Annotated in this window: 88 protein-coding genes, 1 pseudogene and 1 riboswitch (1 of these 90 cut by a window edge); of the genes and pseudogenes, 46 read left to right on the plus strand and 43 right to left on the minus strand. The window is 64.9% G+C overall.

The annotated features are described in order from the left end of the window. The 4 genes in view from fliI to fliF are tightly spaced (each overlapping or abutting the next) and all read right to left on the minus strand, a layout consistent with a single transcriptional unit that may run on beyond the window. Window positions 1–835: the beginning of a flagellar protein export ATPase FliI gene (fliI, locus tag DVS29_RS18460; RefSeq protein WP_118181928.1), read on the minus strand. 887 nt of this gene lie to the left of the window's left edge; the window shows 835 of its 1,722 coding nt (coding positions 1–835); its start codon is at window positions 833–835; its stop codon lies beyond the left edge, outside the window. After that, entirely contained in the window at window positions 829–1,503 is a 675-nt protein-coding gene (fliH, locus tag DVS29_RS18465; protein ID WP_205962479.1) for a flagellar assembly protein FliH, read from the minus strand. Before fliH ends, fliI begins: the two co-directional genes overlap by 7 nt. Then, window positions 1,490–2,485 carry a flagellar motor switch protein FliG gene (fliG, locus tag DVS29_RS18470; protein WP_118181930.1) on the minus strand — a complete coding sequence of 332 codons (996 nt, stop codon included), beginning with the start codon at window positions 2,483–2,485 and terminating at the stop codon, window positions 1,490–1,492. The genes fliH and fliG overlap by 14 nt, the downstream gene beginning before the upstream one ends. Next, a complete protein-coding gene (gene fliF / locus DVS29_RS18475; RefSeq protein ID WP_118181931.1) occupies window positions 2,475–4,265 on the minus strand; it encodes a flagellar basal-body MS-ring/collar protein FliF in 1,791 nt (596 codons plus the stop codon). The genes fliG and fliF overlap by 11 nt, the downstream gene beginning before the upstream one ends. 334 nt (window positions 4,266–4,599) lie before the next feature. On the opposite strand from fliF, the gene fliE reads away from it, so the two are divergent. The 5 genes from fliE (at window position 4,600) to DVS29_RS18500 (ending at window position 7,796) form a co-directional block, all read left to right on the plus strand. After that, complete coding sequence (fliE, locus tag DVS29_RS18480) at window positions 4,600–4,956, plus strand: flagellar hook-basal body complex protein FliE (RefSeq protein WP_118181932.1); 357 nt, start codon at window positions 4,600–4,602, stop codon at window positions 4,954–4,956. Between the two features lie 210 nt (window positions 4,957–5,166). Further along, on the plus strand, window positions 5,167–5,601 hold the full coding sequence (gene fliS, locus DVS29_RS18485; RefSeq protein ID WP_118181933.1) for a flagellar export chaperone FliS: 435 nt from the start codon (window positions 5,167–5,169) through the stop codon (window positions 5,599–5,601). Further along, the gene (locus tag DVS29_RS18490; protein WP_118181934.1) at window positions 5,598–5,930 is read left to right on the plus strand and encodes a flagellar protein FliT; all 333 of its coding nucleotides are present in this window, start codon (window positions 5,598–5,600) and stop codon (window positions 5,928–5,930) included. The genes fliS and DVS29_RS18490 overlap by 4 nt, the downstream gene beginning before the upstream one ends. Before the next feature lie 70 nt (window positions 5,931–6,000). After that, window positions 6,001–7,389, plus strand: coding sequence for a flagellar hook-length control protein FliK (gene fliK, locus DVS29_RS18495; protein ID WP_118181935.1), 1,389 nt, complete (start codon window positions 6,001–6,003; stop codon window positions 7,387–7,389). Further along, window positions 7,386–7,796 (plus strand): EscU/YscU/HrcU family type III secretion system export apparatus switch protein, encoded by a 411-nt coding sequence (locus DVS29_RS18500; RefSeq protein ID WP_118181936.1) that lies wholly within the window; start codon window positions 7,386–7,388, stop codon window positions 7,794–7,796. Before fliK ends, DVS29_RS18500 begins: the two co-directional genes overlap by 4 nt. Here DVS29_RS18500 and DVS29_RS18505 read toward each other — a convergent pair. Together DVS29_RS18505 and DVS29_RS18510 are read right to left on the minus strand one after the other, a co-directional pair. Then, window positions 7,793–9,211: a coniferyl aldehyde dehydrogenase gene (locus tag DVS29_RS18505; RefSeq protein WP_118181937.1), complete on the minus strand. Its 1,419-nt coding sequence runs from the start codon at window positions 9,209–9,211 to the stop codon at window positions 7,793–7,795. The genes DVS29_RS18500 and DVS29_RS18505 overlap by 4 nt on opposite strands. Before the next feature lie 97 nt (window positions 9,212–9,308). Beyond that, window positions 9,309–10,985 (minus strand): isovaleryl-CoA dehydrogenase, encoded by a 1,677-nt coding sequence (locus DVS29_RS18510; protein ID WP_118181938.1) that lies wholly within the window; start codon window positions 10,983–10,985, stop codon window positions 9,309–9,311. 342 nt (window positions 10,986–11,327) lie between these two features. Between DVS29_RS18510 and DVS29_RS18515 the strand changes: the two genes are divergently transcribed. Further along, a complete protein-coding gene (locus DVS29_RS18515) occupies window positions 11,328–12,956 on the plus strand; it encodes a GMC family oxidoreductase (protein WP_118181939.1) in 1,629 nt (542 codons plus the stop codon). Between the two features lie 83 nt (window positions 12,957–13,039). Here the strand turns inward: DVS29_RS18515 and DVS29_RS18520 are convergent, their stop codons facing one another. Further along, window positions 13,040–13,984: a LysR family transcriptional regulator gene (locus DVS29_RS18520; RefSeq protein ID WP_118181940.1), complete on the minus strand. Its 945-nt coding sequence runs from the start codon at window positions 13,982–13,984 to the stop codon at window positions 13,040–13,042. 116 nt (window positions 13,985–14,100) lie between these two features. Further along, a riboswitch (S-adenosyl-L-homocysteine riboswitch) is annotated at window positions 14,101–14,213 on the plus strand. 31 nt (window positions 14,214–14,244) lie between these two features. Between DVS29_RS18520 and ahcY the strand changes: the two genes are divergently transcribed. From ahcY to DVS29_RS18570, 10 genes are all read left to right on the plus strand, one after another. After that, on the plus strand, window positions 14,245–15,675 hold the full coding sequence (gene ahcY / locus DVS29_RS18525; protein WP_118181941.1) for an adenosylhomocysteinase: 1,431 nt from the start codon (window positions 14,245–14,247) through the stop codon (window positions 15,673–15,675). Between the two features lie 57 nt (window positions 15,676–15,732). Further along, on the plus strand, window positions 15,733–16,083 hold the full coding sequence (locus DVS29_RS18530; RefSeq protein ID WP_118181942.1) for a phage holin family protein: 351 nt from the start codon (window positions 15,733–15,735) through the stop codon (window positions 16,081–16,083). A 37-nt stretch (window positions 16,084–16,120) separates the two neighbouring features. Next, a complete protein-coding gene (metF, locus tag DVS29_RS18535) occupies window positions 16,121–16,951 on the plus strand; it encodes a methylenetetrahydrofolate reductase [NAD(P)H] (protein ID WP_118181943.1) in 831 nt (276 codons plus the stop codon). Between the two features lie 147 nt (window positions 16,952–17,098). Then, on the plus strand, window positions 17,099–18,742 hold the full coding sequence (locus tag DVS29_RS18540) for an ABC transporter substrate-binding protein (protein ID WP_118181944.1): 1,644 nt from the start codon (window positions 17,099–17,101) through the stop codon (window positions 18,740–18,742). A 185-nt stretch (window positions 18,743–18,927) separates the two neighbouring features. After that, complete coding sequence (locus tag DVS29_RS18545; RefSeq protein ID WP_118181945.1) at window positions 18,928–20,556, plus strand: ABC transporter substrate-binding protein; 1,629 nt, start codon at window positions 18,928–18,930, stop codon at window positions 20,554–20,556. A gap of 119 nt (window positions 20,557–20,675) precedes the next feature. Beyond that, window positions 20,676–21,689 (plus strand): ABC transporter permease subunit, encoded by a 1,014-nt coding sequence (locus DVS29_RS18550; protein WP_118181946.1) that lies wholly within the window; start codon window positions 20,676–20,678, stop codon window positions 21,687–21,689. A gap of 12 nt (window positions 21,690–21,701) precedes the next feature. Next, a complete protein-coding gene (locus DVS29_RS18555; RefSeq protein WP_118181947.1) occupies window positions 21,702–22,619 on the plus strand; it encodes an ABC transporter permease subunit in 918 nt (305 codons plus the stop codon). Between the two features lie 2 nt (window positions 22,620–22,621). Further along, window positions 22,622–23,620, plus strand: a complete 999-nt coding sequence (locus DVS29_RS18560) for an ABC transporter ATP-binding protein (RefSeq protein ID WP_118181948.1) — start codon at window positions 22,622–22,624, stop codon at window positions 23,618–23,620. After that, window positions 23,617–24,633, plus strand: coding sequence for a peptide ABC transporter ATP-binding protein (locus DVS29_RS18565; protein ID WP_118181949.1), 1,017 nt, complete (start codon window positions 23,617–23,619; stop codon window positions 24,631–24,633). The genes DVS29_RS18560 and DVS29_RS18565 overlap by 4 nt, the downstream gene beginning before the upstream one ends. Then, a complete protein-coding gene (locus tag DVS29_RS18570; protein ID WP_118181950.1) occupies window positions 24,578–25,762 on the plus strand; it encodes a TraB/GumN family protein in 1,185 nt (394 codons plus the stop codon). The genes DVS29_RS18565 and DVS29_RS18570 overlap by 56 nt, the downstream gene beginning before the upstream one ends. A 249-nt stretch (window positions 25,763–26,011) precedes the next feature. On the opposite strand, the gene DVS29_RS18575 is transcribed toward DVS29_RS18570, so the two are convergent. From DVS29_RS18575 to pxpB, 5 genes are all read right to left on the minus strand, one after another. Next, complete coding sequence (locus tag DVS29_RS18575; protein ID WP_118181951.1) at window positions 26,012–26,968, minus strand: DUF979 domain-containing protein; 957 nt, start codon at window positions 26,966–26,968, stop codon at window positions 26,012–26,014. Beyond that, the gene (locus DVS29_RS18580) at window positions 26,965–27,741 is read right to left on the minus strand and encodes a DUF969 domain-containing protein (protein WP_240655678.1); all 777 of its coding nucleotides are present in this window, start codon (window positions 27,739–27,741) and stop codon (window positions 26,965–26,967) included. The genes DVS29_RS18575 and DVS29_RS18580 overlap by 4 nt, the downstream gene beginning before the upstream one ends. 296 nt (window positions 27,742–28,037) lie before the next feature. Next, entirely contained in the window at window positions 28,038–28,790 is a 753-nt protein-coding gene (gene pxpA / locus DVS29_RS18585; protein ID WP_118181952.1) for a 5-oxoprolinase subunit PxpA, read from the minus strand. A 17-nt stretch (window positions 28,791–28,807) separates the two neighbouring features. Next, window positions 28,808–29,863 carry a 5-oxoprolinase subunit C family protein gene (locus DVS29_RS18590; RefSeq protein WP_118181953.1) on the minus strand — a complete coding sequence of 352 codons (1,056 nt, stop codon included), beginning with the start codon at window positions 29,861–29,863 and terminating at the stop codon, window positions 28,808–28,810. Then, window positions 29,860–30,513: a 5-oxoprolinase subunit PxpB gene (gene pxpB, locus DVS29_RS18595; protein ID WP_118181954.1), complete on the minus strand. Its 654-nt coding sequence runs from the start codon at window positions 30,511–30,513 to the stop codon at window positions 29,860–29,862. Before pxpB ends, DVS29_RS18590 begins: the two co-directional genes overlap by 4 nt. Window positions 30,514–30,735: 222 nt before the next feature. Between pxpB and DVS29_RS18600 the strand changes: the two genes are divergently transcribed. Next, window positions 30,736–31,248, plus strand: coding sequence for a winged helix DNA-binding protein (locus DVS29_RS18600; protein WP_118181955.1), 513 nt, complete (start codon window positions 30,736–30,738; stop codon window positions 31,246–31,248). Window positions 31,249–31,374: 126 nt separating this feature from the next. Here DVS29_RS18600 and DVS29_RS18605 read toward each other — a convergent pair whose 3' ends face one another. Beyond that, on the minus strand, window positions 31,375–31,974 hold the full coding sequence (locus tag DVS29_RS18605) for a 5-formyltetrahydrofolate cyclo-ligase (RefSeq protein WP_118181956.1): 600 nt from the start codon (window positions 31,972–31,974) through the stop codon (window positions 31,375–31,377). 21 nt (window positions 31,975–31,995) lie between these two features. Here DVS29_RS18605 and DVS29_RS18610 point away from each other — a divergent pair, with 21 nt between their 5' ends. The 4 genes from DVS29_RS18610 to DVS29_RS18625 all read left to right on the plus strand — a co-directional run bounded on the left by DVS29_RS18610 (window position 31,996) and on the right by DVS29_RS18625 (window position 36,966). After that, window positions 31,996–33,972, plus strand: a complete 1,977-nt coding sequence (locus tag DVS29_RS18610; protein ID WP_118181957.1) for a lytic transglycosylase domain-containing protein — start codon at window positions 31,996–31,998, stop codon at window positions 33,970–33,972. A gap of 82 nt (window positions 33,973–34,054) precedes the next feature. After that, window positions 34,055–35,011, plus strand: coding sequence for a complex I NDUFA9 subunit family protein (locus DVS29_RS18615; protein WP_118181958.1), 957 nt, complete (start codon window positions 34,055–34,057; stop codon window positions 35,009–35,011). A gap of 63 nt (window positions 35,012–35,074) precedes the next feature. Continuing rightward, on the plus strand, window positions 35,075–35,719 hold the full coding sequence (locus DVS29_RS18620) for a glutathione S-transferase family protein (protein WP_118181959.1): 645 nt from the start codon (window positions 35,075–35,077) through the stop codon (window positions 35,717–35,719). Beyond that, window positions 35,719–36,966, plus strand: a complete 1,248-nt coding sequence (locus DVS29_RS18625) for a multifunctional CCA addition/repair protein (protein ID WP_118181960.1) — start codon at window positions 35,719–35,721, stop codon at window positions 36,964–36,966. The genes DVS29_RS18620 and DVS29_RS18625 overlap by 1 nt, the downstream gene beginning before the upstream one ends. A gap of 18 nt (window positions 36,967–36,984) precedes the next feature. Here DVS29_RS18625 and DVS29_RS18630 read toward each other — a convergent pair whose 3' ends face one another. Both DVS29_RS18630 and DVS29_RS18635 read right to left on the minus strand, forming a co-directional pair. After that, window positions 36,985–37,179: a DUF2905 domain-containing protein gene (locus DVS29_RS18630; protein ID WP_118181961.1), complete on the minus strand. Its 195-nt coding sequence runs from the start codon at window positions 37,177–37,179 to the stop codon at window positions 36,985–36,987. A gap of 17 nt (window positions 37,180–37,196) precedes the next feature. Then, window positions 37,197–38,390, minus strand: a complete 1,194-nt coding sequence (locus DVS29_RS18635) for a class I SAM-dependent methyltransferase (protein WP_118181962.1) — start codon at window positions 38,388–38,390, stop codon at window positions 37,197–37,199. A gap of 13 nt (window positions 38,391–38,403) precedes the next feature. Here DVS29_RS18635 and DVS29_RS18640 point away from each other — a divergent pair, with 13 nt between their 5' ends. From DVS29_RS18640 to glmS, 5 genes are all read left to right on the plus strand, one after another. Next, complete coding sequence (locus DVS29_RS18640; RefSeq protein ID WP_118181963.1) at window positions 38,404–39,231, plus strand: SDR family oxidoreductase; 828 nt, start codon at window positions 38,404–38,406, stop codon at window positions 39,229–39,231. 110 nt (window positions 39,232–39,341) lie between these two features. Continuing rightward, complete coding sequence (locus DVS29_RS18645; RefSeq protein WP_118181964.1) at window positions 39,342–39,737, plus strand: dihydroneopterin aldolase; 396 nt, start codon at window positions 39,342–39,344, stop codon at window positions 39,735–39,737. Between the two features lie 2 nt (window positions 39,738–39,739). Next, window positions 39,740–40,747, plus strand: coding sequence for a tRNA 2-thiocytidine(32) synthetase TtcA (gene ttcA, locus DVS29_RS18650; protein ID WP_118181965.1), 1,008 nt, complete (start codon window positions 39,740–39,742; stop codon window positions 40,745–40,747). Window positions 40,748–40,913: 166 nt separating this feature from the next. Next, a complete protein-coding gene (gene glmU / locus DVS29_RS18655) occupies window positions 40,914–42,275 on the plus strand; it encodes a bifunctional UDP-N-acetylglucosamine diphosphorylase/glucosamine-1-phosphate N-acetyltransferase GlmU (protein WP_118181966.1) in 1,362 nt (453 codons plus the stop codon). A gap of 55 nt (window positions 42,276–42,330) precedes the next feature. Then, window positions 42,331–44,148 carry a glutamine--fructose-6-phosphate transaminase (isomerizing) gene (glmS, locus tag DVS29_RS18660; protein WP_118181967.1) on the plus strand — a complete coding sequence of 606 codons (1,818 nt, stop codon included), beginning with the start codon at window positions 42,331–42,333 and terminating at the stop codon, window positions 44,146–44,148. Window positions 44,149–44,359: 211 nt separating this feature from the next. On the opposite strand, the gene DVS29_RS18665 is transcribed toward glmS, so the two are convergent. From DVS29_RS18665 to DVS29_RS18675, 3 genes are all read right to left on the minus strand, one after another. Further along, on the minus strand, window positions 44,360–44,644 hold the full coding sequence (locus DVS29_RS18665) for a PAAR domain-containing protein (protein ID WP_118181968.1): 285 nt from the start codon (window positions 44,642–44,644) through the stop codon (window positions 44,360–44,362). Window positions 44,645–44,838: 194 nt separating this feature from the next. Next, complete coding sequence (locus DVS29_RS18670; RefSeq protein WP_118181969.1) at window positions 44,839–45,774, minus strand: Imm72 family immunity protein; 936 nt, start codon at window positions 45,772–45,774, stop codon at window positions 44,839–44,841. 269 nt (window positions 45,775–46,043) lie between these two features. Then, window positions 46,044–46,673: a hypothetical protein gene (locus tag DVS29_RS18675; RefSeq protein WP_118181970.1), complete on the minus strand. Its 630-nt coding sequence runs from the start codon at window positions 46,671–46,673 to the stop codon at window positions 46,044–46,046. Between the two features lie 432 nt (window positions 46,674–47,105). Here DVS29_RS18675 and DVS29_RS18680 point away from each other — a divergent pair, with 432 nt between their 5' ends. The 5 genes from DVS29_RS18680 to DVS29_RS18700 are packed head-to-tail and all read left to right on the plus strand — an operon-like array spanning window position 47,106 to window position 54,305. Further along, entirely contained in the window at window positions 47,106–49,655 is a 2,550-nt protein-coding gene (locus DVS29_RS18680; RefSeq protein ID WP_118181971.1) for a type VI secretion system Vgr family protein, read from the plus strand. 9 nt (window positions 49,656–49,664) lie between these two features. Next, entirely contained in the window at window positions 49,665–50,468 is an 804-nt protein-coding gene (locus tag DVS29_RS18685) for a DUF4123 domain-containing protein (RefSeq protein ID WP_118181972.1), read from the plus strand. Between the two features lie 26 nt (window positions 50,469–50,494). Beyond that, the gene (locus DVS29_RS18690) at window positions 50,495–53,056 is read left to right on the plus strand and encodes a T6SS effector BTH_I2691 family protein (RefSeq protein WP_118181973.1); all 2,562 of its coding nucleotides are present in this window, start codon (window positions 50,495–50,497) and stop codon (window positions 53,054–53,056) included. 11 nt (window positions 53,057–53,067) lie between these two features. Then, window positions 53,068–54,024 carry a DUF6708 domain-containing protein gene (locus DVS29_RS18695; RefSeq protein ID WP_118181974.1) on the plus strand — a complete coding sequence of 319 codons (957 nt, stop codon included), beginning with the start codon at window positions 53,068–53,070 and terminating at the stop codon, window positions 54,022–54,024. Next, window positions 54,021–54,305: a PAAR domain-containing protein gene (locus DVS29_RS18700; protein WP_118181975.1), complete on the plus strand. Its 285-nt coding sequence runs from the start codon at window positions 54,021–54,023 to the stop codon at window positions 54,303–54,305. Before DVS29_RS18695 ends, DVS29_RS18700 begins: the two co-directional genes overlap by 4 nt. On the opposite strand, the gene DVS29_RS18705 is transcribed toward DVS29_RS18700, so the two are convergent. From DVS29_RS18705 to DVS29_RS18720, 4 genes are all read right to left on the minus strand, one after another. After that, entirely contained in the window at window positions 54,292–54,702 is a 411-nt protein-coding gene (locus tag DVS29_RS18705; RefSeq protein ID WP_240655679.1) for an NADPH-dependent FMN reductase, read from the minus strand. The two genes, DVS29_RS18700 and DVS29_RS18705, sit on opposite strands and share 14 nt — an antisense overlap. Before the next feature lie 149 nt (window positions 54,703–54,851). Beyond that, entirely contained in the window at window positions 54,852–55,508 is a 657-nt protein-coding gene (locus DVS29_RS18710; protein ID WP_118181977.1) for a DUF429 domain-containing protein, read from the minus strand. A 5-nt stretch (window positions 55,509–55,513) separates the two neighbouring features. Next, window positions 55,514–56,485 carry an alpha/beta hydrolase family protein gene (locus tag DVS29_RS18715; RefSeq protein ID WP_164707940.1) on the minus strand — a complete coding sequence of 324 codons (972 nt, stop codon included), beginning with the start codon at window positions 56,483–56,485 and terminating at the stop codon, window positions 55,514–55,516. A 104-nt stretch (window positions 56,486–56,589) separates the two neighbouring features. Beyond that, complete coding sequence (locus DVS29_RS18720) at window positions 56,590–57,210, minus strand: NUDIX hydrolase (protein WP_240655680.1); 621 nt, start codon at window positions 57,208–57,210, stop codon at window positions 56,590–56,592. A gap of 215 nt (window positions 57,211–57,425) precedes the next feature. On the opposite strand from DVS29_RS18720, the gene DVS29_RS18725 reads away from it, so the two are divergent. From DVS29_RS18725 to DVS29_RS18750, 6 genes are all read left to right on the plus strand, one after another. After that, window positions 57,426–58,211 (plus strand): YkgJ family cysteine cluster protein, encoded by a 786-nt coding sequence (locus DVS29_RS18725; RefSeq protein WP_240655681.1) that lies wholly within the window; start codon window positions 57,426–57,428, stop codon window positions 58,209–58,211. Window positions 58,212–58,553: 342 nt separating this feature from the next. Continuing rightward, window positions 58,554–61,781: an efflux RND transporter permease subunit gene (locus DVS29_RS18730; RefSeq protein ID WP_118181981.1), complete on the plus strand. Its 3,228-nt coding sequence runs from the start codon at window positions 58,554–58,556 to the stop codon at window positions 61,779–61,781. A 22-nt stretch (window positions 61,782–61,803) separates the two neighbouring features. Then, window positions 61,804–63,069, plus strand: coding sequence for an efflux RND transporter periplasmic adaptor subunit (locus DVS29_RS18735; protein WP_118181982.1), 1,266 nt, complete (start codon window positions 61,804–61,806; stop codon window positions 63,067–63,069). A 44-nt stretch (window positions 63,070–63,113) separates the two neighbouring features. Further along, window positions 63,114–64,634 carry an efflux transporter outer membrane subunit gene (locus DVS29_RS18740; RefSeq protein WP_118181983.1) on the plus strand — a complete coding sequence of 507 codons (1,521 nt, stop codon included), beginning with the start codon at window positions 63,114–63,116 and terminating at the stop codon, window positions 64,632–64,634. 101 nt (window positions 64,635–64,735) lie between these two features. After that, a complete protein-coding gene (locus DVS29_RS18745; RefSeq protein WP_118181984.1) occupies window positions 64,736–65,422 on the plus strand; it encodes a heavy metal response regulator transcription factor in 687 nt (228 codons plus the stop codon). A gap of 36 nt (window positions 65,423–65,458) precedes the next feature. Further along, window positions 65,459–66,922, plus strand: coding sequence for a heavy metal sensor histidine kinase (locus DVS29_RS18750; RefSeq protein WP_118181985.1), 1,464 nt, complete (start codon window positions 65,459–65,461; stop codon window positions 66,920–66,922). Window positions 66,923–67,019: 97 nt separating this feature from the next. On the opposite strand, the gene DVS29_RS18755 is transcribed toward DVS29_RS18750, so the two are convergent. Next, on the minus strand, window positions 67,020–67,952 hold the full coding sequence (locus DVS29_RS18755; RefSeq protein ID WP_118181986.1) for a DMT family transporter: 933 nt from the start codon (window positions 67,950–67,952) through the stop codon (window positions 67,020–67,022). Window positions 67,953–68,202: 250 nt separating this feature from the next. Here DVS29_RS18755 and DVS29_RS18760 point away from each other — a divergent pair, with 250 nt between their 5' ends. Together DVS29_RS18760 and DVS29_RS18765 are read left to right on the plus strand one after the other, a co-directional pair. After that, window positions 68,203–68,955, plus strand: a complete 753-nt coding sequence (locus DVS29_RS18760) for an IclR family transcriptional regulator domain-containing protein (protein ID WP_118181987.1) — start codon at window positions 68,203–68,205, stop codon at window positions 68,953–68,955. Between the two features lie 251 nt (window positions 68,956–69,206). After that, window positions 69,207–69,422, plus strand: a complete 216-nt coding sequence (locus tag DVS29_RS18765) for a hypothetical protein (RefSeq protein ID WP_118181988.1) — start codon at window positions 69,207–69,209, stop codon at window positions 69,420–69,422. Window positions 69,423–69,528: 106 nt separating this feature from the next. Here DVS29_RS18765 and DVS29_RS18770 read toward each other — a convergent pair whose 3' ends face one another. From DVS29_RS18770 to DVS29_RS18780, 4 genes are all read right to left on the minus strand, one after another. Continuing rightward, the gene (locus DVS29_RS18770) at window positions 69,529–71,196 is read right to left on the minus strand and encodes an NRAMP family divalent metal transporter (protein ID WP_118181989.1); all 1,668 of its coding nucleotides are present in this window, start codon (window positions 71,194–71,196) and stop codon (window positions 69,529–69,531) included. Between the two features lie 84 nt (window positions 71,197–71,280). Further along, window positions 71,281–71,454: a hypothetical protein gene (locus DVS29_RS37345; RefSeq protein WP_164707941.1), complete on the minus strand. Its 174-nt coding sequence runs from the start codon at window positions 71,452–71,454 to the stop codon at window positions 71,281–71,283. A 708-nt stretch (window positions 71,455–72,162) separates the two neighbouring features. Beyond that, window positions 72,163–72,447: a hypothetical protein gene (locus DVS29_RS18775; protein WP_118181990.1), complete on the minus strand. Its 285-nt coding sequence runs from the start codon at window positions 72,445–72,447 to the stop codon at window positions 72,163–72,165. Window positions 72,448–72,511: 64 nt separating this feature from the next. Beyond that, window positions 72,512–73,300, minus strand: a complete 789-nt coding sequence (locus DVS29_RS18780) for a Mut7-C RNAse domain-containing protein (protein ID WP_118181991.1) — start codon at window positions 73,298–73,300, stop codon at window positions 72,512–72,514. Between DVS29_RS18780 and DVS29_RS18785 the strand changes: the two genes are divergently transcribed. Beyond that, the gene (locus DVS29_RS18785; RefSeq protein ID WP_276314318.1) at window positions 73,299–74,252 is read left to right on the plus strand and encodes an NAD(P)-dependent oxidoreductase; all 954 of its coding nucleotides are present in this window, start codon (window positions 73,299–73,301) and stop codon (window positions 74,250–74,252) included. The two genes, DVS29_RS18780 and DVS29_RS18785, sit on opposite strands and share 2 nt — an antisense overlap. 294 nt (window positions 74,253–74,546) lie before the next feature. On the opposite strand, the gene DVS29_RS18790 is transcribed toward DVS29_RS18785, so the two are convergent. From DVS29_RS18790 to DVS29_RS18815, 6 genes are all read right to left on the minus strand, one after another. Then, entirely contained in the window at window positions 74,547–75,380 is an 834-nt protein-coding gene (locus tag DVS29_RS18790) for an OmpW/AlkL family protein (protein WP_118181993.1), read from the minus strand. Window positions 75,381–75,548: 168 nt separating this feature from the next. Then, window positions 75,549–76,784, minus strand: a complete 1,236-nt coding sequence (locus DVS29_RS18795) for a DUF2957 domain-containing protein (RefSeq protein WP_118181994.1) — start codon at window positions 76,782–76,784, stop codon at window positions 75,549–75,551. A gap of 153 nt (window positions 76,785–76,937) precedes the next feature. Then, window positions 76,938–78,293, minus strand: a complete 1,356-nt coding sequence (locus tag DVS29_RS18800) for a DUF2957 domain-containing protein (protein ID WP_118181995.1) — start codon at window positions 78,291–78,293, stop codon at window positions 76,938–76,940. A 461-nt stretch (window positions 78,294–78,754) separates the two neighbouring features. Next, window positions 78,755–79,702 (minus strand): N-acetyl-gamma-glutamyl-phosphate reductase, encoded by a 948-nt coding sequence (gene argC, locus DVS29_RS18805; RefSeq protein WP_118182019.1) that lies wholly within the window; start codon window positions 79,700–79,702, stop codon window positions 78,755–78,757. A 184-nt stretch (window positions 79,703–79,886) separates the two neighbouring features. Continuing rightward, window positions 79,887–80,453 (minus strand): flavodoxin family protein, encoded by a 567-nt coding sequence (locus tag DVS29_RS18810; protein ID WP_118181996.1) that lies wholly within the window; start codon window positions 80,451–80,453, stop codon window positions 79,887–79,889. 65 nt (window positions 80,454–80,518) lie between these two features. Then, on the minus strand, window positions 80,519–81,136 hold the full coding sequence (locus DVS29_RS18815; RefSeq protein WP_240655682.1) for a YbhB/YbcL family Raf kinase inhibitor-like protein: 618 nt from the start codon (window positions 81,134–81,136) through the stop codon (window positions 80,519–80,521). A gap of 320 nt (window positions 81,137–81,456) precedes the next feature. Here DVS29_RS18815 and DVS29_RS18820 point away from each other — a divergent pair, with 320 nt between their 5' ends. Continuing rightward, window positions 81,457–82,146: a response regulator gene (locus DVS29_RS18820; RefSeq protein WP_118181997.1), complete on the plus strand. Its 690-nt coding sequence runs from the start codon at window positions 81,457–81,459 to the stop codon at window positions 82,144–82,146. A gap of 65 nt (window positions 82,147–82,211) precedes the next feature. Here DVS29_RS18820 and DVS29_RS18825 read toward each other — a convergent pair whose 3' ends face one another. Next, window positions 82,212–82,898, minus strand: a complete 687-nt coding sequence (locus DVS29_RS18825) for an orotate phosphoribosyltransferase (RefSeq protein WP_118181998.1) — start codon at window positions 82,896–82,898, stop codon at window positions 82,212–82,214. A gap of 382 nt (window positions 82,899–83,280) precedes the next feature. Between DVS29_RS18825 and DVS29_RS18830 the strand changes: the two genes are divergently transcribed. Next, window positions 83,281–84,534 (plus strand): MFS transporter, encoded by a 1,254-nt coding sequence (locus DVS29_RS18830; protein WP_118181999.1) that lies wholly within the window; start codon window positions 83,281–83,283, stop codon window positions 84,532–84,534. Window positions 84,535–84,839: 305 nt separating this feature from the next. Continuing rightward, the gene (locus DVS29_RS18835; protein WP_118182000.1) at window positions 84,840–87,125 is read left to right on the plus strand and encodes an NADP-dependent malic enzyme; all 2,286 of its coding nucleotides are present in this window, start codon (window positions 84,840–84,842) and stop codon (window positions 87,123–87,125) included. Window positions 87,126–87,275: 150 nt separating this feature from the next. Here DVS29_RS18835 and DVS29_RS18840 read toward each other — a convergent pair whose 3' ends face one another. Then, complete coding sequence (locus DVS29_RS18840) at window positions 87,276–90,878, minus strand: indolepyruvate ferredoxin oxidoreductase family protein (protein WP_118182001.1); 3,603 nt, start codon at window positions 90,876–90,878, stop codon at window positions 87,276–87,278. Between the two features lie 379 nt (window positions 90,879–91,257). On the opposite strand from DVS29_RS18840, the gene DVS29_RS18845 reads away from it, so the two are divergent. Next, a complete protein-coding gene (locus DVS29_RS18845) occupies window positions 91,258–91,461 on the plus strand; it encodes a hypothetical protein (RefSeq protein ID WP_118182002.1) in 204 nt (67 codons plus the stop codon). A 168-nt stretch (window positions 91,462–91,629) separates the two neighbouring features. On the opposite strand, the gene hppD is transcribed toward DVS29_RS18845, so the two are convergent. Further along, window positions 91,630–92,727 carry a 4-hydroxyphenylpyruvate dioxygenase gene (hppD, locus tag DVS29_RS18850; RefSeq protein WP_118182003.1) on the minus strand — a complete coding sequence of 366 codons (1,098 nt, stop codon included), beginning with the start codon at window positions 92,725–92,727 and terminating at the stop codon, window positions 91,630–91,632. A 175-nt stretch (window positions 92,728–92,902) separates the two neighbouring features. On the opposite strand from hppD, the gene DVS29_RS18855 reads away from it, so the two are divergent. Continuing rightward, a complete protein-coding gene (locus DVS29_RS18855; protein WP_118182004.1) occupies window positions 92,903–93,421 on the plus strand; it encodes an Lrp/AsnC family transcriptional regulator in 519 nt (172 codons plus the stop codon). 145 nt (window positions 93,422–93,566) lie between these two features. Here the strand turns inward: DVS29_RS18855 and DVS29_RS18860 are convergent, their stop codons facing one another. The 7 genes and pseudogenes from DVS29_RS18860 to paaA all read right to left on the minus strand — a co-directional run bounded on the left by DVS29_RS18860 (window position 93,567) and on the right by paaA (window position 99,016). Next, window positions 93,567–94,235 carry a GNAT family N-acetyltransferase gene (locus DVS29_RS18860; RefSeq protein ID WP_118182005.1) on the minus strand — a complete coding sequence of 223 codons (669 nt, stop codon included), beginning with the start codon at window positions 94,233–94,235 and terminating at the stop codon, window positions 93,567–93,569. Window positions 94,236–94,460: 225 nt separating this feature from the next. Further along, window positions 94,461–95,066, minus strand: a complete 606-nt coding sequence (locus DVS29_RS18865) for a TetR/AcrR family transcriptional regulator (protein WP_118182006.1) — start codon at window positions 95,064–95,066, stop codon at window positions 94,461–94,463. Between the two features lie 117 nt (window positions 95,067–95,183). After that, window positions 95,184–96,272 carry a 1,2-phenylacetyl-CoA epoxidase subunit PaaE gene (paaE, locus tag DVS29_RS18870; protein WP_118182007.1) on the minus strand — a complete coding sequence of 363 codons (1,089 nt, stop codon included), beginning with the start codon at window positions 96,270–96,272 and terminating at the stop codon, window positions 95,184–95,186. 1 nt (window position 96,273) lies between these two features. Then, a pseudogene (gene paaD, locus DVS29_RS18875) lies at window positions 96,274–96,780 on the minus strand (1,2-phenylacetyl-CoA epoxidase subunit PaaD); the annotation flags it as partial. Window positions 96,781–96,872: 92 nt separating this feature from the next. Then, window positions 96,873–97,676, minus strand: a complete 804-nt coding sequence (gene paaC / locus DVS29_RS18880) for a 1,2-phenylacetyl-CoA epoxidase subunit PaaC (protein ID WP_118182009.1) — start codon at window positions 97,674–97,676, stop codon at window positions 96,873–96,875. A gap of 7 nt (window positions 97,677–97,683) precedes the next feature. Beyond that, on the minus strand, window positions 97,684–97,968 hold the full coding sequence (gene paaB, locus DVS29_RS18885) for a 1,2-phenylacetyl-CoA epoxidase subunit PaaB (protein WP_118182010.1): 285 nt from the start codon (window positions 97,966–97,968) through the stop codon (window positions 97,684–97,686). Window positions 97,969–98,017: 49 nt separating this feature from the next. Next, on the minus strand, window positions 98,018–99,016 hold the full coding sequence (gene paaA / locus DVS29_RS18890; protein ID WP_118182011.1) for a 1,2-phenylacetyl-CoA epoxidase subunit PaaA: 999 nt from the start codon (window positions 99,014–99,016) through the stop codon (window positions 98,018–98,020). A gap of 186 nt (window positions 99,017–99,202) precedes the next feature. Here paaA and DVS29_RS18895 point away from each other — a divergent pair, with 186 nt between their 5' ends. After that, window positions 99,203–100,471: an SGNH/GDSL hydrolase family protein gene (locus DVS29_RS18895; RefSeq protein ID WP_118182012.1), complete on the plus strand. Its 1,269-nt coding sequence runs from the start codon at window positions 99,203–99,205 to the stop codon at window positions 100,469–100,471. Window positions 100,472–100,732: the final 261 nt, after the last annotated feature.

Consider the following 100,732-nt stretch of genomic DNA (forward strand, 5'->3'; position numbering starts at 1 on the left):
CGCCGACGTCGAGCACCTTGTGGATCGGCTCGCGGTCCAGCGGGTTGATGGTGGGCGCGGAGAGCGGCGCATCGGCGTTCGTGTCGAGCGGGCCGAGGCCGTCGAGCGGCCGGCCGGATGCATCGACGACGCGGCCGAGCATGCCCCAGCCCACCGGCAGACGCTTCGCGCCCGCCATCGGATCCATGATCGGCGCGCTTTCGAGCGGATAGACGCGCGCGCCGGGCAGCAGGCCCGCGACCTGGGTCGTCGGCATCAGGAACAGCTTGTCGCCGGAGAAGCCGACCACTTCGGCTTCGGCCATTGGCAGCGTGCTGCCTTGCGGCAGCTCGATCATCACTTCCGCGCCGACCGCGAGACGCAGGCCGACGGCTTCCAGCACGAGACCGGCCGCGCGGGTCAGCCGGCCGCACGCGCGCATCGGCTTCGCGATCTGGTTGCGTTCGCGCAGATCGTCGAGGCGGTTGCGCCACGCGGCGAGATACGGATTGTCCGGAAAGCGCGGGCCCTGATGCACGGCTGCTGCCGCCTGCGCGGCGCCGGCTGCCGACGTGCGGCTCGCGGCGGGCGCGTGCGGGGTTGCATGAGCGGTTCCATGCGCGGCCGCTTGAGCGGACGCGTGGCCGGCTTCGATGAGCGCGGCTTCGAGCGCTTCGAGCGTGTCGTCGTTCGTGTGACCGTGATGCGGCGTGACGGCCACGTGCTCGACGGCGGCCGCATGCACGGCGTCGGCGGCATCGCTTGCGGCGGCGTTGCCGAACGACGCGAGCGCCAGTTCCTGTTCGAGCGGCGTCAGGTCGCTCGCGCGGATGTCTTCGATAGTCGGCTTCACCATGTGCTCACCTTGCCGAGCGCCGCCGCGACCCGCTCCCAGCGCGTCGCGATGCCGGCGTCCACTTCGCCGCTCGCGGCGGCCGCGCGGCAGCCGCCGCGTTCCACGGATGCGTCCGTGCGCACGGTCCAGCCGCGCGTCTGCAGTTCTTCGAGCAGGTACGCCTCGACCACCGGCAGGTCGGCGGGACTCACGATCAGCTGCGGCGCGCCCGTGAGCATCGGCTCGGTGGACAGCACCTCGCGCGCGGCGGAGAGCAGCGCGGTCGGGTCGTGCTGCACATGCTGGCGCACCACCTGCTGCGCGATGTCGAGCGCGAGCGCGACGAGCGTCTCGGCAACATCGGTCTGCGTGCTTTCGAGCGCATTGCTGAACGCATCCGCGATCGCTTTCAGGCGGTCCGCTTCCGCGCGTGCTTCGGCGCGACCCTGCTCGATGCCTTGCTGGTAGCCCTGGTCGTAGCCGGCGCGATAGCCGAGCGCCTGACCCGCGACGTGGCCGGACGCGAGTCCTTCGTTATGCGCAACGTCGCGCAGGTGCTGCAGTTCCGCTTCGAAACGATGCTCTTCTTCCGGATCCGGTGGCGGCACCGGATCGAACGAGGCCATCTCCCAGCGCTGGTACGCCGACAGATGCGCCTTGCGGGCTTGATCACGCTCAGACATATGCATCTTCCGCCTTGCCGCCCAGCGCGATCTGACCGCTTTCCGCAAGGTTGCGGACGATCTGCAGGATGCGGCGTTGTTGCGTTTCGACTTCCGACACGCGCACCGGGCCGCGCGAGTCGAGGTCTTCGGCCAGCAGTTCGGCCGCGCGCTGCGACATGTTCGACAGGAACTTCTGGCGCAGCGCGGGCTGCGCGCCCTTCAGCGAGATGATCAGCGCTTCCGATTCGACTTCCTTCAGCAGCAGCTGGATCGCGCGGTCTTCCAGGTCGAGCAGGTTCTCGAACACGAACATCTGGTCGATGATCTTCTGCGCGAGTTCCGCGTCGTACTGGCGGACCGTTTCGAGCACGCCTTCTTCGTGGTTGCTCGACATGAAGTTGAGGATTTCCGCAGCCGTGCGGATGCCGCCCATCGGGCTGCGCTTCAGGTTGTCGCTGCCCGACAGCAGGCCCGTGAGCACGTCGTCGAGTTCGCGCAGCGCAGCCGGCTGGATACCGTCGAGCGTCGCGATCCGCAGCAGCACGTCGTTGCGCAGGCGCTCGGTGAAGCACGCCACGATCTCGGATGCCTGATCGCGGTCGAGGTGCACGAGGATCGTCGCGATGATCTGCGGGTGCTCGTTCTTGATCAGTTCCGCGACAGCAGCCGAGTCCATCCACTTCAGGCCTTCGATGCCGCTCGTGTCGCTGCCCTGCAGGATGCGGTCGATGATGACGCCGGCCTTGTCCTCGCCGAGCGCCTTCGTCAGCACGGTGCGGATGTACTCGCTCGAATCCAGCGACAGCGCGGTGTGCTGCTCCGCTTCCTTCGCGAACTCGCCGAGCACCTCGTCGATCTTTTCGCGCGTGACGTTCTTCAGCGCGGCCATCGCGACGCCGATCTTCTGCACCTCGCGCGGCGCGAGGAACTTGAACACCTGCGCGGCCTCTTCCTCACCGATCGACATCAGCAGGATCGCGCTCTTGGTCACGCCTTCAGCGTTCATCGGACACCCAGTTCTTGACTACAGTTGCAACGATCTTCGGGTCCTGGCGCGCGATCGTACGCGCGAATTCCAGGTTCCGCTCGAACTTGTTCCGGCCGCTCTCGAACGCGAGCAGCGGATTGTCCTCGCTGCCGTCTTCGAGCGCTTCGCCGCCGCGCTCCGCCGATGACGTCGGCGGCAGGCCGTCGAGCAGCATCGGCTCGTCCGAGGCGGAGGCGAGGGCCGGCGCCGCTTCCACCGGCGGCGGGAATGCGCGGCGCATCGCCGGACGCACCATCGCGAAGTACAGGAACAGCGCGACCACGAAGATGCCGAGGTACCTGGCGGCCTGCATCGCGTACGCGATCATTTCCGGCGTGCGCCACCACGGTACGACCGGCGTGACGTCGTTGTTCGACTGGAACGCGCTGTTCATCACGTACACGGTGTCGCCGCGCTTCGCGTCGTAGCCCATCGCGTCCTTCACGAGCTGCTCGACCTTGGCGATCTGTTCCTGCGGCACCGGCTGCATCGTCGAATGGCCCTTGCCGTCGGCCTGCGGCACGTAGTTGACGACCACCGCCACCGACAGGCGCTTCACGCTGCCCGCGCCCAGCTGCGTATGGCGCACGGTGCGGTCGAGTTCGTAGTTGGTCGTGGTGTCCTTGCGATCGCTGATCGGCTGGCCCGACGCGCCCGGCACGCCGCTCGCGGCATCCACCGGCGCGGACGCCGGCTGCGGCGGCGAGTTCGACAGCGCGCCCGGTACGCCCTGCGCGCCGCCCGTGGCTGCTTCCATCGCCGAGCTGGTCTGCTGGCTGCGGATCGCCGCGCTCTGCGGGTTGCCGTTCGGGTCGTAGCTTTCGGCGGTCTGCTCGCTCTTCGAGAAGTCGACGTCGGCGCTCACCTGCGAGTGTGCGTTGCCGGCGCCGAAAATCGGCGCGAGGATCGCGTCGATCCGCTGCTGCGTGTTGAGTTCCACCTGCTGCACATACTTGAGCTGCGACGCATCGAGGCCCGTACCGCTCGTTGCCTGCGTGAGCAGGTTGCCGTCCTGGTCGACGATCGTCACGTTGTGCACCGGCAGATCGGGCACCGCCGACGCCACCATGTGCGTGATCGCCGACACCTGGCCGTCGTCGAGCATGCGGCCCGGATTCAGGTCGACGAGCACCGATGCGGTCGGCGCTTCCTTGTCGCGCACGAACACCGAAGGCTTCGGAATCGCGAGATGCACGCGCGCCGTCTTCACGCTGGAAATGGATTCGATGGTCTGCTCGAGCTCGCCTTCGAGCGCGCGCTGGTAGTTGATCTGTTCGGCGAACTGGCTGATGCCGAATTTCTGGTTGTCCATCAGCTCGAAACCGACCGAGCCGCTCTTCGGCAGGCCCTGGGTCGCGAGGCGCAGACGCGTTTCGTGCACCTGGTCGGCCGGCACGAGGATCGCGCCGCCGCCGTCGGAGAACTTGTAAGGAATGTTCTGCGCCTGGAGCGCGGTGATGATCGCGCCGCCGTCGCGGTCCGACAGGTTGCTGTAGAGCACCTTGTAGTCAGGCTGATGCATCCACATCACGAGGCCGGCGACCACGGCGATCAGGATGGCGACCGCGAAGATCAGCGGCGCGCGCGGGTTGCCGCGCATCTGCGTGAGCGAGCCGGGGAACGACAGCCGCGGGCCGAAGCTGCCGCCGAGTTCTGCGCCGCCCGCGAGGCCGCCCGCGGCGGGCGCGGCGGCGCCGGCCGGGCTGCTGGCGAGCCCGCGGGCGTCTGGGTTGATCAACGAGTTGGCTGGCGAATCCATTGCGTCCGATATCTCCGGGAATCCTGCGGCTCTGCTGGGTAAGGCTCCGTAAGACGATGGCGCCTGCTGCTGGCAGAGACTTTCACGAAGGGGATTATCCGCAGCCTGTCAAACGTCGATCGGGTGAATAGAGCCGGGTTTTCCCCCCACTTTCGCGGGTGTCCTAGCACCCTCCCTGGTTAATCTCGCTGTCAGATCGGCAAACCTCGCGGCCAACCTTGCGGCAACCCCGCAGCGGTCCCGCGGTCTGTACCCTGGCTGTCCCGCGCCCACCCGGCGCAGGCGCCTGCCAGACGGACGGTCTGCCGTGTTTCCTCCTCTTTCCGGAGACAAGATGACTTCGCCAGTGAACCCGCTCGGATCGGCGCTGCAGCAGATCCAGTCGTTGGCAGCCCAGGCCGCCGGCGGTGCCGCCTCGGCCGGCAGCTCCGACACGTCCGCACTGGGCGCGTCGGGCGCAGCCTCGCCCGACAGCTTCGCGTCCGCGCTCAAGGCATCGCTGCAGAAGATCAGCAGCGACCAGCAGCACGCGGTCGGCGAATCCCAGGCATTCGAGCTCGGTTCGCCGAACGTGTCGCTGAACGACGTGATGGTCGACATGCAGAAGGCCAACATCGGCTTCCAGTTCGGTCTGCAGGTACGGAACAAGTTAGTCAGCGCTTACAACGACATCATGCAGATGTCGGTCTGACGACCGGTTCCCCGGATCCTTGTTGCGCGCTTCGCACCTTCGGTGCGGCGTGCGGCGCTCGCACATCCTCTCGCGCCGTGGCGCGGTCTAAAGCTTTGCGGACGGCTGTCCGATAACCAGGGTACACGCCAACGAGGCGCTGCAGCATGGTGCCCCGGGGCGGGTGGTTGTCGCGTCCAGGTCACGAACCGCACGAGAGGAGGAGTACCGATGTTTTCCCCAGGACACTCTGGAGCCAACGCCTACGCACGCGTCGGCGTCGAAACCGGCGTAATGGGCGCGACGCCCTACCGCCTGACGGCTATGCTGTATCAGGGTGCCCGCAAGGCGGTCGCCGAAGCCAGGCTGCATCTGGCGAACGGCAACATCGGTCCCCGTGGGGAAGCCATCAGCAAGGCCATCCGGATCGTGCAGAGCGGTCTGCAGATGTCGCTCAATGTGGAAGCGGGCGGCGATCTGGCACAACGGCTCAATGCGTTGTACGACTATATGGCGCGTCGGCTGCTCGAAGCCAACGTGATGCAGAGCGAAGCGATGCTCGTCGAAGTCGACGGTCTGCTCGCCACGCTCGAGGAAGCCTGGATGGGCATCGGCCCGGAAATCGCGCGGATGGCCCAGGCTCCGGCCGCAGAAATGATGAGATGAATTCGAAAGCAGAGTATCTCGCCCGTTACGAGGCAATTGCAGCGATCTCTGGACGCATGTTGAAGGCAGCGCGCGACTCCCTGTGGAACGATCTCGGTCGACTGCAGGACGAGTACCGCCACCTCGTCGATGCGCTCAAGGACGCTGAGATCGACGTTCCGCTCGACGAGCGCGAACGGGCGCAGAAATTCGACCTGATCCGCCGGATCCTGGCCGACGACGCGGCGATTCGCGACCTCGCGAGCCCGCGCATGGCCAATCTGTCGGCGCTGTTCGCGGGCGGTGGGCGCACCTCGCGAATCCTCAAGGAGCTGTACCGCTCCCGCTGAATTTTCATCCCGGCGTCCGGCGTCCTTCCGGAGCCGGGCTTCACCATCTGGCAGCAATCAGGGAATCGGGATGAGCACAATCGATACGGCCGTTGCGTCCGCGCTTGCGGGCCGGATCGAAAGCCTGCTGTCGATCGGCACGCCCGCCACCACGACCCAGACGGCCACCTCCGCGCTCAGCACCGAACTGCCGGTCGCACCCGGCAGCAACGTCACTCTTCCGACCACTCCGCAGGCTTCGTCGCAGACCGTGCTGTCCGCGGTCGCGCTCACGCTTGACGCGATCATGCGCAGCGGCGGCGAGGCCACGCCCGCCGCGATTGGACTCGCGCCGGTGTGGCCGTTCGCGCCCGCGCTCGACGTGTCGCCGCTGCCGCTGTTCGATGCCGCCGACGGCGCGGCTGGTGGTGCTGGCGCTTCTGCGGCGGCTGGCGCTTCCGGCGCCGGCGCGACGGCCACCGTCACCGCGCAGCAGGTGCCGGTCGCGCAACTCGCTGCCGCGCTCGAGCAGACCGTGGCCGAGACGGGCCTCTTCTACGAATCGCACCTGTCCGAATGGCTGAACGGCATGCGTTCGCCGGACTCGCTCGCCTCCGAACTGCAGAACCGTCTCGCGCCCGCCGCGCAGCAGTTGCCGCTCGACTGGAGCGACGGCGGCGCGGCGGACTTCGCTGGTGCGGCCGGCTCGGGGCAGGGTGGCGCGGCAGGCGCCGGAGTCGCGCCTGGCGACGTTTTCGCGACCGCCCGCGGAGCGCCGATGCCACAGCAAGGCCTGCCCGTCATGCCTGGCATGCGCGCGGAGCCCGGCAATCCGTACACCGTTGCCGCGTCCAGCACGCCGTCGCTGCATGCGGCGCTGAGCCTGGGTTCGCTGCAGGACGGCTCGTCCGCCAACGCGGCGCAGTCGATCGCGGCATCGATCCATCCGGCGACCGTGCCGATCGTGCGCCAGCAGCTCGATCTGCTCGCCACCGGCCAGTTCCGCTGGAGCGGCGAAGCGTGGCCCGGCGCGAAGTTCGACTGGGTCGTCGAAGAGGACGACAGCCACCGGCAGCGCGGCGGCAGCCAGGATCTGCCGGAAGACCGCCCGTGGCGCACCCGCATCACGCTGTCGCTGCCTTCGCTCGGCACGGTGGACGCGGAACTGACGCTCACCGGCACGCAGCTCGTCGCCCGTGTGCAGGCGAGTGCGACGAGCGCGTCGCGGCTGATCGCGCAGGGCGAAACGTTCCGTCAGCGTCTGGCGGACGCGGGCATCGCGCTGCAGGGGCTGACGATCCGTGAGATCGACAGCGGCCCGCCACCCGCCGCGGCCGCGCAGGCGGCGAGCGCGTATGCGCGTGCGTCCGCAGCTGGCGCGGGCACGGCCTCGCCGGATTCGATGCGCGCTGGCGCGGCGTATGCGACGCGTCACACCGCGCCGCCCGCGGACGACTTCTTCGACTGGGACATGACATGAGCCAGGGCGGACGTCGTCGCAGCGCGGCCGCGCTCGTCTACGACAAGTATCAGGGCGATACCGCGCCGCGCGTCGTCGCGAAAGGCTACGGCGTGTTCGCGGACATGATCGTCAAGCGCGCGCAGGAGGCCGGCCTGTATGTGCACACGGCGCCGGAAATGGTGTCGCTGCTGATGCAGGTCGATCTCGACGCGCGCATTCCGCCGCAGCTGTACCAGGCAGTCGCGGAACTGCTCGCGTGGCTGTACCGGCTGGAAAGCGGCGTGGTCGATGCGCCGACGCCCGCGGTGCGCGGCACGCGTGCCGTGAACGACGTCGAGGACGTCACGCCCAGTACGGCGGATGACGGCCCAGGTTCTCCCTATTCCTCCGGTCCCGGACGCCGTCCGGGACGCCCGTCGCGCTAGAACCGCAGCATCAGCTTCAGCAGCATCCGGAAGCGCCGTCCATACGGCGGCGCGATCAGCCCGCGCGCATTGAAACGCGCCTGCGTCAGCACCGGCTTCATCTTCGAGAAGGTCACGAAGCCTTCGTAGCCGTGGTACGCACCCATCCCGCTTGCACCGACGCCGCCGAACGGCAGGCTCTCGCATGCGATGTGCATCAGCGTCTCGTTTACCGCCATGCCGCCCGCGATCGTGCCGTGCGTGACGCGCTCGACCGTCGACGCATCGTCGGCGTACAGATAGAGCGCAAGCGGGCGGGGACGCGCGTTCACGTAGCGGAGCGCTTCTTCGAGCGAGTCGTACGGAATCACCGGCAACAGCGGCCCGAAAATCTCCTCCTGCATCAGCGCGACGTGATCCGGCGCGCCCGTCACGACGGTCGGCACGAAGCGGCGCGTCGCGCGGTCGGACGCGACGTCGGCGAGCGGATGCAGCTGCGCGCCGGCGGCCTGCGCTTCGTCCGCGAGCTGCTGCAGACGCGCGAAATGGCGGTCCGACACGATCGACGTGTAGTCGCGGTTGCTGCCGAAATCCGGATAGGTCTTCGCGAGACTTCTGCGCGCCCGTTCGACGAACGCCTGCTCCTCGCCGCGCGGCACCAGCACGTAGTCCGGCGCGATGCAGGTCTGGCCGGCGTTCAGCGTCTTGCCGGCGAGGATGTTGTCGACCGCGTAGCTGAAGCGCGCGTGCCGGCCGATGATCGCGGGCGACTTGCCGCCCAGCTCCAGCGTGACTGGCGTGAGGTTCGCGGCGGCCGCGCGCATCACGTCGTGACCGACTTTCGTCGAGCCGGTGAAGAGCAGATGGTCGAACGGCTGCGCGCTGAATGCGGCGGCCACCGTCGCGTCGCCGTTGACGACCGCGACGTGATCGCGCGCGAATGTCTTCGCGACGAGCTGCTCGAACAGCGCCGACGTGCGCGGAGTCAGCTCGGACATCTTGACGAGCGCGCGGTTGCCGGCGGTCAGCGCGCTGATCAGCGGGCCCGCGGCCAGCAGGATCGGATAGTTCCACGGCACGATGATGCCGACCACGCCCACCGGCTGCGGCACGACCTTCGCGCGCGCGGGCAGCAGCCATTTGTTGGTGGCGCGATGCTGCGGCTTCATCCAGCGCTTGCCGTGCTTCAGTGCCGCGTCGATCTCTTCCTTCGCGACGAATATTTCGGATAGCAGAATTTCTTCCTTCGCGCGATTGCCGAAGTCTTCGTTCAGCGTTTGCGCGAGTGCGTCGCGGTTGTCGAGCAGCATCGCGCGCAGCGCCTTCAGATGACGCTCGCGTTCGGGCCACGTCGGAAAGGGCGCGCGCAGATACGCGTCGCGCTGCTCGCGCAGCAGCCCTTCGAGTGCGGCGATGTCCGGTAGGTCGTTCTTCATCCGTCTCTCCCTGACGATGGTGATGGCCGGCGCGCCGTGTCTTTGGTTGTCGTGCGGCCGGTTGTCTGCTTCGGATGCGATGCGGCTGCTGTTGTACTCACGCTGGAAACGCGCGCTCGACGATGGCGGCGTGATCGAGCGCCGCCGGCAACGTGCCGTAGACGCGGCCCGTATTGCCGCTGTCGTCCGCCAGGCGCGTGGCGATGAATGCATCGGCGACGTCGGCGGGTGCGTGCCGCACGAGCAGCGTGGCCTGCGCGATCAGCACCAGCTGCTGTGCGATGCGGCGCGCCGCGGCCTCACGCGTGTCCGGCGCGCTCGTCAGCGTGCCGAGCAGCCGTTCGAGCGCGGCGGATAGCGCGGCTTGTCCCTGCGCATCGGCGCGCCATGCGGTGAGGAGCGCCTGCGCGGCATCCGGTTCGCGTTCGAACGCGCGCAGCACGTCGAGGCACATCACGTTGCCGGAGCCTTCCCAGATCGAGTTGACCGGCGCTTCGCGATAGAAGCGCGCCATCGGGCCTTCCTCGACGTAGCCATTGCCGCCCCACACTTCCATCGCTTCGCCGGTGAATTCGAGCGTCCGCTTGCAGATCCAGAACTTCGCGGCGGGCGTGACAATGCGGCGCCACGCGCGCGCTTCGGGTGAATTCGCGGACTCTTCGAACGCGTGCGCGAGACGCATGAACAGCACGGTGGCCGCTTCCGATTCGAGCGCGAGATCGGCGAGCACGTTGCGCATCAGCGGCTGATCGGCCAGGTGTTTGCCGAACGCGCTGCGGTGCCGCGCGTGGTGAATGGCCTGCACAAGCGCCGCGCGCATCAGCGCCGCGCTGCCGATCACGCAGTCGAGCCGCGTGTAGTTCGCCATCTCGATGATGGTCGGCACGCCGCGTCCTTCGTCGCCGATCATCACGCCGTATGCGTCGAGAAACTCCACTTCGCTGCTCGCGTTCGAGCGATTGCCGAGCTTGTTTTTCAGGCGCTGGATCTGCACAGCGTTCTTCGTGCCGTCGGGTGCGAAGCGCGGCACGAAGAAGCACGACAGACCTTCGTGACCATCGCTGCGCGCGAGCAGGAGATGCGCGTCGCACTGCGGCGCGGAGAAGAACCATTTGTGGCCGACCAGGCGATACGCGCCGCCGCGGCCGCCATGGCCGTCCGTCGCGAACGCGCGCGTCTGGTTGCTGCGCACGTCGGAGCCGCCCTGCTTTTCGGTCATACCCATGCCGACCAGCATCGAACGTTTCGCGGCGAGCGGCAGGTCGCGTGCGTCGTGGTCGCGCGAATAGAGCTTGTCGGCGAACGTCGCGAAGAGTTCGGGCTCGCGCTGCAGGACGGGAATGCTGGCGAAGGTCATCGTCGTCGGGCACAGCGAGCCCGATTCGATCTGCGCGTGCAGGTAGTAGCCGGCGCAGCGCGCGGCCATCGCGCCCGGCTGCGGATCGGAGAACGGCAGCGCGTGCAGCCCTTCGCGCCGCAAGCGCGCGAGCAGCGCGTGCCATGCCGGATGAAATTCGAGTGCGTCGATGCGCTCGCCGCGCGGGCTGAAGGTGGCGAGTTCCGGCTCATGACGGTTCGCGAGTTCGGCGAGCGCGAGCACGTCCGGTTCGGTCAACGCGGCGCCGTCGCGCAGCAGGGCCTCGCGATGCCAGCTTGCGCCGCCGCGTTCCAGCGCGGCCGCGAGCGCCGCGTCGGTCGCGAACAGGTTGTAGCCGGACAGCGGCGGGACCTGATTCGTCACGTCATGAGTCTTGCCGAAGCTCTGCGATTCCATCTGCTGTCTCCGTATGACGGATCCGTGGCGGCCATTGCACGGCACGTGCCTGGCCGCATCGTTTGAGTGGTGGATGCATGGCCGCGCCGGTCGGACCTGATGTGCGCGGCGCGATGTTTGAACGATGAGCGCAACGCTGTGCGCGTGCGCTGCACCACGTCTCATCATAGGGTTGCGGGGCCGCTTCCGATTAGAGGTATCGCTCTGTCATCGGTGCGCCGCACGCGCTTCACGCTCCCTACAATGCGCTACAGCACCGGTAGACAAGTGTGCACGAGACACGGGTGACGAGCAAACGGCTGCACGCATGGCCGCGCCGTGACCCGCATCAGGGAGGAGCCGATGGAATACGACTACATCATTGCCGGCGCCGGGTCGGGCGGCTGCGCGCTCGCGGGCCGGCTCGCCGAGCGCTGTCCCGATGCGACGATCGCGCTGATCGAAGCGGGTCCGCATACGGATCGCAACCTGCTGGTGAACATGCCGACCGGCGTCGCGGCCGTCGTGCCGTTCAGGCTGAAGACGAACTACGGCTACGAGACCGAGCCGCAGCCGGGGCTCGCCGGCCGGCGCGGTTATCAGCCGCGCGGTCGCGGCTTCGGCGGATCGAGCGCGATCAACGCGATGGTGTACACGCGCGGTCATCCGCTCGACTACGACGAATGGGCCACGCTCGGTTGCGAAGGCTGGTCGTGGGCCGACGTGCTGCCGTACTTCCGGCGCGCGGAGGGCAACGAACGCGGCGAGGATGCGTGGCATGGCGCCGACGGTCCATTGACGGTCTCCGATCTGCGCTATCGCAATCCGTTTTCGCATCGCTTCGTGCGCGCCGCAGTGGAAGCAGGTTTTCGTGCGAATCCGGATTTCAACGGCGCCGAGCAGGAGGGCGTCGGCTTCTATCAGGTGACGCAGCGCGATGGGCGACGCTGCACCGTCGCGCGCGCGTATGTGTACGACCGCGAGCGCGCGAACCTGCACACGATCAGCGATGCGACCGTGCTGCGCATCACGTTCGACGGCCGGCGCGCGACCGGCGTCGAGATCGCGCGCGGCGGACGCACCGAGCGGCTCACGGCGCGCGCGGAGGTGATCGTGGCGTCGGGTGCGTTCAATTCGCCGCAGTTGCTGATGTGCTCAGGCATCGGCCCGGCGGATCATCTTCGTGCGCTCGGCATCGATGTGCTGCACGATGCGCCTGAAGCAGGACAGAACCTGATCGATCACGTCGACTTCACGATCAACCGTCGCGTGCGATCGATTGCGCCGGTCGGCTTCTCGATTCGCGGTATCGCGCGGATGGTGCCGCAGTTCGTGCAGTTCACGCGCCGCGGCACGGGCATGCTGTCGAGCAACGTCGCGGAAGCGGGCGGCTTCCTGCGCAGCAGGCCGACGCTCGACCGGCCCGATCTGCAACTGCATTTCTGCGCGGCACTCGTCGACGACCACAATCGCCGGATGCACTGGGGCCATGGCTATTCGCTGCACGTCTGCGTGTTGCGGCCGAAGAGCCGCGGCACGGTGACGCTCGCGAGCGGCGATATGCGCGTCGCGCCGCGCATCGATCCGCGCTTTCTCAGCGATCCGCGCGATCTCGATCTGCTCGTCGAAGGCGCGCGTCTCGCGCGACGCATCCTCGATGCGCCGTCGCTCGCGCTGCATGGCGGGCGCGAGCTCTACACGCACGCGGGGCAGACCGACGCGGAGCTGCGCGAGACCATCGCTCAGCATGCCGACACGATCTATCACCCGGTTGCGACCTGCCGGATGGGCGGCGACGCGCGCTCGGTCGTCGATCCGCAGTTGCGGGTGAGAGGCGTGGAGGGATTGCGTGTTGTCGATGCATCGGTGATGCCGACGCTGATCGGCGGCAACACGAACGCGCCGACGGTGATGATTGGCGAGCGCGCGGCGGAGATGATCGCCGCGGCGCGCAGCCGGCGGGAAGCGCAGGCGCAGGTGGCGGTGGCTTGAGGTGGGCTGATAGCGCAGCCGGCGCGAGATCCGGGTGTGAGTGCGGGCGTGAGTGACGGCGGCGTCTTCGGTGCCGCCCGATGCTAGCGCGCGACGTCGCCCGGCAACGCGCCGAAGTCCGGCGCGGGGAAAACCGCCGCGACGTTCTGCTGCGGCAGCGTTTGCCGCGCGACTTCGAGCCACGCGCGTGCGGCATGCGACAGATAGCCGTTGCGGCGCCAGCCGACCGCCATTTCCCACAGGATCTCGGGCGCGACGACCGGGCGGCAGGTGAACTGCGCCGCATCGAGACGCCGGCAATACGGCGCCGGCAGCAGCGCGATGCCGACACCGGCGAGCACCATCGCGGCCATGAAGTCCCAGTGTCCGCTGCGGCTCACGATCGTTGGCGCGAAGCCGGCAGTGCGGCATGCGTTGATCACGACGTCGTTGAGCGCGAGGCTTTCGCCGTAGAAGACGAACGGTTCTTCCGCGAGATCGCCGAGCGCGACCTGCGATGCGTCGTCCCAGCGCGAGCCGGCGCGCGCAACCAGCATCAGCGGCTGGCTTGCGATCGGCAGTACGTCGATGAGTTCAGGGTCCACCGGCTGCAGCACGCCGCCCAGTTCCAGTTCGCCGGCGATCAACGCAGCTTCGATGCCGCGCGAACCCTGCTCGAACAGCTTCAGCTCCACTTTCGGAAAGCGCTGCCGGAAACTCGCGATGGCCGGCGTGAACAGCGCACCGCCCATCGGCGGAATGCCGATGGTCAGCTCGCCGCGCCCGAGCGTGTCGAGATCGGCCAGCTCCGCCTGCAGTTGCGCGTGCGCGGCGAGCACGTCCTGGCCGCGCTGATAGACGATGCGGCCGGCATCGGTGAGCACCATCTGGCGACCGTCGCGCAGCAGCAGCGGCGAGCCGATCTCGTCTTCGAGCGACTTCACCATCTTGCTGATGGTGGGCTGCGTGACGAACATGTGCTCTGCCGCGGCGGTGAAACTCTGCTGCCGGACGACCTCGACGAAATAGCGGAGCGCGCGCAGTTCCATGATGGGGGGTGGAATTCCGGTTCGGAATGGAATGGGCCATTCTAAGTCATGTCATTTATGCGGTAGCGAACGCCGCGACCTACCGCCTTCGCAAAAACCCGCTACAATCCCCGTTCGCCTTCGAGGAGCGCTGCGACGGATTCACCCGCCAGGCTCGAAGGCTCTCAATTCGGCAGGTTTGAACGCGCGTAGCGCCGCCAACCCCCGCATCGAACGGCGCTCACGTCACATTTCTAGTCATTTTTAGAAAGGAGGGCGTGATGAACGCCGCTGTATACGATTCCAAAGATTCGAAAGATTCGAAAGATTTCGTCGTTGCCGACCTGTCGCTGGCCGCATGGGGCCGCAAGGAACTCGACATCGCCGAAACCGAAATGCCCGGTCTCGTGCAGATCCGTGACGAATACAAGGCGCAGCAGCCGCTGAAGGGCGCGCGCGTGGCCGGTTCGCTGCACATGACCATCCAGACGGGCGTGCTGATCGAGACGCTGAAGGCGCTCGGCGCGGACGTGCGCTGGGCTTCGTGCAACATCTTCTCGACCCAGGACCACGCCGCTGCCGCGATCGCGCAGGGCGGCACGCCGGTGTTCGCGTTCAAGGGCGAATCGCTCGACGAATACTGGGAGTTCTCGCACCGCATCTTCGAATGGCCGAACGGCGAGTTCGCCAACATGATCCTCGACGATGGCGGCGACGCGACGTTGCTGCTGATTCTCGGCTCGAAGGCCGAGAAGGACCGCTCGGTGATCGGTAACCCGACCAACGAGGAAGAAGTCGCGCTGTACAAGTCGATCGCGAAGCATCTCGACGCGGATCCGTCGTGGTACTCCACGCGTCTCGCGCACATCCAGGGCGTCACGGAAGAAACGACGACCGGCGTGCACCGCCTGTACCAGATGGAGAAGGACGGTCGCCTGCCGTTCCCGGCGATCAACGTCAACGACTCGGTCACGAAGTCGAAGTTCGACAACCTGTACGGCTGTCGCGAGTCGCTCGTCGACGGCATCAAGCGCGCAACGGACGTGATGATCGCCGGCAAGATCGCGGTGGTCGCAGGTTACGGCGACGTGGGCAAGGGCTGCGCGCAGTCGCTGCGCGGCCTCGGCGCGACGGTGTGGGTCACCGAAATCGATCCGATCTGCGCGCTGCAGGCGGCGATGGAAGGCTATCGCGTCGTGACGATGGAATACGCGGCGGACAAGGCCGACATCTTCGTGACGGCCACCGGCAACTACCACGTGATCGGCCACGATCACATGAAGGCGATGCGTCACAACGCGATCGTCTGCAACATCGGCCACTTCGATTCGGAAATCGACGTTGCATCGACGCGCCAGTACACGTGGGAAAACATCAAGCCGCAGGTCGATCACATCATCTTCCCGGACGGCAAGCGCGTGATCCTGCTGGCGGAAGGCCGCCTCGTGAACCTCGGCTGCGCGACGGGTCACCCGTCGTTCGTGATGTCGAACTCGTTCACGAACCAGACGCTCGCGCAGATCGAACTGTTCACGCAAGGCGGCAAGTACGAGAACAAGGTCTACGTGCTGCCGAAGCAGCTCGACGAAAAGGTTGCGCGTCTGCACCTCGCGCGCATCGGCGCGAACCTGACCGAGCTGTCGACGGAGCAGGCCGGCTACATCGGCGTCGACAAGAACGGCCCGTTCAAGCCGAACCACTACCGCTACTAAGCAGGCACACGGCCGCGCGCCGCGGCGGCACGATCGAACCCGAAGGAGAGCCTTGAAATGACCGTACTGCTGACCTGGCTGATCAACGCGCTCGCGCTGCTGATCATCACCTACCTCGTGCCGTCCATTCACATCCGCAGCTTCGGCACCGCGCTGATCGTTGCGATCGTGCTTGGTCTGATCAACGCGGTGCTGCGGCCGATCCTGATCGTGCTGACGTTGCCGGTGACGATCCTGACGCTCGGCCTCTTCATACTCGTTGTCAATGCACTGTGCTTCTGGCTGTGCGCGTCGCTGTTGAAGGGGTTCGAGGTGTCCGGATTCTGGTCGGCGTTTTTCGGCTCGATCCTGTACAGCATCGTGTCATGGCTGCTGTCGGCGCTCGTGTTCGGCAATCGCAGCCTCTGATGCGCGCGCTGGATTGCGCGGCCTGTGCCCATGAATCATGAAACCCATCGAACTCTCTTTTGAATTTTTCCCGCCGAAGACGCAGGACGGCATCGACAAGCTGCGCGTGACGCGCGCGGAGCTGATGCCGCTCAAGCCGAAGTTCGTGTCGGTCACGTTCGGCGCCGGCGGCTCGACGCAGCAGGGCACGCTCGACACGGTGCTCGACATGGCGAAGGACGGCCTCGAGGCCGCGCCGCACCTGTCGTGCATCGGCTCGTCGAAGAACGATCTGCGCGCGATTCTCGACCAGTACCGTTCGAACGGCATCCGCCACATCGTCGCGCTGCGCGGCGATCTGCCGTCGGGCATGGGCTCGGTCGGCGAACTGCGTTATGCGTCGGAGCTCGTGAGCTTCATCCGCGCGGAAACCGGCGACTGGTTCCATGTCGAAGTGGCCGGCTATCCGGAGTACCACCCGCAGTCCCGGTCGCCGAAGCACGATCTCGAGAACTTCGCGCGCAAGGTGAAAGCGGGCGCGAATTCGGCGATCACGCAGTACTTCTTCAACGCGGACGCGTACTTCCGTTTCGTCGACGATGCGCGCAAGCTCGGCGTCGACGTGCCGATCGTCCCGGGCATCATGCCGATCACCAACTTCTCGCAGCTGATGCGCTTCTCGGAGATGTGCGGTGCGGAAGTGCCGCGCTGGGTCGCGCGCCGGCTCGAGAGCTTCGGCGACGACCGCGAAGCGATCCGCGCGTTCGGTCTCGACGTGGTGACGGACCTGTGCCGCCGGCTGATCGATGCGGGCGCGCCGGGGCTGCACTTCTACACGCTGAACGGTGCGGCCGCGACGAAGTCGATCTGCGAGCGGCTGGCGCTCTGAGCGGCCACTCCAGGCTAACGGAACCACGAAATGGGCAGCTTCGGCTGCCCATTTTTTTGGACACCCGGGTATCCCACCGGGTTGTGGCCGCAATTTGTGCTGTCTATGATCGAAAGGCAGCCGGCCCGGCTGCTTTCGGAGAACGTCATGACAGTGTCCACCATGCTGTTCGCAGTTCGCCCATTGCGCAGGGTCGTGGCAACGGCGGCGCTTGCCGCAGTCGCGTGCCTCGCGTCGATGGGTGCGCAGGCCGCGTCGATTCCCGACAAGACCCTCGTCTTCTGTTCCGAGGGCAGCCCGGCTGGTTTCGATTCGGCGCAGTACACGACCAGCGTGGAGTTCACCGCGAGTTCCTATACCGTCTACAACCGTCTCGTCGAGTTCAAGCGCGGCGGCACGGATATCGAGCCCGGCCTTGCAGAGTCATGGGATGTGTCGTCCGACGGCCTCACGTACACGTTCCATCTGCGCCACGGCGTGAAGTTCCAGACCACGTCATTCTTCAAGCCGACGCGCGAGTTCAACGCCGACGACGTGGTGTTCACCTACGAGCGGATGCTCGATCCGGACAACGCGTTCCGCAAGGCGTATCCGGTGCAGTTCCCATACTTCAACGACCTCGGTCTCGCGAAAAACATCGCGAGCATCACGAAGGTCGATCCGTACACGGTGCAGTTCAAGCTGAAGGAGGTCGACGCGCCGTTTCTGCAGCAGATCGCGATGCCGTTCGCGTCCATTCTCTCGGCGGAGTATGGCGACCAGTTGATGAAGGATGGCAAGGCGGCGGATATCAACCAGTTTCCGGTGGGCACCGGGCCGTTCATCTTCCAGAGCTACACGAAAGATTCGACGATCCGTTTCACCGGCAATCCTGACTACTGGAAACCGGACGACGTGAAGCTCAGCAAGCTGATCTTCTCGATCACGGTGGACCCGGCAGTGCGGCTGCAGAAGCTCAAACGCGGCGAGTGCCAGGTGATGAGCTATCCGCGCCCCGCGGACATCCCGGCGATCAAGGCCGACCCGTCGCTGCAGGTGCCGAGTGAAGTGGGCTTCAATCTCGGCATTCTCGGCTACAACACGACGAAGAAGCCGCTCGACAACGTGCTGGTGCGCCGCGCGCTCGACATGGCGATCAACAAGAAGGCGATCATCGATTCGGTGTACCAGGGCGCGGGCCAGCTCGCCACCAATCCGATGCCGCCCACGCAATGGGGCTACGACAAGAACCTGAAGGATGCGCCCCGCGACCTCGACAAGGCGAAGGACCTGCTGAAGCAGGCGGGTTATCCGAACGGCTTCGAGATCACGCTGTGGGCGATGCCGGTGCAGCGTCCGTACAACCCGAACGCGCGGCTGATGGCGGAGATGATCCAGGCCGACTGGGCGAAGATCGGCGTGAAGGCGGACATCACCACCTACGAGTGGGGCGAATATATTCGTCGCGCGCATGCGGGCGAGCACGACGCGATCCTGATCGGCTGGACCGGCGACTACGGCGACCCCGACAACTGGCTCGGCGTGCTGCTGGGCTGCGACGCGGTGAAGGGCAGCAACTTCTCGAAGTGGTGCTATAAACCATTCGACGACCTGATCCAGAAAGGCCGCAGCACCATCGATCAGGCCCAGCGTACGAAGGACTATGTCGAAGCGCAGGAGATCTTCAAGGACCAGGTGCCGTTCACGCCGATCGCGCATTCAACCGTGTATCAGCCGCTCAGCAAGAATGTGACAGGCTTCAAGATCGATCCGTTCGGCCCGACGCAGTTCATGGGCGTGAGCGTCAAATGACAGTCTGAAGACACGTCATCAGGGCCGCGTACCGCGCGGCGCGGCCCGCTTCGTGCTACCTCATGGGCTGCATCATGGGTTGCTCGCGGGTTGCCCGCTGCCTGTTTTGGCCAGTTGTGAGGGGCGGCAAAGCTCAGTAATATCGCGGGACGCCGGGTCCGGCCGGCGGGGAAAATGGAGGAAACATGAAGCAAAACAGACTGTTGAGCGCCACGCGTCTCACTGCGTTCGTGGCTGCCGCAGCGGTTTCGATGGGCGTCGCCAACCTGGCGCACGCCGCGATTCCGAACAAGACCCTCGTGTACTGCTCAGAAGGCAGTCCGGCGGGTTTCGATCCGGCCCAGTACACCACGGGTACTGATTTCACCGCGAACACGTTCACCGTCTACAACCGTCTCGTCGAATTCGAACGCGGCGGCACCAAGGTCGAACCGGGTCTCGCGCAATCGTGGGATGTATCGCCCGATGGCAAGACGTATACGTTCCATCTGCGCCACGGCGTGAAATTCCAGACCACGTCGTTCTTCAAGCCGACGCGTGATTTCGACGCCGACGACGTGATCTTCACGTTCGAGCGCATGCTCGATCCGAACCAGCCGTTCCGCAAGGCGTACCCGGTGTCGTTCCCCTACTTCACCGACATGGGCCTCGACAAGCTGATCTCGAAGGTCGAGAAGGTCGACCAGTACACGGTCAGGTTCACGCTGAACGAGCCGAACGCGCCGTTCATCCAGAACATCGCGATGGAATACGCGTCGATCCTGTCCGCCGAATACGCTGATCAGTTGCTGAAGGCCGGCAAGGCGTCGGACATCAACCAGTATCCGGTCGGCACGGGCCCGTTCATCTTCAAGAGCTACACGAAGGACGCGACGATCCGCTTCGACGGTAATCCTGATTACTGGAAGCCGGGCGCGGTGAAGATCTCGAAGCTGATCTTCTCGATCACGCCGGATGCCGGCGTGCGCGTGCAGAAGCTCAAGCGCGACGAATGCCAGGTGATGAGCTATCCGCGTCCCGCCGACATCGCGCCGCTGAAGGCCGAACCGAACATCGCGATGCCGTCGCAGCCGGGCTTCAACCTCGGCTATCTGTCGTACAACGTCACGCACAAGCCGCTCGACAACGTCGACGTGCGCAAGGCGCTCGACATGGCGATCAACAAGAAGGCGATCATCGATTCGGTGTACCAGGGTGCGGGCCAGGCCGCGACCAACCCGATGCCGCCGACACAATGGTCGTACGACAAGAGCCTGAAGGGCAACACGTACGATCCGGACAAGGCGAAGGCGCTGCTGGCGAAGGCCGGCCTGTCAAACGGCTTCAACATCACGCTGTGGGCGATGCCCGTGCAGCGCGCGTACAACCCGAACGCGCGTCTGATGGCCGAAATGATCCAGGCCGACTGGGCGAAGATCGGCGTGAAGGCGCAGATCGTCACGTATGAGTGGGGTGAGTACATCAAGCGCGCGCACGCCGGCGAAGACGACAGCATGCTGATCGGCTGGACGGGCGACAACGGCGATCCGGACAACTGGCTCGGCACGCTGCTCGGTTGCGAAGCGGTGAACGGCAACAACTTCGGCAAGTGGTGCTACAAGCCGTTCGACGACCTGATCCAGAAGGCTCGCCAGACCTCGGATCAAGGTCAGCGCACGAAGCTCTACATGCAGGCGCAGCAGATCTTCGAACAGCAGCTGCCGTTCTCGCCGATCGCGCACTCGACGGTGTACCAGCCGGTCAGCAAGAAGGTCACCGACATCCGCATCGAACCGCTCGGCTATCTGCGCTTCGACGGCGTCGGCATGCAGTAAGGCATACGCAGTAAGCTTTTCGCACGGTTAGAAGACTGGTCGAAAGAGTCCGGCGACCGGGGTCACGAGCCCTTGTCGCCGGTTGCGTTTTCTCCCCACGAAGATACAAGGGACGACCCATGTTCCGATTCGTATTGCGCCGCATCGGGATGGTGATACCGACGTTCATCGGCATCACCATTCTGGCGTTCGCGCTGATTCACCTGATCCCCGGCGACCCCATCGAAGTGATGATGGGCGAGCGCGGCGTCGACCCCGCCATGCACGCCGCGGCGATGCATCGGTTAGGCCTCGACGAGCCGCTGGCGATGCAGTACTTCCACTACGTCATCCACGCGCTGCACGGCAACCTCGGCACGTCGATCATCACCAACACGAGCGTGATGAGCGAGTTCCTCGCGCGCTTTCCCGCCACCGTCGAACTGTCGGTCTGCGCGATGCTGTTCGCGCTCATCGTCGGCTTGCCGGCGGGCGTGATGGCCGCGCTGAAACGCGGCTCGCTGCTCGATCACGGCGTGATGGGCACGGCGCTCACCGGCTACTCGATGCCGATCTTCTGGTGGGGCTTGATCCTCATCATGTTCTTCTCGGTCGACCTCGGCTGGACGCCGGTGTCGGGCCGTATCGCCGTGGAATTCGACATTCCGCACGTGACGGGCTTCATGCTGATCGATTCGCTTCTGCCCGGTACCGACGAAGGCTCGTTCCGCTCCGCGCTGAGCCATCTGATCCTGCCGGCCATCGTGCTCGGCACGATTCCGCTCGCGGTGGTGGCGCGCATGACGCGTTCGTCGATGCTCGAAGTGCTGCGCGAGGACTATATCCGCACCGCGCGTGCGAAGGGCCTCGCGCCGTTGCGCGTGATCGTCGTGCACGCGCTTCGCAATGCGCTGATTCCGGTCGTGACCGTGATCGGCCTGCAGGTCGGCACGCTGCTCGCGGGCGCGGTGCTCACCGAGACGCTGTTCTCGTGGCCTGGCATCGGCAAATGGCTGATCGACGCGATCAGCCGGCGCGACTATCCGGTCGTGCAGGGCGGCATTCTGATGATCGCGACGCTCGTGATCGTCGTGAACCTGCTCGTCGATCTGCTGTACGGCGTGCTCAATCCACGCATCCGTCATACGCGCTAACAGGGGGTTTCTATGGCAGATATTCAGAACACCGCCCCCAGCGCCGTCACGCCGCCGTCCGGCCGCGCGATCGCGCTGCGCGAATTCTGGTCGAACTTCTCGCGCAATCGCGGCGCGGTCACGGCCGGCATCATCGTGCTGGTGCTTGTGATCGTCGCGATCTTCGCGCCGCTGATCGCACCGCACAGCCCGATCGAGCAGTACCGCGATTCGGTGAAGATTCCGCCCGCGTGGCTCGCCGGCGGCAACTGGAAGTTCGTTCTCGGCACCGACGAAGCGGGCCGCGACATCCTCTCGCGTCTGATGTACGGCGCGCGGCTGTCGTTCTGGATCGGCTTCGTGTCAGTCGTGCTCGCGCTGATTCCGGGCGTCGTGCTTGGGCTGGTTGCCGCGTTCTTCACGAAGTGGGCCGACACGCCGATCATGCGCATCATGGACGTGCTGCTCGCGCTGCCGTCGCTGCTGCTCGCAGTCGCGGTGGTCGCGATCATCGGTCCGGGGCTGACCAACACGATGCTCGCGATCGCAATCGTCGCGTTGCCGGGCTACGTGCGGCTCACGCGCGCGTCCGCGCTCGGCGAACTGCAGAAGGAGTACGTCACGGCATCCCGCGTGGCGGGCGCCGGCACGCTGCGGCTGATGTTCTCGCAGGTGCTGCCGAACTGCACCGCGCCGCTGATCGTGCAGGCGACGCTCGGCTTTTCGTCGGCGATTCTCGATGCCGCCGCGCTCGGCTTTCTCGGCCTGGGCGTGCAGCCGCCGGCGGCGGAGTGGGGCGCGATGCTCGCATCGGCACGCGATTACATCGACAGTGCGTGGTGGATCGTGACGATGCCCGGCCTGTCGATCCTGATCTCGGTGCTCGCGATCAACCTGTTCGGCGACGGTCTGCGCGACGCGCTCGACCCCAAACTCAAACGGATGGCATAAACATGACTACGCTATTGACCATCCGCAACCTGGCCGTGAACTTCGGCGGCGCGCCCGCGGTGGATCGCATCAACCTGACCGTCGATGCTGGCGAAGTCGTCGGCGTAGTCGGCGAATCCGGCTCGGGCAAGAGCGTGACGATGATGGCGCTGATGGGACTGATCGACGCGCCGGGCGAAGTCACCGCGGACGAAGTCACGTTCGACGGCAAGAACCTGCTGAAGGCGTCGGGCAGGGAGCGCCGCAAGATCGTCGGCAAAGATGTCGCGATGGTGTTCCAGGACGCACTGACGAGCCTGAACCCGAGCTACACGGTCGGCTACCAGATCAAGGAAGTGCTGAAGCTGCACGAAGGTCTGCGCGGCGATGCGTTGCACAAACGCGCGATCGAACTGCTCGATCAGGTCGGCATTCCGGACGCGAAGAACCGCATCAACGCGTTTCCGCATCAGATGTCCGGCGGGATGAACCAGCGCGTGATGATCGCGATGGCCGTCGCGTGCAATCCGAAGCTGCTGATCGCCGACGAACCCACCACGGCGCTCGACGTGACGATCCAGGCGCAGATCATGGAACTGCTCGTCAAGCTGCAGAAGGAACGTGGGATGGCGCTCGTGCTGATCTCGCACGATCTGGCAGTGGTGTCCGAGGTCGCGCAGCGCGTCGCTGTCATGTACGCGGGCGAAGTCATCGAGACCAACCGTGTGCCGGACATCTTCTCCGCACCGCACCATCCGTACACCGAGGCGCTGCTCGCGGCGATTCCCGAGCACAACGTCGGCGCGGTGCGGCTCGCCGCGCTGCCGGGCATGGTGCCGGGGCGTGACGACCGGCCGAAGGGCTGTCTCTTCGCGCCGCGCTGCAAGTACGTGGTGGACGACTGCCGCAAGGCGCGGCCGTCGCTCGATCCGCTGCAGGACCACGATGCGGGCACACGGGTGCGCTGCATCAAGCCGCTCAACCTCGCGACCGACGCGATTCACCACGGAGGCGCCCGATGAACGCAGTACCTGAAACGCGGCGCGAGCCGCACGGTGGCGATCACGTGCTGGTGGCCGAGCAGCTTGCGCGTCACTACGACGTGAAACGCGGCATGTTCGGTCAAGGTGTCGTGAAGGCGCTGAACGGCGTGTCGTTCGCGTTGACGCGCGGCCGCACGCTTGCGGTGGTCGGCGAGTCCGGCTGCGGCAAATCGACGCTCGCGCGCCAGCTCACGATGATCGAAGCGCCCACGTCCGGGCGTCTCCTGATCGACGGCGAGGATGTGGCCGACGCCGATCGCGCGAAGATCGCCGCGCTGCGCCGCCGCGTGCAGATGGTGTTCCAGAATCCGTTCGCGTCGCTGAACCCGCGCAAGACGGTCGAGCAGACGCTCGGCGAGCCGCTCGCGATCAACACGAAGCTGACGTCCGCCGAACGGGCCGAACGCATCGCGCATATGATGCGTACAGTCGGCCTGCGGCCCGAGCATGCGAAGCGGTATCCTCACATGTTCTCCGGCGGGCAGCGCCAGCGCGTCGCGATCGCGCGGGCAATGATCCTCGATCCGCAGATCCTCGTGGCCGACGAGCCGGTGTCCGCGCTCGACGTGTCGATCCAGGCGCAGATCCTGAATCTTTTCATGGATCTGCAAGAGGAGTTCAAGACAAGCTACGTGTTCATCTCGCACAATCTGTCCGTGGTCGAACATATCGCCGATGACGTGATGGTGATGTACTTTGGCGGCATCGCCGAACTCGGTGACAAGAAGACGATCTTTTCGCATCCGCGGCACCCGTACACCCGGGCGCTGATGTCCGCGACACCATCGATCTTCGAAGCCGACCGCACGATCAAGATCCGGTTGCAGGGCGAACTGCCCTCACCGCTCAATCCACCTTCGGGCTGCACGTTCCATCAGCGCTGCCCGTACGTGATCGACCGGTGCCGAAGCGAGGAGCCGAAGCTGCGTGAAGTGGATGGACGTCAGGTGTCGTGTCACCGAGCCGAGGAGGTGGGAGACACGGGTGCGTGAACGCGCCGCGGCGCCGCGCGATGCCCGGCATCGCGCGCGCCGTTCGCGTGGATGGCTCACGTCATCCACGCGGCGTTGTGGCATCTTCGCGCTGGGCTGTGCATGGCTCGCGCTCACGCAGTGGTCCATCGGGCCCGGCGGCGAAGCGTATGCCGCCGGCGCCGCTGCCAATTCCGCGGCAACCCCGGTGGCGCGCACCGTCGCGCCGCCCGCGTTCCAGGGCAACGGCACGCTGCCTGGTTTCAACCCGCCGCCGCCCGGTACGATGACGAGTGGTCCGGTGCGCGGCACCCCCGCCCGCATGCCGTTCTACGTCGCGACCCGCGGCACCACCACGATTTACCTGCTGGGCACGCTGCACGCCGGCGACCCATCCGATTACCCCACCGGCCAGCCGTTCCGGCGGCCGATCCTCGCGGCGCTCGCCGCTTCGCCCACACTCGCGCTCGAACTGTCCCCCGACGATCTGCTGGAATCCCAGGACGACGTGTCGAAGTACGGCGTGTGCACGCGGCCCTGCCTGCCGCACATGCTGCCTGCGCCGCTATGGGATCGCGTCGAGGCGCGCATGAAGGGCAATCCCGAGGCGCTCGACGAGATTCGCAAGATGCGGCCATGGCTCGCGTCGCTGCTGCTCGAAACCTACGATGCATTGAGCGCGGGCCTGCAGACCGAATACGGCACCGAAGCGCAACTGCAGAACGTCTATCTGCGCAGACGCGGCGGCAAGGTCATCGGGCTCGAGACGCTCAACGAGCAGCTCCGCGCGTTCACCCAGCTCAACCTGGCGCAGCAGCGCGAGATGCTTGCGCAGGATCTCGTCCAGACGCCCGCGCAGAACGTCGCCGACGTGCAGGAACTGCACCGGCTGTGGCGCGTCGGCGATGCGGATGCGATCTCCGCGTGGCAAAGCGCGAAATCCGAGAAGCTCGCGCGCAATGCGCGTGTGTCCGCATCGATCGACAACCGCATCGTCTACCAGCGCAACCAGCGCTTCGTCACGCGCATGCTGCAGACCGCGGCGCCGAACAAGCCGATGTTCGTCGCGATCGGCGCGCTGCATCTCGGCGGACCGAAGGGCGTGCTGCAACTGTTGCGCACGCACGGCTTCAACGTTGATCCTGCTTGAGGTTCTGGTTCGACGCGGGATGCCACCGGATACGCGCAACGCGCAGGCTCGCGCCGCCGCGCGCGGCGACCTCGACCTATGCGATCGAAGCCGGCTCGTTCCTCGCCGGTGTGTTGCGCGAGCGACTGCCGGACGCGCGCTGCCCGGCATGCTCGACCGGCTGTCGGCGCAGATGGCGCGGCGCCAGGCGCGGTTGCCGCGACGAACGCAACCGCGACCGCCACGCATGTCACCGCAAACCCGTCACCGTCAAAGGAACATCAGCCAGTTCAACAGGAAGATGTTGATCACGAGCAGCGTGAGCGCCGTCGGCACCTGTACCTTGATCACCGCGTTCTTGTCCGGCAGTTCGAGCAGCGCGGCCGGCACGATGTTGAAGTTCGCGGCCATCGGCGTCATCAGCGTGCCGCAGTAGCCCGAGAACATGCCGATCGCGACCATCGTCGCCGGGTTGCCATGGAACACGCCGACGAGGATCGGCACGCCGACGCCGCCCGTCATCACCGGAAACGCCGCGAAGCCGTTGCCCATCACCATCGTGAAGAGCGCCATGCCGATGCAGTACGTCGCAACCGCGACGAGCCGGTAGTCGAGGCTGATGTACGCGGTCGTCACGTGCGCGACCGCCTTGCCGACGCCCGCGTCCGAGAACACGAGGCCGAGCATGCCGAGCATCTGCGGCAGCACCGCAGCCCACGACAGCGCGTCGACGAGCCGGCGCGCTTCTTTCATCGATTGCCCGACGGTGTCGCGCGTCATCACGCACGCAACGGCGAGCGCGATCACGCAGCCGATGCCGAAGCCGATCAGCGTGACGTTCTTCAGCTCGACGAGCGGGATGCCGCCGAACACCAGATGGCTCGCGAACAGCGTGACGATCACGGTGACGACCGGAATCGTCAGCGCCGGCACGAACAGCTTGTTGCCGAGCCGCTTCGCGCTCGCGTTACGCGCTGCGTCCGACAGCAGCCTCGGTTTGCCGGCCGTTACGCCGCCGAAGCCCGCGATCAGCGCCATCACGATCACGAGCACGCCGACCACGTCCGCGGGCAGCACGTCGCCGATCAGGAAGACGAGCGCGTAGAGAATCCAGAAGCTGCCCGCGAAGAAGCGCTTCGGATGCTCGCGGTCGGTGAGAATCATGCCGCCGACGATCAGCAGCACGAGGCCGACCAGCCAGAACAGGTAGTTGATCGTGAGCGTCATGCTTCGTCTCCCGCGGCGTTGGCTACACGGGCATCGCCGGATTGGCCGGCTTTCGGATTGTCATCAGCCGCATCGGCTGCGGCGTTACCGCGCAGTTCGCGTTCGAGCTTGCGGTCGAGCAGCCACATCCGGAAGCCGTGCACGAGGAACGCGCAGAGCGCGGTCGGCATGCCCCACACCGCGACGTGCATCGGCTGCACCGTGATGCCGGCTTCCTTCAGGAACGTGACCATCAGTACGATCGCGCCGAACGCGACGAAGATGTCCTCGCCGAAGAAGAGCCCCACGTTGTCCGCCGACGCGGCATACGCGCGCAGCTTGTAGCGCACGGCGTCGGTGAGCTTGCCGAAGCGCGTTTCGGTCGCGCCTTCGGCCATCGGCGCGAGCAGCGGCCGCACCATTTGCGGATGTCCGCCGAGGCCCGTCAGGCCAACGGCCGCGGTCAGCTCGCGCACCAGCAGATAGACGATCAACAGGCGCCCGGCGGTCGCGGCCTTGATGCTGGCGATCCACATCTGTGCGCGCTCGCGCAGCCCGTGCCGCTCCAGCAGCCCGATCACCGCGAGCGGCAGCAGGATGATGAGCGGGATGTTGCGCGTCTTGATGAAGCCGGAGCCGATCGCCGCGAGGATCCTGTCGAGCGGGAAGTGCGCGGCGAAGCCGGTGACGATCGCGGCCACCGCCACGATCAGCATCGGATTGAACCGCAATAGAAAGCCGGCAATGATGACCGCCACGCCGATCAGCGGCCATAAACTGACTGTTGTCTGCATCTTTTGATCTCCAGACTGGTTTCGACTGGCCGCGAACGGCCGACATGGGTGCGGCGCGATCGTGCGCTGCGCCTGGGCTTGCCGCGGCTTGTGGCCGCGTCGATCTGCTGCTGTTGACCGCAGCTTGGGTACTTCGGCTTGCTGTAAGGCAACTGCATCCGCGAGCTGGAACAGCGGGTTCAAACACGTGAAGCGGTTGAAACGGGTGAAGCAGGTTGCAACGGGCCGTGCGGCACATTGCTGGCCGCATTTGGCAAACACCCCGCTCGGGGCGGGGTGTCGGGGTGAAACTCGGGTCAGGCGCGCGCCGCGTTCGCCGCGTGGACTTCGATGCCCGCGTCGGCGAGCGCCTTGCGGATACGGCGGGCGAAGGCCAGCGCATGCGGGCCGTCGCCGTGCAGACAGATGGTTTGCGCGTTGAGCGGCACCGGGCGGCCATCCACGGACTGCACGCGACGCTCGCGGATCATCGTCAGCACGCGGGCGATCACTTCGTCTTCGTCGTCGAGCAGTGCGCCCGGCTGGTTGCGCGGCACGAGCGAGCCGTCGGCGCGGTAGCCGCGATCGGCGAACACTTCCTCGATCGCGGTGAGACCCGCGTGTCGGGCCGCCTGGACGAGGCCGCTGTTGGCGAGCGCGAACACCGCCACCGACGGATCGAAGTCATGCACCGCCGACACGATCGCATCCGCGATCTTCGGGTCGCGCGCGGCCTGGTTGTAGAGCGCGCCGTGCGCTTTCACGTGCGCGATGCGGCCGCCTTCGGCGAGCGCGATCGCGGACAGCGCGCCGAGCTGATAGAGGACGCCCGCGTAGATCTCGCCGGCTGGCAGATCCATTTCCTTGCGGCCGAAGTTTTCCGGGTCGTTGAAGCTCGGATGCGCGCCGATCGACACGCCCTTCTTCACCGCCCAGCGTACGCAGTCGCGCATCGCGTTCGCGCCGCCCGCGTGCCAGCCGCACGCAATGTTCGCGGAGCTGACGAGATCCAGCAGCGCTTCGTCGGACCCACAGCCTTCGCCGAGATCGGCGTTCAGATCGATTTCCATGACTTCCTCTTGCTTTGCTACTGCAGAGCCGCGCTGGCCTGCCGGCGCTCGCAGCGTTCTTCATGCATCGCGATTGCGGCATTCACCTGCCGCAGATACGCGCGTTCTTCCATCAGTGCGTTGCGTGCTTCTTCCTGGGTTGTCGGCACGAAGCGGACGCCACCGTTCAGCCGCACCTGCGCGAGTTTCCACAGGTCCGCCTCGATCACCGCGCCGATCTTCGGATAGCCGCCCGTGGTCTGCGCGTCGGAGAGCAGCACGATCGGCTGACCGTTCGGCGGCACCTGGATCGTGCCCGGCAGCACCGCGTGCGACAGCAGGTCCGCTTTCGACACGCGTTCAAGCGGCGTGCCTGCCATCCGGTAACCCATCCGGTTGCTGTTCGGCGTGACCTGCCATTCGTCGGACCAGAAGGCCTGCTGCGCGTCCGCCGTGAAGCTGGCGTACTCCGGGCCGCGCAGCACGCGGATCGGCCGCGCCCAGTCGACGCCCGCCGGATGGCGACCGCGCCGCACCGGTTCGCGGGTTGTGACGAACTTGCACCATGCCGGCGCCTTCACGCCGAATTCCTGGGCATCGGGGCTGAAACCGGAGCCCGCGCGCCCCGCCGGCACGCCGAGCGGCAGGCGGTCGCCGTCGCGCAGCGCGCGGCCGCCGAGACCGCCGAAGCCCGCGCCGAGGTCGGTGCTGCGCGAGCCGAGCATCGGCAGTACGTCGATGCCGCCGGCGATTGTGACGTACGCGCGCATTCCGCGCCTCGCCGCCGGCAGCGTGAGTTCCTGGCCCGCCTGGACTGGCACGCTCCACCACGAGTAGACCGGCTTGCTGTCGAGCGTCGCGCCGAACTCCGCGCCGGTGATCGCGACGCGGGTGGCGCGGGGAAAGCGCAGCACCGTCGGGCCGAAGGTGATTTCGAGGCCGGCCGCGTCCGGACGGTTGCCGACGAGGCGATTGCCGATTTCGAGCGCGAGCCGGTCCAGCGCGCCGCCGAGTGCGACGCCCAGATGCCGGTAGCCCGGCCGGCCGAGATCCTGGACCGTGGTGAGGAGGCCCGCGCGGATGACGTCGATCATGCGTCGACCTCCGCGATGGTGAAGCGCACGCGATCGCCCGGCTGCAGCAGCGTGGCGGGGCGCTTCGACGGATCGAAGAGCGTCACGTCGGTTCGGCCGATCAGCTGCCAGCCGCCCGGCGAGGCGGCCGGATAGACGCCCGTCTGCTCGCCGCCGATGCCGACCGAACCCGCGGGTACCTCCAGCCGCGGGGAGGCGCGACGCGGCGTGTGCAGCGCGTGGTCCAGGCCGCCCATGTACGCGAAGCCCGGCTGGAAGCCGAGGAAGAACACGATGTACTCGCCGGCGGCATGCCGTTCGGCGACTTCGCGCGGCGACAGCCCGGTGTGCTTCGCGACGTCCGCCAGGTCCGGGCCGTGCTCGCCGCCGTAGCGCACGGGAATCTCGACCTCACGGCCTGGCGCCGCCGCGCCGGCCGCGCTTTGCCAGCCGGCCGCCAGCTGTTCGGCGAGCGCGTCGCGGTCGGCTTCGAGCGGATCGAACGTGAGCGTCAGGTTGTTCATGCCGGGCACCACTTCGAGCACCTGCGGCCACGCCTGCGCGAGCTCGGCGAGCGCCCACACGCGGCGCTGGCAGTCGAGCGTAGCGGGGCCGGGCGCTTCGCAGACCAGCGCGGTGTCCCCAAGCGGGTAGATACGGGCTTCACTCATAAGTGCCATCTAAAAGGGGGGCGAACGCGCGTGCCGCGCCAGCGGGCGCTTCGACCCATGTCCGGTCTGAGCGTGCAGCGGTCCAGGCGTTTTGCATAGCGTACATTCTCAATAATTTATCGACAATTTATCAATAAGTGTTAGCGCTGAGTTCGGATGACGGGCACTCGTCGTACACTTCGGACACTCCCATTCGTCCGTGCGTTGCCACCACCACCCGTTATGTCGCGTCTTCCAACCAAGATCGTTTCGTCAGAGCATCTCGTGTCCGAGGACAGCGCCGAGCTGTCCGAACTCGAATACGGTCTCATCATGGCCAGCAATGCGTTCAATCGCTGGATGGTTAGATGTATGTCGGCAGCGGGGGCCAAAGACATGACAGCAATCGAGGTTTCGTTGCTGCATCACGTCAGTCATCGCGAGCGCAGGAAGAAACTCGCCGACATCTGCTTCGTGCTGAATATCGAGGACACGCACGTCGCCACGTACGCGCTGAAGAAGCTGGTAGCTAGAGGGTATGTAAAAAGCGAAAAAACCGGCAAGGAAGTGTTCTTCTCGGCGACCGAGGCCGGCCGCGCGCTATGCATGAAATATCGTGAGGTGCGCGAGAGCTGTCTGATCGCGACGCTGAAAGAGAGCGGCCTGACCAACGAACAGATCGGCGAGGCGGCGCAACTGATGCGCAATGCGTCGGGTCTGTACGACACCGCCGCCCGCGCGGCGGCATCGCTCTGACATCGCCCGGAAAAAGCGAAGCAGGGCGCGCGAGCCGCGCCGAATCGCTGTCGCGCGGCGGAACGATCCGGCCGCAAATGAGGAAAAGGCGGCAGTGAATTGCCGACCGCCGCGTGTCAGCCGACCTCAGCCGACCATCACCGGGTAGCTGCAGGTGTCCGTGATGATCGCGTCGAGCGGAATGTCGTGCGTCTCGCGATGCAGTGCATCGACGCGGCAGGCCTCATACGCGATGCCCACCGTCACCGGCTTCTTCTCGCCGGGCCACGTGGCGAGCGTGCGGTCGTAGTAACCGCCGCCGTAGCCAAGCCGGTACCCTTCGGCATCGAAACCCACGCAGGGAATCAGCAGCAGGTCGGGAATCACGACACGCGCGGACGTAGGTTCCGGAATCTGGTGATGGCCCGGCTGCATCGGCATATCGGGCGACCACGCGTGGAACACCAGCGGCTCGTGCTTGCGCGGAATCACCGGCAACGCGGCCTCACGCCGCGGGTCGAGCGCGAGCCAGACCGCGATCGCCCTGCGCGCGTCGAACTCGCCGCGCAGCGGCCAGTAGAAGCCGACGCGCGTCGGCTCGAAACGCTTCAGCACTTCGATCACCTGACGGCTCAGCGACTCGTTGCTCGAGGCCTCCAGGGCCGCGGAAAACCGCGCTTCGAGCAGCCTCGCGCGCAGTTCCCTTTTCGATTTCGCGAGAGGGTTGCATGCTATGCTTGGGTTCAAATTCGCGCTCCAGAAACAACGATGTCCAAACGCCTCTTTCGAGTATATCGCGCGGTCGGTTTGGCGCTCGCCGTCGTCTCGCTCGTTGCATGCAGCACGGCTTCCGCGGTTCGACCCATCCCGGTTTCCCAGGCTTCATCCATCAGTAACGACGACCAGACCTTCATCGAGCTTCGTGAGGCGGCGCGCAACAACGACCCCGCGCGCGCCGCGCAGCTGGCCGCGATGATCCCGGACTATCCGGCGCCGTCGTACCTCGAATACTTCCAGATCAAGCCGCAGCTGTTCGATGGCCAGGGCCACGCACGCGTCGATGCGCCGGATCAGCCGGTGCTCGCGTTCCTCGACAAGTACGACGGCACCGCGATCGGCGACCGCATGCGCAACGACTACCTGACGGTGCTCGGCGCGCGGCACGACTGGCGCAATTTCGATCTGCAGTACCCGCGCTTCGTGCTGAACGACGACACCCAGGTGAAGTGCTACGCGCTTGAGTCGCGGGCCGCGCACGGCGAGAACGTCGCCGATGCGGCGCGCGCGCTGCTGGTCGAACCGCGCTATTACGGCGACGGCTGCGTCGATCTGGTCACGGCACTGGGCGCGAACCGTCAGTTCAGCGCCGACGACATCTGGTTTCAGATCCGCCTCGCGTACGAGCAGAACCTGACCACCACCGGCAGCCGTCTGGCCGATGCATTGGGCGACCAGCGTCCCGACCCGACCGTGCTCGACCAGGCGGTGAATGCGCCGCCGCTGCTGCTCGCGCGCGGCATCGGGCCCGACGCGGCGTCGCATCAGCTCGCGCTGCTCGCGATCACGCGCATGGCGCGCAACGATCCCGCCATGGCTGCCGCTACCTTCGCGACGGTCGCGCCGCAACTCACGTCGCCGGAACGCGCGATCGGCTGGGGCACGATCGGCTATCAGGGTGCGCAGAAGCAGATGCCAGGCGCGGTGGACTGGTACCGGCTGTCGGCGAACGCGCCGCTCTCCGTGCCGGCGTACGAGTGGCGCGTGCGCGCGGCGCTCCTCGCAGGCGACTGGACGATGGTGCGCTGGTCGGTCGAACAGATGCCGTCCTCGCTGCGCAGCCAGCCCGCGTGGGTGTACTGGCATGCGCGCGCGGTAAAGGCGGCGGGCGATACGGTCACCGCGAACCAGGAGTTCGAGCAGATCGCGCACAACTACAACTTCTACGGCCAGCTCGCGATGGAAGAGCTCGGGCAGAAGATCACCGTTCCCCCGAAAACGCCGGTGACGGATGCCGAAGTGCAGGCCGCGGCGGCCACGCCGGGCTTCGCGCTCGCGCAGCGCTTCTACGGGCTGAACCTGCGGCTCGAAGGCAACCGCGAATGGAACTGGCAGCTGCGCAACATGAGCGACCGCCAGCTGCTCGCGGTCGCGGAGTACGCGCGCCGCATCGAGCTGTATGACCGCACCGTGAATACCGCGGATCGCACGAAGGCCGAGCACGACTTCTCGCTGCGCTACCTTTCGCCGTTCAAGGACATCGTCGAGCGCGACGCGCAGACCAACGGTCTCGACGTCGAGTGGGCGTATGGATTGATCCGCCAGGAGTCGCGCTTCATCATCAACGCGCACTCGGACGTCGGTGCGGGCGGCCTGATGCAGCTGATGCCAGCCACCGCGCAACTGGTCGCGAAGAAGATCGGCCTCGGTCCGATCTCGCGCGAACAGATGAACGACATCGACACCAACATCCTGCTCGGCACAAATTACCTGTCGATGATCTACAATCAATTCGACGACTCGGCGGTGCTCGCCACCGCGGGCTACAACGCCGGGCCGGGCCGGCCGCGCGCATGGCGCTCGGCGCTGCAGCACCCCGTCGAAGGCGCGATTTTCGCGGAAACCATCCCGTTCACGGAAACGCGCGACTACGTGAAGAATGTGTTGTCCAACACGGTCTACTACGCGGCGTTGTTCGAAGGCCGTCCGCAATCGCTGAAGGCGCGTCTCGGCTACATCGCACCATAAGCGCCACGCCGCCGCGCCGCTGAACATTGCGGCGGCGGCGCCTCCTCCAGCCGTTGCAGCGGCTTCCCTCTGGGAGTCGAAAATGCGACATCAAACCATCGCCGTCATCGGCGGCTCGGGTTTCATCGGCAGTCACCTCGTCAACGCGCTCGTCGAAGTCGGCAAGAACGTGCGGATCGCTACCCGGCGCCGCAACAACGCGCGGCATCTCACGTTGCTGCCCGTCGACGTGATCGAAACCGACATCTTCGATCCGGTGCAGCTCGCGCGTTTCGTCGAGGGCGCGGACGCGGTGATCAATCTCGTCGGCACACTGTATGGCCGGCGCGCCGATCCGTATGGTCCCGAGTTCGCGAAGATCCACGTCGAGTTGCCGACGAAGATCGTCAGCGCGTGCGAGGGCAAGGGCGTGCATCGGCTCGTGCACGTCAGCGCGATCGGCGCGGACCCGCGCGGGCCGAGCATGTATCTGCGCTCGAAAGGCGATGGCGAGCGCGCGGTGCATGCTTCCGCTGCGCTTGCGAGCACCATCTTCCGGCCATCGGTGCTGTTCGGACCGGAGGACCAGTTCCTCAACCGCTTCGCGATGCTGCAGCGGATGTTCCCGCTGATTCCGCTCGCGATGCCCGATGCGAAGTTCCAGCCGGTGTTCGTTGGCGACGTCGCAAAAGCGATCGTCAACGTGCTCGATCTCGACGCCGCGAGCGGCCGCACCTACGAACTGGGCGGTCCGGGCGTGTACACGCTCGAGCAGCTCGTCACGTTCTGCGGCGACGTGATCGGGCGGCACGCGCGCATCATCCGTCTGCCCGACGCGCTCGCGCGCATGCAGGCGATGACCTTCGAAATGGCGCCCGGTGCGCCGCTGATTTCGCGCGACAATCTCGATTCGATGAAAACCGACAGTGTGCTGTCGGGGCCACTTGCGCCCGAGCTGGATATCCAGCCGGCCAGCATCGAGACGATCGCGCCGGTGTACCTGAGCGCCGCAACGGGTCGCTCGCGCTTCGATGCGTTCCGTGCGAACGCGGGGCGCTGAATGTGCTGAATCTGCTTAATCCGTAGCCCCCAACTTTTCCCTCTCCATGGAGCGTGGTGACACATGAAGCTGGCAATCGGTGACAAGAACTATTCGTCGTGGTCGATGCGACCGTGGGTCGTGATGAAGCACTTCGGCATTCCGTTCGAGGAAGTGCTGATCGAGCTGTTCGAGGCCGGCACGAAAGCGCGCATTGCCCAGTACTCGGCGTCGGGCAAGGTGCCCTGTCTCGTGACCGACGACGGCACGCATGTGTGGGAGTCGCTCGCGATCGTCGAGACGCTCGCCGAGCGCTTCCCCGATCTGCCGATCTGGCCGCGCGATCCAGCAAAGCGCGCGCAGGCCCGCGCGATCAGCGCCGAGATGGCGTCCGGCTTCGGCGCGCTGCGCCAGAACATGTGGATGAACATTCACGCTTCGTTTCCCGGCAAGGGGCGCACCGAGGAGTCGCTGGCTGACATCGCGCGGGTGCAGGCGATCTGGTCGGACTGCATCGAACGCCACGGTGGCCCGTTCCTGTTCGGCGAGTTTTGCGCTGCCGATGCGATGTACGCGCCGGTCGTGATGCGGTTCAACACGTGGCAGCCGGAGCTGTCGGAAACGGTCGCGGCGTACGCGCGGCGCGTCACCGCGCAGCCGGCGGTAAAAGCGTGGATCGACGACGCACTGCGCGAGACGCACGCGATTTCCAAATACGAAGTCTGCTGATGAACATTTACGCAGTGGGCGGCGCGATTCGCGACGAGCTGCTCGGCGTGCCCGTGCAGGACCGCGACTACGTCGTGGTGGGCGCGACACCCGAGCAGATGGTCGCGAAGGGCTTTCGTCCGGTCGGCAAGGACTTTCCGGTGTTCCTGCATCCGCAGACCCAGGAGGAGTACGCGCTCGCGCGCACCGAGCGCAAGACCGCGGCGGGCTATCACGGCTTCCAGTTCTTCTATGCGCCGGATGTGACGCTCGACGAAGACCTCGCGCGCCGCGACCTGACGATCAACGCGATGGCGCGCGCGGTGCGGCCCGATGGCGAGCTGACGGGCCCCGTGATCGACCCGTTCCGCGGCGCCGAAGATTTGCAGGCGCGCGTGTTTCGCCACGTCAGCGATGCGTTCCTGGAAGACCCGGTGCGGATCCTGCGGGTCGCGCGCTTCGCGGCACGTTTCGCGGAGTTCACCGTTGCGCCCGAAACGATGGCGCTGATGCAGCGCATGGTGGCCGACGGCGAAGTCGACGCGCTGGTGCCGGAGCGCGTGTGGCAGGAAGTGTCGCGCGGGCTGATGGAGAAGAAGCCGTCGCGGATGTTCGACGTGCTGCGCACGTGCGGCGCGCTCGCGCGAATCCTGCCGGAGGTGGACGCGCTGTGGGGCGTGCCGCAGCGCGCGGACTATCACCCCGAGGTGGACACGGGCGTGCACGTGATGATGGTGCTCGACTACGCCGCGAAGCGCGGCTATGCGCTCACGGTGCGCTTCGCGGCGCTCACGCACGACCTCGGCAAGGCCACCACGCCCGAAGACGTGCTGCCGCGTCACATCGGTCACGAGGGCCGCAGCGTCGATCTGCTGAAGCCGTTGTGCGAGCGTCTGCGGGTGCCGAACGAGTGCCGCGACCTCGCGCTGCTGGTCGCGCGCGAGCACGGCAACATTCATCGCGTGATGGGGACGGGCGCGGCGGGCGTCGTGCGTCTGTTCGAGCGCGGCGACGCGATCCGCAAGCCGGCGCGCTTCGCTGAAGCATTGCAGGCATGCGAGGCGGACGCGCGCGGGCGCACCGGCTTTGAAACCGCCGACTATCCGCAGGCCGAGCGGCTGCGGCTCGCGCTCGTCGCGGCGCGCGGCGTGGATGCGGGCGCGGTCGCGAAAGACCACGCGGGCAAGCCGGAGCAGATCAGGGAAGCGGTGTCGCGCGCACGCACGGCGGCGGTGGCGAAGGCGCTGGAAGCGGCGCAAGCGAAGTGACGGAGACGCGCGGCGCGCTCAGAGCAGCTTGACGAGCGTCGCGACGATCATCGTCAGCACCAACGTCGACATGAACGGGAACGGGTATTCCTTGCCGAACATCCGCAGTGTGATGTCGCCGGGCATCCGGCCGATGCCGAACTTCCTCAGCCACGGCCAGTTCGCGGACAGGATCGCCACCGCGACGAAGGTGGTCAGCAGCCAGCGGATCATGTCCGGCGCCCCCGTGGCTAGAGCGTGTGCGAGCGGTCGCCGCGCGCGAACGCGTCGAGCGTGCCGTCGATGCCGCGCGAGAACGCGATCACCTTGAATAGCTCGCCCATCTCGGCTTCCGACAGCAGCTTCTGCACGGCGTTGGCTGCGGGCAGGAAGCGCGCGGTGTCCATCGGATCGATTTCGGCGAGCGCGTCCGTGATGCCCGCATTCAGCAGGAAGCGGCCCTGCGACGTGAAGCCGAGCAGATCCGCGCCGGCATCGACGCCGGCTTCCGCGATGCCCGTGAACTCGACGTGCGCGGTCAGATCCTGCAGGCCCGGATGGAGAAACGGATCGTCGTGCGCGCGGTGCCGGTAGTGGCACATCAGCGTGCCTTGCGTGCGCTGCGCGTGGTAATACTCGCGACGCGGAAAACCGTAGTCGATAAAAAACGCGGCGCCGCGCGCGAGCATCGTGCAGACGGTGCGCGTGAACGCGCACGCGGCTTCGTGCGTTTCCGTCACGTAATGATCGGCGTCGGGCACATCGAGCGACGCGAGGAACGCGCCGTCCGCAGTGGACGACAGTGCGCGGTCCGCAAACGCAAAGCCCTGTCCGTTCGTCGTCACGCCGCGCTCGTGCCACACGCCGTTCAGGCGCGCGAACAGGCGCACCGGCATCGCGTCCAGCACTTCGTTGCCGATCACGACCCCTTCGAAGCGCTCGGGCAGCGCGTCGAGCCAGCGCACGCGCCCGGCGAGATCGGGCGCCGCAGCTTCGATCGTCGCGCGCTGGCGGTCGCGCAGTTCGCCGGACAGATCGACGATCGAATAGCTCGCGAACGGCGTATCCAGTTCGTGCAGCGCGTTCAGCAGGCCGGCGGCAAGACGCCCGGTGCCCGCGCCGAACTCGATGATGTCGCGCGTGCCGCTGGCTTCGAGCGCCTGCGCGATGGGCCGCGCGAACGTGGCGGCGAAAAGCGGCGACAGTTCGGGTGCGGTGATGAAGTCGCTGCCGTCTTCCGCGCGCCGGCCGAACTTGATCGCGCCCCCGCTGTAATAGCCGAGGCCGGGCGCATACAGCGCGCGTTCCATATAGCGGTTGAACGGCAGCCAGCCGCCTGCCGCCGCGATCTCGGCGGCGATCTGCGCGACGAGCGCTTCGGACTGCGCGAGCGCGATCGGGCTGGGAGCAGGTAAACTATCGGGCTGATGAGCTTTCGGATTCATCCCGGCATTGTAAATGAGCGCTTCGACTGACACTTCCGCCTCCCGCCGGCCTGATGGGCCCGACACCGCGCGCGTCGTGCTGATCACGGGCGGCGCCCGGCGGATCGGGCGCGCGCTCGCGCTGGGATTCGCCGCGCAGGGCTGGGACGTCGCGGTGCACTACGGCGCGTCGCGGGCGGAGGCGGACCAGACGGTCGTGGAGATCGCCGCGCTCGGACGCCGCGTGCTCGCGCTGCGCGCCGATCTGGCCGTGGAGGCGGACGTCGCGCGACTCGTGCCGGACTGCACGCGTCTGCTCGGCCGGCCGTTGTGCGTGATCAACAACGCGTCCGCGTTCGATGAAGACACCGCGCGCGACGTCGGCTACGAGCGGCTGCTGCGGCAGATGGCGATCAACGTCGGCGCGCCGCTGGTGCTCGCGCGCACGCTGTTCGACGCGACGCCGGAGGCCGCGGCCACGAACGATGCGCTGCGCGGCGTCGTGATCAACGTGCTCGACCAGAAGCTCGTCAACATGAATCCCGACTACCTGTCGTATACGCTCTCCAAGGCTGCGCTCGAGAACGCGACGATCGCGCTCGCGCAGGCGCTGGCGCCGAAGCTGCGGGTGGTGGGGCTGGCGCCGGGGCTGACGTTGCAGTCGGCCGGGCAGACGCCCGATGGTTTCGAGGCCGCGCACAAGATCACGCCGCTCGGCCGCGCGTCGCGCCCCGAGGACCTGGTCGGCGCGGCGCTGTATCTCGCCACGGCGGCGGGGGTGACCGGGACGACGCTCGTCGTCGATGGCGGCCAGCATCTGGTGCCGTCGCCGCGCGATGTGATGTTTATGATCGGCCGCTGATCGCGACCGCGTGGGCCGCAACCGCGTTGCGTCTGCAAGGCGTTGCACCCGCGTCGAAGCGCAGCGCCGCCTGCTTGCGTGTCCGCACGCGCTTTTCGACTGGAACGAACATGGTTTCCGCACTGTTGCACCCACGGCTCGCCGATTGCCGGCGGCTCTTTCTGCGCAATTACGAGGTCTACATCAATATCGGTGTGCACGACTTCGAAAAACGCGGCGAGCAGCGCGTCGTGATCAACATCGAGCTGTTCGTGCCGCTCGCGTCCACCACGCCGCTCGAAGACAAGCTGCGCGAAGTCGTCGACTACGACTTCATGCGCGCCACTGTCGCGAAGCGCGTGGGCCGCGGGCACATCCACCTGCAGGAGACGCTCTGCGACGATCTCGCCGAGGCGATGCTCGAACACCCGCAGGTGCGCGCCGCGCGCGTGTCCACCGAGAAGCCCGACGTTTATCCGGACTGCGACGCGGTTGGCGTCGAAGTCTTTCGCATCAAAGAGGATTGAGCATGAACGCACCCGAGATTCTCGGCGCCGCGAACCTGTCGGCTGGGACCGACGCAGCCGATGCCGGTAGCGAACGCCGCGCGCTCACGCGCCGCGAGCAGAAAGAGGCGTACGAGAACAACAAGCTGTTCAAGCGGCTTGCGCGCCAGGTCGGCCAGGCGATCGGCGACTACAACATGATCGAGCACGGCGACAAGGTGATGGTGTGCCTGTCCGGCGGCAAGGACAGCTACGCGATGCTCGACGTCCTGATGCGGCTGCGCGAGCGCGCGCCGATCGACTTCGGCATCGTCGCGGTGAATCTCGACCAGAAGCAGCCGGGCTTCCCGGAGCACGTGCTGCCCGAGTATCTGACGAAGCTCGACATCCCGTTCCATATCGAGAATCAGGACACGTACAGCATCGTCAAGCGGCTGGTGCCCGAGGGCAAGACCACCTGCTCGCTGTGCTCGCGGCTGCGGCGCGGCATCCTGTACCGCGTGGCGGGCGAACTCGGCGCGACGAAGATTGCGCTCGGCCATCATCGCGACGACATCCTGCAGACGCTGCTTTTGAACCTGTTCTATGGCGGCAAACTGAAAGGCATGCCGCCGAAGCTGCAATCGGATGACGGCAAGAACGTCGTGATCCGTCCGCTTGCCTATGTGAAAGAAACCGATCTGGAGAAATACGCGGAACTGCGCGAATTCCCGATCATTCCGTGCAATCTCTGCGGCAGCCAGCCGAATCTGAAACGCGCTGAAATGAAGGCGCTGATTCGCGAGTGGGAGAAGCGTTTCCCGGGGCGCGTCGACAATATGTTCAATGCGCTGTCGAACGTGGTGCCGTCGCATCTGATGGACCACACGCTGTTTGCGTTCGGAACGTTGCGCGCAACCGGCGTGGCCGACGCGCAAGGCGACATCGCGTTCGACGAGGAACCGTGCTCGACCTCGACGGATATTGCCACCGACTCAACCGAAGGCGGGGCGGCCAGACCGATTTCGATCGTTCAGTTCGACGATCTTTGAAAACGTTTTAATCCGCTTATTCACGCATTGGCTGAACGCGATTGCAATGTCAATCAAGCTTTTGCGATGCGTGGTGAATTCGCAGAAATGGCCCGTTCGCGGGCCATTTTCACGATTTGGTGCGTGCTAGAATCAGCGGCTCCAAACTCGTCTTTTCACCTTCGCCATGAATATCGTCATTTTGGCGGCCGGCACCGGTAAGCGCATGCGGTCCGCGTTGCCGAAGGTGCTGCATCCTCTGGCCGGTCGGCCGCTTCTGTCCCATGTTCTCGATACTGCCCGCACGCTGAACCCGACGCGTCTGATCGTCGTCGTGGGTCATGGCGCGGATGCGGTGAAGCAGGCCGTCGGGGCACCGGACGTGCAGTTCGCGCTGCAGGAGCAGCAGCTTGGCACCGGGCACGCGGTTCAGCAGGCGCTGCCGCTCGTCGATCCGTCGGTGCCGACGCTGGTGCTGTACGGCGACGTGCCGCTCACGCGCGCGAGCACGCTGAAACGCCTTGCCGACGCAGCCGGACACGGCGGCTACGGCGTGCTGACAGTCACGCTCGACGACCCGACCGGCTACGGCCGCATCGTGCGCAACGCAGCGGGCAAGATGGTGCGCATCGTCGAGCAGAAGGACGCGACGCCCGAGCAGCTGAAGATCGCCGAGATCAACACCGGCATCGTCGCGCTGCCCACCGCGAAGCTGCAGACGTGGCTCGCCGCGCTGAAGAACGACAACGCGCAGGGCGAGTTCTATCTGACCGACGTCGTCGAACTGGCGATCGAAGCGGGCATCGAGATCGAAACGACGCAGCCCGACGAAGAGTGGGAAACGCTCGGCGTGAACAGCAAGCAGCAGCTGGCCGAGCTTGAGCGCATCCATCAAGGCAATGTCGCCGACGAACTGCTGGTGGCGGGCGTGACGCTCGCGGACCCGGCGCGTATCGACGTGCGCGGCACGTTGGAGTGCGGCCGCGACGTGTCGATCGACGTGAACTGCGTGTTCGAAGGCAACGTGAAGCTCGCGGACAACGTGACGATCGGCGCGAACTGCGTGATCCGCAACGCGACGATCGGCGAGGGCACGCGCATCGACGCGTTCTCGCACATCGAAGGCGCGACGGTCGGCGCGAGAACCGCGATTGGTCCGTATGCGCGGCTGCGTCCGGGCGCGCAACTCTCGGACGAAGTGCACATCGGCAACTTCGTCGAAGTGAAGAACGCGGTGCTCGGTCACGGGTCGAAGGCGAACCATCTGTCGTACGTCGGCGATTCGGATGTCGGCGCACGCGTGAATATCGGCGCGGGCACGATCACCTGCAACTACGACGGCGCGAACAAGTTCCGCACGATCATCGAAGACGATGTATTCGTCGGCTCGGATACGCAGCTGGTCGCGCCGGTGCGCGTCGGACGCGGCGTGACGATCGCGGCGGGCACGACGGTGTGGAAGGATGTGGAAGCAGACCGGCTCGTGCTGAACGACAAGACCCAGATTAGCAAGACGGGCTACGTGCGCCCGACGAAGAAGAAAAGCTGAAGGGCAGCGCGCGTGACGCGCGCTTCCAACCTAACACTGCAAAGGACCCACCACCATGTGCGGCATTGTCGGCGCGGTTGCGCAACGTAACATCGTTCCCGTTCTGATCGAGGGCCTGCGTCGCCTCGAATATCGCGGCTATGACTCGTGCGGCGTGGCCGTGCTGACGGAAGGCGACCTGCGACGCGCGCGCAGCGTGTCGCGCGTGGCCGAGCTCGACGACCAGGTGCGCGAGACGCGCCTGGAAGGCGTGAGCGGCATTGCGCACACGCGCTGGGCGACGCATGGCGCGCCGGTCACACACAACGCGCACCCGATCTTCTCGCGCGACGAACTGGCCATCGTTCACAACGGCATCATCGAGAACTACGAGTCGCTGCGCGAGACGCTGAAGGGCAAGGGCTACGAGTTCGTGTCGCAGACGGACACCGAAGTCATCGCGCACCTGATCCACAGCCTCTATAACGGCGACCTGTTCGCGGCGGTGCGCGAAGCTGTGCGCCAGCTGCATGGCGCGTACGCGATCGCGGTGCTGCACAAGGCGCAGCCGCACACGGTGGTCGGTGCGCGCCAGGGTTCGCCGCTCGTCGTCGGACTCGGCGAGCACGAGAACTTCCTTGCATCCGACGCGCTGGCGCTTGCCGGCAGCACCGAACGCTTCATCTTTCTCGAAGAGGGCGACGTCTGCGAACTGACGCTGGAGAGCGTGAAGATCGCCGATCGCAGCGGCTCGATCGTGCAGCGCGAATCGCGCGAAGTCGCGGCGTATGGCGGCGCGGTGGAACTCGGCCCGTATCGCCACTTCATGCAGAAGGAAATCTTCGAGCAGCCGCGCGCGATTGCCGACACGATTCCCGCGACGGATTCGTTCGACGCCGCGCTGTTCGGCGAAGCCGCGCCCGCTGCATTCGCGGAGATCGACAGCCTGCTGATTCTCGCGTGCGGCACGAGTTCGTACGCGGGTTATACGGCGAAGTACTGGCTCGAATCGGTCGCGAAGATCCCGACGCAGGTCGAGATTGCGAGCGAGTACCGCTATCGCGAATCCGTGCCGGATCCGAAGCAGCTGGTGGTGGTGATCTCGCAGTCCGGCGAAACGGCGGATACGCTCGCAGCGTTGAAGCACGCGCAGTCGCTCGGTCACAAGCACACGCTGTGCGTGTGTAACGTCAGCACGAGCGCGATGGTGCGCCAGACGGAAATGGCGTTCCTGACGCACGCGGGCCGCGAGATCGGCGTGGCGTCGACGAAGGCGTTCACGACGCAGCTGGTCGCGCTGTTCGTGCTCGCGGTGACGCTCGGCAAGCTGCGTGGACATGTGTCCGCTGCGCAGGAAGTCGATTATCTGCGTCAACTGCGCCACCTGCCGGCGGCGCTGAACAGCGTGCTCGCGCTGGAGCCGCAGATCATCGCGTGGTCGGAAGAGTTCTCGCGCAAGGACAATGCGCTGTTCCTCGGCCGCGGGCTGCACTATCCGATCGCGCTGGAAGGCGCGCTGAAGCTGAAGGAAATCTCGTACATCCACGCTGAAGCGTATCCGGCGGGCGAGCTGAAGCACGGGCCGCTCGCGCTCGTGACGGAAGCGATGCCGGTGGTGACGGTCGCACCGAACGATGCGCTGCTGGAGAAGCTGAAGTCGAACATCCAGGAAGTGCGCGCGCGTGGCGGTCAGCTTTATGTGTTCGCGGATGCGGATACGCGGATCGTTAACGACGAAGGCATTCATGTGATCCGGATGCCTGAGCATTACGGTGTGCTGTCGCCGATCCTGCACGTTGTGCCGTTGCAGTTGCTGGCGTATCACACGGCTTGTGCGCGGGGGACTGACGTCGATAAGCCGCGGAATCTGGCGAAGTCGGTTACGGTGGAGTGAGGAGAACGGGATTCCGCGTGCAGTTGCTAAGTTGCATTAATTCCGGTTACCGGGCAGGCAGCCGCGCAGGCATCAAACCCCATTGGAGCCTGCGCCACGCGGCGCAGGCATGCTGAGCTGTTTCCCAGCTGAGGCAAACGCAGAACTTGTCGAACTCCACCGGCGGCCGGCCTAGATAGACAACGACGGTCGGGATCGAGAGGGCAAACCGTCAGCTCGACAATGCCCCTGTCGACTGCGACGCAACCAGCTTGGGCAGCGGCTGGCACTTGCATTGGCACAGGTCGCGTTCCAACGCTACCTGCTTGTTCATGACCGACATCGTGTGAGGTGAGCCGTCTGTAATGATGGTCCCCTCGGTATGGCATGTGTGGCACTGGACAGGCGCGCCAAGATACGCGAGTGGTCGGCCACCGAACGACGAGCCCGAGATTCCATCAAGCACTACGCCGTCGTGGTCAGTCTTGTCATCTTTCAGAATAAATCGGCGGCTCACTTGCGAGACTTCAATTAGCTAGAGACCGTCGCCGGCCTCACCAGACGCCACGTAACCCAATGAACGCGGCGCTCTCCTGAGCCCGGCGACGGCGCAAGAACGTCGGGCATGACTTGCCCCTTCGCGACTTCAACAGGCTTCACGTTGAAACCCTTGGCTTCCCACGTCCCTGATACGGGGCAAATATCGCCGGTTCAGACCTCGACACCTACGGGGGATTCCTGCAGTGTTACGTCCTCGACCCGCGTGTCCTCGAGGAAATATTCCGACTCGTCAGGAATTGCGCCGTCTTTGTATCGTGTGTCTTCCCACAGCAGGCGCCAATGGGTGCCTACGCGCTCTGTGCGGGACTCGGCCTCGTTCCATTGGCCCCTGACATTTGGCGCCTTTGTGTCCTTCACCAGATAGTTGAAGCATCCATTGTTCTCAACACTTTTCACACCCAGTGGCACAAGGCCGAAGGCCCTCGCTCGCTCGACGTTGACTGGTTCCCATATTCCGTCCATCGGTACGCGCTGCCCGGAACTGATGATGAGGTCGGTCGCTGTGGGCACCTCCGGAATTTCGGCTGGAAAGACTGGATAGGGCAATTGATAGAACTGGTACCTGTAACGCTCGGGGTCTAGCAGCGCTGCCGGGCTCGAGTACCGGGCAGACATGCGAGGAATGAAGGGCACCTCCAGCGGCGCGTAATCGTCCTCGTAGAGGGACGCAAGTAGAAGTCGATTGAGTGCCTCGACCTTGTCTGGATAGGGCGCCGTCTGTGAGCCTCGCTCCCAGTAATCAGGGTGCGGGTACAGAAAGTTGCGGACCGTACCGGTTCTGTCCATGACGACATCAAGGCATTCTCCCGTCCGCCAGACGAATCGACGCCCCTTTCCGAGTTCTTCAAGCCCTTTGTTGTATAGACTTAGCGTTTCATAGATTCTGGGAAGCAAATCGGCATTCATCCGCTCGGGGTCGTTTTTGGGCCACGTTCTGACTGCGTTCTCGAATGCCCTGGCAAACACCTCCCATGCATCCCGTTTCTTCGCCCACAGCGAATAACTGGTCAGTCGCTTCAGAAGCCAAAACACGCGTCGCCGAGTCTCGGCGTCATACATATCGTACTCTTTAGTATCGTCCCGCATCCCATCTACTCCTGACCGCTCTCGGCCGTACGAGACGCCGCAAGCGTTTTACTGTTCGCTACCTTGGTTTGTATTTCGTCGCTGGCGAGCCGACGCGTGCGGGCCGAACCGGATACGTCCTTTGAAAACTTGCTGCACCCGTATACGTTCTCAACTTTCATCTGATATGCGTTTCGACGAGGGTATCATCGACGTCGACATCGAATATCACATGGCTTCAATGTCACGACGCCCTTCGCGTGGATTGACTTTCTGTCGACACACCAGACCTAACTGCCACTCTGCCCCGATTTGCGAAGCGCCTTCGCCTTCTCGATATCTTGCGCTTCAATCGCGCGCAGTCCCACCACGACGGGGTTGTCCGGGCCAAGATTGCTCTCAAGTATTCCGACTGACATCACGTGCGTGACGCAATCATGCAGCCTGGCCTTGAGCGTGTTTTCATCCAGCGTGTCCTTGCCTTCATCGGACTTCGCGTCTGACCACACTTCGCCTGCCGACCATGAACCGCTTGTCCCGTCCTGCTCAATGCGGGCGTGGACCGCGTACTGCCCTGGCTTGAGTCCGATGCGCGCTTTCCAGGGTTGGTCGGCCTCCGGAAATTTTATTGCGCACTCCTGCACGGCGGCGTCACTGCTTTCGAGTTGAACCCACTGCGCGTCATGCGGGAACTCTGTCTTCGCGAGCGTGGCCGCTGAGCGAGCGAGTGGGCTGTCGGATGCGCTGTGGCAGGCTGTGAGAAAAACCAGCGTCGTGGTGCAGATGAGAAGACTGCATTTTTTATGCATCGGACGAGTAGTAAAAAATGAATATTGAAATGTTTGCCCGCACGCGAACTGGAAAGATGTGAGCGCGGTTTCGAGTGACGCGACGCCGAAGATAACAGAATGACCCGGCATGGTGCACCGTTTTAAATCGAACGGGCGATAGCCGAAAGCGAGCCGGAGTCGACAGGTCATTGAGCGATGACAGATTGCTCAGCGGCGCAAGAATCTCACATGTACCTTCCGTGTATGCAATTCAGATACGCCTCCCGTGTTGGGCCGGGTTGCTCTCACATTGCACGAAGGAATCGTGACGTACGCCGATTCAAATTGATAGGCCGGCTTTCGTTCTTTAGCGATGGCCAATGTCAACTGCAACCAATTGCATATAATCCGGTAAAAAGTTCGCAACCGAACAAAGAGAAAGAAAAGTCAGGAATTTTTTGCTGGTCAATTGCAACTTTGCTTTAAGAAAGGTTTAAATCGTGATGCTCACGTTGTGCGAAGCCGATTCCTCCATTTAAGATTCTGCACTTCAAATATGCTGCATCAACGGGGATATTCATAATGGGTCAATCCGCCTATTCGGTGCTAACGGACGCCGGAATCGAGCAGTCCCACAGAGCGGTGATACTGGATACTCCCCTCGGTGCCAAGGCACTGCTGCCCCAACGGGTCACCGGTGAGTCGCGCCTGGGCCGGGACATGGTATTCACGGTCGATGTCGTTGCGAAGGAGAAGGCCGTCGAGCTGAAGAAGCTGATGGGGCAGCCCGTGACGATGTGGCTGCTGCAGGCCGACCAGACGTACCTCCCTTGGCATGGATACGTTTTCGCGACTCGAAGGCTTGGTGGTGACGGGGGCCTGACCTACTATCAGCTCTCCTTCGCTTCATGGATGAAGTTCCTCGAGTACCGCAAGGACGCGCGCATCTTTCAGGAACTTACGACCACCGATATCCTCGCGCAGGTTTTCAACGGGCACCCGATGGCGCGCGGCAAGTACCGGTTCGCGACGCGGGACCGGGGTATGACGCGGTCCTTCTGCACCCAGTACGAGTCAGACGACAACTTCGTCCATCGGCTCCTCGAATCGGAAGGATGGTTCACCTGGGTGGAGCAGTCGGCCGACGGCAAGGCGCACACAGTTGTCGTTACGGACAATATCGCGAGCTGCAAGGCGCTGGACCAGGCGGAAGTGTCGTTCTACCGCGCCGACCGCAAGGGACAGACAGCGACGCTTGTCGAATGGGGCAGCGAGCGTACCACCCAGAGCGTGCGCTACGGATTTCGCACCGCGGACTACAAATTCCCCCAACGGCCGAAAGAACGGTCGGGCCTGTCGCAGGCGAATCAGGGCGGGGTTCCCGACAACCTCGAGGTTTACGAATACGGCGGCCACTACAGCTTCCCGGCCGGGCAGGACGTCGACCAGGGTGACAAGGCCGCTCGCATCCGCGTCGAGGAGATGGCCTCGCGCACCAAGCGGTTCTATGGAGTGGGCAGCGTACAGGGCATGGATACCGGGCGCACGTTCACGCTCAAGGACCATCCGGAGCACGACGACGATTCCCGGAATGACCGCCAGTTTGCAGTCATCGCGACCCGCTGGTACATCCAGAACAACCTGCCGCTGGGCAACAGCCGTCCGTTCCCGCACAGCCTTCAGCGGACACTCTCGCGCGTGCGGGCCGAATATCGCGAGGAGCAGGCACAGTTCATGATGAAGGACCCGCTCGGCAATGAGAGCTTCTTTCTGGTCGAAATCGAGGCACAGCGCCGCTTCGTGCCCTACCGGAGTCCGCTCGAGCACCGCAAGCCCGTCATGCACATGCAGACGGCGACTGTCGTCGGTCCTTCGGGTGAGGAGGTCTATACGGATTCCTTGAACCGGGTCAAGGTGCAGATGCACTGGGACCGGCTGAACAGCAAGGATGCGTCGGCCTCCTGCTGGGTTCGGGTCGTCATGCCGCAGGCCGGCAACAACTTCGGGTCGGTGTTCGTGCCGCGGACGGGACAGGAGGTGGCCATCGGCTACCTCGAGGGGGATTGTGACAGGCCCGTCGTCACGGGCGTGCTCTTCCACTCCACCAACACGCCGCACTGGAACACGAACGGACTACTGTCCGGGTTCAAGTCACGCGAATACAGCGGCCAGGGCTTCAACCAGCTCGTCTTCGACGACTCCACCGCGCAGTCGCGGGCCCAGCTCTATAGCTCAACAGCGGACTCCTACCTTCACGTCGGATATCTCGTCAACCACGACGGCAATACACGCGGCAGCTATCTTGGCAGCGGTTTCGAGATGAAGACCAGTTCATTCGGCGCGGTGCGCGCCGGTCAGGGCCTGTACGTCTCAACCTACGCACGGGGCGGCACCACCAGCCAGCAACTCGACACGAAGGAGGCAACGCAGCATCTGCTCGACTCGAGCGCAGTTATCCAGCAACGCTCGATGGCGGCTACCGAGGCGAAGGCGGAGAGCCTTGACGACGCCCAACAGGACATCAAGGACTTCGCTGCGGCGACACAGAGTAACGCGCAGGGCAGCGCGTCCGGCGGGCGCACCGGTGGCGGAGGCACGGGCGCGGCAAATGCCTTCTCGGAGCCCATCATGCTGCTCGCGAGCCCGTCCGGGATAGGCCTGTCGACCCAGCAGACACTGCATGCGACCGCGACCCGGCACGTCAACCTGGTCAGCGGCGAGAACACCTACGTCTCGGTGGCGAAGTCGTGGATTGCGAGCGTCGGCGAGAAGCTCAGCTTCTTCGTCCAGAGCGCAGGCATGAAGTTCTTCGCAGCCAAGGGCAAGGTCGAAATCCAGGCGCAGTCCGACAACATTGAACTCACGGCGGACAGGACGCTCAAGGTCGTTTCAACGTCGGACTCCGTGAATATCTCTGCACAGAAGGAAATCACGCTCACCGCCGGCGGCGCGACGATTCGCATCGCCGAAGGGAAAATCTTCATTCACGCGCCGGGACTGGTGGAGGTCAAGGGCAGCCCGCTTTCCTTCGAGGGACCTGAGGGCGCTAACGCGGCCGCGCAGTCGTTGCCGTCAAAGTCGTGCGCGCAGCAGTTCGCGGCGGCCGCGCAGGCCGGCTCGGCGCTCGTGTAGGCGGTGACCATGGTCCACTATGTCATCGTCGAACCTGCGAACGGGAAGCTCGAACTGTCCGGTGCGCCCCCCGTCTATAAAATCGGCGAGCTGGTGCCGGCGGCGCGCCCTGACCTCGAAGGCGTCGCGCCAGTGCTGTACTGTGCGGAGCATCCGGATGAACAACTGCCGGCGCTCCGCTACGTCGCGACGCTCGACGCCAGTCGGCGGGCGCCGCCACGCGTCTGCGCGATAGTCGCATCCGGCAAGGCAACCGGTCGCGTGCATCAGCATCTGGCCGACCGGCTCCTTCTCGCGCGACCCGAAGGCGGTGACGCGGCGGTGTTCCGCTACTACGACCCGCGCGTATTCGCTCACCTGCCCCGAATCCTGAAGTCCGGGCAGCTGGACGTGCTTCTCGGGCCAGTCGCGACGTGGGCATTCCTGGACCCAGCCGGCGAATGGAAGACGCTGGAGGGCGCCGGCGTGGCCGGGGAAGGCCTCGCTGTCACTGCCGAGCAATACGGCCGGCTCTCGCGCATCGAACTTGTCCAGCGCGCGCTCGAGACGCTCCGCTCGAACAAATCGACCATGCCGCCGGACGCGCCGGCGCTGCTGGACGTGCAGTATGCAAAAGGACTGACGTACGGCCTGGACGGCGCCGACCTCGTTGCGTTTGCGCTGCATGGGTTGCTCGTCTCGCCGTATTTCGACCGGCACCCGCGCATCAGCAGGATTCTGCAGGCGCCGCAACAGACTTATGTCGATTCAGTCGCGAACTGGGACTCCAGCGACTGGGAGACCATTGCTCGCGAGAGCATCCAGTATCAGTAGGCGCACGCGGAAAACAGAGACAACAAATGGCACTCGACACCGACTTCTCGAGCATTTCCCAGCTCACCCAGTCCATCTCGCAGACGAGTACGCCGTCGGCGGGTTCGTGCAACATGTGCAAGAAAAAGGGGCTCCCGATTCTGCCGGTGCGGTATGGCATCGTTGCCGACACAAATGCCCATAGCGCTGCGGGCGCGTTGCCCCTTGGTGGCGGCTTCGGCACGGGCGTCACTTCCGTCCCACTCAAGAAGGCGAAGTACACCCTGCGCACGCTACGGTATGGCTATGTCTACATTTTCTATCCGTCGACCAAACGCTGGCAGGCGTACGCAGTAACGGCTGAAGGTAACCTGTACGACTACCCGCTCGACATTTCACTCGACCGGAGCTTCGAGAAGCCCTTCAGCTGTCATCAACCGGGGCATGCCCAGCTCGCGCAGTGCATTACCATCGACAATGCCCAGAGCGCGGGCACCGTCTATCTCGCGTTCAGCGATGCGCTATGGACAAAGAATGTACGCGACCTGTACGCATCGAACTTCATGGGCTGTCGCGACAAGCGGATGCAGAAGCTTGACGCGACCGCAGCGTACAACGGGAATACGGCCCAGCCGCACGCCGCCAGCGTCAACCAGCTGGATGGCCTGCTGAACGAATATGGAAGTGGCAAGCATCCGGATGCGATGCTCACCGGCTGCTTCCCCTACCACGACCGCGCTGGACAGACGCCAGCGCTGAAGAAGGCGATGGACTCCATCCAGCCGAACAAAGGTGTGGTGTTCGCGCTTTGGGACGCTATCGGCATCACGCAGGAACTCAATTTCGAGCAGCGGCTCGCATTCGGAACTGCGCTTGAGCCATTCCAGCACGGCATCTGGGCCGACAGTGCAATTGACGCCTTGCACAAGGCCGTTACCGCGGGAGCGAAAGAAGACATCGAAAACGCAGCCAGGACTTTGTCTGCGGACACCTACAACAACCTCGGCGCGAGTTCGATTTTCGACGGCGGGAAGATGATGGAGTCGCAGCTCAAGAGCATCGATGACGAGAAAGAAAAGGAACTGGCCACCGCCGACACCGACGCGTGGAAGCCGTACACAACGCACTACCGGAAACAGGCCATCACTGATTTCCGGAACAAAACCGCAGCCACGATGAAGCCCGTGCAGGAGAATATCCTCGCGCCGCTTTCCATCGACCACAAAACCTGGCTCTCCAGCGACGCACTGCTGAATGCTTTTGAGTGGGACTATGACCCGGGCGACTGGCAGCGCGGCCTCGACTACACGCTCACTTTCACGCTGTGCATCGAAGGAGCGGCAGACCGCAAGGAAGCGATTGACCAGCTCGTCAGCTGGGCGAACGGCAGTGTCCAGGATGCGCGCAATCCCCTGCTGCGCGCGCTCGTGCTCAATAGTCCGGTGCTGGCCGAAAAGGTGAAGGAGGCGTCCAGCTATCCTTATCCGGAACTGCGTGAATTTGTTGCGAAGCTCATCGAGGCGTACAGCAAGATTGAGAAGGTAGAAGAGGACAAGGACAAGGGCATTCAGACCAAGGTCGCAAAAGCATTGGCGCACCTGCTTCATGAGGCCGGCGGCCCCCTCGCTCAGGCCATCAGCCAGGGAGTCGATACGGCGGCGGGAAAGGTGATATACGCGACACTCTGCATGCGGACCAAGACGCTCGTCGAACTGAAGGCTGTCTACGGCTCGGTGAACCAGTGGGTCAACTACGTTTCCCGGCAGATGCAGGAGATGATGCCCGGGAGCCAGCAGATTGAGATGCAGGACCTGAACAAGGATGCCCAGGCGAAAGCTGCCAGTGCCGGAGATGCCGACCTGGAGGTAAAGGTCAGGCAGTTCGTCGTGGTGGAAAGCCCAGCGACCGAAGCTGCCGCGCTGGCTGGAGTGGCAGCGAAACCCGGCTTCCAGAAAATAGCTAGTGTCACACTTACGCCGGATGTCGTCGAGAAAATCTATCTGCCAAAGTTCCGTCTGCTCGCCAAGGGAGAGCCCGGATTCAACGGCATCGGTGCGATTTTCAATATCGTCAACCTGCACTTTGCCCGGAACGAGCTTTTGAAGTCGAATCACTTCAACTCGACAGAAAACAGAATCAAGCTCGATAATGCCTGGGGCGGCCTTGCATCCAGCGTCGCGCAATACGGTTCCGCGACGATTGAAGCCATCGAGAAGTCCGGCGCGAAAATCGGTGCTGGCTGGCTCAGGATAGGTCGGTACCTGGATATTCTAGGGAAAGCCGCGGGAGCGGTTGTTGGCTTGGTTTCGGCCGCTATTGACGCCTATCACGCTTGGGATGAATACAAACATGGAAATTTCTTACTTGCAGCGCTCTATTTCTCGTCAATGACTGTAGGCATCCTGTTGGTGATTGCCGCCTTCACGGGACCAGTTCTTGCATTGCCGTTGCTCATTCTCGCCGCGATTATTGGCGTCGTCATCAACTATGTCAAAGGTCGAGAAATCAACGAGTGGCTCGAGCAATGTTATTTTGGGATAAAAGAGGTCAGCGAGCGGTTCTCCACTCTCGCTGAAGACCAGAAGGCACTGGCCTCTGCACTCTCGTAACCGGAGCAGCCATGAATCTCACTAGAATCACCCGAGCGGTCACCGATGACGAGGTCGCCGCCCGCCTGCAGCAAAATTCGAGCTACTCAGACTCCCCGAGAAGCAGCGGAACTGCTTTCACGGCGACGGAAACCTATCTCGAGGTATGTGACGGACTTTATCGGGAAAAGGGCTGGGGCCTGCTGGCATTTGCTATGGGCGGCATCCCCGCTTTGTTAGGAACCGTCATGGGCCTGTGGATGGCCACCGACATACCGCAGGCGATTCAACAGAAGGGGCAGGCAGGATTGGCGCACTGGGTGTTCGGCTTCCTTTCCCTCGTTTGCTTTGGGGCAGTCCTGTGGGCATCGCGCTCGCTGTTGGTCGACTGTTTCAACTACACCCGGAAACCAGTTCGCTTCAATCGAATCGACCGGACGATATATGCCTTCAGGCGCAGCGGCCCGAATGGCGTCATCTCCGTGACGTGGGACAAGGCATTCTTTTACGTTGAGCGAAAACCGAAAGCTGGCCTTACTTCAACCGCTCCTCGGGTTGTACGCTGCCTGGTTCTGGATGAGAACGGACGTGTCACTGATAGCTTCCCGATTGGAAAGCGGGTAGTGCTGGCATCGTCAGAAGATGGGCGACTCGGTCAGGAGGTCATGAAAGAGCTTTATGCGGACTTCGAGTATTGTCGGCGATTCATGGAGTATGGACCCGCAAATCTGCCTGACGTCGAAGAGTTCCTTCCAGTCGAGGTTACCTTTCGGAACTCGCTGAAGCTGGAATTCGACGGCATGTCGGACATGCTGAATTCCGGAAACCTTTTCCTCTGGCTGGTGGGCGTTCTCGCGGCGATACCAACATTCGTTCTCGGGTGTGCCAACTATGTTGCGCAATTGACCTGTCGCGAACCGGTGTGGCCGGAAGAGGTCGAGCGCGCCTGCAGCCCGGCAGGTGCGGACACGGAAAGGCTCGCAACATGAGCCGCCGGTTCATCCTCAAGGGAGACAGGACTGACAACGATGGTGTGGTCGAAGAAGGAATCGACGGGTCATCCTTTCAAGGGCGCCCCATGGCATTCATTGGAGCCAAGGTTCACTGCCCGAGGTGCTCATCGGACGGTGTAATTGTGAGCGACGGTTCGCCGCGCTCAATGACCGTTATGGGAAAGACCGTCGCGCTCGAGAACGACCTCTGTCAGTGCAAATGTGAGCCGTTGCCGAAACTGGTGGCGTCGCAATCGCTCGGTTCTAGATCTGCGTGACGGCGTGAGAGGCGTGCGCTAACGCAACAGGCTTTCCGACGACTTCGAATCGCGAAACCATCCAGTCAATGGCGTTCTTGAGACCACCGGGAATCGCACGAACGTACTCAGGGCTCGATATGACGATGCCATCGCACGCGGCAAGCTGCTCCAGAAAGCGAACCACCTCTGGCGGGGTCGTCTCGCCTTCGCTGTCCGGCGAGAAGACAGGTAGTACGTTGAGGGTGTGGAAGACCGATACCTCAACACCAGGCGGAGCAATCTCTTTCATTGCCATGAGCAACGCGGTGTTGGTGGAAGACCGCCGAGCGCTCCCGGAAATAGCGAGAATTTTCATTTCAACAGAGTCACTTAACCTGGTATTCGAGAGTCCGCGCTGAACGTCGGCGACTGCCATCGCAGCAGTCACTGCCCGTCCCGGAGGTCTCAGGCGTCTGCAGGTGCACTGGATGCACCGCCTGTTTGCAGCTGCACATCCGCTTTGAACTGCTTGCGCTCATCTTCAGCCGAATATTTCTCACGAGCTCGGGGAGTCTGTTGCGATGGCTATATCGTCTGGGGCCGCCACACCAGCCCTTCAAGCACGACGATATACCCGCCTGGCTCGTCTCCAAACGCAACCGTCTTACCCTCGAGCCACAGCTTCGCAGTCAGCGCGCAAAGCGCCGCATCGATATCATCGATCGACTTCAGCGCGCTCGCATCGATACCCGCGTCTTCGAGAATGGCCCGACGCTGAACCCGCTTCATTTTCGCCGATGCGGCGTCAATGCCCAGCATCGCGCATGTGATCGCATGTGGAAACGTCTCGAAGCACACGCGAGACGAACGCTTGCTTGACGCAGTGAGTAGCGGATACGTGTCGAAGAACGTCGAGTAGATAAGCTCGCCGCTCAGCATCCACTCATAGAACCGGTTTGAACCGGCAAGCTCACGCGTCGGCGTAGAGAACAAAGCAATGCGTTGCCGCGCAAGCGCAGACTCCGCAGCGCGGCGTCCGGTTTTAGTCGCCCATCGACATGGCGCATCGATCCCCACTGCATCGACGTTCCAGTCGACGCAAAGCCGCCGCATCTCGTCGGGCGTGCCTCTGAATGGCGTCCCTTCCACCACCTGTGCGTCACGCAGAATGACGAGGTGAGCTCCCTTCTTCGCACCGCCAACATCGATTCCGGCAACCGTGCGTGTTCCGTGAGAACCCATCACACTCAATCCGATTCGACCTGAGGTCCACTCGTAGCCGGCGTCGGCTCCGGCGCACCAACCGCAGCGCCACTAGCCGGCGTCAAAGCACCCGCACCACCACCCGCAGTCTTCACCGGCACAACCCCCGCCAAAAACTTCTGCACATGCGGCAACCAGATCGGAATCGACCGCTCGACACTGAACATCCCATGCCCGTTCTGCCCAAACGGCGCTTCCATCACGAACTCACCACGCCCACCCGCCGCCTGAAACGCGGCAAACCAGCTACGCGTGTAGTCCGGCGCAAAGTATTTGTCGTTCTCGACGTAATGCCACAGCACCGGCACGCGCGTGGTCGAAGCGAAATGGCCGATCGTCTTCGCCATGTTTTCCGGCGCGCATGGCTCACCAGGATGCTTGACCGGATCGCCGCCGCGCCCACCTGAAAAGTTCACGACCGCAACGAGCCCCGGCGGATCGAAGCTCGCGGCAGCGAGCGAAGCGAAGCCGCCGGCGGACTGTCCAACCAGCACGACATGATGCTTGTCGACCTGAGGCAGCGTATCGGCATACGCGATGGTGGCGAGAATATCCTGCGCGGCCGCTTTGCCTGCGGCTTCGTAATCGGCGCCGTGGCACGAGCCCGCGTCTTCGGCGAACGTGCCGCCTGTGGCGCCGTAGCCGCGACGAATCGGCACGATCACCATGAACCCCATGCGCACGAATTCACGAATCTGCGGTACTTCGCGATAGCGTCCGACCTTCACGCGGTCGCGCGCATTCGGTGGATTGCCGTGACTGAGCACGATCAACGGAAACGGGCCAGGGCCATCGGGCTGCCAGGTTGTTGCAACAAGCTCGCGATGCGAGTCGCCGAAGAAACCATGTTCGGTCATCGGCACGTGCACGATGGTCTCGTGCAGATCGGTCGCCAATGGGCCGGTGTCGTCAGCAAAGGCCGGCGCAACAGCGGACAACGCAGCAGCCACTGCCATCCCCCAGACAAGACCTGCAAGCCTCACCCGCATCCAGCTTCCCCTCGTTCGTTCAAACCTTGTCAGCCACAGCCAGCGGCAACCGCGCTTCGACCAAACCGAAGTCAATCGAACTCCATCCCACCGTTCCGCCGCAACGCATCCAGCCGCACGATCTGCTCCGGCAGAATGCGTCCCATCGAAAGCGGCGGCAGCTTGTCGATGTCGAAGAAGCCGACCTCGCTGGTCTCGACGCCGATCACATCGCCGCGCGTCGTTGCAACGATTTCGCCAAGCATCACGAGCTTCCAGATATGAAAGACGCTAGGCGGATGCGGATGCTTGCGGTTGTCCCACACCGCGAGCAGGCGGTTCACGCGCACCGTGTATCCACTTTCTTCGCGCACCTCGCGCACGGCATTCTCCGCGGGCGTCGCGCCGACATCGGCCCATCCTCCGGGAATGGACCAGCAGCCATCCGCGGCTTCGCGCACGAGCAGGATTTGCCCGGCATCGTTGAACACCGCGCAGCGCACGTCCAGCTTCGGGTTCGCGTAGCCCTCTTCCTGCAGGAACAGCTCGGCGACCTGCGCCGTCTCCATGCCCGACAGTTCCGCAAGCTGTGCATGCGCGATGGCTGCGATTTCCTGGTATCGCTCCTTGTCGAACGTGCCCTCGGTGTAGTGGAGACCGCTCTGCGCGATCGCAAGGAGACGGCGGGCCTGTTCGAGTCGCGACGTAGACACGGGTAGTGGCTCCAGAAAAGAGTTCGATTCGATGCATCGCTTGCTTGCAGAAAGCTTGCGGCGAGCAGCATCGTGTTAACGATACCTGAGCGCGTCGCCGATTCGCTCGCATTCCCGATCCTTTCTCTGTAAGAATGGCAGCTTCCGCACGACTCACTCCCCGTTCGCCGCATCCGTTCGGGCTGCGGCACGCGATCGAGAGGAGAGCAGCGAAAGTGGACGACACGGATATCGACTTCCATTGCACGATGTGCGGCAAGTGCTGCCACAACCTGCGCTTGCCGCTCACGGTCGGCGAAGCCATCGCATGGCTCGAGCGCGGCGACGATGTCGACGTGCTGTGCGAGGCGTTGCCGTGGCCGGTCGAGCCCGATGCGTCCAATGCCGAAGCGATCTATCGTCGCCAGCGTTCGTCCCCGACGACGAGCGGCTCGCTCCCCACGCGCATCCAGATCGTGCTTGCGGCGTCGTTCGCTGGGCCGTGCCCGAATCTCGGCGAAGGCAACGTGTGCGGCATCTACGATGACCGCCCGCTCGTGTGCCGCATCTATCCGGCCGAAATGAATCCGTTCGTTCGCCTCGCGCCCGAACACAAGGCGTGTCCGCCGGATGCGTGGCAAGGCGCGCCGCTGACGCGCGGTGGCCGCATCGTCGATGCAGCGATGGTCGAACTGATCGAGCGCTCGCAGCTCGCCAGTCGGCAGGAGATCGAAACGAAAATGAAAGTGTGCGTGGCGCTCGGTCTGCACGAAGCCGCGCTCGCGAACGAAGGTTTCGTGATCCATGCTCCGGAGCGAAGCGTGTTGCTCGATGCGCTGAAGCATTCCACGCAGTCCACGGGCGCCATGTCATCGGCCAACGGAGACTGGACCTACGTGTCGAACCGCATGAAGACCGTCAACGCGCTGAAGTCGGTTGGCGCGACGAGCGTGTTCGCCGATACGTTCGACACCGAAGCACACCAGTATCTCGGCTTTTTCGAAGCCGCAGCGGAAGCCTGAAGCGGCTACTTAATTTTTCGTAATACGAAGCGCCCGTTTATGGCAGCTTTGCCATTCTGGCGCCATCGATCTGTTAGTGCCAGGCAACTAGCATAGACCCCAGTCACCGAGCGACGTGTACCGTCTCGGTCGATCAGCATGTGCCGTGCTGGAGGGTGTCTGCACCGGCTTTCTGTGTCGCGCGCGCCGCGCTGTGGTGTCGCGCCGCCATCGCGCGACCGGCCGGCGCTGCGCTCGAACTGCTTCGTGACGTAGGTCGCGCAAGCATCCATCGGGTTGCGCTCACGCAACTGCTCACGGCGGCGTCCTTTCGCTCCCCGCTTCCTTTTCGGGCACGTTTCAATGTGGATTGTCAACGTTGCACTCAAGCGGCCGTACACGTTCATCGTGATGGCCATCCTGATCCTGCTGGCGACGCCGTTCGTCCTGTACACGACGCCGGTTGACGTGTTGCCCGAGATCAACATCCCGGTCGTCAGCATCATCTGGAGCTACACGGGTCTGTCCGCGGAGGACATGGCCAACCGCATCACGTCGGTCAACGAGCGCAGCCTGACCACCACCGTTAACGACATCGAGCACATCGAGTCGCAATCGCTGCAGGGCATCGCGATCATCAAACTGTTCCTGCAACCCAACGCGAACATCCAGACCGCGATCGCGCAGACGGTTGCGGTCGAGCAGGCGCAGCTGAAGCAGATGCCGCCGGGTGCGACGCCGCCGCTCGTGATCAGCTATTCGGCGTCGAGCATTCCGGTGATCCAGCTCGGCATGTCGAGCCCGCGTCTGTCGGAACAGGACCTCAACGATCTCGCGCTGAACTTCCTGCGCCCGCAGCTCGTGACGATTCCCGGCGCGGCCGTGCCGTATCCGTATGGCGGCAAGACGCGCCTGATTTCGGTCGACCTCGACACGCACGCGCTGCTCGCGAAAGGGCTCACGCCGCTCGATGTGGTGAACGCGGTCAACGCGCAGAACCTGATCCTGCCGACAGGTACCGCGAAGGTGGGCCCGAAGGAATACACGGTGGACATGAACGGCTCGCCCACCACCATCGAGGGGCTGAACGACATACCCGTGCGAACGGTGAATGGTGCGACCACCTATCTGCGCGAAGTGGCGCACGTGCGTGACGGCTTCTCGCCGCAGACCAACGTGGTGCGTGAAAACGGCCATCGCGGCGTGCTGATCTCGATCCTCAAGACAGGCAGCTCGTCGACGCTATCGATCGTGAACGCGCTGCATGCGCTGCTGCCAACGGCGCGCGCGCAGTTGCCGCAGGACCTGAGCCTCACGGCGCTGTTCGATCAGTCGGTGTTCGTTAAGGCATCGATTGCGGGCGTGGTGCGCGAAGCGGTGATCGCTGCGGCGCTGACCGCGATGATGATCCTGCTGTTTCTCGGCAACTGGCGCAGCACCTGCATCATCGCGATCTCGATTCCGCTGTCCATCCTGAGTTCGCTGATCGCGCTGCACGCTTTAGGGCAGACGATCAACATCATGACGCTGGGCGGCCTCGCGCTCGCGGTGGGTATTCTCGTCGACGATGCGACGGTGACGATCGAGAACATCGAGCGGCACCTGCATATGGGCACGAATCTGCACGACGCGATCCTTGAAGGCGCGGGCGAAATCGCGGTGCCCGCGCTGGTGTCGACGCTGTGTATCTGTATCGTGTTCGTGCCGATGTTCTTTCTGACCGGCGTGGCGCGCTATCTGTTCGTGCCGCTCGCCGAAGCGGTGGTGTTCGCGATGCTCGCTTCGTACGTGCTGTCGCGTACGCTCGTGCCGACGCTCGCGATGCTGCTGATGGGCCACGCGCACAAACCGAAGAAGGGCAAAGCGAAGTACGCGAGGCCCAATCTCTTCATGCGTCTGTATCACCGCTTCGACAAGGCGTTCGAGCGCATGCGCGGCGGCTACATCATGATCCTGAGCAGCCTGCTGGTACGCCGCAAGATGTTCACGTCGTGCTTCCTCGCGTTCTGCGTGCTGTCGCTCGGTCTCGTGTTCGTGCTCGGCGAGGACTTCTTCCCGACCGTCGACGCGGGCGACATCCGCCTGCATATGCGTGCGCCTACCGGCACCCGCATCGAAGAAACCGCGCGCCTCGCGGATCAGGTCGAAAAGGTGATCCGCCAGGTGGTGCCCGCGAACGAGCTCGGCACGATTCTCGACAACCTGGGCCTGCCGTATAGCGGCATCAACCTGTCGTACAGCAACGCGGGCACGATCGGCACGCTCGACGGCGAGATTCAGGTCGCGCTGAACGAAAGCCATCATCCGAGCCAGATCTACATCGACAAGCTGCGCGCGATGCTGCCGCGCCTCTTCCCGGGCACGGAGTTCTTCTTCCAGCCCGCGGACATCGTCACGCAGATCCTGAACTTCGGCTTGCCGGCTGCCGTCGACGTGCAGATCTCGGGCACGAACCAGAGCGGCAATCTGCAGGTGGCGCGCGAGCTGATGAAGCAGATCAAGCAGATTCCCGGCAACGTGGATACGCACATCCAGCAGAAGCAGGACGAGCCGGTCATTGATCTCACGATGGACCGCACGCGTCTGCAGCAGCTGAACCTGAGCGCCGCGAACGTCGCACAGAACCTGCTGATTTCGCTGTCCGGCAGCTCGCAGACCTCGCCGGGCTTCTGGTACAACCCGCGCAACGGCGTCGAATACAACCTCGCGATCCAGACGCCGCAATACCTCATATCGTCGATCGACGCGCTGATGCGAACGCCGGTGTCGTCCGCGCTTACGGGCCCGACGCAGCTGCTCGGCAACCTCGTGCGAGTGCATCAGAAGAGCCAGTTCGCGGTGGTCACGCACTACAACATCCGCCCGGTGATCGACGTGTACGTCAGCGTGGAAGGTCGCGATCTCGGCAGCGTCGCGTCGCAGATCAACAGGCTCGTCGACAAGGCGCGCGCCACGCTGCCGCGCGGCAGCCAGATCACGGTGCGCGGCCAGGTGCAGACGATGCGTACGTCGTATCTCGGCCTGGGTCTTGGCGTCGCGATGGCGATCGTGCTCGTGTATCTGCTGATCGTCGTCAACTTCCAGTCGTGGATCGACCCGCTGATCATCATCAGCGCGCTGCCCGCGGCGCTCGCCGGCATCGTGTGGATGCTCTTCATCACCGGCACTCACATGAGCGTGCCCGCGCTGACCGGCGCAATCATGACGATGGGCGTCGCGACCGCGAACTCGATCCTGATGGTGGCGTTCGCACGGCAACGTCTCGCGGCGGGCGCGCCGCCGCTCACCGCGGCGCTCGAAGCCGGCGCAAGCCGGATTCGCCCGGTGCTGATGACGGCGCTCGCGATGATCATCGGCATGGTGCCGATGGCGCTCGGCATCGGCGAGGGCGCGGAGCAGAATGCGCCGCTCGGCCGCGCGGTGATCGGCGGCCTGATGTTTGCCACAGTGTCGACGCTGTTTTTCGTCCCGCTGCTGTACGCGGGCATCCATAGCCGCCTGGCGCGCCGCGAGGCACGTCGCCGGGCTGAGGAAGAGCTGGAAGACGATGACGACGAAAGCGGTGCGTCGCCCTCTCATCCGCACGCGTAAAAGTTCTGGACGGCTGAACGAAATGACTGAGAAAACCCACGCCTCGCTGGCAATCCCGGCACTGGACACCGAAGACGGACACGCGCTGCCTCCGCGTCATCGCGAATGGCGACGCGCGAAGATCGCAGTCGTGATCGTGCTGCTGCTGCTCGCGGCGGGCGCGCTGCGCACGGTGGTCGCAAACATCCTGCAAAGCCGCACGGTGGCGACGACGACCCAGCAGAACGCGAAGCAGTACGTCGACGTGGTCACGCCGAAGACCACCGAGGCCAGCGGCGCGACGCTGCTGCCGGGCACGCTGAGCGGCTATGTCGAATCGCCGATCTACGCGCGCGCGACTGGCTATCTGCTGCACTGGTACGTCGACATCGGCGCGCAGGTGAAGCAGGGGCAGCTGCTTGCCGAACTCGATACGCCCGAGATCGATCAGGAGCTCGCGCAGGCCGTTGCGCAACGCGACCAGATGAAGGCGAGCCTCGCGCTCGCGAAGACCTCGTACGATCGCTGGCAGCAGTTGCGGCAGCGCGATGCGGTCTCGCAGCAGGAACTCGACGAGCGGCAAAGCACGTACAACCAGGACGTCGCGAACCTTGAGGCTTCGAATGCGAACGTGGAGCGGCTGCGCCAGCTCGAATCGTTCAAGCGCATCGTCGCGCCGTTCACCGGCGTGATCACGCAGCGCAACGTCGACGTCGGCGACCTGATCGATGCGGGCAGCGGCACGAGCCGCGCGCTGTTCGCGATGGTGCAGTCCGATCCGCTGCGCGTGTATGTGCAGTTGCCGCAGGCCTACGCGCAGAACGTGACGGTCGGGCAGGACGTCGTCGTCACGCAGGCCGAGCTGCCGGGCAAGGAATTCCACGGCACGATCACGCACATCGCGGGCGCGATCGACGTGGCGACCCGCACGCTGCAGATCGAAGTGCGGCTGCCGAATCCGGACAACAAGCTGCGCCCGGGCGCGTATGTGCAGGTATCCGTGCCCGCGTCCGCGCAGGGCGAACTGACAGTGCCGGACAACGCGCTGCTGTTCCGCGCGCAAGGGCCGCAGTTCGCGGTGGTCGACGATAACGGCGTCGTGCATCTGAAGTCGATCACGATCGCGCAGGATCTCGGTCAGACGCTCGAAATCTCGAACGGCATCGCGCCGACCGATCGCATCATCATCAACCCGAGCGATTCGATCGACAACGGCGATCACGTCGTCGTGCAGGCGCAGAACGCGCCGCCCCAGCAGAAGCCGCAACCGCGCACGCAGCAGCAGGCGAAGAACGGAGGGCAGTCGTGAAGTATCGCGCTCGTCTTTGCCCGCATCCTGCATTCGCGACGGCAATGTGCGCAGTGGCCAGCGCCGCGCTGCTGACCGCGTGCACGGTCGGGCCGGACTATAAGCAGCCGCATGTCGACGCGCCGCCCGCGTGGCACACGGAAGGCTATTGGCGCGTCGCGCAGCCGTCGCATGCGCCGCTCGATCCGGACTGGTGGAAGAGCTTTAGCGACGACACGTTGAACGGTCTGGAAACGCAGGCGCTCGCGCAGAACCAGACGCTCGTCGCGGCCAGCGCGCACTACGATCAGGCCCGCGCGACGCTCGCGAACAACGAGGCGCAGCGTTTGCCTGAAGTGGATCTGTCCGGTGCCGCGGCGCGCGAGAAGATCTCGAAGAACCGGCCGCTCACGAATTACGGCACGCCGAATCAGTCGACGGTGCAGAACAGCCTGCAGATCGGCCCGACGGTCAACTACGACACCGACCTGTTCGGCCGCATCCGTCGCGAGGTGGAAGGCGCGAAGGCGTCGGCGGAACAATCGCGGGACGACCTTGCGAACGCGCGGCTCGTGCTCACCACCGATCTCGCGACCGACTACTTCTCGCTGCGCGAGCTCGACGCCGAGATCGACGTGCTGAACCAGTCGGTCGCGCTGCAGGAAAAAGCGCTCAACTACGTGAAGTCCGAGCATGAACTCGGCTCGGTGTCGGGCCTCGATCTGCTTCAGCAGCAGTCGCTGCTCGACTCCACCCGCGTGCAGGCCACGTTGCTCGTGAACCAGCGCGAGACCGAAGAGCACGCGATCGCGGCGCTCGTCGGCGTGCCCGCGCCGCAGTTCACGATCGCGCCGAAAGTCGTGCAGACCGCGGTGCCGGCGATTCCGCTCGGCGTGCCGAGCGACGTGCTGCAGCGGCGGCCCGACATTGCTTCGGCCGAACGCGCAATGGCCGCCGCGAACGCGCAGATCGGCGTCGCGAAGGCCGCGTTTTTCCCCAGCCTGACGCTCGTGCCGGGGCTCGGCTGGGAGAGCACGTCGTTCGCGAGTCTGCTGACGGCGCCGAGCCTGTTCTGGACGCTCGGTGCATCGCTGAGCCAGGTGGTGTTCGACGGCGGCCGGCGCGCGGCCAACGTCGATTTCGCGAGCGCGGGTTACAAGGCGGCGGAGGCGAACTACCGGCAGGCCGTGCTGACGGCGTTCCAGCAGGTGCAGGACGGCGTCACCGGTCTGTCGGTGCTCGACGACGCGTCGAAGCAGTCGAGCCAGGCCGTGGCCGACGCGCGCAAGCTGCTGTCGCTCGCGAACGACCGATACTCGGGCGGCCTCGTCGCGTACCTGGACGTGATCACCGCGCAGCAGTCGCTGCTGACGAGCGAGCGGCAGGACGTGCAGATCCACGGCCAGCAGATGTCGCTCGCGGTATCGCTGGTGAAGGCGCTCGGCGGCGGCTGGGATGGGTCGCAGCCGGCGGTGGCGGTGGGTGCATCGGGTGCATCGGGCGCGTCGGCTGCGTCGGGTATGGATGGAAAAGACACCGCACCGGGCACGCCCGTGCGGCAGGAGGCGATGAATCACGCGGACTGACCCGGTGCGGGCGGATTTGCGCGGAGGGCGGCGAGGGTGCCGCCCTGAAAGCGCTGGTTCAGCGTGTTTCGTATAATCGTAAGGTCAGGGGAGGGGCGCCAATGAAGCTGCTCATCGTGGAAGACGAACTCAAGGTCGTGGATTACCTGCGCTCCGGGCTGACGGAGCAGGGCTGGGTCGTCGATGTCGCGCTAGACGGCGAGGAAGGCATGCATCTCGCCACCGAATTCGACTACGACGTGATCGTGCTCGACGTGATGCTGCCCAAGCGTGACGGCTTCAGCGTGCTCAAGGCGCTGCGCATGCGCAAGCCCACACCGGTCATCATGCTCACCGCGCGCGACCACGTGAACGACCGCGTGCGCGGCCTGCGCGAAGGCGCGGACGACTATCTCACCAAGCCATTCTCGTTCCTCGAACTCGTCGAGCGTCTGCATGCGCTCGCGCGCCGCACGCGTTCCCAGGAGTCCACGCTGATTTCGGTCGGCGATCTGTTCGTCGACCTGATTGGCCGGCGCGCAACGCGCGAAGGCGTGCGGCTCGATCTCACCGCGAAGGAATTTCAGCTGCTGAGCGTGCTGGCGCGCCGCCAGGGCGACATCCTGTCGAAGACGGCGATCACCGAACTCGTGTGGGACGTCAACTTCGACAGTCACACGAACGTGGTGGAAACCGCGATCAAGCGGCTGCGCGCGAAGCTCGACGGACCGTTCCGCACCAAGCTGCTGCACACCGTGCGCGGCATGGGTTATGTGCTCGAAGTGCGTGAGGAGGCCGAAGCATCATGAGTGGCCTCTACACGCGCGCTAGCTAGGACAGGCATCATGAACCGCTCGATCGCCCGCCGCCTCGCGCTGATGTTCGCGCTCGTCGCGCTGTCAGTCTTTACGCTCGTCGGCAGCGGGCTCTTTCTCGTGCTGCGCTCGCAGCTCGAACATCATCTCCGCGAATCGCTCGACGACCGCACGGAGATCGCGAAGATCATCGTTTATCACGCGATCAATCCGGACAAGTGGCGGATGGCGCGCGAGAAACTCACCGACATGACGCCGCGCGACGGCACCACGAACTTCTCGGTGTCGAGCGCCGACCCGGCGTTCAACTACGGCCACCTGGTGCAGGGCCGCGTGATTAACCAGTGGCCGGGCAACTATGAACGCGTGCGTACCGACGGCGCCGCGCATGACATGCTGACGAGCACGCTGCAGCTGCCGCCGTTCGGCGGCCGGCCGGCGGTGCAGCTGCAGGTGGCGGCGAGCTACAGCCCGAACGTGCGCACCATGCAGGCATTCGGTTTCGCGCTGGCGGCGCTGTCCGCACTGGGCAGCTTCGCGGTGCTGCTGCTGAGCTATTCGGTCACGCGCATCGGTCTTACGCCGCTGCGGCGGCTGACGCGCGAGGCGTCGGCGGTGAGTCCGGACAACCGCTCGCAGCGGCTCGACACCACGTCGCTGCCGCTCGAACTGAACGATCTCGCGAACTCGTTCAACGGCGCGCTACAACGGCTCGACGCGGCGTACGGACGCCTCGAATCGTTCAACGCGGACGTCGCGCACGAACTGCGCACGCCGGTCACGATCCTGATCGGACAGACCGAAGTCGCGCTGTCGCGCAACCGTTCTGTCGACGATTTACAGCACACGCTGCAGTCGAACCTCGAAGAGTTCGAGCGCATGCGCGGCATCATCAACGACATGCTGTTTCTCGCGCGTGCCGATCAGGGCGAACGCGCGACGGGGCTCGTGGAGGTGTCGCTCGCGGCGGAAGTTGCGCGCACGCTGGATTTTCTGGAGATTCCGCTCGAAGAGGCGGGCGTGCACGCGGTGGCGCGCGGCGATGCAATCGGGCTCGTGAACCGGTCGCTGTTCGGCCGCGCGTGTACGAATCTCGTGATGAACGCGATCCAGCATTGCGCGCGCGGCGCGACGCTCACGGTCACCGTCACCGTCGTTCGCGATGCGGGGCATGTGCAGTTGCGCGTCGCGAACCCGGGCGAGCCGATCGCGCCTGAAGTGCTCAATCACCTGTTCGACCGCTTCTATCGCGCGGAAGTGTCGCGTACCAACAGCCGCGAGAACCACGGGCTCGGTCTTGCGATCGTCAAGGCGATCGCGGAGATGCACGGCGGCACCGTGTTCGTACGATGTGCGGACGGGATCAACACGTTTGGTTTTTCAGTGGCGAGCGCGCGGCAGGATCGCACCGATCTGCACGAAAGCGGCGCACCGATGACGGTGGGTCCGGCGCCGTCCAACCTGACGCCCGTGACGACGTTCAAGGCGCGTTGAGTCTGCGCGGGTTTGCGCCTGTGCACGCTGGCAACGACGGTGCGTGTGCGTCCACGCGTGTGCGCGTCGCTGCGTTTTGCGTCTTTTGCGTCTTGAATCACGCGCGCGTCGCCGCTCCCGCGCGGCGGCTCTCCAGCAGCGGCAGCAGCTGGCAGACGATCAATCCGGTGAGCATCAGCGCGCAGCCAAACAGCGCGCGGCTCGATAGCGTCTCGCCGAGCACGATCCAGCCGGACAGCGCGGCGAACACCCCCTCCATGCTGAAGATGACGGCGGCGTGCGCCGGCGCGGCGTCTTTCTGCGCGACCACCTGGATCGTGTAGCCGATGCCGACCGAAAGCGCGCCGCCATACAGCACGGTCGGCGCGCCGGCCGCGATCACGGCCAGGTTCACGGGCTCGATGGCGAGCGCGATCGCGAGACAGATCACGCCGCACACGACGAACTGCACGAGCGACAGCGCGAGCGGATCGAGCCGTCGCGCGAAGTATCCGACGACCATCACCTGCACCGAGATCACGACCGCACAGCCGAGCTGGAACCAGTCGCCGTAGAGAATCGTGAAGTGTTCGCTGACGCTGAGAAAGTACATGCCGACCACCGCGAGCAACGCGCCGAGCCAGGTGCCCATGCCGGTCTGATGGCGCATCAGTACGCCGAGCACCGGCACGATGATCACGTACAGCGACGTGATGAAGCCGGCGTTCGCGATCTTCGTGTACTTGAGGCCGATCTGCTGCAGCGAGATCGACAGCGCGAGCAGGATGCCGAGCACGACGCCCGCCACCAGCAGATCGCGCTGCATCGCGCGCGGCGCGCTCAGGAGCCGCACTCGTGACGCCGTGGGCCGCAGGCACGCGATCAGCGCGAACACGACGCCCGCGCCCAGCAGGAAGCGCAGACCGGTGAACAGGAACGGACCGATCGCGTCGAGGCTCAGCCGCTGCGCGACGAACGCGGAGCCCCAGATGATCGCGGCGATCAGCATCAGCAGGTTGGCGCGAAGGTGGCGGCGGGTGGCGGGTTGCATGCGATCGGGTCTTGGATGAGGGTGGTGCGCGTCGCAGCGTGCGTGCGGTTTGATGCTGAATGCAGCGTGGCTAGACGCGCAGCGACGTGATGAACCGCCGATGATACCGCGTTCCTTGCGTCGGGCTTTCGCTGTCCGTCGTCCAGCCGGTCAGCCGATCGGTCGCCTGATTGCATGCGGTCGCGCGATAATCGCGCAATCCGGCCGCGCACTTCCGCGCCGCCCGCTTCCAACCGTGCGGATCACGACGATGGACGAAAAGGACTGGATTGCCGGCGCCGCGAAGGCGCTCGCGATCATCGAAGCGTTCGACGAAGACCACGCGCGCATGACGCCGACCACCGTGGCCACTCGCGCGGGGCTGTCGCGCACGGCGGCGCGCCGCTATCTGCTGACGCTCGGCGAGCTCGGCTATATCGACACCGACGGCAAGCTCTTCTGGCTCGCGCCGCGCGTGTTGCGGCTCGGCCAGTCGTACCTCGAATCCGCGCGCCTGCCGCGCACCGTGCAGCCGTTTCTTCAGCGCATTACCGCCGAGGTGCAGGAGACGGCGCTGGTCGCGATTCTCGATGAGCACGATGTGGTCTACGTGGCGCGCAACGGCGTCAATCGCGCGATGGCGATGGGCTTCGTGCTGGGTTCGCGGGTGCCGGCGCCACTGTCTTCGGCGGGGATGATCTTGCTGGCGTCGCGCGCGCCCGAGGAGATCGACGCGTGGCTCGCGACCTACGAGATCCGGCTCTTCACGCCGTACACCTACGCGAGCATCGACCGGCTGCGCGAGGTGCTGGCCGAAGCACGCCGCAATGGCTACGTGGTCACCGACCAGCAGCTTGAGCCGGGCATGCGTGGCGTCGCGGTGCCGCTGCGCGACCGGCACGGCAATGTGGTCGCCGCCATCAGCGTGAGCATGCCGATCGGACAGGAGTCGGCGAACGGCGCGTTGCATCGCGTGCTGCCCGTTTTGCAGGAAACCGCGAGTCTCCTGCGTAATCTCGTCTGATCAATACGGACGCGCAAACCGCAAAAAGAAGGCAAAAATAAGGCAAAAAGCGCGAATCCGCATATCGTTCGGCATTCACGAGTTTTCCCTGTCTCACGGAAAATACAATCCACCCTTTTTGGGATGACAAACGCCCAACGCTGCGTGATACTGCCCCGCGGGGAATATTCGGGTGCCCACGCCCATCGGTTTCACCCCGCTGCAGTTATTCATTCACATTGACTTGATTGTCAGGTTTGGGGATTCCATCAATGAAGAAGATCATCGCCTCGCTCGTCACCGCAGCCGTCGCACTGGTTTCCGTCCAGGCTTTCGCGCAAAGCTCGGACGCCGCTGCGGCCGCTCCGGCCAGCGCAACGAAGAAAGCCCATCACACCCACAAGAAGCTGAAGACGCACGGCAAGCGCGCCGGCGTGTCGTCGGCGGCTTCGGCTGCCGGCACGAGCGACAACGGCTCGCAGAACTAAGCCTCGCGCCGCGCAAGCGGCGTCAGTCGCAGAAGTCAGTCGTTGAAGCACGAAAGGCCAGGGCGTTCGCCCTGGCCTTTTTCGTTTGATGTGACGAAAGCGTCGTTCAGTGGTGCAGCGCGAGCTCGATCACCTTCACGAGCACGAGGCCCACTGCGATCACGAGATACAGACGCAGCACGCCCATCCACACCCGCTGGCTCAGGCTGATCTGCGGCGCCGGCAGCTCGTCGAGCGGCGGCATGCGCCAGCTGTCGCGCGCGTCGCGATCGACGGCAGCGCGCACCGCGCCGAGCCAGCCGTTCGCATCGCGCCGGCGCAGCCACAGCGCGATCGCGGTGCCGACGACGGCGAGCAGCGTGCCGCCGACCAGAATCTCGATCATCGCCGCGCCGCTGATATCCGGGAACAGCACCGACCCCGTCAGGATGATCGACAGCATCACGAGCGCCCAGATCACCGCGCCGGTGAAGAGATTCAGGCGCAGCGAGTTGACCCACGGCCCGAGCACCGCGCGGTCGTTGCACAACAGCAGCAGGAACACGGTGGCGCTGGGCAGCAGCACGCCGGCGAGCGTCTGCACCGCTTCGGTCAGGAGGCCGAGCGGGCTGCCCGGAATCAGCACAAGCGCCGCCGCGAGCGCGATGATGCCGAAGTAGACGAGATAGAAGCCCTTCGCGTCGCCGACGCCGCGATGCAGCGAATGGCGGATGCCGAACGTGTCGCCGATCGCGTAGGCGGTGGACAGCGACACTGCCGCCGCGCCGATGATGCACGCGTCGAGCAGCGCGACCGCGAAGATCGTCGCGGGCCAGCGGCCGACATAGCGGTCGAGGCCGGCGATGATGCCGCCCGCATCGGTGAACTGGCCGAATTCAGGGCGCCCCGCGAACAGCGCGGAGGAGAACGAAATCATCGCGACCGCGCCGATCATCACGAAGCCGATGCCGATCCACAGGTCCGCCTTTTCGTACTTCATGAAGCGCGGCGTGATCCGCTTGTCGATCACATAGCTCTGCTGGAAGAACAGCTGCCACGGCGCGACCGTCGTGCCGACGATGCCGATCACGAGCAGCATCACGTCGCTCGTCTTTGCGTGCGCGGGCCAGTTCGGCACGAAGAAATCGCGCGTGATCTGCCCGACGGGCGGGTGGATCGATACGAGCACCGGCACGAGCAGCAGGCTCAGGATGCACAGGGCGAGCGCGAAGCGTTCGAAGCGGCGGAAGTCACCGGTGCTGACGGCGGCGCCGGTCAGCAGTGCGGCGACCAGCACGCCGGCCACGCGCGGCACGCCGAGAAACTCGAGCGCGAACGTGATGCCGATGAACTCGGTGACGATGGTGAGCGCATTGAGCAGGAACAGGTCGATCACGCTGAACGCGCCCCAGAAGCGGCCGAAGCGCTGGAAGATCAGGCGTGCATGGCCGACTCCGGTCACGGCGCCGAGGCGCAGCACCATCTCCTGATTCACGAACAGCACGGGGATCAGGAGCAGCAGCGTCCACAGCAGCGACGTGCCGTAGTTCTGGCCGGCCTGCGTGTAGGTGCCGAACGCGCCCGCATCGTTGTCGCCGACCATCACGATGAGGCCGGGGCCGAGGATCGCGAGCAGCGTGCGGATCCGCGCGGACCAGTTGCGCCGCGAGCCCGTGTCGTGATGCGCGATCGTGCCGAATGCGCCGCGGATGTCGCCGACGTGCGCGTCGTCGAGCACCGCGCTGCGTTCGCGCGCGGGCGGTGCGGCCTGGTTGATCTGTGCTGGCGTGGACATGTGCAGCTCCCTGTTGTTTTGATGTTGTCGTCGGTCTTGCGATCCGCCGGTCCGTCCCTGACGGCCGGCGGTTCCATACGTCGGTTAACGGCGCGCCGGACGCTTCGCCGTAGCGAAACGCAGACGCCACGCGCGCAGCGCCTGCACGAGCGAGCGCGTCAGGTTGTGCTCGCGCGGATTCAGCGCGAGCAGGGTGTCGTAGTGGACGCGCGCTTCTTCGATGTGCGGCAGCTTTGCCACGAGGAGAGCGAATTGCATGATGGTTCCTCCGGTGAGACAGGGTGCTTCGTGAGCTTCGTTTTTCGGGCCCGTGAAGCCTGCATCGTGATCTCAGAGGCGCTCGCGGAAAGGGCGGGCGCGGCCGGGGACAACACTGCAAACTTCGTCAGTCGATGCGTGCGGCCTTGAAGATAGAAAGCGGCCGCGGCACCGTCGGGCGTGCATGGCGTAACTGGGGACTAGATTCACCGTCCGGCATGACGGCCTCCCTTCGTGCACGGGGCACGCTTGCGTTGATCCACATGCGCCGCGGCGGGCGACCTTGCGGTCGCGCACGCGCATATGGCGCATGAACGAACACGCGGCATGCAACGCACGCTGCGTATGCCAGACGGACGAACGAATACGCGCGAACGCGACGACGCCCGGATGGCGGTCACCAGATGTGCACGGGGAAGTACGGTGGTACTGCGACGCGCACCGTCTGCCTGTTGGCAGGACGGCGGCTAGAAAGAAGTAGCGCGGGGTGTCCTGCGGTTCAGGCAGCAAGACCGGCGGCTAAACCGGTCGAGGTTGTCGAAGATCGACTACTGCTAACGTCCAAGGCAAATGCCCCTTTTGTTGAGAACACCCAAATTTTAGGCAGCTGGCGGATTGCGCGTCAACGATAAATTCGCTTGGGCGCGCAATTTGCAGAACACCCTGTTGCATGTGGGTCACGCGAGGCGGTCTGGCCCCGCGGGGCGGTCACTTCGTGCTGGACGCGAGGCCTTGCTGCAGGAGCTCGGTGAGGAGGCCAGTCATGCCGTCCGGGTGCGTGGCGGCGCGCGCCTTCAACTGCTCGACGAGCTCCGCGTTCAGCTTGCACGCGAACGGAATCAGGCCTTGCGCCTGGTCGAGCTTGCGCTGCTCGCGACGGTCGAGCTTCGTGTCGTCGGCGCTTTTGCCGAAGCGCTCGGCGTGGGACTGCTTCATTGCGTGGGTCAGCTTCAGCGCCTTGTTTTTCTCAAGGTCGGTCTTCTTCATGGCCATCAGGTGTGCCTCTCGATTCGAAACGATCCGGCATTGTACGCATCGCGCGGGCCCGGCGCGGCCTTCAGACGGGAGCGGGCGGCGGATTGTCGGCGTCGTCGCCGTGGTTGGGCGAGGCGCCCGTCACGCTATCCATCAGCGCGCGCATGCGCTTCCAGTGCGAGCCTTCCCAGAACACCCGTCGACAGATGTCGCAGGTGACGAACTGCGCTTGCCGCTGGAATACGCCTTCCGGCACGCGGTCCGCCGCCTCTTCCTTCGCGATGCGCCGCAACGGCGCGTTGCAGGTCAGACAGAGCCGGAACGGATGCGCGCTGCCGGCAAGGTCGAGGCGGCGGAACACTTCGCGCAGCTGCGCCTCCGGCTTCAGCGCGCGCACGTAGCAGCCGTGCGTGATGGTGCGGCGCTTGAGCAGTTCGCGGTCGCGCGTGAGGACGATGCGTGCTTCGGCGTGCGCGAGGGCTTCGATGTCGGCGTCGGGGTAGTGGTTGTCGTAGAGCGTGTCAAAGCCCGCGAGACGCAGCAGCTGCGCGAGGCCGCCCAGGTGCGCGTCGGCGACGAAGCGCATCACCCGCAGCGGCGCGTCGCGCACGCGCAGGAGCGGGGAGATATCCAGCGCCTCGAACTTCGGATACACCGCGACGCGGTCGCCTTCCTTCAGCGGATGCTCGAAGCCCACCGATTCACCGTTCACCACGATCAGCTCGACCTCGGTATGCGGCACGCCAAGCGCCTCGATCATGTGCTTCGCGGTGGCGTCCCGCGCGCACTCGCACGCGAACGCGCGCCGCCGCAGGGGCCGGGCGAGGAAATCGTTCAGCTCCTCGTAGAAGCGGAAAGTCGCGGTGACCATGGCGCCAGTATCGCACCGCGCCGCTGCATCGTTCACACGGCTGTGCTCTACTGCCGGTTCCAGAAGAGAGGAGCGGCAGATGGATATCGGTTTCATTGGGCTCGGCGAGATGGGCGGCGCGATGGTCGCCAACATGTTGAAAGCCGGGCATCGGGTGCGGGTGTGGAATCGCTCGCCGGAACGCGCGCAGCGGCTCGCCGAAGCGGGCGCGGTGGTGGTGGCGACGCCGGCCGAAGCATTCGCGGGAGACGCGGTGTTTTCGATGCTCGCCGACGATCACGCGGTGCGCGAAGTCTTCGATGCGCCGCTGCTCGCCGGCGCGCCGCGTGGCCTCACGCACGTGAACATGGCGACGATCTCGGTCGCGCTCGCCGAAACCCTTGCGCACGAGCACGCGCATCGCGGCCTGCACTACGTCGCGGCGCCGGTGCTGGGGCGGCCCGACGTGGCGGCGGCGGGGAAGCTGACGATCGTCGCGGCCGGTCCCGCCGAAGCGATCGATCGCGTCCAGCCAGTGCTCGACGCGATCGGCCAGAAGACGTGGCGGATCGGCTCGCTGCCGCAGCAGGCGAGCGTGATGAAGCTGGCGGCGAACTTCATGCTGGCGTCGGCGGTGGAGGCGCTCGGCGAGGCGTCGGCACTGCTCGCGGGCCATGGTGTGGCGATGCAGGACTTTCTCGACGTGATCACCGGCGGTCTGTTCACGGGCCCCGTCTACTCGGGCTACGGCAAGATGATCGCGGAGCGGCGCTACGAGCCGGCGCTCTTCAAGGCGCGTCTCGGGCTGAAGGACGTGCGGCTCGCGCTGGCCGCCGCCAATGCGACACATACGCCGATGCCGATGGCGAGCACGGTGCACGACAGCCTTGTGCAGGCGGTCGCACAGGGCGACGGCGAAAAAGACTTCGCGGTGCTGGGCGAGGTGTCGGCGCGGCGTGCTGGGCGGGCTTGACCGGAGGCACGGCAAGGGTTCGGGCGCGAGCGGGCAGATGCCCGCCTAACGGGCTGTTGCTCATAAGCAACATGCGAAGTGCTTTTCACTTACGAATGTTGCGCCGCATCAAAGGGTTTGCTATAGTGGTTTCTGTCTCCTCCATGTCTCCTCTGATATGGATTAAGCCCGCCAACCTGGCGGGCTTTTTTTCGTCCGTCGTCCGGACGCATCGCTCGTTTCTAGCGCGGCAAAAAGAAATGGCCGCATTGCGCGGCCACCTCTGTCTCTCAGGTCCAGCTTGTTGTCTCGTCGTCAGAATTTGTACGACAGGCCCACGTACGTGATGATCGGATCGGCGCTCAGCTTCGCCTTCGAATCTGACAGCTCGGTGCCGTCGGCGGCCCGCACGATCACCGACGAATACGTCTTCAGCGGGATGTACGTGACGGATGCGACCACGCCGATGTGGTTCGTGATGCTGTAGGTGGCGCCGAGGTTGAACACCGGCGCCCACGAAGACGACGCCTTGCCTTCCACCGTGGTCGTGCCCGGCTTACCCGCGCCGGCCGCGAGCACCGCGCCCAGGTTGTTCTGCGTCGACTGCACGAAGCCCTTCGACAACTGGATGTCCGAGAACCAGTTGTACGACACGCCGATGCCCGCGAACGGCCGGAACTTGTCAGTCGGCTTGCGGAAGTAGTACTGGAAGATCAGCGCCGGGCTCCACTGCCGCACGCTCTTCACGATCGGATTCGCGCCTGGGTCGCCGAGATCCTGGGTGCCGAGCGCGCCGGCGGGTCCCGGCGGCTTGATCGTGCCGGAGCCGTAGATCTTGAACTTCGGCGGCACGCCGGCCACCGTCGTCGTTGCGATGTGATCGGTCCAGAAGTGGGTGATCAACAGGCCCAGCGTGTCCGCGTTGTTGGTCGACAGGCCGGTGCCGGACGACGTGAACTGGTTGGGCAGCCGCAGCGGCGTGTTGATCGGTGTCGGTGCGACGTAGGTGGTGAGCGGCGTGCTCGAGTCCTGCGGCATCACGTGGAACCAGCCGAGCGACACGACGTTGTCGCCCGTGCCCTGCGCATACGCACCCGCCGACAGGCAGGCGGCCGTCACGGCCGCCGCCGTCATCATGCTTTTCTTCATGTTCTCCCTCCGTGTGCGGGTTTCGCTTCAACGCACCTGGCGTTGTCCCAGCCGGTCGATGCGCCTTGTCCCGCCTGCCCGCGGCGCCGGCGCGTGCCGTACGCGCGGCGGCCTGCGGGCGGTTGCCCTCGTTCTATGCCTCGCCGGTTCGCAGAGGCTTCCGTTGCGTCATTGCACGAACGCGCCGATCGTGAAGTACGGCGACGACGCCGTATTCAGGTCAAGGAAGCCGAACACCCCACCGGTGAAGATGAACTTGCCGGTCGCCGTGGTGCTCGACGCGCCAACGTGCGTCGACGTGACGACGCCTGGCGTGCTCTCCGTGAAGTCGAGATTCAGCGCGGTCGCGAGCGATGCCTGCGATGCGTTGAACGGATCGAGCAGCGTGGCTTGCGTGCCTTCGAGCGCGGTGGTCCGGTAGTCGAACTGGCTGTCGACGCCGATGTATTCGCCGTCCTGCGAGTCGACTGCGACGGACGTCTGCGGCGCGAGGATCGAGATGCCGGATTCGTCGTCGGCGTACGGGCCGGGAGGCGTCGACGTGAGCGACGAGCTGGCCGCGCCGGTGCGCACGAGGATCGGCACGAGCTGGTTGCGCAGCTTGCCGACGATCATGAAGCCCTTCGCGTACGGCGTCGTGGCGAGCGTCGGCTTCGCCTGGCCCTGAAAGTTGTCGGTTTCGAACGCGCCGCTGCCATCCGACGACTGCACGAGGTTCGTGCCCGGCTGCTGGCACTTGCCCGCGTTGACGCCGCTGTTGTCGCACTCAGTCCACGTGCCGTCGGCGTTGATCGTGATCTTCGAGTCGACGGTGACAGGCGCGAAGCTCTGCGACGGTATCTGGTGATAGCCGAGCTGGTTGTACGTGCCCGCGACGTTCGCGATGTTCGTCTCGATCGACGAGAAACCGATGAACGGGTAGTACGGGAACGTCGTGTCGGGCACCGCGCCGGCGCCAAGCACGCCGTTGAACTGGATCTCCTTGCCGGGGATCGTGCCGCCCGCGACGCCTTCACCGATGAACACGCGTGCCGGCCGGCTCGAATCGAGGCTCGCGCCGTTCAGCTGGTACGCGCAGTTGTTGAGCTTGGCCGTCGGTAGTCCGGTTTCGCGTGTCAGCGTGCCGCTTTGCGTGGTGCCGGCGCGCGTCGGCGAGACGGTGCCGGTGGTTTGCGGAATCGGCGATTCGACGTAGGTGACCTGCCAGGTCAGCTTGGTCGTGTCGAGCTGCAGTTTCACGAGTTCGCCGTCGCCGCCGCCGCCCGTGAAGGTGGTCGAATAGTCGAGCGAAGACGGACACAACGCGGCGACGTTGGTGGTCGGACTCGTGTTGTCACTGCCGCCGCCGCACGCAGCGAAGAGCGGCGCCACGAGCACGAGCGCCGCGAAAAGCCTCCATTTCATACTGCCTCCCATTTGCTTTGCGGATGGCCAGCTCCCTGTCCAGCCATTCCGTCGGTCTTGTTGTTTACCGGTGCTGCGCCTGCGTTCTCTCCGCTGCTCTTCTTGTGCCGCCCCGGCTTGCGCCGAGGCGGGGTCCTGCGTACCTGCTGACGATCACTTGCTGACGAGTGCGCCGATGCCGAAGTAGGGCGACGAGCTCGTGCCGGAGATCGCGGAGGTCGACGTGATGCCGCCGTTCTCGGTGCCCTGGATCAGGACTCCGTAGAGCCCGCCTGCGGCGATCGCGAAGCCGGTGTTGCCGCTCGTGTCGGTCACATCGACCAGACCGGGCGACGTGTTCGGATAGCTCAGGCCGAACGCGCTTTCAGATGCCTGCGTCGACGGGTTGATGAACGTGCCCGCCGCGCCCTGGATCAGTGTCGCCGTGTACTTGAAGTTCGAGTCGGCGCCGGCGTAACCGCCGTCGAAGCCGCCCGACGCCAGCGAGGTGTCCGGTGCGAGCATCGCGATGCCGGATTCGTCGTCGACGGTGAGCGAGCCCGGATTGGCGACGCCCGTACGAACCACGATCGGGACCAGCACGCCGTTGAGCTTGCCGAGCACCATGTTCGCCGCGGCCGCGCTGCCGAGCGTGGTGCCCGAGCTGAGCTTCGGCGCGTCGGCGCTCGTGAAGTAGCCGCCGGACGACACCAGCGAGAACGCGTTCGCCGTCGTGTTGCAGGTACCACCCGAGCCCGACGTGCAGGAGCCGGTCGCGTTGAACGTCTCGACATCCTGCTTGCCGATCGTCGCGTAGTTGTCCGACGGCTGGATGTGATACAGCAGCGCGTTGTACGTGCCTTGCAGATCGGCGATGCTGGTATCGGTGTTGGCAAAGCCGATGAACGGATAGAAGTCGAACTTGCGGTCGGTCACGGCGAAGAGGCCGGTGCCGATGCCGACAATGGTGGCGCCCGCATACGAAATCTCCGCGCCCGGAATGCCGCCGCCGGCGACGCCGTTCAACCCGATGAGGATCATCGGCGGGTTGGACGTGTTGAAGGTCGACGCGGTGCTGTACGTGCTGCCGTCGGACGCGGTGCCGCTCGCCGGCTGAAGGATGAACGCGCAACGGATCTGTTCGGCCGTCGGCAGTGCGCCGGTCGGCGGATGGGAGACCGTGCCGCTGAGCGTGACGCCCTTGCGGGTCGGTGTGACCTCACCTGGCGCGAGCGGGATCGGCGACTCGAGCCACGTCAGCGTGTAGGTGAGATTCACCGCATCGATGTTGAGCTTGACGATCTCGCCGCTACCGGCGCCGCCAAGATACGTGCTGCTGCCGATGTCGGCCGTGGCCGGACAAAGCGAAGCCGTGGTGCCGGAACTCGGCGAGCCCTGGTTGGTGCAGCTCGAGCCCGAGCATTGTGTCGGGTTGATCGCGGACGGCGCGCCCGTGTTTCCGCCACAGGCAATGAACAACGGGGTCATGGCGATGGCTATCGCCAGCCCCCGCATGAAGGCATGCGACATGTTGTTGTCTCCCTGATGTATTTGTGCGTCGTAATTTCGCTTTGCGCCTTTCCGCTGTCAATTGATAGAACCGTCTAAAAAGGTCGATTCAAACAGCACGTAATTGTGCAAACACGTGGCGCCGTGTGCCTTACGGGACTTTTAAACAAAAAAGATTTTTTGCGCGGCTGTGGCGTGCGGGTCATCGGTCGCTGACGCCCGTCGCGTATGGCACTGGCGAAAGTCGCTAATCATCATCGAACGACCGTTCGCGACAGAATCGGGAGAATCCCTAATGAATTGAAACGCCTGGTAAGCGTGAAAAGCAATATTGACCGGAGCGTCTTTGAGGGGAAGGAGATAATCGGGAAATATTGACCGGATTTAAAACGCCATTCAGCGGCGCGGCTGGCCAGGAGGGTTTCAAACAGAAAAAAAGGCCGACCCGAAGGTCGGCCTCCTGCGCTCGGAGCGAGCGACGTTCAGCGTTTCAAGCCGGTATCTTCCGCGGCGCCGACCGCGAGGTTCATACACTGGATCGCGGCACCCGATGCGCCCTTGCCCAGGTTGTCGAGCCGCGCGACGGTGACGAAGCGCTCCTCGTTGCCGAACACGAACAGGTCGACGCGGTTCGTGTCGTTGTTCGCCTGCACGTCGAAGAAGCCGCCGTCGAGATTGTCTTCCGCGTTGAACGGCATCACGTTCACGAACGCTTCGCCCGCGTAGTACTCGGCGAACAGCGCCTGCACGTCCTGCGGCTTGACCGGCTTCGCGAGCTGACCCGGCGTGAAGAACGTGGTGACCGCGAGGCCCTTGTAGAAGTCGCCGACGATCGGTGTGAAGACCGGCGCGGATTTCAGGCCGGTATGCGCGGCCATCTCGGGCAGATGCTTGTGTGTGAGACCGAGCGCGTACGGGCGCGGGCTCTTCAGCAGATCGTTTCCGCCGGCTTCGTAGTCGGCGATCATTTTCTTGCCGCCGCCGCTGTAGCCGGTGATCGAGTAGCTGTGCGCGGCGAAGTCCGCCGCGACCACGCCCGCATCGACGAGCGGACGCATCGCGAGCACGAATGCCGACGCGTGGCAGCCAGGCACCGCGATACGCTTCGAGGCGCGCACGCGTTCGCGCTGGCCGCGGGTGAGTTCGGGTAGACCGTACGCCCAGTCGGCCGACGTGCGGAACGCCGTGCTCGCGTCGATCAGCACGGTGCGGTCGTTGTCGACCAGCGAAGCCGACTCGCGCGAAGCGACATCCGGCAGGCACAGGAACGTGACGTCCGACGCGTTGATGAGACGACGGCGTTCGTCGACGTCCTTGCGCTTCGCTTCGTCGATGCGGATCAGCTCCACGTCGGCGCGTTGCGACAGGTATTCGAAGATCTTCAGGCCGGTGGTGCCTTCCTGGCCGTCGACAAAAACTTTGGTGCTCATCTCGGTCTCGCTGATTGCGGGCGCGCCATCGCGCCGGAACGACATTTTAAGACGTCATCCGGAACGTGTGCAAAGTTGAGGGACGACCCATGGTGTGGCGCCCCGATGACAGCCTGATGAACGCACATTGCCGCCGGATGCGGGCCGTTCGTGGAGAAGCAGCACGCGAGCAGCGGGCGGACGCTCAGCCGGCGATCCAGCGCGCGGTCACCGCGGCGACGCGCGCGCCGAAGGTTCTCGCGGTCTCGAGGTCGCCGGGCGGCGGCGCTTCCTCGGGCGATGCATCGGCGGGCGATTGCGCGAGCAGACCCGTGAAGCCGCCGACGAAGTTCAGGTCGTTGCGCGTCGCGGCCTTCGTGTTCGACGGCATCATGCCGGTGCCCGCCCAGATCATGCTGTGCTGCATGGCCAGCGTGACGAAGTACTGGATCGTCGAGAACTTGTCGCCGTTCATCGTCGCGGAATTCGTGAAGCCGGCCGCGATCTTGTCTTTCCACTTCTGCGCGAACCACTGCTTCGAACTCGCGTCGGCGAACTTCTTGAAGTCCGCGGACGGTCCGCCCATGTAGGTCGGCGCGCCGAAGATGATCGCGTCCGCGGCGTCGAGCTCCGCCCAGCCGGCATCGTCGAGATCGCCCACCGCGATCAGCTGCGTGTGTGCACCGGCTTCATGCGCGCCGGTCAGCACGGCTTCGGCGACTTTCTTCGTGTGGCCGTAGCCGCTGTGATACACGATGACGATTTTCGGCATGCCTGACTCCAGAAGGACAATGAACAAAGCGGAATGCGGCGCTCGCAGCCGCGGCTCGCCGCAGCCTAACGCCCGTATTTGACGACCATGCGTGCGAAGCCGAGCGCGGCCGTGTTGATCTCGTGGTCGAACATCTCGGCAGGCCAGCCTTGCGCGAGATGCAGGTCGGCGGTGTCGAGCGCATAGATCGTCACGACATAGCGATGCGGCTTGCCGGGCGGCGGACACGGCCCGCCATAACCGTCGACGTCGAAATCGTTGCGTGCTTCGACCGCGCCGAGTTTCTTCAGCGCGCCCGAGCCGCTCGCGTTCTCGGCGATCGAGCCGGTACCCACCGGAATGCCGGCCACCGCCCAGTGCCACCAGCCGCGCCCGGGCGCGTCCGGATCGAACACCGTGATCGCGAAGCTGCGCGTGCCCGCTGGCGGGTTGTGCCAGCTCAGCTGCGGCGAGCGGTTGCCGCCGGTGCAGTCGTCGCGATTGAACACCTGCGCGTTATCGACATTGCCGCCCGCGCGGAAGCTGTCGCTGGTCACCGTGAACGCGCTCTGCGCAACGGCGTTCGTGGCATGCAGGACGAACGCCGCCGCGACGGCCGGCAGGCACGCGTGACGAAAGGCCGCCGCGGCCGGCTTCATGAGCCGTGACGTAGCGGTCAGCACTGCCGGGCGATGCCGGTGCATGAGCCAATCTCCTCTCAGGACGCTCTCGGAACACGCTCGAAACGCGACGCAGCGCATCGCTTCCACGTGCCATTGTCCCCATTTTGCCCGCGCGCGTCGAATCGCGCTGCGAAGCCAGTCGTGAATCTCGCCTGGCCGCGCGATGATGTCCAGTTTGGTGCGGCAAATAGAGTCAGAAATCGGCGATATTCGAAGAATCCGGAATCTGCATTCGAGGCGCCTATCTCAATCACGAACATACATGCCAATAAAACGTTACGAAGTCCGAATCATTTAGAAACGTCAAATTCCGGTTGTCGGTGTTATCAAAAGGACGTGCAATGCATGAGCCGATCAGGGTCGTAGCGGCGGACGACCACCCCGTCATTCTCTTTGGGGCGGAGCAGGCGCTCCTCAGATTCCCTGGTATCCAGGTGGTTGCGCGAGCAAGGCAGTCAACCGAGCTTGTCAAGGTTCTGCAGACCATGGTGTGCGATGTGCTCGTCACGGATCTCGCGATGCCGGGTGGACAATTCGGAGAGGGTCTGCCGTTGATCGGTTATCTGCGGCGGAATCTTCCGCTTGTGCCGATCGTTGTTCTGACCATGCTCGAGAATGCGACGCTGTTGAAGCGGTTGAGCGAGCCCGGCGTGACGTCCGTCGTCAACAAATCGGATGATCTCAGTCATATCGGCCAGGCGGTGCAGCACGTCAGCCGGCGTCTCGCGTACATGAGTCCATCGGTGCGCGCGGCGCTCGACACGCTCAAGATGAACGCGGGCGGCAAGAACGAGGAAGTGATCCTGTCGAAGCGGGAACTTGAGGTGGTGCAGCTCTTCGTGTCCGGCATGACGATCAAGGAAATCGGCGAGAAGCTCAATCGCAGCATCAAGACCATCAGCACGCAGAAGAGCACGGCGATGCGCAAGCTGGGACTCGAACGCGACTCCGGGCTGTTCCAGTACGCGCAGAGCAATGGACTCCTGAACCGGTCGTCGCACGTGGTGGATAGCGATCACGGTCTGGTGTGACGCAATGAAAAAAGCCCGGTCGGCACACGCCGATCGGGCTTCTTGCGGTACGAAGGCGCGACAGCTTACTGCGGTGCAGCCGTTGCACCGCCGTGCGCGGCAGACCATTCTGCCGGCGCGTGCAGAAATTTCTCCACTTCATCGAGCGTCTTCGTTTCGAAGTAGCCCGATTCCTTCGCGACGCGCAGCACATCCCACCAGGTCGCGAGCGCGTGCAGATCGACATCGATGTCTTTCAGCACCGACACGCTTTCCTTGAAGATGTTGTAGTGGAACAGCACGAAGCAGTGGTTCACCGTCGCGCCCGCGGTGCGCAGCGCGTTGATGAAGTTGATCTTGCTGCGGCTGTCGGTGGTCAGGTCTTCGACCAGCAGCACGCGCTGGCCTTCGGTCAGGAGACCTTCGATCTGCGCGTTGCGGCCGAAGCCCTTCGGCTTCTTGCGCACGTACTGCATCGGCACCATCAGGCGGTCGGACAGCCACGCGGCGAACGGGATGCCGGCGGTCTCGCCGCCGGCGACGGCGTCGATCTGCTCGTAGCCGACGTCGCGCAGGATCGTCGTTTCAGCCATCTCCATCAGGCCGCGGCGCACGCGCGGATACGAGATCAGCTTGCGGCAGTCGATATAGACCGGGCTCGCCCAGCCGGACGTGAAGATGAACGGCTTCTCGGCGTTGAAGTGCACGGCCTTCACTTCGAGCAGCATTCTGGCGGTCGTGTCGGAGATCGTCTGGCGATCGAAGCCTGTCATGGGCGGATCCTTGGATGGTGAGCGGGAGGCGGGCGCGATGCGCCGATGGCGCAGCAACCGTGGCGTTCCGCGCCCGTGCGACGCTGGGCGGAACGCGCGGCACGCCGTGAGCGGCGAGGTGGTTTGCAGCGCGCGTAGCCCGCGATTTTACCCGATTTGGGCGCTTTCCTGTTCCTCATGGCGGCCATCTGTGCCGCGGCGATGCGGGAGCTGTGGATTTTGTCCGCATGGCACGGTTGGCCCGACGGATTTACACTCACGCGTTTCCAAAGGCGTGCGCACGGCGTAGCGCGGGTCGCGCATCCGCTGCCGCGTGCACTGCGCTGGCCCGCGTTGGCCGATCTACCTGCTGCCCCGTCGTTTTGCCAAACCCATCCCGCCGATGAACGTCGCCCCTTCCCCCGCCGCCCGCACGCGTCCGAACGAACGCGGTCATGCCGCCCGCGCGCTCGTCGCGTCGGTGCTCGGTTACGCGATGGACGGCTTCGACCTGCTGATCCTCGGCTTCATGCTGCCCGCGATCTCCGTCGACCTGCACCTGAGCGCCGCACAGGCCGGCTCGCTCGTCACGTGGACGCTGGTGGGCGCGGTCGCCGGCGGGCTGATCTTCGGCGTGTTGAGCGACTACTACGGCCGGGTCCGGATGCTCACTTGGACGATCCTGATCTTTGCGGTGTTCACCGGTCTCTGCGCGCTGGCGCAAGGCTACGCGGACCTGCTGGCCTACCGGACGATCGCGGGCATCGGGCTGGGCGGCGAGTTCGGCATCGGCATGACGCTCGTCGCGGAAGCGTGGCCGGCCGGGCAACGCGCACGGGCGTCGTCCTACGTCGGTCTGGGCTGGCAGCTTGGTGTGCTGGCGGCCGCGCTGCTCACGCCGTTGCTGTTGCCGCTGACCGGCTGGCGCGGCATGTTCGCGGTCGGGCTGGCGCCGGCGCTCGTGTCGTTCGCGGTCAGGCGCCAGGTGGAAGAACCGGCGCTCTTCGCCGAGCGCGTGGCGGCCGCCCGGGCAGCGCCGCGCGATGGGCCGCGCCGGCTGCCGCTGCGGCGCCTCGTCGCCGACCGGCGCACGGCAGCCGCGAGTCTCGGCGTCACGATCCTCTGTTCGGTGCAGAACTTCGGCTACTACGGGCTGATGATCTGGCTGCCGAGCTATCTGTCGAAGACCTTCGGCTACTCGCTGACGAAGTCCGGCCTCTGGACCGCCGCCACCGTGCTCGGCATGGCGTGCGGCATCTGGCTGTTCGGCATCGCGGCGGATCGCTTCGGCCGCAAGCCGACGTTCCTGTTCTACCAGGCCGGTGCAGTGGTGATGGTGTTCGTCTACGCGCACCTGAACTCGCCGTTTGCGCTACTGATCGGCGGCGCGGTGATGGGCGTGTTCGTCAACGGAATGATTGGCGGGTATGGCGCGCTGATCTCGGAGCTGTATCCGACCGAGGCGCGCGCGACCGCGCAGAACGTGCTGTTCAACATCGGCCGCGCGGTGGGCGGCTTCGGGCCGGTCGCGATCGGCGCACTGGCCAGCCGCTTCTCGTTCGGCGCGGCGCTCGGCGTGCTCGCGTCGATCTACGTGCTCGACATCCTCGCCACCCTGTTCCTGATTCCCGAACGCCGCGGCGCCGCACTCGAGTGACGCCGGGCGGCGCGAGACCCGCGCCGCCTGTCGTTCAGGCCGCGTGCGGCAATGCGGCAGCCGCGCCGCGGCGCATGGGCCGCCTCTTCTGTTCGGTATGGACACCAGTCATCGCGACCTATGCGAGGTGTACACTAATCGACCCGCCGAACGCGTCATGCGGCCTCGCCGCCGCCCAGGTTCGACGCCGCGCCTACCCGGCGCGAGCGAGAACCGCCGCCATCGATGATCCCTTCGATACATGCGGGCGAAGCTTCCGCTGCCGCGTGCCGGGCCCCAATTCCTAACGTCTCGCAGGCCAAAAAATGGACGAACAACTGAAGCAAAGCGCTCTCGCGTATCACCAGAATCCCAAGCCCGGCAAGATTTCCGTCACTCCGACCAAGCCGCTGTCGAACCAGCTCGACCTGTCGCTGGCGTACTCGCCGGGCGTCGCGGCGGCCTGTATGGCGATCTTCGACGAGCCGCTGGATGCGCAGAAGTACACGTCGCGCGGCAATCTGGTGGGCGTCGTGACGAACGGCACGGCAGTGCTCGGCCTCGGCAACATCGGTCCGCTCGCCGCGAAGCCGGTGATGGAAGGCAAGGGCTGCCTGTTCAAGAAGTTCGCGGGCATCGACGTGTTCGACATCGAGCTCTCCGAGTCCGATCCGGACAAGCTGGTCGAAGCGATCGCGATGCTCGAACCGACGCTCGGCGGCATCAACCTCGAAGACATCAAGGCGCCGGAGTGCTTCTACATCGAGAAGAAGCTCCGTGAGCGCATGAAGATTCCGGTCTTCCACGACGACCAGCACGGCACGGCGATCATCGCGTCGGCGGCGATCCTGAACGGCCTGAAAGTGGTCGGCAAGGAACTGGGCAAGGTCAAGCTGGTGTGCTCGGGCGCGGGCGCCGCGGCCATCGCGTGTCTCGACCTGCTCGTGAACCTCGGCCTGTCGAAGCAGAACGTGCTCGTCACCGATTCGAAGGGCGTGATCTACGAAGGGCGCGGCAACCTTGATCCGTCGAAGGAGCGCTACGCAGCGCACACTGACGCGCGTACGCTGGCCGACGCGATCCGCCAGTGCGACGTGTTCCTCGGCTGCTCGAGCGCCGGCGTGCTGAAGCCGGAGATGGTCGCCGAGATGGCCGACAAGCCGCTGATTCTCGCGCTCGCGAATCCGGAGCCGGAAATCCGTCCGGAAGAGGCGAAGAAAGTGCGTCCGGACGCGATCATCGCGACGGGCCGTTCGGACTATCCGAACCAGGTCAACAACGTGCTGTGCTTCCCGTTCATCTTCCGCGGCGCGCTCGATGTGGGCGCGACGACGATTACGGAAGAAATGAAGCTCGCGTGCGTGCGCGCGATCGCCGAGCTTGCCGAAGAAACCGACCAGGGTGACGAAGTCGCGAAGGCCTACGAAGGCCACTCGCTCGAATTCGGCCCGGACTACCTGATCCCGAAGCCGTTTGACCCGCGTCTCATCATCAAGATCGCGCCGGCGGTTGCGCAGGCGGCGATGGATTCGGGCGTCGCGACCCGTCCGATCAAGGACATGGACGCGTACCGCGAAGAGCTGTCCACCACCGTCTACCGCACCGGCATGGTGATGCGTCCGGTGTTCGCGGCGGCGAAGTCACAGCCGGCGCGCATCGTGTTCGCGGAAGGCGAAGACGAGCGCGTGCTGCGCGCCGCGCAGTTCGTGCTGCTGGAGAAGATCGCGAAGCCGATTCTGGTCGGCCGTCCGTCGGTGATCGAGATGCGTCTGAAGAAGATGGGCTCGAAGCTGAAATGCGGCGACGACTTCGAGATCGTCGATCCGGAAGACGATCCGCGCTACCAGAAGTGCTGGCAGGCGTATCACGAACTGGGCGCGCGTCACGGCGTGACGCCTGACGTCGCGAAGGCGGCGATGCGCAAGTTCAACACGCTGATCGGCGCGATCCTCGTGCGTCTCGGCGACGCCGACGGCATGATCTGCGGGATGATCGGCCAGTACCACGATCACCTGAAGTACATCGAGCAGGTGCTCGGCAAGGCGCAGGACGTCGACAACTTCGCGGCGATGAACCTGCTGATGCTGCCGGGCCGCAACCTCTTCATCTGCGATACGTACGTGAACGAGCTGCCGACCGCCGAGCAGCTCGCCGACATGACGATGCTGGCCGCGAGCGAGATCGAGAAGTTCGGCATCACGCCGAAGGTCGCGCTGCTGTCGAACTCGAACTTCGGCAGCACGCCGTCGCCGTCGTCGCAGCGGATGGCGAAGGCGCGCGAGCTGATCGCGCAACGCGCGCCGGGCCTCGAGATCGACGGCGAGATGCATGGCGATGCCGCGCTGTCCGAGACGGTCCGCAAGGCCGCGTTCCCGGGCACGACGCTCACGGGCGAAGCGAACCTGCTGATCATGCCGAACGTCGAAGCCGCGAACATCACGTACAACCTGCTGAAGATGATCGGTGGCGAAGGCGTGACGGTCGGTCCGTTCCTGCTCGGCGCGGAGAAGCCGGTGCACATCCTGACGCCGGCCGCGACCGTGCGCCGGATCATCAACATGACCGCGGTGGCGTCGGCGAACGCGAGCGTGAACCGCGCGGCGGCGAAGTAAGCGAAGCGTGCGGGCGGAGGTTGCGCCTGCGCTGAAGCAGCCGCACTGACGCAGCGGTACTGACGCAGCAAAAGAGAAGGGCACCGCGAGGTGCCCTTCGTCGTTACTGAGTGTGCTGCTTGTGCTTCGTATCAGCGCGTTCCAGCAGGATCACGCGACGTGACGTTGCGCGCCGCCTTCCGGTGCGCGCCACTTCGCGAGCAGTGTCGCCCACTTCGTCCGCACGCCCTTCAGGTTGTTTTCTTTCACGTGGCCGTAGCCGCGGATGCCGTCCGGCAGGTTCGCGAGCTCGATCGCGAGCGCCAGCTTGTCCGCCTTGAGGCCGACGGTCAGTTCACGCACCAGCCCTTCATACTCGCCGATCAGCGCGCGCTCGGTGCGGCGCTCTTCGGTCTTGCCGAACACGTCGAACGCGGTGCCGCGCAGGAAGCGCAGCTTCGCGAGGAAGCGCATCGACGTCATCATCCACGGGCCGTACTGCTTCTTCACGAGATGGCCCTGCGCGTCCTTCTTCGAGAACGCCGGCGGCGCGAGATGGAAGTTGAGCTTCCAGTCGCCTTCGAAGTTCGCCTTTACCTTCTCGATGAACGCCGGGTCCGAATACAGGCGCGCGACCTCGTACTCGTCCTTGTACGCCATCAGCTTGTGCAGGTTCTTCGCGACGGCTTCGGTGAGCGCCAGCTGATTGTTGTCCGCGCCGAGCTTCGTTTCGGCCGCGCGCACTTCGTCGACGACCGCCTTGTAGCGCGAGGCGTACGCGGCGTTCTGCCAGTCGGTCAGGTACTGGATGCGCTTGTCGATCAGCGTGTCGAGCGCCTTCGGCGTGTGCAGCGAGACGACCTTGCCCGATGCGGTATCGGCGGAATCGGCGCGGCCCTGCGCACGCACGATCGCGAGTACGCCGGCGAGATCGTGCGCGGCGCGGCGGCCCCACTCGAACGCGGCGAGATTCTTCTCGACCTGCACGCCGTTCAGCTCGATCGCGCGCGTCAGCGACTCATGCGTGAGCGGCAGCCAGCCGCGCTGCCACGCATAGCCGAGCACGAACGGGTTCGTGTAGATCGCATCGCCGAGCAGCGCGACCGCGAAGCGGTTCGCGTCGACCGTCGCGACGCCTTCGTCGCCCACCGCGGCACGCACGTCGGCTTCGGCGCTGGTGCCGGGGAACTGCCACTGCGGGTTCTTGATGAACTCGGCGGTCGGCGTGTGCGCGCTGTTCAGCACGACGTGCGTCTGCCCGTTCTGCATCCGCGACACGCAGTCGTCGCCCGCCGTGACGATTGCATCGCAGCCGATCACGAGGCTCGCTTCGCCCATCGCGATGCGGGTGGCGTGGATGTCGGCCGGACGGTTCGCGATCTGCACGTGGCTCATCACCGCGCCGCCCTTCTGTGCGAGGCCGGTCACGTCGAGCACCGTCACGCCCTTGCTCTCCAGGTGCGCGGCCATGCCGATCAGTGCGCCGATCGTCACGACGCCCGTGCCGCCGACGCCCGTGATCAGGATGCCGTACGGCTTCGCGATCTCGAGGTGCGCGGGCTCGGGCACCGTGGGCATCGCGTCGCTGCCGACGCCGGTCGGCGCCTTCGGCTTGCGCAACTGACCACCTTCCACCGTGACGAAGCTCGGGCAGAAGCCCTTCAGGCACGAGAAGTCCTTGTTGCAGCTCGACTGGTTGATCTGCCGCTTGGTGCCGTACTCGGTGTCGAGCGGTTCGACCGACAGACAGTTCGACTGCACCGAGCAGTCGCCGCAGCCTTCGCACACGGCCTCGTTGATCACGACGCGCTTCGCCGGGTCGGGGAACGCGCCGCGTTTGCGGCGGCGGCGCTTTTCCGTGGCGCAGGTCTGGTCGTAGATCAGGATCGTCGTGCCTTCCACTTCACGCAGCTCGCGCTGGATCTGGTCGAGCGTGTCGCGATGATGGATCGTGACGCCCGGCGCGAGCAGCCCCGTGTTGCCGTCGTACTTTTCCGGCTGGTCGGTGACGATCACGATCTTCTTCGCGCCCTCGGCGGCGAGCTGATGCGTGATCTGCGGCACGGTAAGCACGCCGTCGACGGGCTGGCCGCCCGTCATCGCGACGGCGTCGTTGTAGAGAATCTTGTAGGTGATGTTCGCTTTCGACGCGATCGCCGCGCGGATCGCGAGCAGGCCCGAGTGGAAGTAGGTGCCGTCGCCGAGGTTCGCGAACACATGCTTGTCGTTCGTGAACGGCGCCTGGCCGATCCACGCGACGCCTTCGCCGCCCATCTGGCTGAACGTGCTGGTGCTGCGGTCCATCCACACGGTCATGTAGTGGCAGCCGATACCGGCCATCGCGCGCGAGCCTTCCGGCACATTGGTCGACGTGTTGTGCGGGCAGCCGGAGCAGAACCACGGCTTGCGTTCGAGCTGCACGCGCGGCTTCGCGAGCGCCTTTTCCTTCGCGTCGATCACCGCGAGGCGCGCGGCGATGCGGGTGCGGACGTCGGACGGCAGTTCGAGTTTCTCGAGACGCGTCGCGATCGCCTTCGCGATGATCGCGGGCGAGAGCTCGTAGTGCGCGGGCAGCAGCCAGTTGCCCATCGGCACCGACCATTCGCCGCCGGCGCCGTCCTTTTCGTCGAACTTGCCGTACACGCGCGGACGCTGCGCATCCGGCCAGTTGTACAGCTCTTCCTTGATCGCGTATTCGAGGATCTGCCGCTTTTCCTCGATCACCAGAATTTCTTCGAGGCCGCGCGCGAACGCGTGCGCGCCCTGCGCTTCGAGCGGCCACACGCAGCCCACCTTGTAGAGGCGGATGCCGATGCGCGAGCAGGTTTCGTCGTCAAGGCCGAGATCGGTGAGCGCCTGGCGCACGTCGAGGTACGCCTTGCCGCCGGTCATGATGCCGAAGCGCGCGTTCGGCGAATCGATCTCGACGCGGTCGAGCTTGTTCGCGCGCACGTACGCGAGCCCCGCGTACCACTTGTAGTCGAGCAGACGCGCTTCCTGCACGAGCGGCGGATCGGGCCAGCGGATGTTGAGGCCGTCGGCGGGCATGTCGAAATCGGTCGGCAGGATGATGCGCGTGCGGGCGGGGTCGATGTCCACCGACGCCGACGATTCGACCACATCGGTCACGCACTTCATCGCGACCCACAGGCCGGAGTAGCGGCTCATCGCCCAGCCGTGCAGGCCGAAGTCGAGATATTCCTGCACGTTCGAGGGGAACAGCACCGGCAGGCCGCACGCCTTGAACATGTGCTCGGACTGGTGCGCGAGCGTCGAGGACTTGGCTGCGTGATCGTCGCCGGCGAGCACCAGCACGCCGCCGTGCTTCGACGAACCCGCTGAATTGCCATGCTTGAAGACGTCGCCCGAACGGTCGACGCCCGGGCCCTTGCCGTACCACATCGAGAACACGCCGTCGTGCTTCGCCGAGGGGTACAGGTTGACCTGCTGCGAGCCCCACACCGCGGTCGCGGCGAGGTCTTCATTGACGCCCGGCTGGAACACCACCTGGTGTGCGGCCAGGTGCTTCTTCGCTTTCCACAGGGATTGATCGAGACCGCCGAGCGGTGAGCCGCGGTAGCCGGAAATGAATCCGGCGGTGTTGAGTCCAGCCGCTTTGTCGCGTTCCTGCTGGAGCATCGGCAGGCGTACCAGCGCCTGGATCCCGCTCATGTACGCGCGACCGCGTTCGAGCGTGTATTTGTCGTCGAGCGTGACGGATGCGAGGGCTGCTTCCAGGCTCGCGCGCTGACCTGCGTCTAGCGGGGCATTCATTCTTTGTCTTCCTCCAACCACCCAGATTTGGGATCGCCAAAACCAATGTGCCTCGGCATCTTGTGAATGCTCCGGCCGGGGTCGCCATATTGGCGGCTTTTATGGGATGGTAGCACCAGGAAAAACCCGCCGCTTCAACGCTGCGGCGAACGCCGCAAAGCGTTGTGTGACGGGCGTTACGCAAGGCGCAACCGCTTTTTGCTTTGAGGGGCGATCTCGCCGGCTACGTCGGGTTACGGGGTGTAACAGCGTGTAAAAGCTGACGAATCCCGGAACCGCGCTTGAAATGCCGGTCTAACACCCCACCTGCGGATATCGCGAAACGCTTCACCTGTCGTGAAGCTTCACCGCCGCAGGTCATGACACAAAGGAGTACGCCATGAACAACCGACATATCCAGACCTTCCTGATGGTCTCCGCCGCCTTCTTCGCCATGAGCGCGCCGTTGCGCTCGAACGCCGCCAGTCCATCGGCTGCGTCACGCGAAACCGCCGCGCGCAGCACGCAGATCGCATCGCGATCCGGCTGCCCGGAGAGCCCTCAGGCCGCCACCTCGCGCGACAACGAAGCGAAGCGCTCATGATCCATCTGTCGTCGCCTGAGCGCGGATAGCGCCGGAGACGCGAACCGAACAACCGAAACCGCGAAGGCGGAGATTCCCGATGGGGATCTCCGCCTTTTTGTTCGCTGCCGCTGCGTGTCGTTGCGTGATACGTTGCCGTTCAACGCGCCGGGCAGCGCGTCGCTGTCATCAAGCCTTGTCCTGCACGACGCCGCGGCGAATCTGGTCGAGCTCGATCGATTCGAACAGCGCCTTGAAGTTGCCCTCGCCGAAGCCCTGATTGCCCTTGCGCTGGATGATCTCGAAGAAGATCGGCCCGATCTGGTTTTCGGTGAAGATCTGCAGCAGCAGATCGTCGTGCGCGCCGTCGATCAGGATCTTGCGCTTGCGCAGTTCGTCGAGGTTCTCGCCGTGATTCGGAATGCGGCGGTCGACGAGCTCGTAGTACGTGTCGATCGTGTCGAGCAGCTTGATCTGCGATGTGCGCAGACCATCCACCGTGCCGCAGATGTTGCTGGAGCCGAGCGCAATGTGCTGGATGCCTTCGCCGCGATACGCGTCGAGGTACTCCTGAATCTGGCCGGCCGTCTCCGAACCTTCCTCGTTGATCGGAATGCGGATCTTCCCGCACGGCGACGTCATCGCCTTCGACTTCACGCCGGTCACCTTGCCTTCGATGTCGAAGTAGCGCACCTCGCGGAAGTTGAAGAGACGCTCGTAGAACTCCGCCCATTCCTGCATGCGGCCGCGATGCACGTTATGCGTCAGGTGGTCGATGTAGGTGAGGCCGTGGCCGGCCGGGTTCGGGTTCGCGCCCGGAATCGGTTCGAAGTCGACGTCGTAGATGCTGATGTCGCCGATGCTGTTCGGCGACGCGCCGTTCTTGCCGCGCCAGCGGTCGACGAAATAGATCAACGAATCGCCGATGCCCTTGATCGCCGGGATGTTCAGCTCCATCGGGCCGGTCTTGTTGTCGAAGCCCCATGCGCCGAGTTCGAGCGCGTGCCGGTAGGCCTTCGCCGCGTCCTGCACGCGGAATGCGATCGCGCAGATCGACGGGCCGTGCAGGCGCGCGAAACGCTGCGCGAACGAATCCGGCTCGGCGTTGATGATGAAGTTGATGTCGCCCTGGCGGTACAGCGTTACGTCCTTGTGGCGATGCTTCGCGATCGCGGTGAAGCCCATCTGCTCGAAGAGCAGGCCGAGCGCCTTCGGATCCGGCGCGGTGTATTCGATGAACTCGAAGCCGTCGGTGCCGACGGGGTTGTCCCAGGTGGGAACCTGCATGTGCGTCTCCTTCCGGAAGTCTCGATGTGCGGCACCGCGGGCGCGGCACGCGAATTCGCGAGGTTTCTATTCCGCAAGTGTAAAGAGGTCGACGAGACGAAAACTTGCGAAATTAATCCAGAGCGCCTAGATTCGCGCTATTCCATAGCGCAAACAACGATTCAGGCGGCATAAAATGGCCAACATCGAATTGGACGCGATCGACCGGCGGATTCTCGCGATCCTGCAGGAGAACGGCCGGCTGTCGAACCAGGAGATCGCGGAACGCGTGAACCTGTCGCCGAGCCCGTGTCTCAGGCGGATCCGGCGGCTCGAAGAAAGCGGCGTGATCCGCGGCTACGTCGCGCTGCTCGACGCGAAGCTGCTGGGCCTCGACCTGCTCGCGTACGTGAACGTGCGGCTGGAAAAACGCGGCGGCCCGGCGACCGGCGTGCAGGCGGGCGGCACGCCGCTGCGCGCGGGGACGACCCACGCGCAGCTGTTCCGCGCGGCGGTGCAGGCGTGGCCGGAAGTGGTGGCCTGTCACGCGATGACGGGCGACACGGATTTTCTGTTGCGGGTGCAGGTGGAGGACATGGCGCACTTTTCGCGCTTCGTGCAGGACCAGTTGCTGCACCATCCTTCGGTGATCGACGTGAGGTCGAGCTTTTCGCTCGATACGTTCAAGGAGACGACCGCGCTGCCGATTCTGTGAGGGCGGTTGGCGTGATTGCGTACGTCGTTCCTGGGTCTGGGTCCGGGCGGCCCTGGGCCCAAAAGCGGAACGGGCAGCTCGCAGGCCGCCCGTTCTTTCACCGCTTCTTGCTGTGGCGGTGGCGCGTTCGACGCCACGCAGCGGATCACGCTGCTTCGGCCGCCGGCATCAGCGATTCGAAAATCTTCTTCGCGTTGCGCGCCTGGCGCTTCAGCGCGTAGTCGAATACCGCGGCCTGCTCCTGCAGCATTTCCGCGAGGATGCTCGTCTGGTCCGCGGGCGGCAGCGTCAGATACGCATCGGCTTCGCCGTACGCGTACTCGATCTTCATGCCGGCCTTCTTCGCGATGTGCATCATCGTGGTGTTGCGCGACAGGCAGTGCATGTACAGCATCGTGACGTGCGTGTTGCGGCTGCGGATGGCGGCGCGCTCGAACAGCTTCGTGCCGATGCCTTCGCCGCGCGCGCTTTCCAGCACGGACACGCCGAACTCGGCGGTGCGCTTGTTGTCGGCTTCCACCGGCAGATACGCGAGATGGCTCACGCCGATCAGCTTCAGTTCGCGGTCGAATACGCCAAACACGGTGTCGCGCGAGAAATCGATGGTGCGGACGTAGTTTTCGATCACGTGGTCTGGCGTGATCTGACCGAAGCGCAGCAGGCGGTCGTCTTCGCCCAGCGCGAGGAAGTGCGCGAGCAGGCGGGGGCGGTCTTTCGACGTCAGCTCCCGGACCAGGATCGGAGCGCGGCCGGCGATGAACGGCAGGCGATCGGGAGCGATCGCCTCGGCAGCGCGTAGGGTGATCTGGGTCATGGTCGGGTTCTCCTTCTATCAGCAAGGCGCGTGGTGCGCCGCAAAAGAGATTTTACCCGACACGCAATACTCGAACTAGGGAAAACCCGTATTCCGGATTGAGCCTGCGTTCTAAATGATTTTGACCCTAATTATAGAATGTTGATTTGTATGAGAATTTATTCTGCCGCACACTGTTGCTAAATAGATAAACGACCGTACGGTTTGTTTTGCTGCTCCGCGGAATCAGGCGGCGTTCTGCAGGCCGTGATCGACCATCGCCACCACCTGTTCGGCGAACTCGCGGTAGTTCATCTTGCCTCCGGGTTTCAGCCAGGTGAAGGTCCAGTTGATCATGCCGAACACCATCATCGTCAGCGCGGTCTGGTTGTCGCGCGTCACCCGTTCGGGGTAAGCGCGCGCGAGCTGCCGCGCGAACGCGGCCACCACATCGCGCTGCCGGTTCAGGATCGTCTCGCGCTGCGCATCGACGAGATATTTGACGTCGTTCAGCAGCGCAACGTGACGGCTGTGCGAGTTCTCGTATTCGGCGAGGAACGCGCGGATCAGCTCGGCGAAGGCATCGCGCTCGGAGAGGCCGCGCCGCTGGCTGGCGCCTTCCACCTCCGCGATGATCAGCATCAGCCGCTTCGTGTAGCGGTCGAGCAGATCGAACAGGATCGCTTCCTTGCTCTCGTAGTAGTGGTACAGACGCGCCTTCGACGTGCCGCTCGCCGCGGCGAGATCGGACATCGACGTGCTCGGGTAACTCGTCTGCGCGAACTTGGCGGCGGCCAGTTCGAGGATCTGGTCGCGCTGGGTTTCGTGATCGGGCGCTCGGGTGCGGGCCATGAGTGATTGTCGTTGTCGGCGTTGGGTGCGCGTAGTGTAAGCGCACCGTCGATGCGCCGAAAGCGCCGTGCCGGGTGTTGCCTGGTGTTGCCTGGTGTTGCCGCGTTCTGGCTGGCGTCAGCGCTCGTCGTAGCTCACGACCACCTTGTCGCTGACCGGATGGCACTGGCAGGTGAGCACGAAGCCGTCGCGGATCTCGTGATCTTCGAGCGTGTAGTTCTTGTCCATTTTCACTTCGCCTTCCACCACCTTCGCGCGGCATGTGCAGCAGACGCCGCCCTTGCACGCGTACGGCAGTGCCAGTCCGGCGCGCAGACCGACGTCGAGCAGGCTCACGCCCTCGTACGGCAGACGCAGCTTGCGGCGCTTGCCGTCGAGCACGATCTCGAGATCGGCGGCCGGCGTGTTCTCGGTAATCTCGACGGGCGGCACGCCCGCCTGCGGCAGCGGCGTGCCGAAGCGCTCGACGTGCACCTGTTCCGGCGCGACACCCGCGGCCTTCAGCGCGGCTTCGGCGGCATCCATCATCGGCGCGGGGCCGCAGATGAACGCTTCGTCGATGTCGGCCGCGGGCAGCAGCGTCGCGAGGAAGGACGCGCACTTGTCCTGATCGAGCACGCCGTTGAACAGTTCGACGTCCTGCAGGTCGTCCGACAGCACATGGAAGAGCGCGAAGCGGTTCATGAAGCGGTTCTTCAGATCCTCGAGCTCTTCGGCGAACATGATCTGGTCGACGCTGCGGTTGCCGTACACGAGCGTGAAGCGGCTGCGCGGTTCGATTTCGAGCGTCGTCTTGATGATCGCGAGCACGGGCGTGATGCCCGAGCCGCCCGAAAAGGCGACGTACTGCTTGCCCTGGTCGGCATTCAGGTGCGTGAAGAAGCGGCCGTCGGGCGTCATCACGTCGATCGTGTGGCCAGGCTGCAGCGTGTCGAACGCGAAGTTCGAGAAGCGCCCGCCGCGCACGCGCTTGATGCCGATCCGCAGCTCGCCGTCCCGGTCGTAATCGGTGACGCCGACGCAGATCGAATACGAGCGGCGCGTCTCCTCGCCGTCGATGTGCGTCTTCAGTGTGACGAACTGGCCTTGAGTGAAACGGAACTGGTCGCGCAACTCGACCGGCACCTCGAACGCGACCGACACGGCGTCGGCGGTCTCGGGGCGCACTTCGCGGATACGCAGCGGATGGAATTGCGGAGTGGCCATGTCAGTACGGTTTGAAGTAGTCGAAGGGTTCGCGGCAGTCGAGGCAGCGATACAGCGCCTTGCAGGCGGTCGAGCCAAACTGCGCGAGACGTTCCGTGCGAGGCGAGTCGCAGCGCGGGCACGAGGGCAGCGGCGCGGCGACGGGCCTGGGGATGAAGCGCACGACCTGTCCGGCGTCTGCTGCCGGCTGGTGGCTACCGCACTGGCCCGTCGGCGGTGCGATGCCGTACGCGCGCAGCTTGCTGCGGGCGTCGTCGGTGATCCAGTCGGTGGTCCACGCTGGCGCGAGCACGGTCTCGATGCGATACGGCGTAATGCCTGCGGAATCGAGCGCGAGCGCGATGTCTTCCGCGATCTGCGACATCGCCGGACAGCCGGAATAGGTGGGCGTGATCACGACTTCGAGCACGTCGTCGCCCGCGCGGCGCACGTCGCGCAGAATGCCCAGTTCGCGGATCGACACGACCGGAATCTCCGGATCGGGCACGGCTTCCAGCACCTGCCATGCGTGCCGGCGTTGCGTGTCGTCGTGCGGATGCGGATCGTGAGCAAGCGCGTTCATCGTCGTGGTCCGTGTTCTTGCAACGTGACGTGAGCCGATTACCAGGTCGCGCCAGGATGCTGGCGCGCGAGGCTCTGCATTTCGGCGAGCAGGAAACCCATGTGCTCCGAGTGCTCGCCGTGCTTGCCGGTCGTGATGTGCTTCACCGCGTCGGGCTGGCGCAGCATTGCCTCGTCGAGCGTGGCGCGCACGTCGGCCTGCCACACGGCTTCGAGCTCGGCCGTGCGCGGACCGATGCCGGCGGCGGCGATGGTGTCCTCGACGTCGTCCGTGCTGAAGAACTCGCGCGTGTACGGCAGCAGATAGTCGAGCGCGGCCTGCGCGCGCTGGTGCGAATCCGCGGTGCCGTCGCCAAAGCGGATCAGCCACTCGCGCGCGTGATGCAGGTGGTAGCTCGTCTCCTTGATCGACTTGTTCGCGATTGCGGCGAGCTGGTCGTCCGCCGATGTGCCGAGCGCCGTCCACAGATGCGCCATCAGCGACGCATACAGGAAGTTGCGCACGATCGTCACCGCGTAGTCCTTGTCCGCGTGCGCGGTGCCGGAGAGCGGACCATAGTGCGGCAGCTCGACGAGCGTGTAGTTGGCGAACTCACGCTCGGCGCGAAAGAACGCGTAGTCGTCTTCGTTGCGGGCTTTGCCGGTGAGCGCTGCCTCGAGCGTCGCGGCGCGCGTGTACAGCAGGCGCGCCTGGCCGATCAGATCGAGACTCATGTTGGACAGCGCGATGTCTTCCTCGAGGATCGGGCCGTGGCCGCACCATTCGGCATTGCGTTGTCCGAGGATCAGCGCGGTGTCGGCGAGGCGCAGCACGTACGCGAGATGTTGGGGCGTGATGTCCATGTCGCGCTTACATGTGGTTGACTTCGTCGGGGAGCTGATAGAACGTCGGATGGCGGTAGATCTTGTCGCCTGCCGGTTCGAACAGCTCGGCCTTGTCTTCCGGTGCCGATGCCGTGATCGCCGACGACGGCACCACCCAGATGCTCACGCCTTCCTGGCGGCGCGTATAGACGTCGCGGGCCATGCGCAGCGCCATCGCGGCGTCGGCTGCATGCAGGCTGCCGCAGTGCTTGTGATCGAGTCCCTGCTTGCTGCGCACGAAGACTTCCCAGATCGGCCATTCCTTGTTCATGTGTCTCTCCTGATGTTGTGCCGTGACGTCCGCTGCGCTCACGCACCGCTCATGCGGCGTGCTGCTGCGCGCGCTGGCGCTGTTTCTCGGCGTGGGCGAGCGCGGCTTCGCGAACCCACGCGCCGTCGTTGTGCGCTTTCACGCGGGTGGCCAGCCGATCCTTGTTGCACGGACCGTCACCGTTGACGACGCGCCAGAATTCGTCCCAGTCGATGCTGCCGTAGTCGTGATGGCCGCGCGCTTCGTTCCACTTCAGGTCGGGATCGGGCAGCGTGACGCCGAGCACCTTCGCCTGCTCGACGGTCGCATCGACGAACTTCTGGCGCAGATCGTCGTTCGAGATGCGCTTGATGCCCCACTTCGCCGACTGGTTGCTGTGCACGGAGTCGGCGTCGCTCGGGCCGAACATCATCAGCACCGGCCACCACCAGCGGTTCACCGCCTGCTGCACGAGTTCGCGCTGCGCGTCGGTGCCTTTCATCATCGCGAGCAGCGAATCGAAGCCCTGGCGCTGGTGAAACGACTCTTCCTTGCAGATGCGGATCATCGCGCGCGCGTACGGACCGTAGGTGCAGCGGCACAGCGGGATCTGGTTCATGATCGCCGCGCCGTCCACCAGCCAGCCGATCACGCCGACGTCGGCCCACGTGGGCGTCGGGTAGTTGAAGATGCTCGAATACTTGGCCTTGCCCGCGTGCAGCGCGTCGACCAGCTGGTCGCGCGAAACGCCGAGCGTCTCGGCCGCGCTATACAGATAGAGACCGTGGCCCGCTTCGTCCTGGACCTTCGCGAGCAGGATCGCCTTGCGCTTCAGGCTAGGCGCACGCGTGATCCAGTTGCCTTCCGGCAGCATGCCGACGATCTCCGAGTGCGCGTGCTGGGAGATCTGCCGCACGAGCGTCTTGCGGTAGGCGTCGGGCATCCAGTCCTGCGGTTCGATCTTGCCGTCGGCTTCCATCACGGCGTCAAAGCGCGCCTGCTCGGGCGTGCTGGCGGCCGCATCGAGCAGCGCGACGTTGCCGGGGATATCCAGTGATTGCGTGTACATGGGGAACGCTCTCGTCCGAAGTGATCTGGTCGTCGCAGTATAAACCAACCGACCGGTCGGTTAATAAATTTTTTCGAGATTGTCGGTGGGCGTCGGTCTGTCCGCGGCTGGCGGGTGGTCCGCGGAAGGCGGTTGAGGTTTGCCGATCAGGCAAAATAGCCGCTTTGCCCCGATCCGAACAATCGCATGACCCTTCGATCCCTGACTGCCTGCAGCGCGCTGCTGGTCTCCCAGCTGTTCGCCATCGCGCCGGCCGCGCACGCCGCCGATGTTTCGCAGCACTGGACTGCCGCCTGGGCCACCGCGCTGCAGCCGATTCCGCAGTTGCCGTCGCCGCCGCCGCTCTATCAGGCGCCGGAAGTCGGCGGGCGCACCGTGCGCCAGATCGTTTATCCGACGCTGTCCGGGCAATCGGTACGGATTCATCTGAGCAATGCGTATGGTCGGGCGCCGCTCGTGATTGAGCATATGCGTATTGCTCGGGCCGTGGGCGGTGCGGCCGTGGATCCGCGTGCTGAGGCCGAGGTGCGGTTTGGCGGCAAGGCGACGGTGACGGTGCCGCCGGGCGGCGAAGTGGATAGCGATCCGGTGGCGATCGAGATCACCGCTGACGCGCCGTATGCGCTGAGCTCGGCGATGGGGCCGGAGCAGAAGATGGTCGCGTGGCACCGGGTGTCGAGTCAGACCAATTACGTGTCCACGCCGGGCGACCATTCGGCCGACGCGTCGGGCGAAGCGTTTCGTGGACGCTTTACCCACTACGCATGGGTGACGTCGCTGGCAGTGGCGGCGCCTTCTTCCGTCGGCGTGGCGGCGATCGGCGATTCGATCACCGACGGGATGCGCTCCACGCTCAACGAAAACCGCCGCTGGCCGGATGCTCTGGCCCGTCGGCTCGAGCAGGAGGGCGACCGCTCGGTCGGCGTCATCAATCTGGGCATCAGCGGGAACCGGCTGCTGAGCGACTCGCCCTGTTACGGCGACGCGCTCGAGCGCCGCTTCGACCGGGACGTGCTGCAGCGGCCGGGTGTGCGCGCGGCCGTGGTGCTGATCGGCATCAACGACATCAACTTTCAGTCGATGCCAGCGCGCGCGGGCATCGACTGCGATTTCCCGCACACGACGGTGACGGCCGCGGATCTGATCGCCGGCTATCAGCGGATCATTGCGGAAGCGCATCGGCACGGCGTGCGGGTGTTCGGCGCGACGCTGACGCCGGCGTCGCTGCCGGCGCCGCGCGAGGCGATCCGCGAAGCAGCCAATCGCTGGATCCGTACCAGCCATGCGTTCGACGGGGTCGTGGATTTCGATGCGGCGCTGCGCGATCCGTCCAGCCCCGAACGACTCCAGCGGGGATATGACAGCGGCGACCACATTCATCCGTCCGACAGCGGCTACGTTGCCATGGCTGCCGCAGTGCCGCTTCAGGAAATCATTGCTGCAGCACGAAAGTGAGCGCTAACAAAATTTGTGCGGGCGAGGGCTTGCATCCCAGGCTGGCTTCGCCTATGATTCGCCCTCTCGTTTGGAACGAGAGCCGCTGCGAGAAACAGCGGACGCAAGGTTAGCGGCAGTTTTTAAGCGAAAGCGAAAAAATGTTGTTGACGAAGCGGGAAAGAGTCTTCATAATCTCGTTTCTCTGCTGCTGATGCAGCAACGCAGCAAACGCCGGGTGGTCCAGTGGTTGAAAGTGGTGGCCCGGGCGGTTTGCGCGAC

It is taken from the genome of Paraburkholderia phosphatilytica (genome assembly GCF_003443895.1).
Lineage (GTDB): Bacteria > Pseudomonadota > Gammaproteobacteria > Burkholderiales > Burkholderiaceae > Paraburkholderia > Paraburkholderia phosphatilytica.

Excerpts from the sequence above, each read along its gene's own strand:
- fliH (WP_205962479.1), bottom strand. The coding sequence starts at position 1,503 with ATGCATATGTCTGAGCGTGATCAAGCCCGCAAGGCGCATCTGTCGGCG.
- fliG (WP_118181930.1), bottom strand. The coding sequence starts at position 2,485 with ATGAACGCTGAAGGCGTGACCAAGAGCGCGATCCTGCTGATGTCGATC.
- fliF (WP_118181931.1), bottom strand. The coding sequence starts at position 4,265 with ATGGATTCGCCAGCCAACTCGTTGATCAACCCAGACGCCCGCGGGCTC.
- fliE (WP_118181932.1), top strand. The coding sequence starts at position 4,600 with ATGACTTCGCCAGTGAACCCGCTCGGATCGGCGCTGCAGCAGATCCAG.
- fliS (WP_118181933.1), top strand. The coding sequence starts at position 5,167 with ATGTTTTCCCCAGGACACTCTGGAGCCAACGCCTACGCACGCGTCGGC.
- DVS29_RS18490 (WP_118181934.1), top strand. The coding sequence starts at position 5,598 with ATGAATTCGAAAGCAGAGTATCTCGCCCGTTACGAGGCAATTGCAGCG.
- fliK (WP_118181935.1), top strand. The coding sequence starts at position 6,001 with ATGAGCACAATCGATACGGCCGTTGCGTCCGCGCTTGCGGGCCGGATC.
- DVS29_RS18500 (WP_118181936.1), top strand. The coding sequence starts at position 7,386 with ATGAGCCAGGGCGGACGTCGTCGCAGCGCGGCCGCGCTCGTCTACGAC.
- DVS29_RS18505 (WP_118181937.1), bottom strand. The coding sequence starts at position 9,211 with ATGAAGAACGACCTACCGGACATCGCCGCACTCGAAGGGCTGCTGCGC.
- DVS29_RS18510 (WP_118181938.1), bottom strand. The coding sequence starts at position 10,985 with ATGGAATCGCAGAGCTTCGGCAAGACTCATGACGTGACGAATCAGGTC.
- DVS29_RS18515 (WP_118181939.1), top strand. The coding sequence starts at position 11,328 with ATGGAATACGACTACATCATTGCCGGCGCCGGGTCGGGCGGCTGCGCG.
- DVS29_RS18520 (WP_118181940.1), bottom strand. The coding sequence starts at position 13,984 with ATGGAACTGCGCGCGCTCCGCTATTTCGTCGAGGTCGTCCGGCAGCAG.
- ahcY (WP_118181941.1), top strand. The coding sequence starts at position 14,245 with ATGAACGCCGCTGTATACGATTCCAAAGATTCGAAAGATTCGAAAGAT.
- DVS29_RS18530 (WP_118181942.1), top strand. The coding sequence starts at position 15,733 with ATGACCGTACTGCTGACCTGGCTGATCAACGCGCTCGCGCTGCTGATC.
- metF (WP_118181943.1), top strand. The coding sequence starts at position 16,121 with ATGAAACCCATCGAACTCTCTTTTGAATTTTTCCCGCCGAAGACGCAG.
- DVS29_RS18540 (WP_118181944.1), top strand. The coding sequence starts at position 17,099 with ATGACAGTGTCCACCATGCTGTTCGCAGTTCGCCCATTGCGCAGGGTC.
- DVS29_RS18545 (WP_118181945.1), top strand. The coding sequence starts at position 18,928 with ATGAAGCAAAACAGACTGTTGAGCGCCACGCGTCTCACTGCGTTCGTG.
- DVS29_RS18550 (WP_118181946.1), top strand. The coding sequence starts at position 20,676 with ATGTTCCGATTCGTATTGCGCCGCATCGGGATGGTGATACCGACGTTC.
- DVS29_RS18555 (WP_118181947.1), top strand. The coding sequence starts at position 21,702 with ATGGCAGATATTCAGAACACCGCCCCCAGCGCCGTCACGCCGCCGTCC.
- DVS29_RS18560 (WP_118181948.1), top strand. The coding sequence starts at position 22,622 with ATGACTACGCTATTGACCATCCGCAACCTGGCCGTGAACTTCGGCGGC.
- DVS29_RS18565 (WP_118181949.1), top strand. The coding sequence starts at position 23,617 with ATGAACGCAGTACCTGAAACGCGGCGCGAGCCGCACGGTGGCGATCAC.
- DVS29_RS18570 (WP_118181950.1), top strand. The coding sequence starts at position 24,578 with ATGGACGTCAGGTGTCGTGTCACCGAGCCGAGGAGGTGGGAGACACGG.
- DVS29_RS18575 (WP_118181951.1), bottom strand. The coding sequence starts at position 26,968 with ATGACGCTCACGATCAACTACCTGTTCTGGCTGGTCGGCCTCGTGCTG.
- DVS29_RS18580 (WP_240655678.1), bottom strand. The coding sequence starts at position 27,741 with ATGCAGACAACAGTCAGTTTATGGCCGCTGATCGGCGTGGCGGTCATC.
- pxpA (WP_118181952.1), bottom strand. The coding sequence starts at position 28,790 with ATGGAAATCGATCTGAACGCCGATCTCGGCGAAGGCTGTGGGTCCGAC.
- DVS29_RS18590 (WP_118181953.1), bottom strand. The coding sequence starts at position 29,863 with ATGATCGACGTCATCCGCGCGGGCCTCCTCACCACGGTCCAGGATCTC.
- pxpB (WP_118181954.1), bottom strand. The coding sequence starts at position 30,513 with ATGAGTGAAGCCCGTATCTACCCGCTTGGGGACACCGCGCTGGTCTGC.
- DVS29_RS18600 (WP_118181955.1), top strand. The coding sequence starts at position 30,736 with ATGTCGCGTCTTCCAACCAAGATCGTTTCGTCAGAGCATCTCGTGTCC.
- DVS29_RS18610 (WP_118181957.1), top strand. The coding sequence starts at position 31,996 with ATGTCCAAACGCCTCTTTCGAGTATATCGCGCGGTCGGTTTGGCGCTC.
- DVS29_RS18615 (WP_118181958.1), top strand. The coding sequence starts at position 34,055 with ATGCGACATCAAACCATCGCCGTCATCGGCGGCTCGGGTTTCATCGGC.
- DVS29_RS18620 (WP_118181959.1), top strand. The coding sequence starts at position 35,075 with ATGAAGCTGGCAATCGGTGACAAGAACTATTCGTCGTGGTCGATGCGA.
- DVS29_RS18625 (WP_118181960.1), top strand. The coding sequence starts at position 35,719 with ATGAACATTTACGCAGTGGGCGGCGCGATTCGCGACGAGCTGCTCGGC.
- DVS29_RS18630 (WP_118181961.1), bottom strand. The coding sequence starts at position 37,179 with ATGATCCGCTGGCTGCTGACCACCTTCGTCGCGGTGGCGATCCTGTCC.
- DVS29_RS18635 (WP_118181962.1), bottom strand. The coding sequence starts at position 38,390 with ATGAATCCGAAAGCTCATCAGCCCGATAGTTTACCTGCTCCCAGCCCG.
- DVS29_RS18640 (WP_118181963.1), top strand. The coding sequence starts at position 38,404 with ATGAGCGCTTCGACTGACACTTCCGCCTCCCGCCGGCCTGATGGGCCC.
- DVS29_RS18645 (WP_118181964.1), top strand. The coding sequence starts at position 39,342 with ATGGTTTCCGCACTGTTGCACCCACGGCTCGCCGATTGCCGGCGGCTC.
- ttcA (WP_118181965.1), top strand. The coding sequence starts at position 39,740 with ATGAACGCACCCGAGATTCTCGGCGCCGCGAACCTGTCGGCTGGGACC.
- glmU (WP_118181966.1), top strand. The coding sequence starts at position 40,914 with ATGAATATCGTCATTTTGGCGGCCGGCACCGGTAAGCGCATGCGGTCC.
- glmS (WP_118181967.1), top strand. The coding sequence starts at position 42,331 with ATGTGCGGCATTGTCGGCGCGGTTGCGCAACGTAACATCGTTCCCGTT.
- DVS29_RS18670 (WP_118181969.1), bottom strand. The coding sequence starts at position 45,774 with ATGCGGGACGATACTAAAGAGTACGATATGTATGACGCCGAGACTCGG.
- DVS29_RS18675 (WP_118181970.1), bottom strand. The coding sequence starts at position 46,673 with ATGCCGGGTCATTCTGTTATCTTCGGCGTCGCGTCACTCGAAACCGCG.
- DVS29_RS18680 (WP_118181971.1), top strand. The coding sequence starts at position 47,106 with ATGGGTCAATCCGCCTATTCGGTGCTAACGGACGCCGGAATCGAGCAG.
- DVS29_RS18685 (WP_118181972.1), top strand. The coding sequence starts at position 49,665 with ATGGTCCACTATGTCATCGTCGAACCTGCGAACGGGAAGCTCGAACTG.
- DVS29_RS18690 (WP_118181973.1), top strand. The coding sequence starts at position 50,495 with ATGGCACTCGACACCGACTTCTCGAGCATTTCCCAGCTCACCCAGTCC.
- DVS29_RS18695 (WP_118181974.1), top strand. The coding sequence starts at position 53,068 with ATGAATCTCACTAGAATCACCCGAGCGGTCACCGATGACGAGGTCGCC.
- DVS29_RS18700 (WP_118181975.1), top strand. The coding sequence starts at position 54,021 with ATGAGCCGCCGGTTCATCCTCAAGGGAGACAGGACTGACAACGATGGT.
- DVS29_RS18705 (WP_240655679.1), bottom strand. The coding sequence starts at position 54,702 with ATGGCAGTCGCCGACGTTCAGCGCGGACTCTCGAATACCAGGTTAAGT.
- DVS29_RS18710 (WP_118181977.1), bottom strand. The coding sequence starts at position 55,508 with ATGGGTTCTCACGGAACACGCACGGTTGCCGGAATCGATGTTGGCGGT.
- DVS29_RS18715 (WP_164707940.1), bottom strand. The coding sequence starts at position 56,485 with ATGGCAGTGGCTGCTGCGTTGTCCGCTGTTGCGCCGGCCTTTGCTGAC.
- DVS29_RS18730 (WP_118181981.1), top strand. The coding sequence starts at position 58,554 with ATGTGGATTGTCAACGTTGCACTCAAGCGGCCGTACACGTTCATCGTG.
- DVS29_RS18735 (WP_118181982.1), top strand. The coding sequence starts at position 61,804 with ATGACTGAGAAAACCCACGCCTCGCTGGCAATCCCGGCACTGGACACC.
- DVS29_RS18740 (WP_118181983.1), top strand. The coding sequence starts at position 63,114 with ATGTGCGCAGTGGCCAGCGCCGCGCTGCTGACCGCGTGCACGGTCGGG.
- DVS29_RS18745 (WP_118181984.1), top strand. The coding sequence starts at position 64,736 with ATGAAGCTGCTCATCGTGGAAGACGAACTCAAGGTCGTGGATTACCTG.
- DVS29_RS18750 (WP_118181985.1), top strand. The coding sequence starts at position 65,459 with ATGAACCGCTCGATCGCCCGCCGCCTCGCGCTGATGTTCGCGCTCGTC.
- DVS29_RS18755 (WP_118181986.1), bottom strand. The coding sequence starts at position 67,952 with ATGCAACCCGCCACCCGCCGCCACCTTCGCGCCAACCTGCTGATGCTG.
- DVS29_RS18760 (WP_118181987.1), top strand. The coding sequence starts at position 68,203 with ATGGACGAAAAGGACTGGATTGCCGGCGCCGCGAAGGCGCTCGCGATC.
- DVS29_RS18765 (WP_118181988.1), top strand. The coding sequence starts at position 69,207 with ATGAAGAAGATCATCGCCTCGCTCGTCACCGCAGCCGTCGCACTGGTT.
- DVS29_RS18770 (WP_118181989.1), bottom strand. The coding sequence starts at position 71,196 with ATGTCCACGCCAGCACAGATCAACCAGGCCGCACCGCCCGCGCGCGAA.
- DVS29_RS37345 (WP_164707941.1), bottom strand. The coding sequence starts at position 71,454 with ATGCAATTCGCTCTCCTCGTGGCAAAGCTGCCGCACATCGAAGAAGCG.
- DVS29_RS18775 (WP_118181990.1), bottom strand. The coding sequence starts at position 72,447 with ATGGCCATGAAGAAGACCGACCTTGAGAAAAACAAGGCGCTGAAGCTG.
- DVS29_RS18785 (WP_276314318.1), top strand. The coding sequence starts at position 73,299 with ATGGCGCCAGTATCGCACCGCGCCGCTGCATCGTTCACACGGCTGTGC.
- DVS29_RS18780 (WP_118181991.1), bottom strand. The coding sequence starts at position 73,300 with ATGGTCACCGCGACTTTCCGCTTCTACGAGGAGCTGAACGATTTCCTC.
- DVS29_RS18790 (WP_118181993.1), bottom strand. The coding sequence starts at position 75,380 with ATGAAGAAAAGCATGATGACGGCGGCGGCCGTGACGGCCGCCTGCCTG.
- DVS29_RS18795 (WP_118181994.1), bottom strand. The coding sequence starts at position 76,784 with ATGAAATGGAGGCTTTTCGCGGCGCTCGTGCTCGTGGCGCCGCTCTTC.
- DVS29_RS18800 (WP_118181995.1), bottom strand. The coding sequence starts at position 78,293 with ATGTCGCATGCCTTCATGCGGGGGCTGGCGATAGCCATCGCCATGACC.
- argC (WP_118182019.1), bottom strand. The coding sequence starts at position 79,702 with ATGAGCACCAAAGTTTTTGTCGACGGCCAGGAAGGCACCACCGGCCTG.
- DVS29_RS18810 (WP_118181996.1), bottom strand. The coding sequence starts at position 80,453 with ATGCCGAAAATCGTCATCGTGTATCACAGCGGCTACGGCCACACGAAG.
- DVS29_RS18815 (WP_240655682.1), bottom strand. The coding sequence starts at position 81,136 with ATGCACCGGCATCGCCCGGCAGTGCTGACCGCTACGTCACGGCTCATG.
- DVS29_RS18820 (WP_118181997.1), top strand. The coding sequence starts at position 81,457 with ATGCATGAGCCGATCAGGGTCGTAGCGGCGGACGACCACCCCGTCATT.
- DVS29_RS18825 (WP_118181998.1), bottom strand. The coding sequence starts at position 82,898 with ATGACAGGCTTCGATCGCCAGACGATCTCCGACACGACCGCCAGAATG.
- DVS29_RS18830 (WP_118181999.1), top strand. The coding sequence starts at position 83,281 with ATGAACGTCGCCCCTTCCCCCGCCGCCCGCACGCGTCCGAACGAACGC.
- DVS29_RS18835 (WP_118182000.1), top strand. The coding sequence starts at position 84,840 with ATGGACGAACAACTGAAGCAAAGCGCTCTCGCGTATCACCAGAATCCC.
- DVS29_RS18840 (WP_118182001.1), bottom strand. The coding sequence starts at position 90,878 with ATGAATGCCCCGCTAGACGCAGGTCAGCGCGCGAGCCTGGAAGCAGCC.
- DVS29_RS18845 (WP_118182002.1), top strand. The coding sequence starts at position 91,258 with ATGAACAACCGACATATCCAGACCTTCCTGATGGTCTCCGCCGCCTTC.
- hppD (WP_118182003.1), bottom strand. The coding sequence starts at position 92,727 with ATGCAGGTTCCCACCTGGGACAACCCCGTCGGCACCGACGGCTTCGAG.
- DVS29_RS18855 (WP_118182004.1), top strand. The coding sequence starts at position 92,903 with ATGGCCAACATCGAATTGGACGCGATCGACCGGCGGATTCTCGCGATC.
- DVS29_RS18860 (WP_118182005.1), bottom strand. The coding sequence starts at position 94,235 with ATGACCCAGATCACCCTACGCGCTGCCGAGGCGATCGCTCCCGATCGC.
- DVS29_RS18865 (WP_118182006.1), bottom strand. The coding sequence starts at position 95,066 with ATGGCCCGCACCCGAGCGCCCGATCACGAAACCCAGCGCGACCAGATC.
- paaE (WP_118182007.1), bottom strand. The coding sequence starts at position 96,272 with ATGGCCACTCCGCAATTCCATCCGCTGCGTATCCGCGAAGTGCGCCCC.
- paaC (WP_118182009.1), bottom strand. The coding sequence starts at position 97,676 with ATGGACATCACGCCCCAACATCTCGCGTACGTGCTGCGCCTCGCCGAC.
- paaB (WP_118182010.1), bottom strand. The coding sequence starts at position 97,968 with ATGAACAAGGAATGGCCGATCTGGGAAGTCTTCGTGCGCAGCAAGCAG.
- paaA (WP_118182011.1), bottom strand. The coding sequence starts at position 99,016 with ATGTACACGCAATCACTGGATATCCCCGGCAACGTCGCGCTGCTCGAT.
- DVS29_RS18895 (WP_118182012.1), top strand. The coding sequence starts at position 99,203 with ATGACCCTTCGATCCCTGACTGCCTGCAGCGCGCTGCTGGTCTCCCAG.